The sequence below is a fragment of the Streptomyces sp. NPDC002536 genome, from assembly GCF_053594995.1.
This window is the reverse complement of record NZ_JBSFWU010000023.1, coordinates 1-84,443: the sequence shown is the minus strand read 5'-3', so window position 1 is coordinate 84,443 and position 84,443 is coordinate 1. Positions and strand designations below refer to the sequence as shown.

The 84,443-nt window shown below is 72.0% G+C and carries 73 protein-coding genes and 1 pseudogene; 38 read left to right on the top strand and 36 right to left on the bottom strand.

Annotated elements, in window-relative coordinates:
• The first annotated feature begins 387 nt into the window (after window positions 1–387).
• The 3 genes and pseudogenes from ACWD4B_RS11635 (at window position 388) to ACWD4B_RS11625 (ending at window position 3,045) form a co-directional block, all read left to right on the top strand.
• Entirely contained in the window at window positions 388–1,233 is an 846-nt protein-coding gene (locus ACWD4B_RS11635; RefSeq protein ID WP_390777193.1) for a glycerophosphodiester phosphodiesterase, read from the top strand.
• A 99-nt stretch (window positions 1,234–1,332) separates the two neighbouring features.
• Window positions 1,333–1,941 (top strand): annotated as a pseudogene (locus ACWD4B_RS11630) (ATP-binding protein).
• 132 nt (window positions 1,942–2,073) lie between these two features.
• Window positions 2,074–3,045: a DUF5926 family protein gene (locus ACWD4B_RS11625; protein ID WP_336410381.1), complete on the top strand. Its 972-nt coding sequence runs from the start codon at window positions 2,074–2,076 to the stop codon at window positions 3,043–3,045.
• 417 nt (window positions 3,046–3,462) lie between these two features.
• Here the strand turns inward: ACWD4B_RS11625 and ACWD4B_RS11620 are convergent, their stop codons facing one another.
• Both ACWD4B_RS11620 and ACWD4B_RS11615 read right to left on the bottom strand, forming a co-directional pair.
• The gene (locus ACWD4B_RS11620) at window positions 3,463–4,083 is read right to left on the bottom strand and encodes a hypothetical protein (RefSeq protein WP_451420569.1); all 621 of its coding nucleotides are present in this window, start codon (window positions 4,081–4,083) and stop codon (window positions 3,463–3,465) included.
• A 381-nt stretch (window positions 4,084–4,464) separates the two neighbouring features.
• A complete protein-coding gene (locus ACWD4B_RS11615) occupies window positions 4,465–5,232 on the bottom strand; it encodes a bifunctional DNA primase/polymerase (RefSeq protein WP_451420568.1) in 768 nt (255 codons plus the stop codon).
• 752 nt (window positions 5,233–5,984) lie between these two features.
• On the opposite strand from ACWD4B_RS11615, the gene ACWD4B_RS11610 reads away from it, so the two are divergent.
• The 3 genes from ACWD4B_RS11610 (at window position 5,985) to ACWD4B_RS11600 (ending at window position 10,686) form a co-directional block, all read left to right on the top strand.
• Window positions 5,985–7,445 (top strand): PP2C family protein-serine/threonine phosphatase, encoded by a 1,461-nt coding sequence (locus ACWD4B_RS11610; protein WP_451420567.1) that lies wholly within the window; start codon window positions 5,985–5,987, stop codon window positions 7,443–7,445.
• Between the two features lie 103 nt (window positions 7,446–7,548).
• Complete coding sequence (locus ACWD4B_RS11605; protein ID WP_451420566.1) at window positions 7,549–9,006, top strand: aminopeptidase P family protein; 1,458 nt, start codon at window positions 7,549–7,551, stop codon at window positions 9,004–9,006.
• Between the two features lie 477 nt (window positions 9,007–9,483).
• Window positions 9,484–10,686, top strand: a complete 1,203-nt coding sequence (locus ACWD4B_RS11600; RefSeq protein ID WP_451420565.1) for a Cmx/CmrA family chloramphenicol efflux MFS transporter — start codon at window positions 9,484–9,486, stop codon at window positions 10,684–10,686.
• Between the two features lie 79 nt (window positions 10,687–10,765).
• Here ACWD4B_RS11600 and ACWD4B_RS11595 read toward each other — a convergent pair whose 3' ends face one another.
• Genes ACWD4B_RS11595 through ACWD4B_RS11560 form a run of 8 tightly spaced genes read right to left on the bottom strand, consistent with a single transcriptional unit; the run spans window position 10,766 to window position 21,810 of the window.
• Window positions 10,766–11,926, bottom strand: coding sequence for a 3-deoxy-7-phosphoheptulonate synthase (locus ACWD4B_RS11595; RefSeq protein WP_451420564.1), 1,161 nt, complete (start codon window positions 11,924–11,926; stop codon window positions 10,766–10,768).
• Between the two features lie 10 nt (window positions 11,927–11,936).
• Window positions 11,937–12,242: a chorismate mutase family protein gene (locus ACWD4B_RS11590; protein WP_451420563.1), complete on the bottom strand. Its 306-nt coding sequence runs from the start codon at window positions 12,240–12,242 to the stop codon at window positions 11,937–11,939.
• Window positions 12,217–13,167 (bottom strand): prephenate dehydrogenase dimerization domain-containing protein, encoded by a 951-nt coding sequence (locus ACWD4B_RS11585; protein ID WP_451420562.1) that lies wholly within the window; start codon window positions 13,165–13,167, stop codon window positions 12,217–12,219. The genes ACWD4B_RS11590 and ACWD4B_RS11585 overlap by 26 nt, the downstream gene beginning before the upstream one ends.
• The gene (gene pabB, locus ACWD4B_RS11580) at window positions 13,164–15,194 is read right to left on the bottom strand and encodes an aminodeoxychorismate synthase component I (protein WP_451420561.1); all 2,031 of its coding nucleotides are present in this window, start codon (window positions 15,192–15,194) and stop codon (window positions 13,164–13,166) included. Before pabB ends, ACWD4B_RS11585 begins: the two co-directional genes overlap by 4 nt.
• Window positions 15,195–15,249: 55 nt before the next feature.
• Window positions 15,250–16,830, bottom strand: coding sequence for an MBL fold metallo-hydrolase (locus ACWD4B_RS11575; RefSeq protein WP_451420560.1), 1,581 nt, complete (start codon window positions 16,828–16,830; stop codon window positions 15,250–15,252).
• Window positions 16,831–16,872: 42 nt separating this feature from the next.
• Window positions 16,873–19,629, bottom strand: a complete 2,757-nt coding sequence (locus tag ACWD4B_RS11570; RefSeq protein ID WP_451420559.1) for an AMP-binding protein — start codon at window positions 19,627–19,629, stop codon at window positions 16,873–16,875.
• The gene (locus ACWD4B_RS11565; RefSeq protein ID WP_451420558.1) at window positions 19,608–20,801 is read right to left on the bottom strand and encodes a hypothetical protein; all 1,194 of its coding nucleotides are present in this window, start codon (window positions 20,799–20,801) and stop codon (window positions 19,608–19,610) included. The genes ACWD4B_RS11570 and ACWD4B_RS11565 overlap by 22 nt, the downstream gene beginning before the upstream one ends.
• Window positions 20,794–21,810, bottom strand: a complete 1,017-nt coding sequence (locus ACWD4B_RS11560) for an AurF N-oxygenase family protein (RefSeq protein ID WP_451420557.1) — start codon at window positions 21,808–21,810, stop codon at window positions 20,794–20,796. The genes ACWD4B_RS11565 and ACWD4B_RS11560 overlap by 8 nt, the downstream gene beginning before the upstream one ends.
• Window positions 21,811–22,024: 214 nt before the next feature.
• Here ACWD4B_RS11560 and ACWD4B_RS11555 point away from each other — a divergent pair, with 214 nt between their 5' ends.
• The 3 genes from ACWD4B_RS11555 to ACWD4B_RS11545 all read left to right on the top strand — a co-directional run bounded on the left by ACWD4B_RS11555 (window position 22,025) and on the right by ACWD4B_RS11545 (window position 25,845).
• A complete protein-coding gene (locus ACWD4B_RS11555; protein ID WP_451420556.1) occupies window positions 22,025–23,311 on the top strand; it encodes an MFS transporter in 1,287 nt (428 codons plus the stop codon).
• A 90-nt stretch (window positions 23,312–23,401) separates the two neighbouring features.
• Window positions 23,402–24,682, top strand: a complete 1,281-nt coding sequence (locus ACWD4B_RS11550) for a hypothetical protein (RefSeq protein WP_451420555.1) — start codon at window positions 23,402–23,404, stop codon at window positions 24,680–24,682.
• Window positions 24,683–24,738: 56 nt separating this feature from the next.
• Entirely contained in the window at window positions 24,739–25,845 is a 1,107-nt protein-coding gene (locus ACWD4B_RS11545) for a UDP-N-acetylmuramate dehydrogenase (protein ID WP_451420554.1), read from the top strand.
• Here the strand turns inward: ACWD4B_RS11545 and ACWD4B_RS11540 are convergent.
• Window positions 25,793–26,278 carry an ATP-binding protein gene (locus ACWD4B_RS11540; protein ID WP_336410375.1) on the bottom strand — a complete coding sequence of 162 codons (486 nt, stop codon included), beginning with the start codon at window positions 26,276–26,278 and terminating at the stop codon, window positions 25,793–25,795. The genes ACWD4B_RS11545 and ACWD4B_RS11540 overlap by 53 nt on opposite strands.
• Window positions 26,279–26,492: 214 nt before the next feature.
• Between ACWD4B_RS11540 and ACWD4B_RS11535 the strand changes: the two genes are divergently transcribed.
• The 9 genes from ACWD4B_RS11535 to ACWD4B_RS11495 all read left to right on the top strand — a co-directional run bounded on the left by ACWD4B_RS11535 (window position 26,493) and on the right by ACWD4B_RS11495 (window position 36,330).
• Window positions 26,493–27,311 carry a hypothetical protein gene (locus tag ACWD4B_RS11535; RefSeq protein ID WP_451420553.1) on the top strand — a complete coding sequence of 273 codons (819 nt, stop codon included), beginning with the start codon at window positions 26,493–26,495 and terminating at the stop codon, window positions 27,309–27,311.
• Between the two features lie 102 nt (window positions 27,312–27,413).
• Window positions 27,414–28,148 carry a YcnI family copper-binding membrane protein gene (locus ACWD4B_RS11530; RefSeq protein ID WP_451420552.1) on the top strand — a complete coding sequence of 245 codons (735 nt, stop codon included), beginning with the start codon at window positions 27,414–27,416 and terminating at the stop codon, window positions 28,146–28,148.
• A gap of 71 nt (window positions 28,149–28,219) precedes the next feature.
• Window positions 28,220–28,873: an SCO family protein gene (locus tag ACWD4B_RS11525; protein ID WP_336410372.1), complete on the top strand. Its 654-nt coding sequence runs from the start codon at window positions 28,220–28,222 to the stop codon at window positions 28,871–28,873.
• Entirely contained in the window at window positions 28,873–29,343 is a 471-nt protein-coding gene (locus ACWD4B_RS11520) for a copper chaperone PCu(A)C (protein ID WP_451420551.1), read from the top strand. The genes ACWD4B_RS11525 and ACWD4B_RS11520 overlap by 1 nt, the downstream gene beginning before the upstream one ends.
• 7 nt (window positions 29,344–29,350) lie before the next feature.
• Complete coding sequence (locus ACWD4B_RS11515; protein WP_451420550.1) at window positions 29,351–31,246, top strand: copper resistance CopC/CopD family protein; 1,896 nt, start codon at window positions 29,351–29,353, stop codon at window positions 31,244–31,246.
• Window positions 31,246–32,535: an iron uptake transporter deferrochelatase/peroxidase subunit gene (efeB, locus tag ACWD4B_RS11510; RefSeq protein WP_451420549.1), complete on the top strand. Its 1,290-nt coding sequence runs from the start codon at window positions 31,246–31,248 to the stop codon at window positions 32,533–32,535. The genes ACWD4B_RS11515 and efeB overlap by 1 nt, the downstream gene beginning before the upstream one ends.
• A gap of 72 nt (window positions 32,536–32,607) precedes the next feature.
• Complete coding sequence (gene pheA / locus ACWD4B_RS11505) at window positions 32,608–33,543, top strand: prephenate dehydratase (protein ID WP_451420548.1); 936 nt, start codon at window positions 32,608–32,610, stop codon at window positions 33,541–33,543.
• Window positions 33,544–34,139: 596 nt separating this feature from the next.
• Window positions 34,140–35,417: a serine--tRNA ligase gene (gene serS / locus ACWD4B_RS11500; protein WP_451420547.1), complete on the top strand. Its 1,278-nt coding sequence runs from the start codon at window positions 34,140–34,142 to the stop codon at window positions 35,415–35,417.
• A gap of 88 nt (window positions 35,418–35,505) precedes the next feature.
• Complete coding sequence (locus tag ACWD4B_RS11495; RefSeq protein ID WP_451420546.1) at window positions 35,506–36,330, top strand: HAD family hydrolase; 825 nt, start codon at window positions 35,506–35,508, stop codon at window positions 36,328–36,330.
• Here the strand turns inward: ACWD4B_RS11495 and ACWD4B_RS11490 are convergent.
• Window positions 36,272–37,006, bottom strand: coding sequence for a rhomboid-like protein (locus ACWD4B_RS11490; protein ID WP_451420545.1), 735 nt, complete (start codon window positions 37,004–37,006; stop codon window positions 36,272–36,274). The two genes, ACWD4B_RS11495 and ACWD4B_RS11490, sit on opposite strands and share 59 nt — an antisense overlap.
• 115 nt (window positions 37,007–37,121) lie before the next feature.
• Between ACWD4B_RS11490 and ACWD4B_RS11485 the strand changes: the two genes are divergently transcribed.
• Both ACWD4B_RS11485 and ACWD4B_RS11480 read left to right on the top strand, forming a co-directional pair.
• Window positions 37,122–37,835: a FadR/GntR family transcriptional regulator gene (locus tag ACWD4B_RS11485; RefSeq protein ID WP_451420544.1), complete on the top strand. Its 714-nt coding sequence runs from the start codon at window positions 37,122–37,124 to the stop codon at window positions 37,833–37,835.
• Between the two features lie 63 nt (window positions 37,836–37,898).
• Complete coding sequence (locus tag ACWD4B_RS11480; RefSeq protein ID WP_451420543.1) at window positions 37,899–39,176, top strand: CynX/NimT family MFS transporter; 1,278 nt, start codon at window positions 37,899–37,901, stop codon at window positions 39,174–39,176.
• 55 nt (window positions 39,177–39,231) lie between these two features.
• On the opposite strand, the gene ACWD4B_RS11475 is transcribed toward ACWD4B_RS11480, so the two are convergent.
• The 4 genes from ACWD4B_RS11475 to ACWD4B_RS11460 are packed head-to-tail and all read right to left on the bottom strand — an operon-like array spanning window position 39,232 to window position 42,782.
• Entirely contained in the window at window positions 39,232–39,951 is a 720-nt protein-coding gene (locus tag ACWD4B_RS11475) for an ABC transporter permease subunit (protein ID WP_451420542.1), read from the bottom strand.
• 14 nt (window positions 39,952–39,965) lie between these two features.
• Complete coding sequence (locus tag ACWD4B_RS11470) at window positions 39,966–40,877, bottom strand: ABC transporter ATP-binding protein (RefSeq protein WP_451420541.1); 912 nt, start codon at window positions 40,875–40,877, stop codon at window positions 39,966–39,968.
• Window positions 40,874–41,782 (bottom strand): ABC transporter permease subunit, encoded by a 909-nt coding sequence (locus ACWD4B_RS11465; protein WP_451420540.1) that lies wholly within the window; start codon window positions 41,780–41,782, stop codon window positions 40,874–40,876. Before ACWD4B_RS11465 ends, ACWD4B_RS11470 begins: the two co-directional genes overlap by 4 nt.
• Entirely contained in the window at window positions 41,772–42,782 is a 1,011-nt protein-coding gene (locus ACWD4B_RS11460) for an ABC transporter ATP-binding protein (protein WP_451420573.1), read from the bottom strand. The genes ACWD4B_RS11465 and ACWD4B_RS11460 overlap by 11 nt, the downstream gene beginning before the upstream one ends.
• Before the next feature lie 256 nt (window positions 42,783–43,038).
• Between ACWD4B_RS11460 and ACWD4B_RS11455 the strand changes: the two genes are divergently transcribed.
• The 4 genes from ACWD4B_RS11455 to ACWD4B_RS11440 are packed head-to-tail and all read left to right on the top strand — an operon-like array spanning window position 43,039 to window position 47,689.
• On the top strand, window positions 43,039–43,914 hold the full coding sequence (locus ACWD4B_RS11455; RefSeq protein ID WP_451420539.1) for a M24 family metallopeptidase: 876 nt from the start codon (window positions 43,039–43,041) through the stop codon (window positions 43,912–43,914).
• Entirely contained in the window at window positions 43,911–45,695 is a 1,785-nt protein-coding gene (locus ACWD4B_RS11450) for an SDR family oxidoreductase (RefSeq protein ID WP_451420538.1), read from the top strand. The genes ACWD4B_RS11455 and ACWD4B_RS11450 overlap by 4 nt, the downstream gene beginning before the upstream one ends.
• A 20-nt stretch (window positions 45,696–45,715) precedes the next feature.
• On the top strand, window positions 45,716–46,612 hold the full coding sequence (locus ACWD4B_RS11445) for a metal-dependent hydrolase (protein ID WP_451420537.1): 897 nt from the start codon (window positions 45,716–45,718) through the stop codon (window positions 46,610–46,612).
• 12 nt (window positions 46,613–46,624) lie between these two features.
• Complete coding sequence (locus ACWD4B_RS11440; protein ID WP_451420536.1) at window positions 46,625–47,689, top strand: MerR family transcriptional regulator; 1,065 nt, start codon at window positions 46,625–46,627, stop codon at window positions 47,687–47,689.
• 12 nt (window positions 47,690–47,701) lie between these two features.
• Here ACWD4B_RS11440 and ACWD4B_RS11435 read toward each other — a convergent pair whose 3' ends face one another.
• Together ACWD4B_RS11435 and ACWD4B_RS11430 are read right to left on the bottom strand one after the other, a co-directional pair.
• Complete coding sequence (locus ACWD4B_RS11435; protein ID WP_451420535.1) at window positions 47,702–49,048, bottom strand: carotenoid oxygenase family protein; 1,347 nt, start codon at window positions 49,046–49,048, stop codon at window positions 47,702–47,704.
• A gap of 106 nt (window positions 49,049–49,154) precedes the next feature.
• Complete coding sequence (locus ACWD4B_RS11430; RefSeq protein WP_451420534.1) at window positions 49,155–49,727, bottom strand: hypothetical protein; 573 nt, start codon at window positions 49,725–49,727, stop codon at window positions 49,155–49,157.
• 138 nt (window positions 49,728–49,865) lie between these two features.
• Between ACWD4B_RS11430 and ACWD4B_RS11425 the strand changes: the two genes are divergently transcribed.
• Complete coding sequence (locus tag ACWD4B_RS11425; RefSeq protein ID WP_451420533.1) at window positions 49,866–50,414, top strand: PadR family transcriptional regulator; 549 nt, start codon at window positions 49,866–49,868, stop codon at window positions 50,412–50,414.
• Between the two features lie 44 nt (window positions 50,415–50,458).
• Complete coding sequence (locus ACWD4B_RS11420) at window positions 50,459–50,932, top strand: hypothetical protein (RefSeq protein ID WP_451420532.1); 474 nt, start codon at window positions 50,459–50,461, stop codon at window positions 50,930–50,932.
• Window positions 50,933–50,954: 22 nt separating this feature from the next.
• Here ACWD4B_RS11420 and pspAB read toward each other — a convergent pair whose 3' ends face one another.
• From pspAB to ACWD4B_RS11405, 3 genes are all read right to left on the bottom strand, one after another.
• On the bottom strand, window positions 50,955–51,545 hold the full coding sequence (gene pspAB, locus ACWD4B_RS11415; protein ID WP_451420531.1) for a PspA-associated protein PspAB: 591 nt from the start codon (window positions 51,543–51,545) through the stop codon (window positions 50,955–50,957).
• A gap of 64 nt (window positions 51,546–51,609) precedes the next feature.
• Complete coding sequence (htpX, locus tag ACWD4B_RS11410; RefSeq protein WP_336410351.1) at window positions 51,610–52,512, bottom strand: zinc metalloprotease HtpX; 903 nt, start codon at window positions 52,510–52,512, stop codon at window positions 51,610–51,612.
• A gap of 140 nt (window positions 52,513–52,652) precedes the next feature.
• The gene (locus ACWD4B_RS11405; protein ID WP_451420530.1) at window positions 52,653–53,549 is read right to left on the bottom strand and encodes an LLM class flavin-dependent oxidoreductase; all 897 of its coding nucleotides are present in this window, start codon (window positions 53,547–53,549) and stop codon (window positions 52,653–52,655) included.
• Between the two features lie 199 nt (window positions 53,550–53,748).
• On the opposite strand from ACWD4B_RS11405, the gene ACWD4B_RS11400 reads away from it, so the two are divergent.
• A complete protein-coding gene (locus ACWD4B_RS11400) occupies window positions 53,749–54,633 on the top strand; it encodes an HAD family hydrolase (RefSeq protein ID WP_451420529.1) in 885 nt (294 codons plus the stop codon).
• Between the two features lie 57 nt (window positions 54,634–54,690).
• Here the strand turns inward: ACWD4B_RS11400 and ACWD4B_RS11395 are convergent, their stop codons facing one another.
• The 6 genes from ACWD4B_RS11395 to hisC form a co-directional block, all read right to left on the bottom strand.
• Entirely contained in the window at window positions 54,691–55,764 is a 1,074-nt protein-coding gene (locus ACWD4B_RS11395; protein WP_451420528.1) for a peptidoglycan DD-metalloendopeptidase family protein, read from the bottom strand.
• Window positions 55,765–55,900: 136 nt separating this feature from the next.
• Window positions 55,901–57,634, bottom strand: coding sequence for a sensor histidine kinase (locus ACWD4B_RS11390; protein WP_451420572.1), 1,734 nt, complete (start codon window positions 57,632–57,634; stop codon window positions 55,901–55,903).
• Between the two features lie 21 nt (window positions 57,635–57,655).
• Window positions 57,656–61,210, bottom strand: a complete 3,555-nt coding sequence (gene cydD, locus ACWD4B_RS11385) for a thiol reductant ABC exporter subunit CydD (protein ID WP_451420527.1) — start codon at window positions 61,208–61,210, stop codon at window positions 57,656–57,658.
• Between the two features lie 70 nt (window positions 61,211–61,280).
• Window positions 61,281–62,282, bottom strand: coding sequence for a cytochrome d ubiquinol oxidase subunit II (gene cydB / locus ACWD4B_RS11380; RefSeq protein WP_451420526.1), 1,002 nt, complete (start codon window positions 62,280–62,282; stop codon window positions 61,281–61,283).
• 34 nt (window positions 62,283–62,316) lie between these two features.
• Window positions 62,317–63,903: a cytochrome ubiquinol oxidase subunit I gene (locus tag ACWD4B_RS11375; protein WP_451420525.1), complete on the bottom strand. Its 1,587-nt coding sequence runs from the start codon at window positions 63,901–63,903 to the stop codon at window positions 62,317–62,319.
• Between the two features lie 265 nt (window positions 63,904–64,168).
• Window positions 64,169–65,248 (bottom strand): histidinol-phosphate transaminase, encoded by a 1,080-nt coding sequence (gene hisC, locus ACWD4B_RS11370; RefSeq protein ID WP_451420524.1) that lies wholly within the window; start codon window positions 65,246–65,248, stop codon window positions 64,169–64,171.
• 343 nt (window positions 65,249–65,591) lie between these two features.
• On the opposite strand from hisC, the gene ACWD4B_RS11365 reads away from it, so the two are divergent.
• The 3 genes from ACWD4B_RS11365 (at window position 65,592) to ACWD4B_RS11355 (ending at window position 69,264) form a co-directional block, all read left to right on the top strand.
• A complete protein-coding gene (locus ACWD4B_RS11365; RefSeq protein WP_451420523.1) occupies window positions 65,592–66,704 on the top strand; it encodes a LacI family DNA-binding transcriptional regulator in 1,113 nt (370 codons plus the stop codon).
• 327 nt (window positions 66,705–67,031) lie between these two features.
• Window positions 67,032–68,210 carry a metallophosphoesterase gene (locus ACWD4B_RS11360; RefSeq protein WP_451420571.1) on the top strand — a complete coding sequence of 393 codons (1,179 nt, stop codon included), beginning with the start codon at window positions 67,032–67,034 and terminating at the stop codon, window positions 68,208–68,210.
• Window positions 68,211–68,391: 181 nt separating this feature from the next.
• Window positions 68,392–69,264 (top strand): hypothetical protein, encoded by an 873-nt coding sequence (locus tag ACWD4B_RS11355; RefSeq protein ID WP_451420522.1) that lies wholly within the window; start codon window positions 68,392–68,394, stop codon window positions 69,262–69,264.
• 113 nt (window positions 69,265–69,377) lie between these two features.
• Here the strand turns inward: ACWD4B_RS11355 and thiC are convergent, their stop codons facing one another.
• Window positions 69,378–71,138, bottom strand: a complete 1,761-nt coding sequence (thiC, locus tag ACWD4B_RS11350) for a phosphomethylpyrimidine synthase ThiC (RefSeq protein ID WP_451420521.1) — start codon at window positions 71,136–71,138, stop codon at window positions 69,378–69,380.
• Window positions 71,139–71,329: 191 nt separating this feature from the next.
• Between thiC and ACWD4B_RS11345 the strand changes: the two genes are divergently transcribed.
• The 3 genes from ACWD4B_RS11345 (at window position 71,330) to ACWD4B_RS11335 (ending at window position 74,704) form a co-directional block, all read left to right on the top strand.
• Window positions 71,330–72,679, top strand: coding sequence for a YibE/F family protein (locus ACWD4B_RS11345; RefSeq protein ID WP_451420570.1), 1,350 nt, complete (start codon window positions 71,330–71,332; stop codon window positions 72,677–72,679).
• 38 nt (window positions 72,680–72,717) lie between these two features.
• A complete protein-coding gene (locus tag ACWD4B_RS11340; RefSeq protein ID WP_451420520.1) occupies window positions 72,718–72,918 on the top strand; it encodes a hypothetical protein in 201 nt (66 codons plus the stop codon).
• A gap of 145 nt (window positions 72,919–73,063) precedes the next feature.
• Entirely contained in the window at window positions 73,064–74,704 is a 1,641-nt protein-coding gene (locus ACWD4B_RS11335; protein WP_451420519.1) for a flotillin family protein, read from the top strand.
• Window positions 74,705–74,822: 118 nt separating this feature from the next.
• On the opposite strand, the gene ACWD4B_RS11330 is transcribed toward ACWD4B_RS11335, so the two are convergent.
• The 3 genes from ACWD4B_RS11330 to ACWD4B_RS11320 form a co-directional block, all read right to left on the bottom strand.
• A complete protein-coding gene (locus ACWD4B_RS11330) occupies window positions 74,823–75,269 on the bottom strand; it encodes an SsgA family sporulation/cell division regulator (protein WP_171078536.1) in 447 nt (148 codons plus the stop codon).
• A 451-nt stretch (window positions 75,270–75,720) separates the two neighbouring features.
• Complete coding sequence (locus tag ACWD4B_RS11325) at window positions 75,721–75,939, bottom strand: DUF5326 family protein (RefSeq protein ID WP_390777394.1); 219 nt, start codon at window positions 75,937–75,939, stop codon at window positions 75,721–75,723.
• A gap of 203 nt (window positions 75,940–76,142) precedes the next feature.
• Complete coding sequence (locus ACWD4B_RS11320) at window positions 76,143–76,460, bottom strand: cupin domain-containing protein (protein WP_451420518.1); 318 nt, start codon at window positions 76,458–76,460, stop codon at window positions 76,143–76,145.
• A gap of 68 nt (window positions 76,461–76,528) precedes the next feature.
• On the opposite strand from ACWD4B_RS11320, the gene ACWD4B_RS11315 reads away from it, so the two are divergent.
• The 3 genes from ACWD4B_RS11315 (at window position 76,529) to ACWD4B_RS11305 (ending at window position 78,569) form a co-directional block, all read left to right on the top strand.
• Window positions 76,529–76,909 carry a phage holin family protein gene (locus ACWD4B_RS11315; protein ID WP_451420517.1) on the top strand — a complete coding sequence of 127 codons (381 nt, stop codon included), beginning with the start codon at window positions 76,529–76,531 and terminating at the stop codon, window positions 76,907–76,909.
• Between the two features lie 205 nt (window positions 76,910–77,114).
• On the top strand, window positions 77,115–78,011 hold the full coding sequence (locus ACWD4B_RS11310) for a LysR family transcriptional regulator (RefSeq protein ID WP_451420516.1): 897 nt from the start codon (window positions 77,115–77,117) through the stop codon (window positions 78,009–78,011).
• 60 nt (window positions 78,012–78,071) lie between these two features.
• Window positions 78,072–78,569: an NUDIX hydrolase gene (locus ACWD4B_RS11305; RefSeq protein WP_451420515.1), complete on the top strand. Its 498-nt coding sequence runs from the start codon at window positions 78,072–78,074 to the stop codon at window positions 78,567–78,569.
• Window positions 78,570–78,578: 9 nt separating this feature from the next.
• On the opposite strand, the gene ACWD4B_RS11300 is transcribed toward ACWD4B_RS11305, so the two are convergent.
• The 4 genes from ACWD4B_RS11300 to ACWD4B_RS11285 form a co-directional block, all read right to left on the bottom strand.
• A complete protein-coding gene (locus tag ACWD4B_RS11300) occupies window positions 78,579–79,178 on the bottom strand; it encodes a pyridoxamine 5'-phosphate oxidase family protein (RefSeq protein WP_451420514.1) in 600 nt (199 codons plus the stop codon).
• A 6-nt stretch (window positions 79,179–79,184) separates the two neighbouring features.
• Window positions 79,185–80,612: a globin domain-containing protein gene (locus ACWD4B_RS11295; RefSeq protein WP_451420513.1), complete on the bottom strand. Its 1,428-nt coding sequence runs from the start codon at window positions 80,610–80,612 to the stop codon at window positions 79,185–79,187.
• Window positions 80,613–80,790: 178 nt separating this feature from the next.
• Window positions 80,791–81,423, bottom strand: coding sequence for an HAD family hydrolase (locus tag ACWD4B_RS11290; RefSeq protein ID WP_451420512.1), 633 nt, complete (start codon window positions 81,421–81,423; stop codon window positions 80,791–80,793).
• Window positions 81,420–82,673 (bottom strand): MFS transporter, encoded by a 1,254-nt coding sequence (locus ACWD4B_RS11285; RefSeq protein WP_451420511.1) that lies wholly within the window; start codon window positions 82,671–82,673, stop codon window positions 81,420–81,422. The genes ACWD4B_RS11290 and ACWD4B_RS11285 overlap by 4 nt, the downstream gene beginning before the upstream one ends.
• 211 nt (window positions 82,674–82,884) lie before the next feature.
• Between ACWD4B_RS11285 and ACWD4B_RS11280 the strand changes: the two genes are divergently transcribed.
• Both ACWD4B_RS11280 and ACWD4B_RS11275 read left to right on the top strand, forming a co-directional pair.
• The gene (locus tag ACWD4B_RS11280; protein WP_451420510.1) at window positions 82,885–83,349 is read left to right on the top strand and encodes a MarR family winged helix-turn-helix transcriptional regulator; all 465 of its coding nucleotides are present in this window, start codon (window positions 82,885–82,887) and stop codon (window positions 83,347–83,349) included.
• A 39-nt stretch (window positions 83,350–83,388) separates the two neighbouring features.
• On the top strand, window positions 83,389–83,841 hold the full coding sequence (locus ACWD4B_RS11275; protein WP_451420509.1) for an N-acetyltransferase family protein: 453 nt from the start codon (window positions 83,389–83,391) through the stop codon (window positions 83,839–83,841).
• On the opposite strand, the gene ACWD4B_RS11270 is transcribed toward ACWD4B_RS11275, so the two are convergent.
• The coding region (locus tag ACWD4B_RS11270; protein WP_451420508.1) for a TetR/AcrR family transcriptional regulator at window positions 83,812–84,443 on the bottom strand (632 nt) is incomplete at its 5' end. The two genes, ACWD4B_RS11275 and ACWD4B_RS11270, sit on opposite strands and share 30 nt — an antisense overlap.

Genomic DNA, 84,443 nt, shown 5'->3' with positions numbered 1-84,443 from the left:
CGCCCGTCGGCGCGGCAGCGCCGACGGCGGGCGGCTCCACCGGTGCCGGCGGAACAAGACCCGCACCCGCGTCCGGGGTCGGAGACCCCGCCCCCGGCTCGGCCGCGGACGGAACGGCGGCGCCCTCGTTCTCGGTGCTCACAGTTGTCTCCTCATCAGGTGCATGGTGCAGTCCGATGCATTTCGGTACACATCGGTCTTTTCGCGACCCAGGCCACGCTCGCAACATGTCTGCCGCAAGCTTTTCCCATTGCACGTCAGACCGCCGTAAACGGAGGCTGTGTCCCCACTGGCCTCGCAGCCCCCGCCGGAGCCGCCCGGATCCGGGCGATTACCGAACAAAGGGCCCGCATGCGCGATTGTGCCAGGCGGTGGCACCATAACGCGGTGACCTATGCGCACCCGGCCCGGGACATCCGTCCCGAGCGCCATCCGCTTGCCGTCGTAGCCCACCGGGGAGCCTCCGAGGACGCCCCGGAACACACGCTGGCCGCGTACCGCAAAGCGCTGGAGGACGGCGCCGACGGGCTGGAGTGCGACGTCCGGCTGACCGCCGACGGGCACCTGGTCTGCGTGCACGACCGCCGGGTGAACCGCACGTCCAACGGCCGCGGTGCCGTCTCCGCCCTTGAGCTGGCCGACCTCGCGGCGCTCGACTTCGGCTCGTGGAAGGGCAAGGCCGCCGACGCCGAGGCGCCGGACATCGACCCGGCCGCACCCGATCACGAGCGCACCTCCGTCCTCACCCTGGAGCGCCTCCTCGAACTCGTCGCCGACTCGGGGCGGCGGGTCGAGCTGGCCGTCGAGACCAAGCACCCGACCCGCTGGGCGGGCCAGGTGGAGGAGAAGCTGCTCGGCCTGCTCGACCGCTTCGGCCTGGCCGCACCGCCCGCGGGCGAGGCCTCCCGGGTGCGCGTGATGAGCTTCTCCGCCCGCTCCCTGCAACGGGTGCACGCGGCCGCTCCCGCCATCCCGACCGTCTATCTCATGCAGTTCATCTCCCCGCGCTACCGCGACGGGCGGCTGCCCGCGGGCGTGCACATCGCCGGGCCGAGCATCCGGATCGTCCGCAACCACCCGGAGTTCGTGGCCCGGCTGCAGCGCGCCGGCAACCAGGTGCACGTCTGGACCGTCAACGAGGCGGAAGACGTCGAACTGTGCGCCCGCCTCGGCGTGGACGCGGTCATCACCAACCGGCCCAAGGCAGTGCTTACCCAGCTGGGCCGCCGCTAGACGCGGGGCGCAGCCGGGCGCCGGGGCGCACTCGGACACCACCGTACGGCCATTACAGGGAGTGCACCGGCGCGTTCGCTCCGCAGTCGACCCGCGCGAGTGCCCCTGCCCGTGCGCGATGGCCGGTTTCCGGTACAGGCCATTGGGGCATTCATCCCCTGACGTGGGGCAAAGGAGGTCTCGGGGGTGGCGTTGGTGGTGGCACAGGAGGTGCCCACGTCGTCGATCATGGCCGTACCCCATGGTCCTGCCGGTGTGGGAGAGGCGAGACACCGGATGCGCAAGGATCTGCGCAGCAGCGGGGTACCGGATCCGGTCATCGACGACGCCGTACTGATCCTTTCGGAGCTGCTCAGCAACGCGTACCGGCACGGGCGCCCGCTGCCCCGGGAGAACGGCGCGGCAGGCGGCAGCGGTCCGGAGGGCGGCGGCATCCGCGCCGCCTGGCGGGTGGACGAGCGCGGCAGGCTCACGGTCGAGGTCACCGACGGCGGCGGGCCCACCAGGCCCATTCCGGCCACTCCTTCGGTCACCGCCCGCGGCGGCCGCGGACTGAACATCATCAGTGCCCTCTCCCAGGACTGGGGCGTGCGCGACGCCTCCGGCGAGGTGACGGTCTGGGCCGCGCTCTCCGCGCGCGCCGGTTTCGCTACGCGCGTTGAGCCCGTCCCCGAGCTCGCCTTCCCGGAGCTCGACGGACTGATGTGACGACGCGCGTAGACCGGCACAGCGCATCCCGGAGGCGGTGCGGCGCCGAGCGCTAGGCTCGCGCCCGTCAAGGCAGTCCGCCGCCCGGCCCCGCCGCCGGGCGCACCGCACCGATCGGGAGACCCGCACACCATGGCCAAGAAGCGCCGCCCCCAGACCAAGGCCGCCGCACCCCGGGCGGGCAGCGACGCCCCGATCCCCGTGGTGGGCGCCCGCGAGGCCTGCCCGTGCGGCTCGGGCCGGCGGTACAAGGCCTGCCACGGCCGCGAGGCCGCGCACGCCGTGGCCGAGCTGGTGCAGCGCCCGTTCGAGGGGCTGCCCGGCGAGGCCGACTGGGTCGCCCTGCGCGAGCTGGTCCCCGCCGCCACGGTCGAGCTCACCCTCAAGGACGGCCTGCCCGAGGGCGTGCCCTCGGTGACGCTCGCCACCGTGCTGCCGATGGCCTGGCCCGCGCTGCGCCGCGACAACGGCGCCGTGCTGCTCGGCCTGCAGAACGACACGGCCTCCGGCGACCTCAGCCGCGACCTCGCCGACACCCTGCAGCGCGCCCTGACCGCCGAGCCCGGCACCCCGGTGGCCGCCGGCCGCGGCGCCGCCGACGGGCCGCGGCTGCAGGACCTGCTGGACCCGAAGGGCGCATTCGAGCCGACGGTGCACACGGGCTTCGAGTTCTGGATCGAGAACGCCGAGAACGCCACCGGCGAGGTCGCCGCCTCCCTGGAGCGGGCCAACGCCGCCGCGATCCCCACCGTCCGGCTGTCCGGCCCGGACGCCGCGTACTGGTGCGAGACCCCGGAGAAGAACCACCTGCGCTGGGTGATGACGCACCCGGAGGAGCAGCTCCTGGACGCCCTCGCCCGGCTGCACGCCGCGGGCGCGACCTCGCTCGGCGAGGGCACCCGCCTGGTCGGTTCGTTCCGTGCGCACGGGCTGACCGTGCCGGTGTGGGACCTGCCGAGCGGGATGCGGGCGGAGGACGTGGAGAAGCCGGCCCGGGAGTTCGCGGAGCGGCTCGCCGGTGCGCTGGCGGACACCGCGCCGCTGTCGGCCGAGGAGCGCCGGGCCCGCAGCGGCCTCACCAGCCGTCAGGTCACCCTGAACTGACCCGTGCGGGGGATCGGCCGGCCGCGATCCGGTGACGGCCGGGGCGGGGGCGCGGAAGGCCTCGTTCCGGGGCCTGCCGGGCGTCCGGCGGCGTGACTCCTGTCACAACTCCCGCTGTCGGCCCGGAAATCCGCGTCCGGAAATCCGCGATCGAATTTGCGAACCGCCGATCTCTTGTTACCGTTTGAAGAGCCCGGTCGCTGGTGCATCCCCCGTCGCCAGCGACCGGGCGCTTCCATGTCCGGACGCGTCCGGAGGGCGCGCGGCACTCTCCGCGCCCCCCGCGCTCCCACAGCCGGCCCACAGCGGGCCGCAGCCCTTCCCCCGCAGCTCCCGCAGCACGTCCACCCGGACGTCCGTGCGCCCCTGCCCCGGCCCGGCGCCTCCGCGCCCGGCCCGAGCGCTCTGGCGGACCGGCTACGGGAGGACATCCGGACTGTCGGCCTCCGCCGCAGGGGAGTTGCTCCCGGACCGGAGCAGCAGGTTCCCCTTGGCCGAGGCGATCTCCGCAACCGCTGCATACGAGCCATGTCCGCGCACGGTCGCCTCGTGCGGCGTCTCGCAGGCGCCCGGGTCGTCGGAGGCGGGCATGTCGCACGGCGCCTGGACCGTGCTGCCGTCGGGCGCCATGAGGGTCAGCACGCCCGAGAGCGGGCCGCCCGTGGCGTTCCGGTAGTACGTGCGCCCCCACGTCTCGTGGCTCTGCTCCAGGACGCAGGTCTGGGCCTCCAGGCCTGCGGGGGAGGAGAGTTCGGGCCCGCACTGGGCGATGTTGGCGTCCTGCACGCCCGGCAGCGGGAGGGCCCGGCCGGCGGGCCGGGGGTCGGACGCCGCGGCGGGCGCTCCGCCCGGCGCGTCGCCGAGGACGCCGGGGACGCCGCCCCGGGCCCGGACCGGGCTCTTGCCCGGCCCCGTCCGCTCCCGGCCGGCCGGACCCGCGGGGCCGGCGCTCGCCGCGGCCAGCGGCAGCACGACGACGAGCGCCACCGCACCGGCCAGGGCGAGCATCCGGAGATTCGCCCCACGCGGCCTGGACATTTCGGCCATACCGGCCGCACTGGACGCTCGCTCCATGAGGGATCACCTGCAATTCGCCGCGGAAGCCTGATCGCAGGACGGCTCGGCGGCACGCCCCTGCGGATGAACCGGACCGACGGCGCCTGCTGCGCTGTGCGCGGCACCCGACACAGGCCCGGTCACCCGAACATAGCGGGCGGGAACGGGTCTTGATGCCCCCACACGGCCGTTTCCCGGGACATCTCGGGGTTGGTTACACCCGAACGAGTGAGAGCGCGGGCGTCTCCCGTCCGTACGCGCTCTCACCTGCCCTCGGAATCCCTCGGAACCGGCCGGTCCGGGCCCGGGCCGTGTCAACGCCCTTGCCCCTCCGCACGATCGGCGCGGCGCCCCGGCGACGCCTCAGTGCGTGAGCCGGCTGCCGCCGCCGGACGTCCCGCTGTCGGCGCTCTTCTCCACCAGGACGTCCACGACGGTGGCCACGTCCGGCAGCCAGGGCCGCGCGGAGGAGTCGATCCGGCCGGCCCGCAGCAGCCGCACCGAACCGGCCCCCGGCACACGCCCGTTCCCGGCACCGGACCCCGCCACGCTGCCGCCCGGCCGCGGCACCCGCTCCCAGCGCACCCGGCCGGCCCCCGTGGGGGACGGCGGCAGCACCATGTAGCCGCCCTCGTTGTGGAAGCGCAGCGAGCCGGGCACCCAGTCCTGGCGGTGCAGCAGTTCGCCGAGCACCTCCAGCGAGTACGGGGCCACCAGCAGGGACCAGCGGGTGGGCGTCGCCACCACCGGCCCCACCCGCACACCCGCGCGGTCGAGGGCCGCCAGCGCCCGGGCGCCCGCCACCGCGGGCAGGCTCACCGCGCACGGCGCCCGCCCGCCCGTGGCGAGCACGACGGGGGCCTCGGGCCGGTTGGTCCACCACCAGCGGACCATCCGGGTGTCGGTGGTCGCGGCCAGCAGACCGGGGTCGAAGGGGTGGGCGCCGGGGACCGCGCAGTCGGGGTCCGGGCAGCCGCACTCCCGCACCCGCCCGCCGCCCGGCCGCAGACCCACTCCGGGGAGTACGGGCCACTGCCACTCCGTGGCGTACGTCAGGGCCGCGGTGAGCACCGCGGACCGGCCGGCACGCCGGAGGGAGAGCTTGCGTCGCCTTCCGAGGATCTCGCGCATGAGCGCTCGTTCCTTTCCGTGAACGCCGAAGGACCGGCCCCGCCCGGCGGCGGGAACCGTCTCGCACTACATGGCACTTCCATGGCCGTCGCATGGACTGCACGGGACTGCCTGGAACACATGGCACTACGGGCACTGCATGGCGCGGTACTCAACGCGCCGTGGCCCCTGCGAGGCCGCTCACCACATGGATCAACTGGTCTCTGCGCGTACAACGCAGCGCATCATGCCGCGGGCCGAGCGTGAAACGTGGCGGGGGGTGGCGCGCGTATGGCGCTTCGTGCTGCTCCGGTGCGCCCCTCGCCCGCGGCATGGGTTGCCCCACGCCGCTCGGGGACGGGCGTGGCCGTTGACGGTAGAGACGCTCGGGCCCGCCGCCGGGTTCCGGGGCGGCCCCAACTGCCCCTGCCCTTCTCCGAGTACGTACCCACCAGGGTGGGCGTGACGCGCTGTTCGAGCGACGCCAGTCGATCGCAATTCCAAGGCCACGACAGTATTTTCCGGCCAAACTTCAAAGCGCACGGAACCTCCCAGACACCACCAATCCCACTGGTCCAATGCTGGACATCCCCTTGCCCGGGCGTGTACATGTGGAGCACTGATAGCGCGCAACACGACAGGGGGTTTGCGGTGCTATTCACCAGAACGCGCAGACCAACAGCCTGGTCACAACAGTCCGCCGCAGCACGGCGGACGGCGCGTCCGGCCGGCCGGGAGCGCTCCTCCGCACGGCCCGCCCCGGGCAGCCGGCCATGACCGCGCCCCACCTGCCGAAAGTGGCCGGAATCAATCCACCGGCCCCTGCTTCCCCGCACACTTCCGCCCCCGACGAGCCCTCCGCCCCCGCGTCCCCGGACCGCCCGGAGCCCTCCCCCGCACCCCCCGCGCCGAATGCCGCCGTCCAGGACCGCCTCGCCGGCTGGATCTCCGACCTCACCACGCTCCAGGAACTGATCGAGCGGCTGCTGCGCACCACCACCCTCGACGCCGCCCTGCACGAACTGCTGCGCGCCGGAGCCCTGCTGCTCGGCGCCGGCCGCGGCCTGGTCACCCTGCAGCCGCCCGAGGGCACCGGCCGGCCCGTCACCGTCGGCCTGGGGCTGGGCCGCGCGGACCTCGGGCACATCGAGACCATTCCGCACGACGGCGGGTACGTACGGCTCCTCGGCGACCTGCCGCCCGTGGGGACGGGGAATCGTTCCGGCACGGCCCACCCCGACATCGCCGGCGAGGACGGCCTCGACCCCCGCCACCGCGAGGTCGCGGCCCGTCTGGGCTACGCCGCCAGTTATGCGGTGCCGCTGGAGCCCGCGGCCGGGGGCCGGGCGCCCGGGCCCCGGCTCGGCGCCGCCGTCTGGCTCTACGACGAACCCGCCGAGCCCGCCGAGCGCCGGCGCCACCTGGCCGGCCTCTACTGCGGCTGCGCCGCCGAGCACCTGGCCCGGCTCGTCGAGCTGACCCACGCCCGCGAGACCGTCGCCACCCTGCACGAGGAACTGCTGCCCGGCCGTCTCCCCCGGGTCCCCGGCATCCGCCTCGCCGTCCGCCACCGCACCGGCCCCGGGGGCGGCGGCGACTGGTACGACGCGCTGCCGCTGCCCGAGGGGGCGCTGGGCCTCGCCGTCGGCGGGATCTCCGGCTCCGGGCCGGGCGCCGTCGCCGCGATGGGCCGGCTGCGCGCCTCCCTGCGGGCGTACGCCGTGATGGAGGGCGAGGATCCGGTCGCGGTCCTCTCCGACCTCGAGCTCCTGCTGCGGCTGACCGAGCCCTCCTGGGCCGCCACCGCGCTCTTCGCCTACTGCGAGCCCGCCGCGCGCAAGGTCGTCGTGGCCGGGGCCGGGCACTGCTCGCCGCTGATCATCGGAAACGACCGGGCCGAGTACGTGGAGACCTCGCTCTCGGCACCGCTGGGCATGCTCGCCTGCTGGGAGGCACCCAGCGTGGAAATCGAACCGGCACCCGGAGAAACGCTCCTCTTCTACAGCGACGGCCTGCTGCACCGCACCGGCGACGCCATGGACCGCGCCTTCGCCCGCCTGCAGCGGGCGGCCGCGAGCGTCCCCCGGGCCGCGCGCCACGACCCGGAGGCCATCGCGGACCACGTCCTGCGGACCGTCCTGCCGGAGGGCGGCACGGCAGGTACCGGGGACAAGGACTCCGGGGGCGCCGGGTACGCCGAAGACGTGGTGCTGCTCGTCGCCCACTTCGAGTGATCATCGTCCGGAAATTCGACGTCACCCGATGGAGCACAGCCCTCCTCGTCCGCTTTCCGCCACACATACGATGGAACGCGGCCCCGTTCGAGGAGGAAATGCAGTGACCGAGCAGCCCGCGCCCGAGAACCCCGAAGGTGACGAGCCGATCAAGCAGCGGAAGAACGGCCTCTACCCGGCCGTCTCCGACGAGCTTGCCGCCAACATGAAGTCCGGCTGGGCCGACACCGAACTGCGCGACCTGGAGCCCATAGCCCAGGCTGCGGAGACCGCGAAGCGCCGCGCCGAGCTGTCCGCGCGGTTCCCCGGCGAGCGCCTGGTGATCCCGGCGGGCAACCTGAGGACCCGCTCGAACGACACCGAGTACAGCTTCCGCGCCTCGACCGAGTACGTGTACCTCACCGGCGACCAGACCGAGGACGGCGTCCTGGTCCTGGAGCCGACGGCCGGCGAGGGCCACGAGGCGACGGTCTACCTGCTGCCCCGCTCCGACCGCGAGAACGGCGAGTTCTGGCTGGACGGCCAGGGCGAGCTCTGGGTCGGCCGCCGGCACAGCCTCACCGAGGCCGAGCAGCTGCTCGGCATCCCCGCCCGCGACGTGCGCGAGCTCGCCGACGCGCTGCGCGAGGCCACCGGCCCCGTCCGCGTCGTCCGCGGCCACGACGCCGGCATCGAGGCGGCCCTGACCGACAAGGTCACCGCCGAGCGCGACGAGGCGCTGCGCGTCTTCGTCAGCGAGCAGCGCCTGGTCAAGGACGCCTTCGAGATAGCCGAGCTGCAGAAGGCCGTCGACTCCACGGTGCGCGGCTTCGAGGACGTCGTGAAGGTCCTCGACAAGGCCGAGGCCACCAGCGAGCGGTACATCGAAGGAACGTTCTTCCTGCGTGCCCGCGTCGAGGGCAACGACATAGGCTACGGCTCCATCTGCGCCGCCGGCCCGCACGCCACCACCCTGCACTGGGTGCGCAACGACGGCCCGGTCCGCTCCGGCGACCTGCTGCTCCTGGACGCCGGCGTGGAGACCCGCACCCTCTACACCGCGGACGTCACCCGCACCCTGCCGATCAACGGCACCTACAGCGAGCTGCAGCGCGCGGTCTACGACGCCGTATACGAGGCCCAGGAGGCCGGTATCGCGGCCGTCCGCCCCGGCGCCAAGTACCGCGACTTCCACGACGCCGCCCAGCGCGTCCTCGCCGCGAAGCTCATCGAGTGGGGCCTGTTGGAGGGCCCGGTCGAGCGCGCCCTGGAGCTCGGCCTGCAGCGCCGCTGGACCCTCCACGGCACCGGCCACATGCTCGGCCTGGACGTCCACGACTGCGCGGTCGCCCGCACCGAGACCTACGTCGACGGCGTCCTGGAGCCCGGCATGGTCCTCACCGTCGAGCCCGGCCTGTACTTCCAGGCCGACGACCTGACCGTGCCGGCGGAGTACCGCGGCATCGGCGTCCGCATCGAGGACGACATCCTCGTCACCGAGGACGGCAACCGGAACCTCTCCGCCGCGCTGCCGCGCACCTCCGCGGACGTCGAGGCGTGGATGGCGGGCCTCAAGGGCTGACGCCCTTCCTCACCTCTGCCTCACCTCCCGGGAGCCGCGGTCCGCACGAGCGGGCCGCGGCTCCCGTGCGTCCGGCGCGCGTGACCCGTGAACGGGCCGGTAAACCGGTGGACTTGCCGTGCCCGATGTGTTTACGCTGCACCTATGTCCAGCCCCGAGGCGTCCAGACGCTAGCCACCGGTCGTCCGGTGGCTGTTCGTGCCGTATCGCAGTGAGACTCTGCCGCCCCCGGGGCCGCAGAGGGGCTGCGCTGTCTGCTTACGCCACCGGATCACCGTAGTGCGGGCTGTGTTGAACCCGTTCCGTGCGTCATCGACATGACATCGATGGGCGCAGACGGGTCCTCCCTTTCTTCGTGCGGTACGCCCCTGCGCGCCCGGCCGGACGGTCCTTGTCTCTTCCCGCTCCCGCCCTCCGGGTGCCGCTGCGCCGTGCCGCCGCTCACCTTCCCACCCGTGTTGTGGTTACGGAGCTTTGATGCCACTCGCTGTATACGTGCTCGGACTGGCGGTCTTCGCCCAGGGGATGTCCGAGTTCATGCTGTCCGGTCTCGTGGAGGACATCGCAGAGAACCTGGGTGTCTCCATCGGTACGGCCGGCACACTGACCTCGGCATTCGCCGTGGGAATGATCATCGGTGCCCCGCTGATGGCCATGCTGAGCATGCGCTGGCCGAAGCGCCGCGCCCTGCTGTCCTTCCTGATCGTCTTCCTCGTCGTGCACGTCGCCGGTGCACTGACCACCGACTTCGGGATCCTGCTGGTCACCCGGGTCGTGGGCGCCCTGGCCAACGCCGGCTTCCTGGCCGTCGCCGTGGCGACCGCGGCCGCCATGGCCGGGCCGAACGCCAAGGGCCGGGCCACCTCGACCCTGCTCGGCGGAGTGACCCTCGCCTGCGTCGTGGGCGTTCCGGGCGGCGCCCTGCTCGGCCAGTTCTGGGGGTGGCGCTCGGCGTTCTGGGCCGTGGTCGTCCTGTCGGTGCCGGCCGTCTTCGCCGTGCTGCGCTCGGTGCCGGACGACGCCCCCGACGCCGCGGTTCCCAGCGCGCGCCGGGAGCTGCGGGCGCTGCGCCGCCCGCGGCTGCTGGTGACCCTGCTGCTGGGCGCTCTCGTCAACGGCGCGACGTTCTGCAGCTTCACCTACCTCGCACCGCTGTTCACCAACGTCACCGGTTTCGCGGACACATGGGTGCCGGCCATGCTCGCCCTCTTCGGACTGGGGTCGTTCGCCGGTGTCACCGCCGGCGGCCGGCTGGCCGACACGCGGGCCCGGCAGGTCCTGCTGGCCGGGGGTGCGGCCCTGCTCGTCGGCTGGGTCGTCTTCGCGCTGACGGCCGGAAACCCGGTGGCCGCCTTCGTCCTCGTCTTCGTCCAGGGCACCCTGTCGTTCGGCGTCGGATCCACGCTGATCACCCAGGCGCTCTACGCGGGCAGTGAAGCCCCCACCCTGGCCGGCGGGTTCGCCACGGCCGCCCTCAACGTGGGCGCCGCGGTCGGGCCGTCCATCGGCGCCCTCGCCCTCGACGGCGGCCTCGGCTACCGCTCGCCGCTGTGGGTCAGCGCCGCGCTGGTGGCGCTCGCCGCCGTCGCGGGGGGTGTGGCGCAGGCGGTGCACCGGCTGCGGAAGCAGCCGGACCGGGCCGGCGAACTCCTCGTGACGCAGAGCGCGGACGCCGCGTGACGCACGAACGCCGGGCGGGGCTTGTCGCCCCGCCCGGCGTTCCGCGGTCCTGCTCGCCGACGGTGTCGGAGAGCCGGTGTCAGAGAAGGGCCAGGAACCGCGAGACCACCTCGGCGGACTGCTCGGCGTTCAGCCGCGGGTCGCAGCTGGAACGGTAGTCCGTGAACGGCTCCGGATCCGGCCGCCCGGACACGCACTCGGTCACCGGGTCCGGGGTCAGCTCAAGGTGCAGGCCCGCGGGCCACTGGCCGTGGGCCCGGAGCACCCGCACGAACGAGGTGACCTCCTCCAGGACCGCCGTCACCGACCTCGTCTTGAAGCCGGCGGAGGTGTGGCCGTTGCCGTGCATGGGGTCGCACATCCAGACCACCGGCACGCCCCGCCCGGCCACTTCCGCCACGACGGGCGGCAGCACCCGGTCCGCCTCGCGGGCCCCGGCGCGCACGATGAACGTCAGCCGCCCGGGAATCCGCTCGGGGTTCAGCACCTCGGCCAGGCGGGCGGCCTCTCCGGGGGACACCGAGGGACCGATCTTCACACCGACGGGGTTGTTCACCCCGCGGGCGAAGGCGAGATGGGCCCCGTCGAGGGCGCGGGTGCGCTCGCCGATCCAGCCGAAGTGGGCCGAGCCGGCGTAGCTGCCCCGCACGCCCTCACGCGTCAGCGGGTGTTCGTACGGCATCAGCAGGAGCTCGTGCGAGGCGTAGACGCGCTCCAGCAGTGGCCTGCCCGACCACGAGCGGCGGAGCTCGCCGAGGACGAGGGACGCGCAGTTGTAGGCGGTGATCAGCCGGCGCGGATCGGGCAGCCGGCGCCAGAGGTCGGGGGCCGCGTCGTTCACCGCGTCCCCGCGGTAGCTCGGTACGCGTTCGCCGGTCGCGGTCAGTTCGTAGGGCGAGGACCGCGGTTTGCCGTACTGGCCCGCGAGCCGGCCGATGGTCACGGTCGGCAGCCGGGCGCTGGCCCGCATGATCGCGGCCAGGCCCTGCAGGTGGTCCACCTTCTGGCGGACGAGCTCGGGCACGGCGTCGTCGAACATCTCCGCGCAGTCCCCGCCCTGCAGCACCAGGGCCGCGCCCTCGGCGGCCAGGGCCATGCCGCGGGCCAGGTCGGCGACCTCGTCCTCCGTGGTCAGGGCCGGCAGGTCGGCCAGTTCGCCCTCGACCCGGGCGAGCGTCTCCCGGTCCGGCCAGTCCGGCTGTTGCAGCGCCGTCGGCTGCGTCAGGGTTGTCTCGGTCATCTCTCCCCCGTCACACGTGTTTGGCGTTCTCGATCACGATGTCCTCGACCCTGCACGTCTCGGCGATGATCACGTCGTAGAGCCGGTGCAGGAAGGAGGTGTCGATGCCGTGCGCCTCGCCGTAGCGGGCGGCCCGGTCCTTGACCAGCCCGATCCGGCCCGGCTGCATCATCGGGACGTCGTGCTCGGCCTTGTGCCGTGCGATCCGGACGCAGCACTCGATGCGCTGTCGCAATGCGTCGAGGAACACCGCGTCGATGCCGTCGAGTTCGGCCCGCAGGTCCTGCAGTTCACTCTCCGGTTGACGTTCCGTCATGCCGCTTTGCACCGCTTTCTGTTGTGGTTTTCGTCGCGTGGAGCGCCGTGAAGGCCTGCTCGCAGTACTCCCGGTGGAGCTGCGCCTCCGGGCCCAGGAGGTCCCGGATCCGGCCGAAGGCGGCCGAGAGATCCGCAGGACTCCCGCCGTCCACGAGATCGGCCAGCTGCCGCAGCCCCCGCGCCAGGGCGTCACGGGCCTGTGCGGCATGGGGGTTGGCCCGCTGGATGTCCCAGTAGACCTCCGGGCTGCCGCCGGTCATCCGGGCGAGCAGCGCGAGGAGCAGGGTGTGCGGCGGCGGTGCCGCTGCCGTCAACCGGTCGATGCCGACCGGCAGTTCCGCGAGTGCGAGGCCGAACCCCAGGACCGTCGCGTGCGTCAGGGCCTGCGTCGCGGCCGTGATCCGGTCGTGCTCGTCCGGGGAGAGCCGCAGCGGCCTTCCGCCCCACTCCTCGATCAGCCCCAGGAACGCGGTCACGCCGGGACCGTCCTGCACGGTGACGGCGGCGACCGGCCGCCCGGCCATGCCCAGCGACGGCGCGAACATCGGGTTGATCCCCAGCTTCCCGATCCAGGCCGGACAGCAGGCCAGTTCGGAGAGCATCCGGCTCTTCACCGAGAGTGTGTCCACGAGCACCGCACCGGGGCGCATCAGGGCGGCCAGCGGCCGGGCGGCCGCCAGCGCGACGGGTTCCGGGACCGCCAGCAGCACCAGGTCCGCCGCAGCGACGTGCCCGCGGACCTCGCTCCCCGGCACGGTGATGTCCGCGGTCAGCCAGGACACTCCGCGGGAGCCGGTGCCCGCCGGGGGCGGAGCGGTCTCCACGACGCAGACCTCGGCGCCCGTGGAGCGGAGCAGCTCCGTGAACATCGCCCCGACGGCACCGCCGCCGCCCGCCACGACACAGCGTTGCAGCGTGCTCATGCGAACGCGTCCGCCCCGTCGAGCGCCATCACCAGGGCACGCGCCTTGACCTGGGTCTCCGTGAACTCCTCCGCGGGGTCGGACAGCGCCACGATGGCGCCGCCGACGCCGAATTCGGCCGTGCCCGGCCTCAGCACCAGGGTGCGGATCACGATGTTGAGGTCGGCCGCGCCGCTCAGCGAGAACCAGCCGAGCGCCCCGGAGTACACGCCGCGCGGGCCGTCCTCCAGCCGGTCGATGATCTCCATCGTGCGTTTCTTCGGCGCGCCCGTCATCGAGCCCCCGGGAAATGCGGCACGTACGCAGCCGACCGCCGTCGTCCCCGCGCGCAGCGTCCCGCGGACGGTCGAGACGAGCTGGTGCACGGGGGCGTAGGTCTCGACGTCGAACAGCTTGGGCACGTGGACGGAGCCGACCTCGCAGACCGTGTTGAGGTCGTTGCGCAGCAGGTCCACGATCATCAGGTTCTCGGCGCGGTCCTTCTCCCTGGTGGACAGGTCCTCGCGGAGGGCCGCGTCCTCCTCGGCGGTGCGGCCGCGCGGGCGGGTCCCCTTGATCGGCTTGGACTCCACGCCGCCGTCCGCGCCGACCGTCAGGAAGCGCTCCGGGGAGGCGCTGAGCACGGCCATGCCCGGGAACTCCAGCAGGGCGCCGTAGGGGACGGGGCTGATCCGCCGCAGGCGGGCGTAGGTCGGGAGCGGTGCGGCGTCGGGGGCGGGGAGGGTGACCGTGTTGGTCAGGCATATCTCGTAGGACTCGCCGTTGCGGATCTCCGCGAGGCATTCGTCGATGCGCTTGAGGTAGGCGTCCTTGTCGTGCCGGGCCCGGGCGGAGACGCCGAAGCCGTCGCCCCGGGGGGTGCCCGTGAGCCCGGCGGACGTCCCGGCGGGAGCCGTCCGTTCCGTGAGCCGGACCAGCCGGTCCGCCGTGTGCTCCAGCCAGGCCCGCGGCGCCGCGTCGTCCCCGCGCACGCCGAGCGCGAGCAGGTAGCAGCAGCGTTCCTGGTGGTCCACGGCGACCATGCGGTCGGCGAACAGCAGGGCGGCGTCCGGGGTGTCCGACCGGTAGGCGGCCTCACCGGTCGTCTCGGCCTTGAGCTCGTAGCCGAGGTAGCCCACGTACCCCAGGTTGAACTCGAAGGGCAGTCCCTCCGGCACCGGGATGCGCCGGCTGCGGAGCTGTTCCTCCAGGTAGTCGAAGAACGGCCGGTCGACCGTCTCCGCCGGACCGCCGGCCTTCTCCACCGTCACGGTCCGGTCGGTGACGGAATAGGTCAGGTACTCGGCCAGCGGGCCCATGCCGTCGCCGAGGAAGGAGAACCGCGAGAGCCCGTCCAGGACGGCGCTGCTGTCCAGCCAGAACGCGGTCCGCGAGCCCGCGAAGAGCGTCTCGTACGCCAGCTCGGTGTCCGGCAGCACCTCCACCCGGCGCACGTGGACCTCGTGGGCGGCGGTGGCCGACAGGGCGAGGTCGCGGAAGTTCGCGAGCAGTTCCCTGCCGTACTCGCTGCCGATCGACTCGGGGTGGAACTGCACGCCCCACAAAGGCCTTTCACGGTGCCGGAGCCCCATGACCACGCCGTCGTCGGTCCAGGCGGTCGCCTCCAGCTCGTCGGGGAGCGCGCTGACGGCCAGCGAGTGGTACCGCACGACCGTCAGCGGCGAGGGCAGGCCCCGGAACACGTCGATGCCCGTGTGCCGCACCTCGGAGATCCGGCCGTGCATCGGGCTCGGGGCGTGCTCCACGGTCCCGCCGAACAGCTGGGCCATGCCCTGGTGGCCGAGGCACACGCCGAGCACCGGCAGTCCGCTCTCCAGAATGGCGCGCCGGCTGATGCCGAAGTCCCGTTCGCGGTCCGGGCGTCCGGGTCCCGGGGAGACGATGATCGCGTCGAAGTCCGCGAGGGAGATCTGCGACCAGTCCGCGTCGTGCCGCACGACCACCGGCGGCCGGCCGTAGACCTCCCCGATGTACTGGAACAGGTTGTAGGTGAAGGAGTCGTAGTTGTCGATCAGGAGCGTACGCATGGTGTGAGCACCTCTTCGGGGTGGGAACGGTGTCGGGCCGCAGCACTGGTGGCGCTCACAGGCGCAGCGTCTCCCGGAGATAGAGGCGCTTGGCGGTATGCCCCTTGCTCCGCGCGTACTCGACCAGCCGGTCGCTGTCGACGATCGCGGGGTGGCTCTCGTCGTAGTCGATGGCCATCAGACTGCCCAGCCACGGCTCCAGGCCCATGGCGTAGACGTAGACCTCGCCGGGGTCGAGCGCGTCGACGATCTCCCTGCCCTGCGCGAAGTCGGAGCCGTTCAGCCGCCGGCTCTGGTCGGAGCGGCGGTCCAGGGGAGTGGCGAACAGCGGCCCGTAGATCCAGCTGGCGGCGGCGCCGATGCTCTCCATCCCGATGAAGACCGTGTCGACCCTGCCCGTGTGTTCGGCGACCTTCGCGTACATCGTCGGGGAGATGTTGGTGGAGTCGGCGGCGAACAGCACCGTGCGGCCGCCGAACCGCAGCAGCCAGCCGGCCTTGGTGCGGATGCGCAGGTCGCCGTGCTCGCCGAGGAACGGCAGCGCCGTGACCCCGGCCGGACCGCACTGCAGGGTGTCCATGTCGTCCAGCTCGACGACATCGGCGAAGCCCAGGGTCCTGAGGATCCGGGCGAGGCCGGGATCGACCAGGGAGGCGTTCGACGACTTGGGGACCAGGACCGTGCCCACCCGGTGGCGGATCCGGAGCAGGGTCTCGAACAGCATGTGGTCCTGGTGGTTGTGGGTGATCAGGACGTAGTCGAGCCGCTCGGGAAGGTCGGCGTAGGTGAACCGGCCGGGTGTCGCGCCCTCGTAGCCGGTGTGGCTCAGGACCGGGTCGACGAGGAAGGTGGTCCCCCGGTGACGCGCGAACACCGAGGCGTGGCCGACGTACTCCATCACGTCGCCGTCCGGTGCCGGCGCAGGCTGCGGGGTCGGCTCGAAGTACGAGCGGAACCGCTCGGCCCGCTGCCCCGTCAGCCCCAGATCCGCGGCGATGCCGTCCAGTTCGCCCTCGGTCAGTTCGCCGCGGAACAGGGCGTCGAGGAGGGGCGAGGCGAGGGGGACGTCGACGACCAGCTGGTCCGGCTCGTACTCCAGCACCGGGGTGGTCAGGGCGAACTCGCGGGCGTCCTGGGTGATCCTGCCGAAGCGCACTTGCTGCAGGGAGGTGTCGTAGTAGTGCGACGCGTACATCAGCGGCTCGATGAACCGGTAGTCCGGGGTGCGGTTGTCCCGGCCGTAGAACACCTCCACCCGTCCGGACAGGGCGGCGGGGAGGCGTTCGTACACCGTGTCCAGCGAACCCCCGGTGTACTCGGGCAGGATGACCTCCTCCAGCTGCTCGATCGCGTCGAACAGCTCCAGGAGCGGGCCGTAGCGGCCGCGGGTCTCCTCGAACCAGGCCTTGATCGTGCCGTGGTGCCGGTGGGCGTGCACCCACGGCCCGCCGTGCATCTTCGGCTGCCGGACGGCCGCGGCGTGCACGTCCGGGTCCTCGAGGTAGGACTCGACGATGGGGAGGAAGCGGTTGTGCACGAACCGCGCGAGGGTGTGCGGCGGAAGCAGGTAGGACCAGGCGTACCAGCCGCCGATCGCCGGCTCGACGACGACGTCCTGGCGCAACGAGTACTGCATGGGAGCGGGCTCCGTTCTCTGGCGGATGCCGGTACGGGGCCGTCAGACCCCGGCCGGTGCGGTCTTCGGCAGCAGGCCGACGAGGTCGGCGAGGATGTCGCGCTCCACCTCGTGCGACGGCGTCCGCCAGCCCTGCCCGCCCAGCGCGCCCTGCAGGGCGGCGACCACCCGCGGGTCGGTGTCCGGGCTCGTGCGGACCAGCTCCAGCCAGTCGGCCACCTCCAGCACGTCGGACGTGCCGAGGCCGAGGAGGCCGAGGAGTTCGGGGAGCTCGTAGGTGCGGTGGACGACGACCGTCCGGCCGTGGCCCCCGCCCTCGACGCCGGACAGGACGGTCCGGGCGAGCTCCTGCACGCCGCAGACCGGTATGTACCCGCCGAGTCGCGGCATGGTCCCCAACTTCTGGGAGATCTGGAGCAGTTCGGTGAACCAGTCGTTCGCGAGGAACGCCCGCTCGTTGTCCCGGTGTCCGTAGATGAGACCGATCCGGTAGTGGTCGACCTCGCACCCGAGGTCCCGCAGCGTGTCCACGTACGTCTCGCAGACGAACTTCGACTGCGAGTACGGGTCGGCGATGGCGCTCAGGGCCTCGGCGCCGAACGGCACGAAGGTCTCGCCCGACGAGCCCGCGGACAGGAACGCGAAGGACCGGGCGCCGTATGCCGCCGCCGCGCGCACGAGCAGCACGGTGTTGCGCACGCTGGACGCCATGTGCCGTTCCAGCGGGAGCAGATGGTTGACCTCGTAGCCGCAGTGCACCACCGCGTCGACGACGGGCCCGTCCTGCACCCCGCCCTCGACGGCCTTCTCCAGCTCGGCATAGGTGAGGGTGCGCACCGGGCCGTAGTCCGCGGTGCCGCGGCCGAACCTCGCCCGGTGCGCCTCCAGGACGCGTCCGCCCTCGCCCGTGGTCACCACGAGGACCGGCCGCGGCCCCGCGAGGAGCCGGTCGAGGACGTAACCGCCCACGAATCCCGAGACACCGGTCACCAGCACGGCGCCCTCCTGCGCACCGGGAGTCCGCAAGCGGCCGTGCAGGACGGGGAGTTCGCTCCGCAGCCGGTCCAGCTCCTCGCCGACCCGCTGCGCGACGGACTCGGCCGCCGAAGCGGCCCGCACGGGCTGTTCGCCGCGGAGGTGACGGAGGAATCCTGCGACGGTGAAGTCGTAGTCCATGGCGTCGAAGGCGGCCTCCACCTGCTCCTCCCCGTACAGCTCGGTCAGCCGCACCTGGATGCGCATCATCGCCAGGGAGCTGCCGCCCGCGTCGAAGAGCGAGGCCTCCGGCTCGATCCCGTGGCCCAGGACGGCGGTCACCACGTCCATGACGGCCTGCTGCGCGGCCCGGGCGGCCTCGGCGCCACCGGGCGCCGTGTCCCCGCTCTCCTCCGCCAGCCGGCTCCGCAGGGCGTTCCTGTCCAGCTTTCCGCTGGTGCTCAGGGGGAGGGCGGGGACGCACACGATGCGGTCCGGCACCTCCCAGGCCGGCAGGGTCTCCCGGAGCGCGGACATGAGGGAGCCGGCCGTGCCGTCCCCGGCGGTGTCCGCCAGCACGAGCTCGTCCCCGAGCTGCAGCAGCGCCACGCGGCGGTCGAGCCGCGCGGACAGCCGGGCCTCCAGGTGGGCGAGGTCGATCCGGTGCCCCAGCCGCTTGATCTGCTCGTCGATGCGGCCGAGGTAGGTCAGCTCCCCGTCGGCCAGGGCGACGCGGTCGCCCGTGTGGTAGGCCCGGACTCCCTCCACGGTGCGGAACACCGGCCGGTCGTCCTCGCGGCCGCCTTCGTAGCCGAGCGCGACACCGTCGCCGAGGATCACCAACTCGCCCTCGCCGGAGGCGGGATACGTGTCCGTGCCCGGGTCGTGGATGCGGGCCTCGAATCCGTCGATCGGCCTGCCGATGGTCGTGGAGAAGGACGTCAGCTCGGCGATGGAGAAGCATACGGTGGCCTCGGTCGGGCCGTAGGCGTTGAACACCCGGCTGTGGGCGATCGCCCGGGCGAACTCGACCTCGCTCAGGGCCTCTCCGGAGAACTCGATCTTCCGGATCCGCCGTCGCGCCGCGTCCTCCAGCCGCCCGTAGACCGAGGGGGCCAGCATGATCAGGTCGCAGCCGTGCGCGGCGATGTGATGCGACACCGAGCCGAGCCAGGATCCCTTGGTCCGCACGGGGACGACCAGCGTCGCTCCCGCGTACAGGGCGCCCAGCAGCTCGGATACGGAGGCGTCGAACGAGAGCGACGCGAACTGCACGAGCCGCTCGCCCGGCGCGATGTCGAGCCGTCGCCGGAGCGAGCGGCACAGGTTGAGCAGGCCGGAATGGCCGACGTTGACGAGCTTGGGTGCTCCCGTCGAGCCGGACGTGAAGATCGAGTAGGCCACTGCCGATCCGCGGGGCTCGTGGTCCGGGGCGTCGTCGGGCCGGCCGACGTCCCCCGCGTACACCACGGCGACGCCGGTGCCCTCCAGCTTCACCACGGTCTCGCGGTCGAAGCAGACCACCAGGCCGGGGCGGGCCGCCAGGACGGACTCGGCCATGCGCTCGGCCGGGAGCTCCGGGTTCATGGGGGTGTACAGGGCGCTGCTGCGCATGGCGGCCAGGGCCCAGACCACCGCCTCGGCCGAGTGCTCGCCGACGATCAGCACCCGGCGCCCGGCCGCACAGCGCCGGTCGATGTATGCGGCGACCGACCGGGTCAGCCGGTCGAGTGCCGCGTAGGTCCAGGTGCGGCCGGCCGTCTCCATGGCCGTACGGTCCCGGTGGCGCAGGAAGAGGTCCGTCAGCAGGCTCGAGAGTTCCACTGGGCTCCAATCCGCTGCTCGATGTCGTCGAGCAGGGTCGTCACGGTCTCGGGGGTCAGGAACTTGCGCTTGTACTGCAGCCGCAGCAGCGGCGGGCCGGGCCAGCCGCGGTCGATGAGGAACTTCAGGTCCTCGAACGTCCTGGCACTGTGCACCGGAACCCAGCGCCACTCGGCCGGGTCCGGCCGCATGAACGTGGTGTCGGACACGACGATGCGCGGCATCCGTCCTCTCGCGAACGCCGCGGCGAACGAGGGGAGATCGGACATCGTGAAGCGCCCCAGCGATTCGTGGAAGCGCCTCGTTTCGCGGAAGTACTCGGGTGTGTATGCAGGCGCACCGGGGTCCGTGGAACGGCTCCTGACGACCAGGGGGCGGATTTCTCCGAAGTAACCCGGCTCGCCGTTGAAACTCCGCCGGGAGAAGGGGTATTGCAGCACGAGGTCACCGGACACGTGACGCTGCAGAACAGCGGTGACCTCGCTGAGGAATGCGTTGAAGGTGATGCCCTCGCGCAGCGGCAGCCACCGTCCGGTGGATGCGGAGATCGTCGGAATTCCCTTGCGGTCCGGCACGGGCACCGGCCCGAGCGCCCGTTCCACCTCTTCGACGTCCGCCGCCGGCTCCTCGGCATAGCGGAGGAGCGCTGCGCGGTGTCCGCGGTACCGGCTGCCCGTCCGCTCTCCGTGTTCGGGGCAGCCCTCCTCGCCGCGGGGGCCGAGCAGGTAGCCGCGGAGCTGGCGGAACAGGTGGATGGCGTCGGGAAGGTCGGCGACGAGGTGGTTGATTTTGATGAACACCACGTATGCGCCGGATACATGGGGCCAGCACGCGATGTGCACGGCCTCGTCGAGCCGGAGCGGACGGGCGTTGTGGTAGGCGGAGACCAGTTCCGTCAGCGCACCGGTGTCCCCGCCCACGACGGTGTCGTGGAGCACCAGGCTGCTGAGGGCCTCGTGTTCACCGATGTCCAGGACGTCGGCGAGTGCCGCGCACAGTCCGAGCCGCCGGACGTACGCGTGGAATGCCTCCGGGTCCGAGATCCGGGCCGGATCGGCCGGGCCCGCCGACCCCGTGCACGGATTGACGTCGCAGTCGAGGTCGAGATTCTTGAGAAAGCTGAAGACGTCCCGGGGACCGACGGCCTCGGGGCGCAGTCCGATGTCACGCACGTGCGCCCCTGTCCGCGAACCCCCAGTCGAAGTCGACCTGGTCGAGGGCGTCCATCTCGGACAGCAGCCGGTGCAGACCGGAGTGGTCCTGCACGAGGTGGGTGCCCCCCTGGGCGGCGCGGACGTCCGCGGCGGCCCTCTCCCATCCCTTGACGCCCTCGAACTCCACGATCGCCTCCCAGGTCGCGAAGTCGGGGGCGACGAAGGCCTCCATCCCGGCCACCGTCTTGTCGAGGAAGAACCGGCGCTCTGCGGGCCGCAGCACCTCGTACACCCGCTTGGCCATTTCGGCGGAGATCGACGCGTGGCAGTACTCGTCGCGGTTGTGCAGTTTCACCGTCGTCGAGTTGAGGACCTGGATTTCCGTGTCGTCGGCGAGGAGATCCAGATAGGCGTTGATCGATATCTCGGCGACCGTGGCGAACGCGAGTGTCGTCAGGCTGCGTTGCCATTGCTCGGTGCACAGGGCCCGGTGTTCCGAGTGGATCCTGGTGATGTGCGATTCGGGCAGCACCCGGTCCGAGAAGGCCTGTCCGCGCTTCCGCCTCGTCACCGCACTGCCGTTCATGTGCATCAGCGAGTGGTAGTTCTCGTCGACCATCGCCTGCGCAATGGCCGTCTCCAGGTCCGGTCCGGCGAGGACGGGGAACTCGCCTTCCAGCACCAGCTCGAACGCCGGATTCGCCACGCGCTGCTCGATGAGCACCGTATTGCGGTTGTAGGCGACCCAGCCCCAGCTCAGCAGCCGGGAGCGGGTCTCCTCGGAAAGGGTGTCCCAGATGTCGTGGCCCCGGAAGGGGACCATGTCCTCGCGGAAATCCGGGCGGCCGGGATCGAAGAGGGCGTCCACGTCGGGCTCGTCGCGCTTGACCGCGGCACGGCGGTGCCAATTCCCCGCGAGCCTGCTGATGATGGCGCTCTCCACCTGGTCCGCCGGATCGAATTCCGGAAGACCGGGCAGGTGGGCAAGGGTGTCGTCACTGTGCTTCTCGTCCGCATGAGCAGGCATGACCCGCACCTCTCTCCGTGCGTCAACTGGTGCCCTCCACTCCAGCGCATCGGTGATCATGCATGAAGACACCGCACGGGTCAGCTTGGTCAGTGTGGTCAGCAACCAATGGGCGCGTGATGACCGGAGGGGCGCGCCGGGAAGGACTGGAGAGCGGGAGAAGGTCGCTGTCGCACGGCGGACGACCGTGGTAGGCAAAGGAGACGGGTTCCCTGTGAAACAACATGGCTGGACGCGCTGGGGTATCGGCGGGCTCATCGCCGGCGGCATCTTCGTCAACTTCATGGACAGGACGGCGTTGTCGGTGGCCGGATCCTCGATCGCGCGGGAATTCGACCTCGGCCTCGGTCAACTGGGCGTCGTGCTCGCCGCATTCACGTGGTCGTACTGTCTTGTGCAACTGCCCGCGGGCGCCCTGGTCGACCGTTTCGGCGTTTCGCGCCTCACCCGTATCGCCTCCTTACTGTGGGCCGTCGCCAGTCTGCTGACGGCCATGGCGAGCGGGCTCGGTCTCGTCATCGCCGCCCGGCTGCTGCTCGGGGTGGCCGAGGGGCCGTCGATGGTCGGCGCGGCCAAGGCGACGGCCGCGTGGTTCCCGGTCGGTGAACGCAGCATGGCGACAGCCCTGTTCGACGGGGCCACCAAGGTGGCCAACATGGTGGCCTTCCCGGTCCTGGCGTTCGTGATGAGCACGTGGGGGTGGCGCGCGGGGTTCCTCTTCAGTTCCGTGCTCAGCCTGCTGTTCACCGTGCTGTGGTGGTGGGGCTACCGGGACCCCTCGGAGCACGCCCGGCTGGGCGGGGACGAGCGGGACTTCATCCTCCGGGGCGGGGCACGCGACGGCGAGCCGGGGCGCAGGGAACGGCTCCGGCCCGTGCTGCGCTCCCGCGTGAACTGGACCATGGCCGCCGGGTTCGCCTGTTACGGCTACACCATCAACGTGGTCCTGACCTGGATGCCCGAGTTCCTCCAGCGGGAGTTCGGGCTCCGGCTGCTGCACTCGGGCCTGTACGCGATGGTCCCCTGGGGCGTGGCCACGGCGGCCGAACTGGTCTTCGGCGGCTGGCTGGTGGACCGGCTCGTACGCCGCGGCCGGCAGCCGATGCTGGTCCGCCGGTACGTGCTGACCGCAGGGATGGTGCTCGGTGCCTCGATCGGCGCCGCGGGATCCGCCGCGACGCCGGCCGCCGCGGTCTTCTGGATGTCCGTCTCGCTCGGCGGCCTGGCCGTCGCCGCACCGGTCGCCTGGAGCCTGCCCGGACTCCTCGCACCGGCCGGGTCGGTGGGAACGGTCAGCGGGCTGATGAACTTCGCCAACACGGCGGCCACGGCGTGCGGCGTGCTGTTCACGGGATGGCTCGCCGAGACGACCGGGTCGTTCGACGCGCCGTTCCTCTTCGCCGTCCTCGTACTGGCCGTCGGGACGGTCCTCTACTGGTCGCTGCTGCGCCCGGCCACGTCACCCCAATGTGCACTTGCACAACATGCTCAACACCTGTGACTAGTCTCGTAGATTCGTTCCGTCGGGCACCAGGAATGGCCCGGAAGAACATCGGCATGGCATCGGCATGGCAACGGGAGGTCACCGTCGATGAGCGAGGCGTCGTTCCTGGCCTTCTGCCTGACCAGACTGGCCTGGTCGCCCGAGCGCCTGGCCAGCGAGATCAACCGGAGGTGCGGCTCCGGGACCATCAGCAGCAAGGCCCCCTACAACTGGCTGAAGGGGTCACGGCCGCGCCGCCAACTGCCGCAGGTGGTGGCCAAGATCCTGTCCGACCGTCTCGGCGAACCCGTCACCGTCGAGGCGCTGTGGCCCGATCACCAGGTCTCCCCGGACCCGCTCCGGCGCATCCCCGCCCAACGGACCCCGGATGCCTCGGAGCGGACGTCCCCCGGCAACGGACTCGTCACCGCCGCGGTGGACTGGCTGGTGGCCGACCACGCGGAACCGCCGGTGCGGCCGGCGGGCGAGGAACTCCCCGCCATGGCGGTGGAGGCGCTGACCGACCGGGTCCGGCAACTGCGCCGCCTCGACGACGATGCGTTCACCACCAGGCTGGTGATGGACTGGGCCCTCGAGGACCTGCGCTGGGCACGGACCCTGACCACCGAGTACTCCTACGACGCGGCGACCGGGGCGGAGCTGCACCGCGTCATCGCCGAACTCGGCCAGCTCGCCGGCTGGCTGGCCGCCGACCTGGGGATGACGCAGCAGAGCCACTCCTGCTTCCTCACCGCCCTGACGGCGGCCCGCGTCGCCGGCGACCGCCCCCTGGCCGCCTACGTCATCTCCTGCATGAGCTACCGCGCCGTGTGGGACGGCCGCGGGGAGGAGGCGCTGCGCCTCATCCGCATCGCGCGCAAGGGCGCGGGCAGGGAGGGCACCGGGATCGAACAGGCGCTGCTGGCCACCCGCGAGGCCCGCGCCCACGCCGCCCTCGGTGACGCGGAGGCCTGCCAGAGGGTCCTGGACACGGCGGCCGCCCTCTGCGACGGCGACGGGCCCGGTCCCGCCGCGCCCTGGGCGTACTGGCTGACGCCCGCGGTCATGGTGGCCGACGCCGGACGGGCCTGGCTGGAACTGGGCCGCCCCGACCGCGCGGAGCCCCACCTGGTCCGCGGCATCGGCATGCTCGGCAGCAGCCAGCCGCTCAACCGGCTGCTGCACAGTGCATCGCTGGCCGAGGCCCGGCTGGCACGGAACGAGGTCGACGGTGCGGCCGCGGCCGCCGGGGAAGCGCTGTCACTGGCCGAGAGGATCACGTCGCAGCGCGCCCGGATCCGGCTCGCGTCCCTGCGCCGGAGGTTCACACAGCACGACAGCGTGACGGCCCACGCCATCGTGGAGCGCGCCGACGCGCTCCCGGTGTGAGCCCGGGCGCCCCGCACGACGGGGTACCGGGGAGAGAGCGAGGAGAACCGAGACCCATGCGCGTCACGCACCGGATACCGCTCGCCCCGATGACGACGCTGGGGGTCGGAGGACCGGCCGCGGACTTCGTCGACCTGCAGGACCTCGCGGACTTCCCGGAGTTCGCCGCGTTCGCCGGCCCCGCCGTTGCCGCCAGCGACGGGCCGGTCTGCCTGGGAGCAGGCAGCAACGTCCTGGTCAGCGACGCGGGCTGCGCGACGCCCGTCCTGCGGCTGAACACGCGGGGGCTGCGCCTCACCGGGGAGACGGCCGACGGCCGGGTCCTGGTCGAGGTCCAGGCGGGCCACCCCCTCGCCGGTCTGGTGGACGCCACCGTCGCCGAGGGACTGACCGGCATGGAGATGCTCGCGGGCATCCCCGGCACCACGGGGGCCACCCCGGTCCAGAACGTGGGCGCCTACGGCCAGGAGGTCTCCGACACGCTCGTCCGGGTGACGGCCTGGGACTGGGCGCTGCACCGCAGCGTCACACTGACCGCCGCGCAGTGCGGACTGGGCCATCGCACCAGCGTCTTCAAGGGCTCACGGCGCTGGACCCTGCTGACCCTGGTCCTCGCCCTCCGGCGGTCCGCCCTCGGGCCGCCGGTCGGCTATCCCGCGGTCGCCGAGGAGCTCGGCGTGCCGACGGGCAGCAGGGTTCCGCCGGCCGAGGCGGCCCGGGCGGTCCTGGCCGTCCGCACGCGCAAGGGCATGGTGCTGGAGCGGTGCGAGACCGACCGCCGGTCCGTCGGCAGCGTGTTCTTCAGCCCCGAGGTCACTCCGGCCCAGGCGGCACGCCTGCAGGCACAGGGCGCGCCGGTGAACCGCTTCCCGGACGGTTCGTCCCGGGTCAGTTCGAGCTGGCTGATCCGCCGGGCGGGCTTCGCGCTCAACAGCCCGGTCGTCGACGGAGTGCGCGTCTCCTCGTTGCACTACACGCTGGTGGCCGACGCCGGGGCGAGCGCCGGGGGGTTCGCCGAGGCCATCCGGATCGTCGCCCGGCGCACCCGGCAGCGCACCGGGATCCGGATCGCCCCGGAGATCGACTTCCTCGGGGAGTGGGGCACCCCGGTCAGGAAGCCTGCAACAGCGCGGCCGCCGGCGGGCCGCCGTCTCTCCACTTGAGGATCTTGTCGAAGCTGACCACCGCCCCCTGGCGCCCGGGGCGGTTGCGGACACGGACGTGATCGGTGAGGGAGGCGATCAGGAAGAGACCCCGGCCGTTTTCGTCCTGGACGGAGACCGGGGTCTGCGGGCGGGGGTGACACGCCGGATGGGGGCGGGACTCGGAACGGGGGCCGCCGGCGAAGCCGGGGCCCGAGTCGGTGACCTCGATGCGGCAGGTGTCCCCGTCGATCAGAGCGGTGACGCGGTAGCCGGCGGAGGAGTCACCGCCGTGCTCGACGGCGTTGGCACAGGCCTCGCTCAGCGCTACGGCGAGGTCGTAGGACGTATCGGGATCGACTCCGGCCGTCTCCATGGCACCGATCAGCAGGCGCCTGGCGAGCGGAACGCTCGCAGCCTCGCGCCGCAAGTGGAGTGACCACCAAATGCTCATGCTCAGCCTCCTGGCTGCGGCTCGACATACCGATACGTATAGCCGCGACCGGCCGTCCGTAAGCCTGCCGGGTGTGTGAGTCCGCTCATTCGGCCGATGTGCGGAGGCGGCCCCGCGGTGTATGGCGCCGATGAGGAGGATCCGGACGGCCACGGTGGAAATCCGGACACCCGCCGTGGGCGGGGGGCGGTCGCGGTGGGATGATGTCGCAGCCATGCCTCACCCCGTCGCGCGCGCCGGCGCGGATCTGCGACTGATACGGGCCGCGGTGTTCACCGCGGTCTGTGTTCTGCTGTCCGCGGGCGGGCACGCGCTGGCCTCCTGCGCGAGCGTGCCGCTGTGGACGCTGGGCGCAGGCTTCGCGGCCGTCTTCGCGGTGGCCGTGCCGCTGGCCGGCCGGGAGCGCTCGCTGCCGGGGATAGCGGCCCTGCTGGCCGTGGGCCAGCTCGCGCTGCACGCGCTGTTCGGGCTCGGGCAGCAGGGCGCCGAGGCGGTCCGGCAACAGGCCGGATCCGACGGACGGTTGATCGACTTCGCGGCGCAGCTGGTGTGCAACCAGCCGCACCGGATGACCGCCGCCCAGGCGCGCCAGGTCATCACCGACGCCGGGTTCGACCCCGCGGCCCATGTCCCGGGGGCGGCGCCGATGGACGGGATGTCCATGGGGACCGCGGCCGATGCCGGCCCCTGCGACCTCCTCGCGCACGTCTTCCCCTCCTCCCTCCCGATGCTGCTCGGCCACCTCCTCGCGGCCCTGGCCCTGGGCTGGGTGCTGCGCCGCGGCGAGGCCGCGCTGTGGAAGGCGCTGGAGCTGTCGGCCCAGGGGGCGCAGGGCGTTGCGGAGGCGGCGCTCATACGGTCGCTGCGCGCCGCACTGGTGCTCGTGGCGTCACTGGTGCACCCGGCTGCCGGTGCACAGGAGGTGCCGTCCGTCCGGCACGCACACGGGGACGACGAGCGTCCGGCCCGCGAGCCGGAGCTCCAGCATGTCGTGATCAGGCGGGGACCGCCGCGCTTCGCCCTCGCGGCCTGACGACGCGGCGCACTCCGGCATTACGACGGGAGGGCGTCCGCGCTGCTGCCGCACGCGCGCCGAACGCCTCTCTCGTCCCTCCTGCCTGTGGAGTGTCATCCCATGAACGCAACCTCTGCCGTCTCCCGGCTCCGCCGCCGTCTCCCCCTCGCCGCCGGTGTCGCCGCGGGCAGCGTGCTGCTGCTCGCCGCCCCCGCCTTCGCACACGTGAGCGTGCAGCCGGGCACGGCCGAGAAGGGCGGTTACGGCACCATCGCCCTCAAGGTGCCGAACGAGAAGGACAACGCCTCGACGGTCAAGCTGGAGCTCACGCTCGACCCGCAGCACCCGCTCGCCTCGGTGATGCCGCAGCCCGTGCCGGGCTGGGACATCAAGGTCGAGAAGTCGAAGCTCGACAAGCCGCTGCAGACGGACGACGGGACCGTCAACGAGGCCGTCACCAAGATCACTTGGTCCGGCGGCAAGATCGACCCGGGCCAGTTCCAGCAGTTCCCGCTGTCGGTCGGCCCGCTGCCCAAGGACGCCGACCAGCTGACCTTCAAGGCGCTCCAGACCTACTCCGACGACGACGTGGTGCGCTGGATCGACGCCTCCAAGCCGGGCGGCCAGGAGCCGGAGCACCCGGCCCCGGTGCTCAAGCTCGTCGACAAGGCCGGCGCCGCCGCGGGCTCTGCGGACAAGGGCAAGGACGACCAGGCCGCCGCCACCGAGAAGTCCGGCTCCGGCTCGGACACCACCGCCCGCGCCCTCGGCGCCGCCGGCATAGCCCTCGGCGCCGCCGGTGTCGCCTACGGCGTGTTCGCCGGCCGCCGTCGCCAGTCCGCCGACGCCTCCTGACCCGCACAGTCGTCCGCCCCACGCCGGGCGGGCCCACGATGGGCCCGCCCGGCCGAACCCGGGAAGAACTCATGCGCACCAAGATCCTGGGCGCGGCCCTGGCCATGGCCGCCGCGCTCACCCTGACCGCCTGCGGCGGCTCGTCCGACAAGAGCGACAAGCCCGTCGCCGATGTCTCCGCCGAGCAGACCAAGAAGGCGGCCATCACGCTCGACACCCCGAAGGACAAGCCGGACCTAGTCCTGACGGACACGTCGGACAAGAAGTACGAGCTGCTCAAGGAGACGAAGGGCCGTCCGGTCCTGCTCTACTTCGGCTACACCTACTGCCCCGACGTCTGCTCGACGGTCGTCTCCGACATAGCAGCCGCGACGAAGAAGCTGTCCAAGGAGGACCAGGAGAAGCTCCAGGTCGTCTTCGTCACCACCGACCCCGAGCGCGACACCCCCAAGCGCATGCGCGAGTGGCTCGACGCACAGGGCGGTCAGAACATCGTCGGCCTGACCGGTGACTTCGACACCATCCAGGCCGCCGCCAAGCCGCTCGGCATCCTGGTGGAGAAGCCGAAGAAGGAGAAGGACGGCTCGATCACCGTCAGCCACGGCGCCGAGGTCGTCGGCTTCTCGCCGAAGGACGACGCGGCCCACTGGATCTACACCTCGTCCACCACCTCCGACCAGTACGCCCAGGATCTCCCGAAGATCGTCAAGGGGGAGAACCCGTAATGCGCAGGACCACCGTCGCCACCGCCGTCGCCCTTCCGCTGCTGCTCGCCGGAGGGCTCATCGCGGTCACCGGCTGCGATGCGGAGAAGAAGGCGTCGCAGAAGGCCGAACTGTCCGTGAGCGGCGCCTATATGCCGCAGCCCGCCATGGACGACATGGCGGCCGCGTACTTCACCGTGAAGAACGACGGCGGCAAGGCCGACACGCTCACCAAGGTCACCAGCCCGCTCTCGCAGGACGTCACCCTGCACACCACCGAGGGCTCGCAGATGAAGCACGCCGAGGAGCTGGAGGTGCCCTCGAAGGGCGAGCTCACGCTGTCGCGCGGCGGTACGCACCTGATGCTCGGCAAGCTCGCGCACAAGCCGAAGGAAGGCGAGAAGATCGAATTCACGCTGCACTTCGCCACGTCGGCACCCATCAAGATCCAGGTGCCCGTCGAGTCCGCCAACTATCGCCCCAAGGGCTGACGTTGCGATGACGACTCAGGCCACCACCGCCCGGCGTACCGTGACACTGCTGGGCACCCTGTTCGCCGCACTGCTGTGTGCGCTGAGCCTGGGTGCGGGCACCGCGTCGGCGCACGCCGCGCTCGTCTCCACCGACCCGAAGGACGGGTCGGTGGTGCCCGTCGCACCGCAGCAGATCGGGCTCACCTTCTCCGAAGGCGTGCTGCTGAACGCCGACTCGGTGCGCGTCCTGGACCCCCAGGGCAAGCGCGTCGACGAGGGCAGGCCCGCCCATCTGGACGGCAAGTCCGACACGGCGGTGGTGGCGGTACGGGCCGGGATCGCCAACGGCACGTACACGGTGGCCTGGCAGGCGGTCTCCGCGGACAGCCACCCGGTGGCCGGGGCGTTCACCTTCTCCGTCGGAGCACCGTCGAAGACGACGGTGACCGCCCAGTCCGCGGCCGGTGGCACAGACCCGTTGGTCGGCACGTTCTACGGCATCGGCCGCTACGCGGCGTACGGCGGTTTCGTGCTGCTGGTCGGCGGCTGCGTGTTCGCCGGCGTGTGCCGCTCCTCGCGGCCGGTGCAGCGGGTCGCGGTCGGCGGCTGGATCGCGCTGTTCCTGTCCACCACAGCGCTGTTGCTGCTGCGCGGTGCGTACACGAGCGGCAAGGGAATGGGCTCCGTCCTCGACCTGTCGCTGCTGGGCGACGCCCTGTCCACCAAGCCGGGTGCGGCACTGCTGTCCCGGCTGCTGCTGCTGAGCGCGGCGGCGGTGTTCCTGGCCGTGCTGTTCGGCACGTACGCCGAGAGCGGTGCACGGAACGGCGGTCCGGCGCAGCCGCCCGCCGAGCGGCGCAGTGTGGCCTACGGACTGGCCGTCGGCGGCACACTCGTCGCGGGCGGGCTGGCCGCGACGTGGGCCCTGGCCGAGCACGCGTCGCAGGGGCTTCAGGCGTGGCTGGCCATGCCGGTCGACATCGTGCACCTGCTGGGCGTCGCGGTGTGGCTGGGCGGTCTGAGCGCACTGCTGGCCACTCTGTGGTCCGGCGAGTCCGTGCGGCGTGCAGAAGCACAGCGATTCTCCCGGCTGGCGTTCGCCTCGGTCTGCACGCTGGTGGCCACCGGGCTCTACCAGTCCTGGCGGCAGGTCGGTTCGTGGGACGCGCTGACGGGCACGGAGTACGGGCGCTGGCTGCTGGTCAAGGTCGGCCTGGTGGCCGTCATGGTGGCCGTCGCGTCCGTCTCACGACGGTGGACGGGACGGCTGACGGACGAGCGGCCGGAGCCGAAGAAGGCCGCCGCCAAGGCGAAGGTGCCCACTGCGCAGTCCGCCGCCTCCCCCGAGCGCGCCGCACAGCTCGCGCGGCAGCGGGCCGCACTCGCCAAGACGGCCGGGAAGCGGGAGCGCGACGCGGACACCGTCCGCACCGGGCTGCGGCGCGCCGTCCTCGCCGAGACCGCGGTCGCGGTCGTCCTGCTCGCCGTCACCACCGTGCTGACCGGCACCCAGCCCGGCCGCGCGGAGACCGAGCAGCGGCAGGCGGGGTCCGCCGGGAGCTCCGCACCGGCCCCGGCCGGCCCGGCCGAGGTGACGATCCCCTACGACACGGGCGGCCCGAACGGCCGCGGCACCGTCGTGATCACCGTCGGTCCGGCCCGCGCCGGCGCCAACACCGTCGACGTCAGGCTGACCGACACCTCCGGGCGCCCGGCCGACGTCCCGGAGCTGGACGTCTCGTTCACCGAGAAGGACAAGGCGATCGGCCCGCTGCGCACCGCCCTGCAGCGGCAGTCCGCAGGCCGCTGGCAGGCCACCGGCTTCCAGCTGCCGATGGCCGGTACGTGGCAACTGACCCTGACCGTTCGGACCTCCGACATCGACCAGGTCACCGAGACCGGGAACGTGAAGATCAACTGATGGCAGACACGACAGACAAGGTCGAGCAGAAGAGCAAGACCGGTCAGAAGAACGTTGCACAGCCCGCTCTTTCGCGTCGGCGCCTGCTGGGCACCGCGGGTGCCGTGGGCGCCGCCGGTCTCGTGGTCGGCGGTGCGGGCGGGGCGTTCGGGGCGGAGGCCCTGCGGGACGACGTCGCACCACTGTCCGGGGTCGGCACGGCCACCGTGCCCTTCCACGGCACGCACCAGTCCGGCATCGCCGATCCGGCGCAGGCCCACGGCCATCTGATGGCCTTCGACCTGGCGCCCGGCGCCGACCGCAAGGCCGCGGCCGCGCTGCTGCGCCGCTGGTCGGACACGGCGGCCGAGCTGATGGCGGGCCGGGCGCCCAAGGGCGACGACACGGGCATCGCCCTGGACGCCGGACCGTCGTCCCTGTCGGTCACCTTCGGCTTCGGACGCACCTTCTTCGACCGCACCGGCCTGACCGACAAGCGGCCCGCCGCCCTGGAACCCCTGCCGTCCTTCACGGCCGACGCGCTCGACCCCAAGCGCAGCGACGGCGACCTGTGGGTGCAGATAGGCGCGGACGACGGCCTCGTCGCCTTCCACGCCCTGCGGCTGCTGCAGAAGCAGGCGGCCGGCACCGCACGGCTGCGCTGGCAGATGAACGGCTTCAACCGCACCCCGGGCGCGACCGGCCGGCCGATGACCGCCCGCAACCTGATGGGCCAGGTGGACGGCACCAACAACCCCAAGACGTCGGACACCGACTTCGCGGCCAAGGTGTTCGTCCCGGAGGACGGCAAAGGCGCGGACGCCTGGATGGCGGGCGGCTCGTACGCGGTCGTGCGACGCATCCGGATGCTCCTCGACAGCTGGGAGCAGCTGTCGCTGGACCGCCAGGAGAAGGTGATCGGCCGCCGCAAGTCGGACGGCGCACCGCTGTCCGGCGGCACGGAGACCACCCCGGTGGACCTGGACAAGCTGGGCGCCGACGGCTCGCTGGCCATCGCGGGGGACGCGCACGTCCGGGTCGCCGCACCGGCCTCCAACCGGGGAGCGGCCATGCTGCGCCGCGCCTTCTCGTACCACGACGGCTTCCGCGACGACGGGGCACCGGATGCGGGCCTGCTGTTCGTCGCGTGGCAGGCGGACCCGCTCAAGGGCTTCGTGCCGGTGCAGCGGAAGCTGGACCGCGGCGACGGCCTGTCGCGCTTCCTGCGGCACGAGTCGAGTGCACTGTTCGCGGTGCCGGGCGGCTGTGCGCAGGGCGAGTACGTGGGACAGCGGCTGCTGGAGGGCTGAGGCGCTGCGGGGCGCCGGCCCCCGCTATCGTGGCGGGGCCCACGGTGATCGATACGGAGGAGAGCTCGCGTGATGTCCGCCAGCAGCTACACCTACCTCGGCCCGGAAGGCACCTTTACCGAGGCGGCCCTCCGCACCCTCCCCGAGGCGGCCACCCGTGAGCTGATCCCCATGCTCTCCGTGCCGGCGGCGCTGGACGCCGTCCGCAACGGCGAGGCGGCGGGCGCCCTGGTGCCGATCGAGAACTCCGTCGAGGGCGGCGTCACGGCGACCCTCGACGAACTCGCCACCGGTGCACCGCTGATGATCTACCGGGAGGTGCTCCTCCCGATCGCCTTCGCCCTCCTCGTCCGCCCCGGCACCGCCCTCGGCGACGTCAAGACGGTGACCGGCCACCCGGTCGCCCAGCCCCAGGTGCGCAACTGGCTGGCCGCCCATCTGCCGGACGCCGTGTGGGAGTCGGCCGCGTCCAACGCGGACGGCGCCCGGCTGGTCCGCGAAGGCCGCTACGACGCCGCGTTCGCGGGCGAGTTCGCCGCGGCGACGTACGAACTCGAGCCCCTCGTCACCGACATCCACGACGCGCAGAACGCACAGACCCGGTTCGTCCTGGCGGGCCGCCCGGCGCGTCCGGCGGCGCGTACGGGCTTCGACCGCACGTCCGTCGTCGTCTGGCTGCGGGACGACCACCCGGGTGCGCTGATGGAGCTGCTGCAGGAGTTCGCCGTGCGCGGGGTGAACCTGATGCGCATCGAGTCCCGTCCCACGGGCGAGGGCATGGGCCGCTACTGCTTCTCGGTCGACTGCGAGGGGCACATCAGCGACCGCCGGGTGGGCGAGGCCCTGATGGGGCTGAAGCGGATCTGCCCGAAGGTGCGGTTCCTCGGGTCGTATCCGCGTGCGGGTGCGGCCCCGGGCGACACGCCGGAACCGCGGTACGGGACGTCGGACAGCGACTTCGTGGCGGCGGCGGAGTGGCTGGCACGCTCCCAGGACGGCCGGGCCTGAGCCGGGCGGGAAGAATTTCCCACAGGGTTACCCACAGACTTATCCACAGGCCGTTCTCGACCTGGGGATAAGTCGACAGAGCGGGGCGCACAACGGCTTCACGAAACGGTCAAGGTCGACAAATCTCTCTAGCCATCCACGGACTCGTCCACAGCCGGCCGCCGACCGTCCCCGCGCCACACGTCAGTCGAAAAGCCTCGAACAACCCATTGGGGCAGGTAGATACCACTCGAATGGGTAGCCGGAAGGGGTTTATCCGGGAAATGCTCACTGAAGGGCGGAAGTAGCGGAATCCGAAGTTCCGACATCCACAGATCGAGCGCACAGCCTGTGGACAAAGAACCGGAGAGTGGCGCTCCTGTGGACAACAGAAGTGCTCAACTCCCGCCGCACGCAAGCCCTCTCGGGGTACGGAACCACCACCACCCCCTTTTCCGGTAATTTCCGGCAACTCCCTGCCCGCCGCCCGCAAGAGTGATGCGAGAGCGATTCCCGGCGACGACTCTGCCATTTCCTACCGCGCCAGAATGGTGCAAATCGCCACGAAAGGGAATATCGCGTCGAGGACACGCAGCCCGCAACGGTAGCCTGGAGGGGTGATTGACCTTCGCCTGCTTCGTGAGGACCCCGACCGAGTGCGCGCGTCCCAGCGTGCCCGTGGAGAGGACGTCGGCGTCGTCGACGCACTGCTCTCCGCCGACGAGCGGCGCAGGTCGTCCGGCGTCCGCTTCGACGAACTCCGCTCCGAGCAGAAGTCGCTCGGCAAGCTCATCCCCAAGGCGTCCGGCGACGAGAAGGCCGAGCTGCTGAAGAAGGCCGGCGAGCTGGCCGCCTCCGTCAAGGCTGCCGACGCCGAGCAGGACGAGGCCGCCGCCGAGACGCAGCGCCTGCTGCTGCAGATCGGCAACCTCGTCCACCCGGACGTGCCGCGCGGCGGCGAGGACGACTTCGTCGTCCTGGAGACCGTCGGCGCCCCGCGCGACTTCGCCGCCGAGGGCTTCGAGCCCAGGGACCACCTGGAGCTCGGCCAGATGCTGGGCGCGATCGACGTCGAGCGCGGCGCCAAGGTGTCCGGCTCGCGCTTCTACTACCTGACGGGCGTCGGCGCCCTGCTCGAGCTGGCCCTGGTCAACGCCGCCATCGCGCAGGCCACCGCCGCCGGCTTCACGCCGATGCTCACCCCCGCCCTGGTCAAGCCGCGCGCCATGGAGGGCACCGGCTTCCTCGGCCAGGCCGCGCAGGACGTCTACCACCTGGAGAAGGACGACTTCTACCTGGTCGGCACGTCCGAGGTCCCGCTCGCCGCGTACCACATGGACGAGATCGTCGAGGCGGACAAGCTGCCGCTGCGCTACGCGGGCTTCTCGCCCTGTTTCCGCCGCGAGGCCGGCACGTACGGCAAGGACACCCGGGGCATCTTCCGGGTCCACCAGTTCGACAAGGTCGAGATGTTCTCGTACGTCGCACCGGAGGACGCCGAGGCGGAGCACGCGCGCCTGCTGGAGTGGGAGAAGCAGTGGCTGACCAGCCTCGAACTGCCCTTCCAGGTGATCGACGTGGCCACCGGCGACCTCGGTGCCTCCGCCTCCCGCAAGTTCGACTGCGAGGCGTGGATCCCCACCCAGGGCAAGTACCGCGAGCTGACGTCCACCTCCAACTGCGACGAGTTCCAGGCCCGCCGCCTGTCGGTGCGCATGCGCGACGGCAAGAACGTCAAGCCGCTCGCCACGCTCAACGGCACGCTGTGCGCCATCCCGCGCACGATCGTGGCCCTGCTGGAGAACCACCAGCAGGCCGACGGCTCGGTCCGCGTGCCCGAGGTGCTGCGCCCGTACCTGGGCGGGCGTGAGGTGCTGGAGCCTGTCGCACAGTGAGCGACGCATGCGCGGCCGCCGGGCCGCAGGCGACCACGATGCCCGCACCTCTGCGCCGCGCAGGCGGAGAAGCGAAGAGGACAGCGCTGTGAGTGCGCCTGCACCCGCACCGGGGGCCCCGCCCTTCCGTCTGGTGGCGACCGACCTGGACGGCACGCTGCTGCGCTCCGACGAGACGGTGTCGGAGCGCACCCGTGCCGCCCTCCGGCGGGCCACCGAGGCCGGTGCCGCGCACATCGTGGTCACCGGCCGGCCGGTCGCCTGGACCCGGCACGTCCTCGACGCCCTGGACTACCGGGGGATCGCGGTGTGCGGTCAGGGCGCGCAGGTCTACCACGCCGGTGAGCACCGGCTGCTGACGTCCGTGACGCTGGACCGGCAGCTCGCCGCGATCGCCCTCGCCAAGATCGAGGCGGAGGCGGGTCCGCTGTTCCTCGCCGCCAGCCGTGACGGCCTGGACGGCGACGTGCTGGTCGGCCCCGGCTACAGCCTCCAGGAGGGCCCGGTCGCGGCCGTCCCCATCACCGAGCCGGGCGAGCTGTGGACGGCCCCGCTCAACAAGCTCTACCTCCAGCACCCGGAGCTCGGCGACGACGCCCTGGCGGACGTCGCGCGCCGGGTGGCGGGCGGGCTGGTGGACGTGACGATGGCCGGCGCCGGGATAGTCGAGCTGCTGCCGCTCGGCCTGAGCAAGGCCACGGGCCTCTCGCTGGCCGCGCGCCGGCTGGGCGTGAAGGCCGCCGACACCATCGCCTTCGGCGACATGCCGAACGACGTCCCGATGTTCGGCTGGGCCTCCTACGGCGTCGCCATGGCCAATGCGCACCCCGACCTCAAGGCCGTGGCCGACGAGATCACCGTGTCAAACGACGAGGACGGGATCGCGACCGTCCTGGAGCGTCTTTTCGCCTGACCGCCCTGCCGACTGCAAGGACATCGGTCAACCGGCCGAAGTCCCAGGTCGGACGGTCGCGTGTGAGCGGCCAGCAGGCCAGACCCAGCGCCACGGAGATGGCGTGCCCGATGTCCGTGAACGTACCTCCGGTCACCAGCGGCAGCGCGAAGAAGAGCAGTACCCCGGCGAGGTACGGCCAGCGCCAGGGCCGCGGCACGCGGTAGGCGAGGATGCCCGCGGCGGCGGCGAGCCCGTACGAGACCCCTATGTCGACCACGTGCTTCATCGCGCGCGGGGCGGAGTGGTGCTCGATGGTCAGCAGCAGCACCTCCTGGCTGATGAGGGTGGCCGCCACGTGGGCCACGGCGACCGTGACGAGCCAGCGCAGGGTGCCGATCCAGCGTTCGACGTTGGCGTGGAAGATCTCGAACAGCACGGCGTAGAGCAGGAACGAGGACGGCTGCTCTATCCAGAAGCCGCTGATGAGCAGCGACTGCAGCGGGTGCTTGTTGAGCTCGTGGATGTTGCTGCTGTTGCGGTGCAGGAGGAAGGCCGACAGCCCCTCGCTGGCCGAGGCGATCACCAGGCTGGTGACGCCGATGATCAGCAGCCAGATGTGGGTGCCGGGCGAGGAGCGCACCCAGGCGCCGATCTCCGTCCGGAGCGCCGACCACAGCCTCGCCGCGTCCACCATTCGACGGTAGCCCGGACGGCCCTGCGGCGCCCGGGAAAGAAGTTGTAGGATGACTGGGCAATAGGTTGACCCGGCAGGCCCATGGCGGCCCGCCCGCTACCCGTCCGGAGAACACATGGCCCTGCGAGCCGCGGGACGGCAGTCCCTCGTGGACACCGTCGTGGAACAGCTGCGTGCGCAGGTCGCCGCGGGCGAGTGGAAGGTCGGCGAGCGCATCCCCACCGAGCACGCGCTCGCCGAGCAGCTGCAGGTCGGGCGGAACACCGTCCGCGAGGCCGTGCGCGTCCTCGTGCACGCCGGGATGCTGCGGTCGCGCCAGGGCGAGGGCACCTTCGTCGTCTCCACCGCCGACCCCGCCGAGATCATGCGCGGAGTGCAGCGCGCCGGGGTGCGCGACGTCCTGGAGCTGCGGATCGCCCTGGAGGCCGAGGCGGCCCGGCTGGCGGCCCTCCGGCACGAGCCCGCCGACCTGGAGCGGATGCGGGCCGCGCTGGCCGCGCAGAGCGCCTTCGAGGACCCCGAGGGCCAGCCCGACTCCGGCACCCTCGAGCTGTACGCCGACCACGACGTCGAGTTCCACCGGGCCGTCGTGGAGGCCGCGCACAACTCCGCGCTGACCGCGACCTACGCCTGGTTCAGCAGCTCCGTCCGGGAGGCGCTGGTCACCGCGCTCGGCGACCGGGACATGCCGCGCATCATCCACGGCGACCACCACGCCCTGATGGAGGCCATCGCCTCCGGCGACCCCGAGACGGCCGCCCGGGCCGCCCGCGCCCTCCTCGAACGTCCCAAGCAGGCCGTCGAATCGCTGCTCGACGCCGAGGACTGACCGGCGCGCGCCGGCTCCGCACACACACCCCAGCACCCCAGTACCCCCCACGGAGGCACCCCCATGTCGGAGACGAGGACCGACAGGACCGGCATACCGCTGATCGACGCGGAGGAGGACCTGGCGCCCACTCCCGCGGTCACCGCCGCGCGGCGCAGCCTGCTCGCCCACCCGGCCTTCCTGCTGTTCGCCATCGTCCTCGCTTCGCTCAACATGCGGGCCGCGCTCGCCGGGGTCTCGCCCCTGATGGGCGAGATCAGCGACCACTTCGGCCTGGGTGCCGCCGCGAGCAGCCTGGTCACCACGATCCCGCTGGTCTTCATGGGCCTCGGCTCGATCGTCGCGCCCCGGCTCGCCCGCCGCTGGGGCACGGAGGCCGCGCTGTGCGGCGCGCTCGTCCTGCTGGCCGGGGGCATCCTGCTGCGCGTCGCGCCGCCGGTCGCCGCGCTGTTCGTCGGCTGCGCCCTCGTCGGCACCGCGATCGCCCTGCTCAACGTGCTGATGCCGGGCCTGGTCAAGCGGGACTTCCCGGACCGGGCGGCCGGCATGACCGCGCTCTACTCGACCACGCTGATCCTCGGCGCCACGGGCTCGGCCGCCTCCGCCGTGCCGCTGGAGAACGCCCTCGGCGGCTGGCAGGGCTCCCTCGCCTCCTGGTCCCTGCTCGCCGTGCTCGCGACGGCCGTCTGGATCCCGCAGGCGGTCACGGCCCGCAGGGGCACCCCGCACGGCGCCGCGGCGGCCGTGGCCAAGCACCCTGCGGGCGACGGCCCGAAGCTCTCGCGCTCACCGCTCGCCTGGCAGGTCACCCTGCTGATGGGTACGCAGTCGCTGATCGCGTACGTCTGCATCGCCTGGATGCCGACGGTCTTCACCGACCACGGTATGAGCAAGAGCGAGGCGGGCGTGGTCTACGCCTTCTACACCCTGGTGCAGATGGCCGGTTCGTTCGTGGTGCCGATGCTCGCCGGCCGGTTGCGCGACCAGCGGCTGCTGGCGGTCGTCGTCGTGGCCGTCATGTCGGCCGGTGTGACGGGCCTGTTGGTCGCCCCGGTCGCGGGCGCCTGGGTCTGGGCGACGCTGATGGGTGTCGCACAGGGCGGCATGCTGGGGCTCGCGCTGACACTGATGGTGCTGCGCACCCGTGACGCCCACACGGCGGCCCGGCTGTCCGGCATGGCGCAGACCGGCGGCTATCTGCTCGCCTCCGTCGGCCCGTTCGCCATCGGTGCCGTCCACCAGATGACCGGCGACTGGACGCTGCCGATCGCGCTGCTGCTGGTCGCCTGTGCGGCGCTGGTGTTCCTGGGGCTGGGCGCAGGACGCAACCGGAAGATCTGACACGGCGGATGAACGGAATGAGGGGGGCCTGCTCCGAGCAGGCCCCCCTCATGCGTCACTCCTCCCCGGCGAGGGTGAGCGAGCGCAGCTTGCTCACGGCGAGCCACGTGGCCGCCGCCGTGACTCCGGCGAGCAGCACCAGCGCCATCGGCAGACCCACGTCCGACGTGATGGTGCCCTCCGCGCCGATCTTCTGTGCCAGCGCCAGTGCCCACTGCTGCACGCTCAGCGTGCGCGCACCCGGCACGAGGTTGCCGAAGAGCGACTCCCAGACGAGCGCGTAGACGAGACCTGCGACCACCGCGTGGCGGGTCACCGTGCCCAGGAGCAGGAAGATCGCGCTGTACGCCACGGACGCGACCGCGGCGGCCACCGCGTAGGCGACGGCGATCTGCTGGCTGTTGCCGTTGAGCAGGAAGCCCGCGATCAGCGTGGGGACCGCCGAGAAGGCCACCGTGACCCCGATCGCCACGATCAGCTTGGTGATGGTGATCGTCGACCGCTTCACGGGCTTGGCCAGCAGGTAGACCACCGATCCGTCGTCGATCTCCGGGCCGATCGCGCCCGTACCGGCGATGACGCCGATCAGCGGCACCATGGTGGCGAGCGCGAAGCCGCCCAGGACGCTGACGGCGGTCTGGTCGTCCGCGCCCGTCAGAGCGCGCACGACGGCCGACAGGAGGATCAGCAGCGCGGGCAGCGCGAAGAGGATCAGGGCGCGGCGGCGGCCGAGGAGGGCCCGGTAAGTGAGCCGGGCGACAGTGCTGTTGAACACGGGGGTGGCTCCTTTCAGGCCGCGACGAGGTAGGAGAAGACCGATTCGAGCGACTCGTCGGACGGTGAGACCGTCAGCAGCCGGATGCCGTGCTCGCGGGCGACGCGCGGCAGGAGCTCGGTGAAGCGGCCGAAGTCGACGGCCTGGATGCGCAACGCACCTTCCTTGACGTCCACTTCGATGCCTGCGGTCGACGGGTCGGCGATGAGCGCCGCGGCGAGGGCGCGGTCGTCGCTGGAGCGTACGACGTAGCGGTGCGGGCGGTCGGTCATCAGCCGGCGGATCTTGCGGAAGTCGCCCGACGCGGCGTGCCGGCCGGCGACGACCACCTCGATGTGGGCGGCGAGCTGTTCGACCTCTTCGAGGATGTGGGAGGAGAACAGCACGGTGCGGCCCTCGGCGCCCATCGTGCGCAGCAGGTCCATCAGTTGCATGCGCTGCCGCGGGTCCATCCCGTTGAACGGCTCGTCGAGCAGCAGGACGGCCGGCTGGTGCACGAGCGCGGAGGCCATCTTCACGCGCTGCCGCATGCCCTTGCTGTAGGTGGAGATCTTGCGGTCCTGTGCGTACTCCATCTCGACCGTGGCGAGCGCCCGTTGGGCCTCGGCCGCGCCCAGGCCGTGCAGCTCGGCGTTGGCTTGGACGAACTCCCGGCCGGTCAGGAAGTCGTACATCGCCTCGCGCTCGGGGACGATGCCGATGTGCCGGTAGATCTGCTCGTTCCGCCAGACGGTCTGGCCGTCCAGGGTGACCGTTCCGGTGGAGGGGGCGAGGAAGCCGCCCATCATGTTGATGAGGGTGGACTTTCCGGCACCGTTGGGGCCGAGCAGTCCGGTGACGCCGGGGCCGACCGTCATGGAGACGTCGTTGACGGCGACGACGTTGCCGAACCAGCGCGAGACGTTGTCGATGTGGAGGGTTGTCACAGCCCCGCCTTCCGGTAGCGCGCCATCAGCAGGCCGTACGAGCCGGCGACGGCGCCGAGGAGGACGAGGAGGTAGACCACCCCGGCACCGGTGCCCGGGCCGTGGCCGCCGGGGAAGGCGGTGCCGGCGGAAAGGAACGCCGTCTGCACGCCGTCGATCAGGGTGATCGGCGAGAAGAGGCCGAGCCAGCTGATGATCTGGGTGTTGTCGGTGTTGAGCGCGATGCCCTGGATGGTGCTGACCGCGCCGTAGGAGATGGTCAGCACGGCGATGACGGCGGCGACGCCGAAGCCGCGGCGCGGGGTGAGCGCGGCGACCACCAGGCCGAGGCCGGCGAAGAGGAGGGAGAGCAGTGCCACGGAGACCAGTCCTTGTGCAAAGCCCTTCGTCTGGTCGACGAAGTCGAGTTTGGCGAGCAGGGCGCCCGCGTAGAGGATCACCAGGGGCGCGGCGGTGAGGACGAACAGGGCGGTGGTCATGGCCGCGAACTTGGCCACCACGTAGTCGACGCGCTCGATCGGCCGGGAGAAGTACAGCGGCACGGTCTTGAACCGCAGGTCCCGGGAGACCGACTGCGGTGCCTGGGCGGCGAGGAACAGGCCGATGACCGCCTGGAGGTAGATCGCGTACCGCGTGTACTCCAGGGGCAGGTGGTTCATCTTCGTGAAGACGGCGACGGCCACGACGATCGCGGCGGGCACGCACATCACGGCGAACAGCAGCATCGGCAGGATCTTGGACTTCGCCGAGCGGCCGAGCCCGTAGGCGCCGCGCAGGCTCTGGGAGAAGAGCGAGCGGCGGGCGTAGGAACGGCCGAGACGGGCACCGCCGTAGCTGCGGTAGCCGATGTTGTGGATGACGTCCGGTGCGGGGTGCACGGGTGCGGCTGCGGTCTCAGGCGGCATCGGTGCTGCCCCTCTCCTGCGGGGCGGCGCCCCAAGCGTGCGGCTGCTGCTGTGGCTGCTCGTCGGTCCGGAAGACCTCGGCGATGCGGTGCCGGCGCTGCTCCATGCGGACCAGGCCGAGGCCGAGGCCGGCGACGGCGTCGCGCACGGTGTCGTACGTCTCCTCGCCCGCGACGTCGACGAGCAGGACGTGGCCGGGGCCTGCGGCGGCGTACTCGCCGGTACGGCCGGCCGGCTGCACGGTCAGCCCTGCGGCGGCCAGCGCGGCGGCCAGCGCGCCCGTGCCGTCGGGGACGGCGTCGGAGTCGGTGACCTCGACCGCGAGGGAGCCGGAGTCGCGGGTGAAGTCGCTGGTGGAGGAGGAGCGCAGCAGCGTGCCGCCGTCGATGACGACGACGTGGTCGCAGGTGCGCTCCAGCTCGCCGAGCAGGTGGGAGGTGACCAGCACCGAGATACCGAAGTCGGTGTGGACGCGCCGGATGAGGCCCAGCATGTCGTCCCGGCCGACGGGGTCGAGGCCGTTGGTCGGCTCGTCGAGCAGGACCAGCTTCGGGTCGTGGACGAGCGCCTGGGCCAGTTTGACCCGCTGCTTCATGCCCGTCGAGTAGCCGCCCATGGGGCGGTACCGCTCCTCGTACAGGCCCACGTGGCGCAGGGTGTCGGCCGTGCGCTCGCGGGCCGCGGTGGGCGGCAGGCCGGACATGCGGGCCATGTGGACGACGAACTCGGTGGCCGAGACGTCGGGCGGCAGGCAGTCGTGCTCGGGCATGTAGCCGACCTGCTCGCGGATCTCCGCGCCCCGGGTGGCGACGTCGAGGCCGAGCACCTCGGCGCGGCCCTCGGTGGCCGGGGAGAGGCCCAGCAGAATCTTGATCAGCGTGGACTTGCCGGCTCCGTTCGCCCCCACCAGTCCGGTCACTCCCGGACCGATGTCGACGGAGAGCCGGTCAAGGGCGGTCACCCGGGGGAACCGCTTGCTGAGGCTTTCGGTGGCGATCACAGTCACCCTTCGACGGTAGTGGCGCGGGCCACAGCCGTCGTCAGACCTGATGGTGGGATGCGTGTAGTCCTCGGGTCTGACACGACCCCGGCGACGGGGGCTGAAAGGAGGGCACGGATGTCGCGGGGGTGGTGCGCCGCGGGTTTTCCACAGGGGCGCCCGGGGTCTTGACGCAGCCGCCGGACATTGTCACATTCATCAGTGTCAGCTTGCGGACGTGGCTTCGGGGTTCGCCCGGGAGGACGGAGGGGTGGGCATGACGGCTGTGGTGGGAGCGCCCGGGAGCCCCCGGGCGCGGACCGGGCCGGACGCAGCGGGGCTCGGCGGCTTCCGGGAGGTGCAGCGCCTGGCGTACGCGTGCGCGGAGGAGGTCGCCGCACAGCTCCGGCCGGGCGTGACCGAGCGGGAGGCGGCCCGGATGCAGCGCGAGTGGCTGCGCCGGCACGGCGTGCGGGACTGGTTCCACCTGCCGTTCGCCTGGTTCGGCGACCGCACGGCCTTCGCCGGCTTCCGGGTGCCGCTGCAGTTCTTCCCCACCGGGCGGCGGCTGGAGCCGGGGATGCCGTTCATCCTCGACATGGCGCCGGTCCACCGGGGCTTCACGGCCGACATCGGCTACTCGGGCTGCCTCGGCCCGAACCCCCTGCACGACCGGCTCATGGCCGACCTCGGCGCGCACCGCGAGCTGATCCTGCGCGAGGTGCGCGAGCGCAGGCCGCTGCGCGAGATCTACGCGGACGTGGACCGCCTCATGGTCCGCCAGGGATACGCCAACCGGCACCGCGCCTATCCGTTCGGGGTGATCGCGCACAAGGTGGACCGGGTGCGCGAGCGCCGCTGGTCGCCGCACGTGTTCGGGTTCGGCACGCAGTCGCTCAAGGGCCTGGCCTCCGATGCGCTGCACGGCCACCGCGAGGGCTGGTCGCCGCTGTGGAGCCCGTACCGCTTCTCGGACCATCCGCCGCAGCCGGGCCTGTGGGCGGTGGAGCCCCACCTCGGATTCCGGGGCACGGGCGCGAAGTTCGAGGAGCTCCTGGTGGTCACCGACTCCCGGGATCCGCAGGAGAGCGCGTTCTGGCTGGACGACGACCTGCCGCACGTGCGGCGCGGACAGGAGGGAAGAGCCGCATGAGCAGAGGCCTGGCAGGAGCACGCGAGCGCCGGGTGCGCACGGGCGGGATCGAGCTGTGCGTCGCGGAGCTGGGCGATGCCGCGCAGCCGACCGTGGTGCTGGTGCACGGATATCCGGACAGCAAGGAGGTGTGGGAGAAGGTCGCGCTGCGCCTGCAGGACCGCTTCCACGTGGTGCTCTACGACGTGCGCGGCTGCGGCCGCTCGACGGCGCCGGAACCTCTGCGCGGGGGCTTCACCCTGGAGAAGCTGACGGACGACTTCCTGGCCGTGGCGGACGCGGTGAGCCCGGACGCACCGGTGCACCTGGTCGGGCACGACTGGGGCTCGGTGCAGGGCTGGGAGTTCGCCACCGTCGCCCGCACCGAGGGGCACATCGCCTCCTTCACCTCCGTCTCGGGCCCGTCCCTCGACCACTTCGGGCACTGGATGAACCGGCGCATGGCCCGGCCCACCCCGCGCCGGGCGGTCCAGCTGCTCGGCCAGGGCGCCCGCTCCTGGTACGTCTACGCGCTGCACACCCCCCGGCTGCCGGAGGCGGCCTGGCGCGGACCGCTCGGCGCCCGCTGGCCGCGCATCCTGGAGCGTCTGGAGCGGCTCCCCGCCGACGGCTATCCCACCGGCTCCCTGCCCTCCGACGCCGCGCACGGCGCCTGGCTGTACCGGGACAACGTCCGTTCCAGACTGCGCCGTCCGCGCCCCGACGCCTACGCCCACGTCCCGGTCCAGCTGATCGTCCCGACCGGCGACCGCTACCTCTCGCAGCGGCTCTACGACGACCTGGAGCAGTGGGCCCCACAGCTGGTGCGGCACACCCTGGAGGGGCAGCACTGGGTGCCGCGCACCCGGCCCGATCAACTGGCCGCGTGGATCGCCGAATTCGTCACGGCCCAGGAAGGCCGCAAGGACGGGGGCGGCGCACCGGCGGCGCGCACACCGGTGGCGAAGGGGCCGTACACGGAGCGCTTCGGCGGCCGCCTGGTGCTGGTGACGGGCGCGGCCGGAGGCATCGGGCGGGCCACGGCGTTCGCCTTCGCGGAGGCGGGCGCCCGGGTCGTCGCGGTCGACCGGGACGCCGAAGGAGCCGCCCGCACGGCCGAGTTGGCCCGGCTGGTCGGGGCGCCCGAGGCGTGGGGCGAGTGCGCCGACGTCGCGGACGAGCAGGCGATGGAGGAGCTGGCCGCCAAGGTCGCCGCGGAGTACGGCGTGGTGGACGTGCTCGTCAACAACGCCGGAATAGGGCTCGCCGGGACGTTCATGGACACCTCGGCCGAGGACTGGCGCCGGGTCCTGGACGTCAACCTGTGGGGCGTCATCCACGGCTGCCGGACCTTCGGCCGCCAGATGGCCGAGCGCGGCCAGGGCGGCCACATCGTCAACACCGCCTCCGCCGCGGCCTTCCAGCCGTCCCGGGCACTGGCCGCCTACAGCACCTCCAAGGCGGCGGTGCTGATGCTCAGCGAGTGCCTGCGCGCCGAACTGGCCGGGCAGGGCATCGGGGTCTCCGCGATCTGCCCGGGCATCGTCAACACCGGCATCACCGGCACCGCCCGGTTCACCGGAGTCTCCGAGGACGAGCAGCAGCGCCGCCGCGCCCGCACGGCCAAGCTGTACGGCCTGCGCAACTACCCGCCGGAGAAGGTGGCCGACGCCGTCCTGCAGGCCGTGCTCCACGACCGGGCCGTGGTGCCGGTGACCCCCGAGGCGCACGGGCTGCGCCTCCTGTCCCGCTTCACCCCGCGGGTGCGCCGTGCACTCGCCCGCATCGAGCCGAAGCTGTAGCGGCAGAACGAGGCAGAACCATGAACTACCGCATAGCCCCCAGAAGAGTCTCCTTCGACTGGCAGGAGACGCCTCTGCACTGGATACCGGACGAGCCCACCGCCACCCACGTGATCAACGTGCTGCACCTGCTGCTGCCCGCGGGAGAGCGGTGGTTCGTCAAGGTCTTCAAGGAGGCCCTCCCGCTCGTCCACGACGAGGAACTGCTCAAGGACGTCAAGGGCTTCATGGGCCAGGAGGCCACGCACAGCGTGCAGCACTCCTACGTCCTGACCCACCTGGCCGAACAGGGCCTGGACACCGGCCCGTACACCCGGCACGTCGACTTCTTCTTCGACGTCCTGCTCGGCGAGAAGCCCCCGCCGTGGATGCCGCTCACCGAGCGCGAGTGGCTGCGCTTCCGGCTCTCGCTGATCGCGGCGGTCGAACAGTTCACGGCGGTGCTGGGCGACTGGGTGCTGCGGGCGGAGGAGCTCGACCGGGCCGACCCGGACCCGGTGATGCTCGACCTGCTGCGCTGGCACGGCGCCGAGGAGGTCGAACACCGGTCGGTGGCCTTCGACATGTTCGAGCACTGCGGCGGCGACGGCAACGCCCGCTACGCCCGCAGGCTCCTGGGCATGGCGGCCACCGCCCCCGTGCTCCTGTACCTGTGGGCCTGGGGCACGCGCTACCTCGTCCGGCACGACCCCGTGCTTGCGGGCCGACTGCGCTACTCGCTGCGCGAGCACAACAAGGCCGTGGCCAAGGGCCTTCTGCCGTCCTGGCGCGAGCTGGGCCGGGCCGTGCCCCGCTACTGCCGGCGGTCGTACCATCCCTCGCAGGAGGGGTCGCTGCGCAGGGCCGTCGACTACCTGGCGACCTCCCCCGCGGCCCGGACCGCCGCGGGCGCCCTGGGCCGGGCAGCCCTTTCGTGAGGAGCAACACCCTTGACCGAGCACCCTGACGAGACCGCACGGCACCGGCAGGCCGTGCGGCCCGGACCGGCCGCCACCGAGTACCGGATCGAGGACCTGGCCCACCACAGCGGCGCCACGGTCCGCACGATCCGCGCCTACCAGGACCGCGGACTGCTGCCGAAGCCGGAGCGGCGCGGCCGGGCCAACGTCTACGGCGAAGGCCACCTGAACCGGCTCCGCCAGATCGCCGGTCTCCTGGAGCGCGGCTACACCCTGGCCAGCATCAAGGAGTTGCTGGAGGCCTGGGACGCGGGCCGCGGGCTCGGCGGGATCCTCGGACTCGTGGCGGAGGTCGACGGACCGTGGTCCGACGAGAAGGCCGGCCGGATCACGCGCGCGGAGCTGAACGAGCGGTTCGGCGGGGCGCACGACGACGAGGCAGTGGCCGAAGCGGTGGACCTCGGTGTCCTGGAGCGGCTGCCGGACACCCCGGACGTCTTCCTCGTCCCCAGCCCCCAGGAGCTGGCCGTCGCCGCCGAACTGCATGCGGCGGGGGTGCCGCTGCCCGCCATCTCCGGGCACCTCCGCGAACTGCGCACCCAGGTCGAGCACATCGCCGGCCGCTTCCTCGACTTCACCACCGAGCACGTCTTCGGGCAGTACCTCGGCCACCCGCCCTCCGACGAGGAGGCCGCCGAGGCCGCCACCCTGGTGCGGCGGCTGCGCCCGCTCGCCCAGCAGACCGTCGACGCCGAACTGGCCCGCGCCATGCGGACCCTGGCCACCCAGTACCTCCGCCACCACCTGGACGAGACGGCGACGGATGCGGCGGATGGGATGGATGCGGCGACGGATGCGCCGCCGACAGCCCCGGCCGGGCGCCCCCCTCAGACCGCCCCGGCCGCCCCGGCAGCCGCCCCCTCCCCCTCCGCCCCCGGTCCCGTCGTGGAACCGGTGCGGCTCCCCTGCCGCACTGTCCACGCCGTGCGGGCCCTGGTCGGGCCGGAACCGGAGCGCACCGAGGCGTTCATAGCCGCCGCCGCGGAGCGCGAGGTGCAGGCCCGCACCATGGACGCACTGGCCGACCGCAGTTGAGGCGGTGCCGGGTCAGCAGTCCGGCAGCCAGTTGCCGTGGAAGCCGTGCGGCACGCGCTGCGGCAGGTGCACGGTGGCCACGGGCGGTGCGCCGACGTCGTCGGCGTCGAGTATGACGAGGTCGCTCGTGTCGGTGGCGGCATCGTGCACATACATCAGCAGCCATCCCGGCCCGCCGGGCCGGTCGTCCGCAGGCGCGAACGCCGCCTCGGAGGGCGTGCGGCCGGGACCGAACGCATGCCGCGCAACCGCCCCCGTGAGCAGGTCGTAGCGCAGCAGCTCACTCGGCACGGCCTCGACTTCGGGCACCGCGGCGACGGTGGCATGGCCGTACCGCGCGGCAAGTCCGGCCAGCCGGTCGTCGATGCGGGGGAACTCCACGGGCCGGTCGTCCAGTTGCTCCTCGGTCACCGTGCCGCGGGTCAGGTCGGCCGTCCAGCGCCACAGCGCCGGGGCGGCAGCCCCGAGCCCGGCGGTTCCGAAGTGCGGGTAGCGAACCACGTGGAGCACGATCCGCTCGCCGTCGGCATCGCTCTCGTCATGGGCGTTGAGCGCGTGGAAGACATAGCAGGGATCGATCGGCAGCCAGCGGATCTCCCCGTGCGGATCGTCACGGCGCAGCACGCCCAGCCGCGCCCCGTAGCCGGGATCCCAGACGTAGGGCAGTCCGCTGCCCGCCTTCGAGGCGCGGTCGCGGTCGAGGACGACGGGCAGATCCATGAAGACGACATGGCGGGCGGTGAGATGGAAGTCGTGCATCATCGTGGGCGCGGACACGTCGACGGGCCGACTGACGGTCAACTCGCCTTGGGCATCGGCACGGTGATAGGTCAGGTAGGGCGGCTCAAGCCCGCCGTACCCGAAGAAGTGCAGCTCGCCGGTGTCGGGACAGGTCTTGGGGTGGGCGGTCATCGGGGTGTTCAGCCGCCCGCCGAAATCGTGCGGGCCGACGGTCCCCAGCTCCTGCCCCGGCCTGAAGTCCAGTTCGTAGGGGAAGGACGACTCGACCAGGGCCAGCGTGCGCCCCGCATGCCGCACCACATGGGTGTTGGCGCGCCCTGCCGCGAGATCGCGGCGTCCGTTCTCGTCGCGCATGGGGGCACCGTGGGTGAAGCTCGACGTGCGGACCCAGCGGTTGCGGTAGGAGGTGGCGCGGCCGCCCTCCAGGCGGACCCCGTGGACCATGCCGTCGCCGAAGAACCAGTGGGCGGAGGCCGCCTCGTTCGGATTGGGGCCGTTGCGCACGTACCAGCCGGTGAGCCCGGGCGGGATCGCTCCGGTGACCGGGAGGTCGTGGGCGGTCAGTTCTCTGCTCACCGGGGCGAAGTTCCCGGCAAGGTGTGCGGGTGCGGTCGTCATGGTGCGGACCTCCTGGGAGTTCTGCGGAGTCGCGTGCATGGTCGGCGAGCGGTCATTGCGACGGCGGTCGCGGTGGTCGTGGGGGTCGCGGGGGCGAACTTCCCTGCTACAGCGCCGCCTTGGTGGCCCGGACCCGCGCTCGGACTCGCTCAGGGTATCGAGCGGTGAACAGAGCAGGCAGGACGAAGCCGACGACCTGGACCGGGACGGAGACGACACTGCCGAGCCCTGCGGCGGTGACGGCGGCCATCGCCACGGCCGTCAGCGTGAAGGCGGCGGCCCAGACGGCGGTGATCACCACGTTGATCCGGCGGAACACCGGGTGGTCCCAGATCTCGGGCGGGGTCTGGCGCTTGGCTATGCCGGTGGTGAAGGGCCTGCCGACGGCGAGCGTGGCCCAGGCGGTGAGGGCGAGCCAGCCGAACGACATGGCTCCGCCGTAGTGCCGCAGGCCGCTGTGCGGGAGGGAGAAGGCCAGGGCTGTCAGCGCGACGAAGTACACGATCGTGCTGTGCTCCAGGATCAGCGAGTCCGCCGCTGTCCCCCCGCGGCGTTGCGCGACCAGCAGTGCCGCACCGACGACGAGCGCTGCGGCAGCAGCCCACTGCCAGCCCGCCACGGACACGGCAGCGAACGCGATCCAGGGAATGAAGCCGCGCAGATAGTTCAGGAAATTCACGAGAGGTCCCCCCAGAAGAAAGCCGATGGAACGGCGCCGCGCTCACGCTCGGACCGCACCGTCGACACTCCAACTTCGACATGTCAAAAGTAGAAGGTCCAGCCTTGACGTGTCAAGACTGGAATGTAGGCTGGGGTCATGAGCCTGAGACACGCGATGCTGGGCCTGCTCGCGGAACGCCCCGCCAGCGGATACGACCTGATGAAGCGGTTCGAGACCTCGCTCACCAACGTCTGGCCCGCCACCCAGAGCCAGGTGTACGGCGAGCTGGGCAAGCTCGCGAAGGCCGGGCTGCTGGAGGTCTCGGCGGAGGGCCCCCGCGGCCGCAAGGAGTACGCGATCACCGCGGAGGGCCGCGCCGAGCTGCGCCACTGGCTGGCCGAGACCCGGCCGGAGCGGTCGCACCGCAACGAGGCGCTGCTGCGGGTCTTCTTCCTCGACCTGCTCACGCCGCTGGAGGCCGTCACCTATCTCGCCACCGAGGCCGAGCGCGCCGCCGCGCTGCGCGCCGAGCTCGAGCAGGTGGGGGAGAAGGTCGACTGGGACGACGGCCCGCTGTCCGTCAACGGCCGCCTGGCCCTGGAGTACGGCCTCCGCCTCCGCGCCATGCAGGAGGAGTGGGCCCGGTGGGCGGTCGAGCAGCTCGGCGGGGCGGGAGCGGCCGAGGCCGAGGCCGGAAAAAGCTGAGGTCACTGGCCCTCGACAGGGCTCCTGCGGCAAGATCCACCGACATGGACCACAGCGCCGGCCTGCCGCCGTTCCCCAGCACCGAAGCCGCCGTCACGGCCCTCCGCGAGACCGCGGACCGGTACGGCCGCGAGTTCCTCGTGGAACACGCCGTCGGCGCCGACCAGTCCGCACGCCGCAGCGCAGCGGGCGCGTTCGCGGTCACCGACGAGGACGGCTCGCTGCCGCACGAGGCCCTGATCGAGCTGCCCGGGAGCCCGGAGATCGAGATCCAGGTCTTCTCCGAGGGCGACAGCCACATCACCGTGGAGGGCATCACGTTCCACGACGTCCCCACCGCGCACGCCCCGGCGTTCCTGGACGCCGTCCTGGCGCGCCGCGCCCGGGTGAAGACCACCTGGTATCCGCCCTTCGCCCGGCTCATCGTGTCCCTGCCCGGCGACATCACCTACAAGGAAGTCGTCACCATGGCGCACGGCGGCGGCATGACGCCCTGGCTCAGCGGCATCATCCGCTGAACCGGGCCGGAACCGGCGGGGTTCACAGCCCGGGAGCGCCCCACACCGGGAACCACCGGGCCAGGTCCTGCTCGATGCGGAGGTCGTTCTCCAGCAGTGCCCGCACCTGGAGTTCCAGGGCGTTGTCCCGCTTGTCCCCGCCGCCCGCCGCGGGCGCGAAGGGGTAGAAGGTGCCGCGCTTGTAGAGGTAGACGAGCGCGAGGGACCGCTGTCCGGCGTCCCGGAACCCCATCAGCGAGCAGAGCAGCTGCGGCCCGAACCCGCCTTCCTGCAACAGGGTGTTGACCGCGTGCAGGTCGTTGACCAGCGCCGCGGGATCGTCGACCGGCCGACGCGCGAGCAGCCAGGTGTAGCCGTAGCCGTCCGAGCCGAACTCCACGGGCGCCCCGCCCCGTTCGGCGTCGGCGTCGGCATCCAGCAAGGCCCGTACGTCCTGCTGGAGCCGGGCGAACGCCCCGCCCTCCACACTCGCGAAGCAGACCGAGCCCAGCCCGGTCGGCGTGAAACCGGCGCCCGCCTGGAGGGTGACGGCGGCGGAGGGCAGGCCGAAGAGCTGGTCGAGGTCCGGGCGGACCGGCTTGCTGCGGCCGAGGATGACGTCCAGAAGACCCACGGATCAGAACTCCTTTTCAGCCCGAACCCTTTTCAGCCGGAACCCTTGCCGGCCGGAACGCTTGTCAGCCACGCCCGAGCTCCGCCGAGATCCGGCCGAGCTGCTCCAGCCGCTGTTCCAGCGTCGGGTGGGAGGACAACAGCCTGCCCAGGCTGTCCTTGGAGAATGCGGGCGCGAAGTAGAAGGCGTTGAACGGCTCGGCCTGCCGCAGGTCGCGCGTGGGGATCCGGGCCATCTGCCCGGTGACCTTGGTGAGCGCGGAGGCCAGCGCCGAGGGCCGGCCCGTCAGCAGTGCGGCGGCGCGGTCGGCGGACAGTTCGCGGTAGCGGGAGAGCATCCGGGTGAGCAGAAAACTGATCGCATAGACGACGGCGCTGACGAGCGGGATCAGCACCATGACGATCGCGGTGTTGCTGTCGCGGCCGCCGACCCGGCGGAAGCCGCCCCACAGCCCGATCCGGGTGATGAGCCCGGCCAGCACGCCCAGGAACGAGGCGATGGTCATCACCGCCACGTCGCGGTGGGCCACGTGGGAGAGCTCGTGCGCCAGCACGCCCTCCAGTTCCTCCGGCTCCAGCCTGCGCAGCAGTCCCGTCGTCGCGCACACCACCGAGCTCTTCCGGCTGCGGCCGGTGGCGAAGGCGTTCGGCACGTCGCTGTCGGCGATCGCCACCCGCGGCTTGGGCATGTCCGCGAGCGCGCACAACCGGTCGACGGCGCCGTGCAGTTCGGGCGCCTGCTCCGGGGTGACCTCGCGGGCCCCCATGCCGAAGGCCGCGATGCGGTCGCTGAACCAGAACTGCGCCACGAACAGGCCGCCCGCGAGGATCAGGACCATCGGCCAGGCCCCGCGCAGCAGCACCACCAGCACACCGACGAAGACGACGTAGAGCAGCCCGATGAAGAACATCGTGCTCACCATGCGGGTGGCCAGCCCCCGGTCGGGAGCGAAGCGAGTGCCTTGCATGGGGAACCTCCAAGGCTCTGCGAACCGTGCCCCCAGTAGGTGCCTCTGCCCCGATTCTCCCTCGCGGCGCCTGTTCCCGGCGTAAAGCCGGGGCCAAGTGCTGTGCAGCTCCCCGCGCCCCTTCCGGGGCGCGGGTCCGCTCAGAGTCCTGCGAGGCCCTCCGTCGCGATCTTCTCGAAGACCGCGACGTCGGACTCGAAGATCGAATCGGCGATCGGCCAGTGCAGCACGATCTCGTCGATGCCCAGCTCCGCATAGCGGCCCGCGAAGTCGGTGAACGCGTCGAAGGACTCCAGCGGCCGTTCCGGGGCGAAGCCCGTCAGCAGCACCTTGTGCATGCCGGAGACGTCCCGGCCGGCCCGGTCGCAGGCCTCGCCGAGCCGCTCGATCTGTCCGGCGACCGCGGCCCGGGACTGCTCCGGGGTGCCCGTCTCGGCGATCTTCGGGTCGCCCGTGGTCACCCAGGCCTGCCCGTACCGCGCGGCGAGGCGCATGCCGCGCGGGCCCGTGGCCGCGACGGCGAAGGGGAGCCGGGGGCGCTGCACGCAGCCGGGGATGTTGCGGACCTCGGTCGCGGAGTAGTGCTCGCCCTTGTACGAGACGACGTCCTCGGTGAGCAGGCGGTCCAGCAGCGGGACGAACTCGGCGAAGCGGTCGGCGCGCTCGCGCGGCGTCCACGGCTGCTGCCCCTCCTCGATCAGCGCCGTGGCGTCGAAGCCGGAGCCCCCGGCGCCGATGCCCAGCGTGATCCGGCCTCCGGAGATGTCGTCCAGGGAGATGAGCTCCTTGGCGAGCGTGACCGGGTGACGGAAGTTGGGGGAGGTCACCAGGGTGCCGAGCCGCAGCCGGGAGGTGACGGCCGCCGCGGCCGTCAGCGTCGGTATCGCGCCGAACCACGGGCCGTCCCGGAAGCTGCGCCAGGACAGGTGGTCGTAGGTGTAAGCGGTGTGGAAGCCCAGCTCCTCGGCACGCTGCCAGGAGGCACGGCCGCCCTCGGACCAGCGGCGGTCGGGAAGGATCACGGTGCTCAGTCGCATGACACCGAGCCTAAGGGCAGGGTCCGACACCCGGCCCCCGGAGCGCGGCCGGTGCCAGCCGGATATGACGGGTGCGTATGGCGAGTGCGTGTGGCGGCCGGCTGCCCGGGGAAGGCACCCGGCGCCATCATGTCCGTACCCGTACGCGCCCGACCAACGTCTGTGCGCCCGCGTCCGCCCCGTGACCGAGAATGGGACCGTGACTTCAGCTACCGAGCAGCCCGAGACGCCGGCCGCGCGCCGGAGACCAGCCACCGTCACTCCGAGGCTGATCGCCACCGACCTCGACGGCACGCTGCTGCACGACGACAAGACGGTGTCCGACCGCACCGTCGCGGCCCTGGCCGCCGCCGAGGAGGCGGGCGTCGAGGTCTTCTTCGTCACGGGTCGCCCGGCCCGCTGGATGGATGTGGTCAGCGAGCACGTGCACGGCCACGGCCTGGCGATATGCGCCAACGGGGCCGTGGTCGTCGACCTCCACGACGGCGGCCGTCTCCTGGAGGTCCGCCCGCTGGAGACGACCGCAGCGCTCGCGGTCGTACAGGCCGTGCGGGCCGCGGCCCCCGGTGCCTCGTTCGCCGTCGAGTGCACCACCGGTCTCCACTACGAGCCGCACTACCCGCCGTTCCAGCTCGACTCCGCCAGGGTCGTCCCCTCCGCCGAGGCGCTGCTGACCGGTGGCGACGGCCGGCCGGACCCCATCATCAAGCTGCTCGCCTTCCACCCGGTGCTCACCCCCGACGAGTTCCTCGCCCTGGCCCGCACGGCGGCCGGCGACCACGGCTGCGTCACCCGCTCCAGCCCGACCGCCCTGCTGGAGATCAGTGGTGCGGGTGTGAGCAAGGCCAGCACGCTGGCCCGCTGCTGTGCCGAGCGCGGCATCTCCCCGGAGGAGGTCGTCGCGTTCGGGGATATGCCGAACGACCTGGAGATGCTCACCTGGGCGGGCACGTCCTACGCCATGGCGAACGCGCACCCCGAGGTGCTGGCCGCCTGCACGAACCGCACGGCGGCCAACACCGAGGACGGAGTCGCCCTCGTCATCGAGCAGTTGCTGCACGGTCTGACGGAACACGTGAGCTGACGCAACACGCAAGCCGACGGGACACGCGCGCGTACGCCGCGCATCGCCCGAGCGGCATCACACGTGCACCCCGCGGGAGCGCAGCCACTCCAACGGTTCGACCGCAGAGCCGAATTCGGGTGTCGTGCGGATCTCGAAGTGCAGGTGCGGGCCGGTGGAGTTGCCGGTGGTCCCGGAGAGCCCGATCCACTCGCCCGCGCGCACCCGGTGCCCGGGCGAGACGAACACCGCGGACAGGTGGGCGTACTGGGAGTACCAGCCGTTGTCGTGCCGGACCACCAGGCTCATGCCGAACGCCCCGCCGCACCCGGCCGCCACCACCGTGCCGGCGCCGACCGCACGCACCGGTGTGCCGATGGGGACGGCGAAGTCCTGACCGGTGTGCCCGCCCTGCCAGTTGGCGCCCGTGCCGCCGAACCCGGCCGACAGCTCGTAGGAGACCACCGGTCGCGTCCAGCCGCTCGGCGAGATCTCCGCACCCGGCCGGCCGGCGTCCGGATCCTCCACGCCGCCCTGGACAGAGGAACGGTCCATCGGCACGCAGCTGCCGGTGCGGACGGCGCTCTCCGCCATGCCGTCCAGTTCGCTGCGCGCGTTCGCCAGCCGGTCCTCCGCCGCACGCTTCTCCTCGCCCAGCCGCCCGGCGTCGGCCTCGAGCGCACGCCAGGAGGCGGCGGACGTCTCCTCCTGGGCCGCCAGGGAACGGCTCCGGTCGTCCGCCTCGGTCAGCATCCGCGCCAGCAGAGTGCGCCGGCCGGTCTCGGTCGACTGGACGTCCAGCAGTTCGAAGGGATCCTCGGCCACAGCGGCACCGGCCGGGACGGTGAAGCCTCCGGTGCGGTACTGCGCACGGGCCAGGGCACCGGCGTCGTCGTGCAACGCGCCTGCCACGATCCGTTGTCCACGCAGCAACTGGGCCGCTTTGTCGGCCTGCAGGCGTTGTTCCTGCGCCGCACGCACCCCGCGCTCGTACCGCAGCCGCGCCCGGCCCGCCTCCTGGGTCAGCCGGAACACCTCGGAGCCGAGGTGCGGCACCCGCGCCGCAGCCCCGTGGGCGGCGGACGGCCCCGAGCCGAACAGCGGGGCGGCCACCACGCACAGGGAGCACAGGGCGGCTCCCCCGCGATACACACGATGACGGTGTCGCATGGACGCGATCTTGTCCCGCACCCCGCCCGCGCGCCCCCGCAGAGGACCGTTCGGAGGACAAGCGTGCGGCCGACCGGGGACGCGCCGCGCAAACCCCGGCAGCCGCGCCGCAGCAGCGCTACAGCGGCGCCTCCCACGTCACGCGGGTTCCTCCGCCGTCCTCCCCGATCCCGGGCCCGTACGCGCTGGAGCCGCCCAGCGACTCCGCCCGTTTGGCCAGGTTGCGCAGTCCGCTGCGGCGGCCGCTCTCCGGGATGCCGATCCCGTCGTCGGCCACGGTCAGCCGTACCGCCTCCCGGCCGTCCGGCAGCCTGGCGGTGACGTCGACGACGATGTCGATCCTGGTGGCCTGCGCGTGCCGGAAGGCGTTGGACAGCGCCTCGCGCAGGGCGGCGATGAGGTTCTTGCCGGTGCGCTCGCCGACCTTGGAGTCGACCGGGCCGATGAAGTTCACGGAGGGGTGGAAGCCGAGCGGCACGGCCGCCGTGCCGGTCTCCCGCAACACGCGCGTGCGCAGCCCCGCGGGCGCCTCGGTCGGCCCCTGCTGGAGCGCGAAGATGGCCGTACGGATCTCCTGGATCGTCACGTCCAGCTCGTCCACCGCCTGGCCGACCTTCTCGTGCACGTCCGGCTCGGCCGCCTTGCGCTGCGCGCTCTCCAACAGCAGTCCGGTGGCGAACAGCCGCTGGATGACGAGGTCGTGCAGATCCCGTGCGATGCGGTCGCGGTCCTCGTAGACGGCCAGCCGCTCGCGGTCGCGCTGCGCCTCAGCGAGGACGAGCGCGAGAGCGGCCTGTGCGGCGAACTGGGCGGCCAGTCTGCGCTCGGCAGGGGTGTACTTGCGGGCGCCTCGGCGCCGCGGCGTGGCGAGCGTGCCGAGCACGCGGTCGCCGCTCTTGAGCGGCAGCAGCATGCTCGGGCCGAAGCGCGGTGCGACCGCCGTGATCATGCGCGGGTCGGTGGCGGAGTCGTCGATGAACACGGGCTCCCCGGCGAGCAGTTGCCCCACGACCGGGCTGTGCGGCGGTATCACCGTCCCCAGCAGTCCGGCCGGGTCCTCCGCGGAGACCGCCACCATCTCCAGGCCGCCGTCGTCGTCCGGCAGCAGCACGATGCCCGCATCCGAATCGGCGAGCCTGCGCGCCTGTTCGGCCACGACGGCCAGGGCGTCCTCCGCGTCGCTGCCGGACAGCAGAGCCGTGGTCACTGCAACGGAACCGTCGATCCAGCGCATCCGCTGCCGACTCTCGTCGTGCACGCGCGCGTTGCCGATCGCGATGCCGGCCTCGGTGGCAAGAATCTTCACCATGTTCAGATCGGCGATGCTGAACTCCCCGCCGCTGCGCTTCTCGGTGAGGTACAGGTTGCCGAAGATCTCGCCCTCGACCCGGATCGGTACGCCCAGGAAAGTGCGCATCGGCGGGTGGTGGGGCGGAAAGCCGGCGGACCGCGGGTCGGAGGACAGGTCGGAGAGCATGACCGGGGCGGGCTGGTGGATCAGCGCGCCCAGCAGTCCGCGGTGACCGTCCGGCAGGGCGCCGATGCGCTCGCGCTGTTCCCGGGTGACCCCGTGGGTGATGAAGTCCGCGAGGCCCTCGCCGGTGGAGTCGATGACGCCGATGGCGGCGTAGCGCGCATCGGCCAGTTCGGCTGCCGTCTCGGCGATGCGGTCGAGCGTGCTGTGCAGTTCCAGCCCGGTGCCGACGGACCGCATGGCCTCCAGCAGCTGCGGGACGCGCGCGGTGAGTTCCGTCGACATGCCCTGCAGGCTGCGGGTGGCCTCCGTGGCAATGGCCAGCGGATCCATCACGCCCTGAGGGGCCGAGGAGTCCTGCGGGTCGGAGGAGTGCACCGTGGCTGCCATGCCACGAGACTAATAAGTACCTTTTGCCATGGAAAGCGGCCGATGGGTGGTGTCCGTCGCGTCGGACGCCCCGGATGTCACCGACGCCCCCAGCGCGTCCGCCGCCCGTTCCCGCTCCAGCATCCGGCGGAACGGCCCCTCGGCAGCGGCCAGCTCACCGTACGAGCCCCGCTGCACCGTCCGCCCCTGCTCCAGGACGACGACCTCGTCCACCGCCTCCAGCCCCGCCAGCCGGTGCGTGATCAGGACGGTCGTCCGGCCCTCCGTGGCCGCCAGCAGATCCGCGGTCAGCGCGTCGGCAGTGGCCAGGTCGAGGTGTTCCGCGGGCTCGTCCAGGACCAGGACGGGGAAGTCCGCGAGCAGCGCCCGGGCCAGCGCGAGCCGTTGCCGCTGGCCGCCGGACAGCCGCGCACCCTGTTCGCCGACGAGCGTGTCCAGCCCGCGCGGAAGACCGTCCACCCACTCCAGCAGGCGCGCCGCCCGCAGTGCTGCGCGCAGTTCGCCGTCCTCTGCGTCCCTGCGTGCGAGCCGCAGGTTCTCCCGCAGGGAACTGTCGAAGATGTGGGCGTCCTGCGCGCACAGGCCCACCAGCCGCCGCACCGCGTCGCCGTCCATGCGGGCCGCCTCACGGCCGTCCAGCGTGTACGTACCGGCCTCCGCATCCAGGAAGCGCAACAGCACTTGCGCCAGGGTGGACTTGCCCGCTCCGGACCGGCCCACCACGGCCACCCGGCGGCCGGCCGTCAGCTCCAGCGCGAAGCCGTCGAGCGCAGGAGCGGACTGTCCCTGGTGCCGCACCGTCAGATCCGTCAGCCGCACCGGGAACGGCGACTGCGGCGCCGGCTCCGTGCCGTCCTGCACCGGCTCGGGCGCGTCCAGCACCTCGTGCACCCGCTCCGCGGAGCGCCGCACCCGCTGCCGGTACTGCACCGCGAGCGGCAGCCCCGCCACGGCCTCGAACGCGGCCAGCGGGGTGAGCACCACCACCGCCAGCCACACCCCGCCGAGGCGGCCGTCGTGCACCGCCTGGACACCCGCCCAGGCGGCAGCGGCCACCGTCGCGCCACAGGCCAGCGCCGACAGGCCGGAGCCCAGCGCGGTGGCCGCAGCGGCGCGGCGGGCGATACGGGTGAGCGTGCTGTCGACACGGTCCAGCCGTTCCAGCCGCGCGGGCAGAGCACCCGCAACCGTCAACTCGGCCGTACCGGACAGCACGTCGACCACCTGGGTGGACAACTCACCGCGCGCAGGCGCCAGCTGCCGCTCGGCACGCCGGGCGACCGCACCCGACAGCGCCGGAACGGCGACTCCCGCGACCAGCAGCCCCGCAGCGAGCACCGCACCCGCCTCCGGGAGCAGCCACGCGGTGAAGCCCACCGAGGCCGCCCCGGCGACGACGGCGGAGCCGAGCGGCAGCAGCCAGCGCAGGAAGTAGTCCTGCAGGGCGTCCACATCGGCCACCAGACGGGACAGCAGGTCACCGCGCCGCGTCTCGCGCAGACCCGCGGGGGCCAGACGCTCCAGCCGTGCGTAGACCGCGACGCGCAGGCCCGACAGGATGCGGAGCACCGCGTCGTGCGAGACCAGGCGCTCGGCGTAGCGGAAGACGGAACGGCCGATGCCGAACGTACGGGTCGCGGTGACGGCCACCATCAGGTACAACACCGGGGGCTGCTGGGAGGCCCGGGAGATCAGCCAGCCGCTGACCGCCATCAGGCCGATGGCGCTGCCCAGGGCCAGCGTGCCGAGGAGGAGGGCGAGGGACAGGCGGTTGCGGTACGGCCTGCCCGCGGCCCGGACCCGGGCCAGGGGGTTCGCGCTCCGCCCGGGGTTCCGTGTCTCCGCACGGCCGTCCGCGCGCCCGTCGACGGGACCGGAGGGCTCGGCAGCAGCACGGTGCTCCTCCACACGGGCGGAGGAACGCACGGGCGCGGTCCCCGGCGCGATGCGGATCACCCGGTCCGCCACCGCGAGCAGCGCCGGGCGGTGCACGACCAGGATCACGGTGCGGCCCGCCGCCAGCCGGCGCACCGCGTCCACCACCGCCGCCTCGTGCTCCCCGTCGAGGGCCGCGGTCGGCTCGTCGAGCAGCAGGACCGGCCGGTCGGCCAGGAACGCCCGGGCCAGCGCGATGCGTTGGCGCTGCCCGGCGGAGAGGCCCGCGCCGTCCTCGCCGAGCCGGGTGTCAGTGCCGTCGGGCAGCATGGAGACGAAGTCGAGCGCACCGGCTTCGCGCAGTGCGTGCTGCACCTGCGCGTCCGTGGCGCCGGGCCTGGCCAGCCGTACGTTCTCGGCGACGGTCCCGGCGAAGAGATGCGGCCGTTGCGGGACCCAGGCCACCTGGTTCCGCCAGCTTTCGGGGGAGAGCGATGCCAGATCCGTACCGCCGACGAGGATCCGCCCGCTCGTGGGCCGGGCGAGGCCCAGCAGCACGTTCAGCAGCGTCGACTTGCCGGCGCCGCTCGGCCCGACGAGCGCCACCGTCTCCCCGGGCCGCACCTCGAACGAGGCGCCGTCCAGGGCGGGTTCGGCCCGGCCCGGGTAGCGGACCACGAGCCGCTCCACGGTCAGCGCCGCCGTGCGCGCGTCCGGGGCCGGGAGCGTGCCGGCCGCGGCCGGCTCGGTCTCCAGCACCGCGAAGACCTGGTCGGCGGCCGCCAGGCCCTCGGCGGCCGCGTGGTACTGCGCGCCGACCTGGCGCAGCGGCAGATAGGCCTCGGGCGCCAGCACGAGGACCATCAGGCCGGTGCGGAGGTCGAGTTCGCCGTCGACGAGCCGCATGCCGATCCCGACGGCGACGAGCGCGACCGACAGGGTGGAGAGCAGCTCCAGGGCGAAGGAGGAGAGGAAGGCGATGCGCAGCGTCCGCAGCGTGGCCCGCCGGTAGTCGGCGGTGATCGTCCGGATCGACTCGGCCTGCGCCTTGGCGCGGCCGAAGACCTTGAGCGTCGGCAGCCCGGCGACGACATCGAGGAAGTGCCCGGAGAGCCGGGAGAGCAGGCGCCACTGCCGGTCCATGCGCGACTGGGTGGCCCAGCCGATGAGCGCCATGAAGAGGGGGATGAGCGGCAGCGTGAGGACGATGACGAGCGCCGAGATCCAGTCGGCGGAGACGATACGTGCCAGCACGGCGACCGGCACCACGACCGCGAGCCCCAACTGCGGCAGGTAGCGGGCGAAGTAGGCGTCGAGCGCGTCCACTCCGCGCGTGGCCAGGCTGGTCAGTTCGCCGGTGTCCGGCGCGTCCGGGCCGAGCCGGGTGGCCCGGTCCAGCAGCCGCCTGCGCAGTTCGGACTTCACGGCCGCGCTCGCGCGGTGCGCGGTCAGTTCGGTGAGCCAGGACACCACGGCCCGCCCCGCCCCCGCGGCCGCCAGCAGGCCCAGCGGCACGGCCAGTTGCCCGGCCGTGCGCCCGTGCTGGAACGCCCCGGTCACCACGTCGGCGATGAACATCGCCTGCGCGACGACCAGGCCCGCGCCCGCGAGGCCGAGCAGGACGGAGGCGGCCAGGAAGCCGCGGGTCGCGGTGGCGTACCGCAGCAGCCGGGGGTCGACGGGCTTCATCGTGGCGTCTCCTGGGGTCCTGGCCGGTGCCCGGGCCCGGCGGCCCGGTCCGGCGTACGGGTCCGGTGCCCTAGTGGGCGGCGGGGATGTGCTGGGTGCCGATCCGCTTGCGGAACACCCAGTACGTCCAGGCCTGGTAGGCGAGGATCACGGGGGTCATGAAGCCCGCGACCCACGTCATGATCCGCAGCGTGTACGGGCTGGAGGCGGCGTCGGCGACGGTCAGGCTCCACTCCGGGTTCGTGGAGGAGGGCATGACGTCCGGGAAGAGCGCCAGGAAGACCAGCGCGAAGGCGGCGGCGACGGCCAGCCCGGACAGGGTGAACGCCCAGCCCTCCCGGCCCAGCCGGTTCATCACCAGCGCGCCGGCCAGCCCGGCCACGGCGACGATCAGCGCCACCAGGCTGCGTCCGTTGCCGGAGTCCGCCTGCGTCCAGCCCAGGAAGGCCGCGGCGAGGGCGGCGGCGCCCAGTCCGTACCGGGCGGCGTGGGCCCGGGCGCGGTGGCGGATGTCGCCGGTCGTCTTGAGCGCGGCGAACACCGCGCCGTGGAAGGTGAAGAGCACCAGCGTGAACAGGCCGCCGAGCAGTGCGTAGGGGCTCAGCAGGTCGAGCACGGAGCCGGTGAAGTTCTTGTCCGGCCCGATGGGAACCCCGCGCACGATGTTCGCGAAGGCGGCGCCCCACAGGAAGGCGGGCAGCAACGAGCACCAGAAGATGGCGTGTTCCCAGTTGCGCTGCCAGCGCTCCTCGGGCCGCTTGTGTCGGTACTCGAAGGCCACGCCGCGCACGATCACGCAGACCAGGACCAGCAGGAGGGGCAGGTAGAAGCCGCTGAAGAGGGTCGCGTACCAGTCGGGGAAGGCGGCGAAGGTGGCACCGGCCGCGGTGATCAGCCAGACCTCGTTGCCGTCCCAGACCGGGCCGATCGTGTTGATCAGCACCCGGCGCTCGGTGCGGTCCCGGGCGAGCGTCTTCGTCAGCACACCGATGCCGAAGTCGAAGCCCTCGAGGAAGAAGTAGCCGGTCCACAGGACGGCGATCAGCAGGAACCAGAAGTCGTGGAGGTGCATGGGGTGTCTCCGTTCCGCGGTCCGCGAGCGGCGGTCAGTACGCGAAGGTCATCGGCTTGTCGGCGTCCTCGCGCTCCGTGCCGGAGCCCGTCCCGCCGCCGGAGGGCAGCCGCAGCCGGGGATCCTCGGCCGGCGGCTTCTCGTCGGTGTCCGGCCCGGCCTTGGCGTACTTCACGAGCAGCTTGACCTCGACGACCGCGAGCACGCCGTAGAGCAGGGTGAACACGATGATGGAGGTGAGGACTTCGCCCTGGCTCACCCCGGGGGAGACCGCCTTCGCGGTCTTCATCAGCCCGTAGACGGCCCAGGGCTGGCGGCCCATCTCGGTGAAGATCCAGCCGAAGGAGTTGGCGATCAGCGGGAACCCCATGGTGAGGACGCCGACGCGCCAGGACCACTTGGTCAGGAAGGGGCTCATCTCCCGGGTCCTCGTGAGCATCAGCCGCGGGACCTCGTTCTCGCCGGTGCGGAACTCGGGTGCCAGCCACAGCTTCTTGCGCGTCGTCCACAGTCCGATCAGGCCGGCGACGAAGGACGTCATGCCGAAGCCGATCATCAGGCGGAAGCCCCAGAAGGTCATGAAGATGCTGGGGATGTAGTCGTCCGGCTTGCCGCCGTAGCGTGCGGCCTCCTGCGCGGCGACGTCGTTGATGCCGGGGACGGCCTCGGAGAAGTTGCTGTGGGCGAGGAAGGAGAGTATTCCGGGGATCTCGATCTCGACGCTGTTGTGCCCCTTGGTGACGTCGCCGACCGCGAACACCGAGAAGGGCGCGGGCGCCTGGGTGTCCCACAGGGCCTCGGCGGCGGCCATCTTCATGGGCTGCTGCTCGAACATCACCTTGCCGAGGCTGTCGCCGCTGATGGCCGTGCCGAGGCCGGCGATGACGGCGATCACGAGTCCGACGCGCAGCGAGGCCCGCATCGCACCGATCTGGTGGCGCTGCTTCTCGCCGAGTTCCTCGCCGTTGATCTGCTTGCGCTTGGCCCGCCACAGGTGGAAGGACGCGATGCCGACCACGAAGGCGGCGCCGGTGAGGAAGGCGGCGGTGAGGGTGTGGAAGACGACGACGAGGGTGGTGTTCTGGGTCAGGACGGCCCAGATGTCGGTGAGGTGCGCCCTGCCGGTGTTCTTGTCGATGGAGTAGCCGGTGGGGTGCTGCATCCAGGAGTTGGCGGCCAGGATGAAGTACGAGGAGAGCAGGGTGCCGACGGCGACGATCCAGATGCAGGCGCAGTGGATCTTCTTGGGCAGCTTGTCCCAGCCGAAGATCCACAGACCGATGAAGGTCGACTCGAAGAAGAAGGCCAGCAGCGCCTCCATCGCCAGCGGTGCGCCGAAGACGTCGCCGACGAAGCGCGAGTAGTCGGACCAGTTCATGCCGAACTGGAACTCCTGGACGATGCCGGTGACCACGCCCATGGCGATGTTGATGAGGAAGAGCTTTCCCCAGAACTTCGTGGCGTGGAAGTACTTGTCCTTGCCGGTACGGACCCAGGCGGTCTCCAGACCGGCCGTGATCGCGGCAAGACTGATCGTGAGCGGGACGAAGAGGAAGTGGTAGACGGTGGTGATGCCGAACTGCCAGCGCGCCAGCGTCTCCGGAGCCAAAGCCAGATTCACTCGGTCTCTCCTTGCCTCTTGCTTCACCGGCGGGCCGGGCCGCCGACGGTATGCACCTTTATGCCCCATAAGAAGCGGGACATAAAGGTGTGCTTGTGAACGCGTTCACATTCACAAGCATTATGGCGCACCGAGTTTTCGGCCAAGTCAGGGGGGTACCCCCTCCGGCCCTTGCACGGGGGCGGGCGCGCGGCAGGGCAAAGGCAAGGGCGCCGCACCCCTCCCTCGAAGGGAGGCGCACAGCGCCCGTCGGGCGTCAGCGGCCTCAGAGCTGCTTGCGGAACTCCTCGGCGACCCGCAGGACGATGTCGTTGGCCTCGGTCTCCCCGATCGTCACCCGCACGCCGTCGCCCTGGAACGGCCGCACGGCCACCCCGGCGGCGTCGCACGCGGCGGCGAAGTCGGCCGCCCGGTCCCCCAGCCGCAGCCAGACGAAGTTGGCCTGCGACTCCGGCAGCGTCCAGCCCTGCGCGGCCAGCGCCGCGGCCACCCGCACGCGCTCCTCCACCAGCGCGTCCACCCGCTCCTTCAGCGCCTTCTCGCTGCGCAGCGACGCGATCGCCGCCTCCTGCGCGACCTGGCTCACGCCGAAGGGGACGGCCGTCTTCCGCAGCGCCGCCGCGACCGGCTCGTGGGCGATCGCGAAGCCGACGCGGAGCCCGGCGAGCCCGTACGCCTTGGAGAAGGTGCGCAGCACGCAGACGTTCGGCCGGTCCCGGTAGAGGTCGATGCCGTTGGGGACGTCCTCGTCGCGGATGAACTCGATGTACGCCTCGTCCAGGACCACCAGCACGTCGGCGGGCACCCGGTCCAGGAAGGACTCCAGCTCGGCCCGGTGAACCACCGTGCCTGTGGGGTTATTGGGGTTGCAGACGAAGATCAGCCGGGTCCGGTCGGTGATCGCCGCGAGCATCGCCTCCAGGTCGTGCACATCGCCCTCGGTCAGCGGGACCGGGACCGGAATGGCGCCCGAGACCCGGGTGATGATCGGGTACGCCTCGAACGAGCGCCAGGCGAAGATCACCTCGTCGCCCGGGCCCGCCGTCGCCTGCACCAGCTGCTGGGCGACGCCGACCGAGCCGGTGCCGGTCGCCAGGTGCGACAGCGGCACCTCGAAGCGCTCCGCCAGCTCGGCCATCAGGCCCGTACAGGCCATGTCCGGGTAGCGGTTGAGCAAACCGGCCGCCTCGACCGCGCTCTCCAGCACGCCCGGCAGCGGCGGGTACGGGTTCTCGTTGGAGGACAGCTTGTACCCGGCCGGTCCGCCGCCGGCGGCCGGCTTGCCCGGCTGGTAGGTGGGGACGCCGTCCAGCGCAGCACGCAGCTTCGGGGTCTTCTCGGTCACCACGGTCCTCCCGGGCAAGGGACATGAAGGGACATGAATACTGCACACCTTATGAGGATTGCCCCGGGCGGCGTCCAGAGTTTCCGGCGCGCTCTTCCTGCGGCAGTGCGCCGTGGCGGGCGCCCTGGCGCGCATCCCCCGTGAAGGTGAGTTGAGACCTCTCCGAGACCTGGACCACCCACGAGACCGGGATATGCCAGACGTCGACCGACCCCCGAGGACCCGCTCAACCACCTGCATTTCCATGATCATTGGGCCGTGCAACGACTGCAGAAACGTGCCTGTCAACAGTGAAATGGCGCGCCCTGCCGAAGGACCAGCCGAGCCCTACTATCGGCTCGCCATGACAGCAGCAGGGAAGCACCAGGTGAGCCGGGCGGAAACCTCCCGCAGGGGCAGTCGGCAAGGACGGGCGGGCATCCGCGACGTCGCCGCCGCCGCCGGGGTTTCGATCACGACCGTCTCGGACGCGCTCAACGGCAAGGGCCGGCTACCGGACGCGACCCGCCGCCATGTCCGCGAGGTCGCCGACCGACTGGGCTATCGCCCGTCGGCGGCGGCCCGCACCCTCCGCACGGGCAAGTCGGGCCTCATCGGCCTGACCGTCACCACGTACGGGGATGAACCTTTCACCTTCACCGAGTTCGCCTATTTCGCGGAGATGGCCAGAGCTGCCACCTCGGCCGCCCTGGCCCGCGGCTACGCCCTCGTCATCCTCCCGGCGACCTCCCGGCACGACGTGTGGTCCAACGTGGCCCTCGACGGCACCGTCGTCGTGGACCCCTCCGACCACGACCCCGTCGTCTCCGACCTGGTCCGCCAGGGCATCCCGGTGGTCTCCGACGGCCGGCCCGCCGGCACCCTGCCCGTCACCGCCTGGGTCGACAACGACCACGAGGCCGCGGTCCTGGGCATCCTCGACCACCTCGCCGCCGCCGGAGCGCGCCGGATCGGCCTGCTCACCGGCACCACGACGGACACCTACACCCGGCTGTCCACCACCGCGTACCTGCGCTGGTGCGAACGCATCGGCCAGGACCCGGTCTACGAGGAGTACCCCGCGCACGACCCCTGCGCCGGAGCCGTCGCCGCCGACCGGCTGCTCGCCCGGCCGGACCGGCCCGACGCGGTGTACGGGCTCTTCGACCCCAACGGCACCGACCTGCTGGCCGCCGCCCGCCGCTACGGCCTGCGCGTACCGGACGACCTGCTGCTCGTCTGCTGCAGCGAGTCCACCGTCTACGCCACCACCGAGCCGCCCATCACGACGCTCTCGCTCAAGCCGCGGCGGATCGGTACCGCCGTCGTCCAGCTGCTGATCGACGCCATCGAGGGGCTCGACACGGGACGGCCGGTGGAACAGGTCATACCCACCGAGCTGATCGTGCGTACGTCCTCCGAGCGGCGCCCGCCGCGCACCACCGTCAGCGCCCCGCGCGGCCCGGCCACGACCTGACCGGCCCCGGCACACCGGCCGACACCCCGGCGTCACCCGTGTGACCTGCACCGACCCGCCCGGCCCGCGTCAACCGCGGGCATCCCGCGTCCGGCCCACGGGGCATCCCCCCATCCGGCACGACACAGCCGTCCCCGCCCCCTGCGGACCGGCACGAACGGCTCATTTAACGGAGCATTTGGGGAGAAAATCCCGGCGATCCCGGTGGAGCTCCCCGATTCACAGCCCCTGGTGCGTCACAAGCCGCGACGGTCATTCCTATGATGGGCGCACGACACCACGGACCGCCGTCGACCAGGCAAGGTCCACAAGGTGCACGGCGGCGCGATGGTGGAGGGGTCGATGACTCAGGGGGCCGGTCAGGGACCTGCGGCACGGACCACGGCGGCGATGCCGCCTTTCCCCGGGTACGCCGCTCCCCCGCCCATGCCCGGGTACGACCACGCCGGGGAGCCGGCCGAGGCACCGGTCCACCCGCACTACGCCGCGCACGAGGGCTTCCCCCCGCACGCGGCCGAGTACCCCGACTACCCCGAGGGTTACACCCCGACCGCCCGCGACCTCCCGGTCATCGTCCGCAGCCCGGCCCCCGGCACCGTGCCGCCGCAGGACGTGCCGACCGTCGAGCTGACGCCCCTCACCGCTCCGCAGCAGCTCCCCCAGCAGCCCGTGCCCACCGGCCCGGGCCCGCTGTACGTCGTCGGCGACGTCCACGGCTACCTGGACGAGCTACACGCCGCGTTGCACGCGCAGGGCCTCATCGACGAGCAGGGCCACTGGTCGGCGGGCAACACCCGGCTGTGGTTCCTGGGCGACTTCACCGACCGCGGCCCGGACGGCGTCGGAGTGATCGACCTGGTCATGCGGCTCTCCGCGGAGGCGGCGGCCGCCGGCGGCTACTGCAAGGCCCTCATGGGCAACCACGAGCTGCTGCTCATCGGCGCCAAGCGGTTCGCCGACACGCCCGTCAACTCGGGTGCGGGAACGGCCTCCTTCCAGGCGGCCTGGCTGCTCAACGGCGGCCAGCGCACCGACATGGAGCGCCTGGAGGACCACCACCTGCAGTGGATGGCCCGCCTCGACGCGATCGCCGAGGAGGACGGGCACCTGCTCGTCCACTCCGACACCACCGCGTACCTCGACTTCGGCGACTCGATCGAGGCCGTCAACGACGCCGTCACCGAGGCGCTGCAGCGCAACGACCCGGACGAGTGCTGGGACCTGTTCCGCAAGTTCACCAAGCGGTTCGCCTTCCGCGACGACGAGGCGGGCCCGTCGGCCGTGCGGGAGCTGCTGCAGACCTACGGCGGCCGCCGCATCGTGCACGGGCACAGCCCGATCCCCTATCTGCTGGGCGAGGTCGGCGGGGAGGACCCGGACGAGCAGGACGGCGCGCCGCTCATCGAGGGTCCGCATCTGTACGCGGACGGGCTGGCGCTCGCCATGGACGGCGGGGTCACGATGGCCGGAAAGCTGCTGGTGGTGCAACTTCCGCTGGCCGGCTGAGGGTTCGGCGGCGGTGTCCACGGGCACATGAGGAGTTCCACCGCCGCGGGGTAATTCGGGAAACCCGCTGTCACCCCGTGCCGGTGCGGCTCTACCATCGGCTTATCCGTAGCAGGCTCTCCTCCGTTTCCGCCCACTGCCGGCAACAGGCCGGCTATCAGGCTCTACGGAGCATCGGGGGATGCACATGAACAGCGTTCCGCACCTGCTTGCCGAGGACCGCCCGGAATTCGAGCGGATCCTCGACCAGGCACTGCGTACCGCGGACCATGACCCGGAACTCGACGCCCTGGCCGCCGCGACAGGGCGGCGGCTCACCGCCGAACAGCTGCGCACGATGGCCGTCGGCGCCATGACCGCCATCTCCGCCTGCGCCATGGCGGAATACGAGGACCTCATAGAAGCGCGCCGGGCGCTGCGCGAGTGGGCCCCGTCCGGCAGACCGCAGCCCGTCGCCGCCGGTGCCGCCGCGGGCGGGGATCCGCCGCCCGCCGGGCCTCCCGAGGAGGATCCGGGCGCGGGGGCCATAGCGGTGCTGGCCGTGCTGGCTCCGGTGCTCGCGGGGATCGCCGCGATCCTGTTCCTGGCGATCGGCTACGTGATGCGCACGGTCGGCTCGGACGTCCCGGTCGCGGACTCGATGATCACGATCGGCTGGTGGTTCGGCGGCCTCACCGCCGTCGGCGTGCTCGTCGCGACGGCGGGCATCCTGCTCACGGCCCTGCGCAACGGGGCGCCCCCGGAGGACGACGGCCGCCGGAGCGAGCTGTACGAAGCGGCCGACCGGGCCCGGGAGGCCTGGCGCGAGGCGCTGCTGGAGCGGGGCATCAGGCCGTTCCTGAGAGAGGCCCAGGCCAACGCCCTGGCACCGACGACCCGTTCGCCGTCCGTCCCCCCGGCCCGCAACGGCCACAGCCGGACCCCCCATCTCGGCTACACCCGCCCCGGCTTCACCAGCCCTGACGAGGATCACACCGCCCCCACGCGCCCCCGCTTCACCAGCCCGGATTTCACCAGCCCCGATTTCGGGGGCCCGGACCACCGGTTGGAGTGAGAAGCGGAAGGCTCCGCGAAAAATCGTATCGCCGCGAAGCGACGCGGCACAGGTGTCCCGGAGGAAGGGGTCCGTCAAGACCCCTTCCCCGCACACCCGTTCCGTGGGTGCGCCTATTCCGCGATCGGCAGGTACACCCGGTTGCCGGCTGCCGCGAACTCCCGTGATTTCTCCGCCATTCCGGCCTCGGGGTCGACAGCGAGATCGTCGCCGTGCGCCCGCCGGATGTCCTGCGAAATCTTCATCGAACAGAACTTCGGCCCGCACATCGAGCAGAAGTGCGCCGTCTTGGCGGGCTCCGCCGGCAGCGTCTCATCGTGGAAGGCGCGAGCCGTGTCGGGGTCGAGGGCCAGGTTGAACTGGTCCTCCCAGCGGAACTCGAAGCGCGCGTCCGACAGTGCGTCGTCCCACGCCTGCGCGCCCGGGTGGCCCTTGGCGAGGTCGGCCGCATGGGCGGCGATCTTGTACGTGATGACGCCGGTCTTGACGTCGTCCCGGTCCGGCAGGCCCAGGTGCTCCTTGGGCGTGACGTAGCAGAGCATGGCCGTGCCCCACCAGGCGATCATCGCGGCACCGATGCCCGAGGTGATGTGGTCGTACCCGGGCGCGACGTCGGTCGTCAGGGGGCCGAGCGTGTAGAACGGGGCTTCCTCGCAGATCTCCTGCTGGAGGTCGATGTTCTCCTTGATCTTGTGCATCGGGACGTGGCCCGGGCCCTCGATCATCGTCTGGACGTTGTGCCGCTTGGCGATCGTGTTGAGCTCGCCGAGAGTCCTGAGCTCGGCGAACTGCGCCTCGTCGTTGGCGTCGGCGATCGAACCCGGACGCAGGCCGTCGCCCAGCGAGTAGGTCACGTCGTAGGAGGCGAGGATCTCGCAGAGCTCCTCGAAGTTCTCGTAGAGGAACGACTCCTTGTGGTGCGCGAGGCACCACGCGGCCATGATCGAGCCGCCGCGCGAGACGATGCCGGTCTTGCGGCGGGCGGTCAGCGGGACGTACCGCAGCAGCACGCCGGCATGGACGGTCATGTAGTCGACGCCCTGCTCGGCCTGCTCGATGACGGTGTCCTTGTAGATCTCCCAGGTGAGTTCCTCGGCCTTGCCGTCGACCTTCTCCAGGGCCTGGTACAGCGGCACGGTGCCGATCGGCACGGGGGAGTTGCGCAGCACCCACTCGCGGGTGGTGTGGATGTTGCGGCCGGTGGAGAGGTCCATGACGGTGTCGGCGCCCCAGCGGGTCGCCCAGGTCATCTTCTCCACCTCCTCCTCGATGGAGGAGGTGACGGCCGAGTTGCCGATGTTGGCGTTGACCTTCACCAGGAACTTCTTGCCGATGATCATCGGCTCGATCTCGGGGTGGTTGACGTTCGCCGGGAGGACGGCCCGGCCGGCCGCGATCTCCTCGCGGACGGTCTCCGGGGAGACGCCCTCCCGGAGGGCGACGTACTCCATCTCCTCGGTGATCTCGCCGCGACGGGCGTACGCGAGCTGCGTCACCGCCTGGCCGCCCCGGCCCCGGCGGGGCTGGCGCGGCCGGCCCGGGAAGACCGCGTCGAGGTTGCGCAGGCCGCCGCGGGGCGAGGTGTGCTTGATGCCGTCGTCCTCCGGGCGCACCGGGCGCCCGGCGTACTCCTCGGTGTCGCCGCGGCCGATGATCCAGTTCTCGCGCAGCGGCGCCAGGCCGCGCCGGACGTCCGTCACGACGGCCGGATCGGTGTACGGGCCGGAGGTGTCGTACAGGGTGACGTCCTGCCCGTTGGTGAGATGCACCCGCCGCACCGGGACCCTGAGGTCCGGTCGCGAGCCGGTCACGTGGTCCTTGTGCCAGCCGAGCTCCCGGCCGTTTTCGGACGTGCGTGCATCCTGCGAGGTCATGTGACCAGAACTCCCTACGCCGGCATTACCCGGTAACAGGTTCGGCGGTCGGCGCAGCGGTTTCCGTACGGACATCGGTTCCCGTACGGCGGTCAGCGCCCTCTCAGCCCGGTGCTCCGAGCTCCCGCGATTGCAAAGGTGCCACCACGCTAGCGCCTCCCCCGACCGGAGGGCCAGGGGGGCTTGCCATGATGAGCCGGGTGACCCCCACCGAGCGTACGCACCACCACACCCCCCACGCCCACGGCCATGCGCACAGCCATGCGCACAGCCATGGTCCGGCCAAGCCCGTCTCCGCACACCTGCGCAAGGTGATCGCGGCCGTCCTCGTCCCGTTCGCCGCCGCCGTGGTGGCCGGAATAGTGATCCTCTGGCCGGGCAGCGCGCCACCGCACCAGCACAGCGGGCTGGGACTCGACCAGCAGACCGAGTCGGGACGGGTGGTGAAGATCGAGGAGGTGGACTGCGCCAAGGTCGGCGCGCAGCCGCAGCAGCAACAGCAGTCCCCGCAGGGCGGCGCGCCCGTCACCGGACCGTGCGAACAGGCGACGATCGAGGTCGGCTCGGGTCCCGACAAGGGCGTGACGTTCACCGAGATCGTGCAGCCCAGCGCCTCCCGCCGCTACACGGTCGGCGAGGGCGTGGTGCTGGCCTACGCGCCCAAGGCCCCCGAGAACCTGCGGTATTCGGTGACGGACGTGGACCGCAACGTCCCGATGGCGCTGCTGGCCGCGGTGTTCGCCCTCGCGGTCGTGGCGATCGGCCGGCTGCGCGGCGTCTTCGCCCTGGTGGCGCTGGTGATCAGCTTCGGCGTGCTGACGATGTTCATCCTCCCCGCGATCCTCCAGGGTTCGGATCCGCTGCTGGTCGCGGTGATAGGCGGCAGCGCGATCATGCTGATCGCGCTCTACATGTGCCACGGTCTCAACGCCCGTACGTCCGTGGCCGTTCTGGGCACGCTCACCTCCCTGCTGCTCATCGGTCTGCTGGGCGCCGGCTTCATCGGCTGGGCGCATCTGACGGGCAACACGGACGACACGACGGGCCTGGTGCACGGCCTGTATCCGCACATCGAGATCCAGGGCCTGCTGCTCGCCGGGATCATCATCGGCTCGCTGGGCGTGCTCGACGACGTCACGGTGACCCAGACGTCGGCCGTGTGGGAGCTGAAGGAGGCCGATCCCAAGGCGAATTGGCGGAAGCTGTACGCATCGGCCATGCGCATCGGCCGGGACCACATCGCGTCGGTGGTCAACACACTGGTCATGGCGTACGCGGGGGCGTCGCTGCCGTTGCTGCTGCTGTTCTCGATCGCGGACAGCGGGGTGGGGAGGGTCGCGACGAGCGAGATCGTCGCGGAGGAGATCGTCCGCACGCTCGTGGGCAGCATCGGTCTGGTGGCCTCGGTGCCGGTGACGACCTTCCTGGCCGCGCTCGTTGTCAGTGCCGACCGGCACAATACGAGCAAGGGTTCCAAGAGGGGGTCCAAGGGGGGCTCCAGGACCGCGAAGAGCGGCGGCAGGCGGCGCCGCGCGAAGTGACGGGCCCGCGGGGGCGGGCCGGAAGGCGGGGGGCGTCGGTGGTCGGGGAGTTGGGCAGAGTGACGGGGGCGGTCGGCCCGGGCCTGGTCGGCGAGGTGATGGTGCGGGTGCGGGGCGGTGCCGAGGCCTTCCTGGCGTATCCGGCGGAGCCGGACGAGCGCATCGAGCGGGGGACGGTGGTGCTGATCGTGGAGTACCAGCCGCCGCGCACGGTGTACGTCGCACGGGCGTATTCCTAGGGCCTGTCCGATGGGTCGGTGCCGACGCGCATCTCCCCGGCCGGAACGGATGGTTGAGGTGTCGGCGTCTTCACCAGGGGGCACATCCGGGAGCAGACTGCATGATCACAGGGCCCCGTCGGGGCCGCAAAAGGGGGAATGACGCATGCTCATCGGCGTCGTGGCGGGGGTCGTCCTCGTCGCCATAGCCGTCCTCGTGGGGCTGTTCAAGCTCATGTGGCGCGTTGCCGAGCCCAACGAGGCACTCATCATCTCCGGGTCCAACCACCGCGTGGAGGGCCTGGAGGAAGGCATGGGCTTCCGGATCGTCACCGGGCGGGGGACGCTCGTCCTGCCCGGGGTGCAGGCGGTGCGCAAGCTGTCGCTCGACCTCAACGAGGCCGATCTCCACGTGGATTGCGTGACGCGGCAGGGCATCCCGCTCAAGGTGCACGGCGTGGTGATCTTCAAGGTCGGCGACGACCTCGTGTCCATAGCCAACGCCGCCCGCCGCTTCCTCGACCAGCAGAAGCACATGAGCGAGCGGGTGCACAACGTGTTCGCGGGCCATCTGCGGTCCATCGTCGGCGGGTTGACCGTGGAGGACATGATCCGCGACCGCGAGCGGCTGACGGGCGAGACCCGGGCCGCCTCGGGCACGGAGATGGAGAAGCTGGGTCTGATCATCGACTCCCTGCAGATCCACGAGATCCAGGACCCCACGGGCTACATCCAGAACCTGGCCGCGCCGCACGCGGCCGCCGTCCAGCGCGATGCGCGCATCGCCCAGGCGGAGGCGGACCGGCTGGCCACCGAGGCCGAACAGCAGGCCGCCGCGCGGATGTCGGAGGCCACGCGCGACAGCGAGATCCTGCAGGCGGGGTACCAGGCCGAGCGGGACAGTGCGGCCGCCAAGGCCCGGCAGGCGGGCCCGCTGTCCGAGGCCGCGGCGCGGCAGGAGGTCGTGGTCCAGGAGACCCGGGTCGCGGAGCTCGCGGCCAAGCAGCGCGAGCAGCAGCTCCAGGCGGACGTGCGCAAGCCCGCGGACGCCGCCGCGTACGAGAAGCGGACGCTGGCGGAGGCGGAGCGCGACGCCCGCATCTCCGCCGCGGAGGCCAGGGCCCGGGAGACGGAGCTGGCGGCCGCGGCCGAGGCGACCCGGGTGAAGGCGGCCGCAGCGGCCGAGGCGGAGGCCACCAGGACGCGCGGCGAGGCCGCCGCCGCGGCCACCCGTGCGACGGGTGAGGCCGAGGCCGCCGCGACGCAGGCCAAGGGTCTGGCGACGGCCGAGGCGGCCAAGGCGCACGGCCTGGCCGAGGCCGAGGCGATCAAGGCCCGGGCCGAGGCGCTGGCGCAGAACCAGGAGGCGGTCGTCGCCCAGCAACTGGCCGAGAACTGGCCGGAGATCGTCCAGGCCGGCGCCCAGGCCTTCGGGAACGTGGACCACATGGTCCTGCTCAACGGGGCGGACGGGATGTCCGAGATGTTCGCCAAGGCGCTGACGATGGGCGGTACGGGCCTGGGGCTGGCCCGCCAGCTGCTGGCGTCCGTGGGCAACGGCCCGGGCCGGGAGCCGGGCGCGGACGGCGTGCACGCCCTCGGTGCGGGCGCCGGCGGGGACGGCCGGAGCGCGGGGCCGCGCAGCGAGCCGGTGCCGCTCGACAGGCCTGTGGGGAATGGGCCGGACGCTTCCGGCGCACCGGAAGGGCCCGGCGGCGCCGCCGGATCCGCCGGGGCTGCCGGAGAAGGTGCCGGGGAGGCCTCCGCGGAGACGGCGGAGGGGGCTGTGGCGGGGACGGCCGGATAAGCGGCCGGAGTCGGCCGGGGACGGCCGGGGAGTCCGTCGGGAAGGGGCCGCCACGGCGGCCGGAGGGGCCGTCGCGGGCGCCGGGCACGGCTGCGGTGCGGCGGCGGCCCGGGGGCCGCTAACCGGCGTTCTGCCCTTCCGGGTTGCCGGCGAGGATGCTGTCGAGCGCCGCGGCGAGCTCGTGGTCGAAGTCCGCGACGGAGCGCTCCTCGCCCAGCGGTGCAATGCGGTCGGTGCGGTCGAGGAAGGCCACCAGCGGCGCCGCCCCCGCCCGGAACAGGGCTCCCTCTCCGCCCACTTGCAGCCGGATGAAGACGTCCGACAGGTGCTGGGCGGAGGCGGGGGCGATGTGCACGTCGCCCTCGCCGGAGGGCTGGCTCAGCCCGTCGAGCAGCAACTCCCGGGCGAAGGCCCAGGTCACGGGGGCATCGCCGGGGAGGTGGAAGGTGAACTTCACCGCGTAGGGATCACTGCTGTCGTAGTCCAGCTCCACCGGGATCCGGAAGGACAGCTCCTCGGAGACGAGGAAGGTCATGATCACTTCTGCCTGAACTGTGTCGCGCATCGCCCAATGCCCCGTCTTCGTCGGTTTGGCCGGGATTGGATCCTCATGGCCCTCTAATGACGCCATAGTCTGACAACAACGTCCCGTGGATCACAAGGAGTGATTTTTCAGTTACCGATAGAGACCGAGAGGGAGCTTACGAGCTCTCCGACTCTGGAGCGTAGCGACTCGACTACGGGGCGGAGTCGTTCCGCGGGATTCGGCGGCACGGAACAACCGAGAACCGGCCAAAGTGACCGGCGTTCACAGGGCGGTGAACAGGCCGGTCACGGGGCGGAAGGCGAGAACGTCGGGGCAGGTGGCCGGGGGCCGGGGCAGGGGCGTACTGCTGTCGTCCGCACACGGGTTGGAGCCGTGGAGGCGGTCACAAGGCACCGAACGCTAATCAGAATGGGGTATTTCAGACAGGCCGGTATTCCCGGGCGATGTCCCTCGCCCGGGTTACCGCCCTCTACCAATCGCCCTTGGACGACGAGGACGACGTGAACTTCTTGACGACGAAGATGAGGCCGCCGACGAGGGCGACGAGCAGCAGCGCCTTGAAGAGCAGACTGACGACAAAGCCGAGCACGCTCATGATCAGGCTGCCGAACACCACGAGCACCAGGACCGGCACGGCGACCCACGTCACCCACCAGGGCAGTCCTGCGAATATCCCCTTCTCGGCCATGACGTCCTCTGCTTCCCGCTCCACGCGTCTTCACGCGTCGCTGTCGTGTCACCGGCCGGGAGGACCCGGCCCGCTTCGGTACTTCGATGCTAGGCCGGGCACACGGCCGGGTGGGGGTCCCGCAGCCCTCGTCCGCCCCTGAGCGGCCCCCTACGGGATACCGGGGTTCCGGGGCCGTCCGTCTCAGGGGAACCGGCCCGGGTTCAGCTCTCCGGGGGCGAGAAGACGACCAGTACCCGCAGGTCCTCGCTGATGTGGTGGAACCGGTGCTGCACGCCCGCCGGCACGTACACCACGCTGCCGCGCGCCACCTCGGTCGTCTCCGCACCCACGGTGATCGCGGCCCGGCCGCTCACCACCACGTACACCTCGTCCTCGGTGTGCGGCCCCTGAGGGTCGGCGTCGCCGGCGTTCAGGGCGTACAGCCCGACGGACATGTTCCGCTCGCGCAGGAACTGCAGGTACGCCCCCTGGTTCGCCGCCCGCTCCGCGTCCAGTTCGTCGAGCCGGAACGCCTTCATCCTTGCCACCCCTCGCTGTGCCGGCGCAGGCCTCCGCATCCTGCCCGCCGGTCTGCAACGATCTCACCATGAAGAACTTCGTAGTCAAGACGATCGCCAACGCGGCAGCCCTGGCAGTGGCCATCTGGCTGCTCAAGGGCATCACGCTGTCCGGCGAGAACACCGCCCGCAAGGCGGTCACCCTGATCCTCGTCGCGCTCGTCTTCGGCGTGGTCAACTTCATCGTCAAGCCGGTCGTGAAGCTGCTGTCCTTCCCGCTCTTCATCCTCACCCTGGGCCTCATCACGCTGGTGATCAACGCGTTGATGCTGATGCTGACCTCATGGATGGCGGGAAAGCTGCATCTGGCCTTCCACGTGGACGGTTTCTGGACGGCCCTCGTGGGCGGCGTCATCGTCTCGATCGTGGCGTGGGCGATGCACGTGATCCTGCCCGACGACGAGGACTAGGACACGCCCTTAGCGCCGCCGCGCATGCCGGACGGCGGCTCGAGCCTCCCCCCTCTTGGCTCGAGCCGCCCGGTTCTCGTGCACGAAGAACCGTGCGATCCAGGCTAGTTGACTCTGCGTCAGTGTCCAATCACGCTAGCGACACAGACCTATCGACTTATTTATAGTTCCCCCACGATCAGTAGCGGCGAGCCGGGGAGAACCCATGGATCTGGCCCTTCTCCGCACCTTCGTCACCGTGCACAGGGCCGGCTCGTTCACCCGGGCCGCAGCCCTCCTCGGCCTTTCCCAACCTGCCGTCACCAGCCAGATACGGGCGCTGGAACGGCAGCTCGGCCGCCCCCTCTTTCTCCGGCAGGCCCGCGGGGTCCGGCCCACCACCACCGGCGACGAACTCGCCCACCGCATCGGCCCGCACGTGGACGCGCTGCTGGAGATCACCGAGTCCGGGCCCGACGGCCACTGGACCGGCCGCAGCCTGCACCTGGCCGGTCCCCCCGAGTTCACCGGTCTGCGGGTGCTGCCCGCCCTCGCCCCGCTCGTCGCGCAGGGGCTGACCGTGCGCACGGCGCACGGCACGGCCGAGGAGATCTTCGACGGACTCGCCGCGGGCCACCACGACCTCGCCGTCACCACCACGCGCCCGCGCGGCCGGCTGCTGGCCGCCACCCCGCTGTGCGACGAGGAGCACGTCCTGGTCGCGGCCCCGCGCTGGGCGGCCCGGCTCGGCGGCGCGGCCGTCGTCCGCGACCAGGGCGCCCGCGCCCTGGAGGACCTGCCGGTGGTCGAGGTCCACGAGAGCCTGCCGTTCGTCTCCCGCTACTGGGCCGCGGTCTTCGACGGCAAACCCGCCGCCACCGCCACGGTCGTCGTCCCCGACCTGCGTGCCGTGCTGTCCTGCGTCGTCGCCGGAGCCGGCATCGGGGTGCTGCCCCGCTATCTGTGCGGCGACGCCCTCGACACCGGCGAGATCGTGGCCCTGCTGGACCCGCCGGTGCCTCCGCTGCGCACGTACTTCCTGGTCGTCCGGGCCGGCTCACCGGCACATCCGCACCTGGCGAGGGCGCACGAGTGGTTGTTGCGCGCCGCCGTCTCCTGGTGAGGCTGCCGTTTCCCTGCGGGAAGGGGTTTCACCGGGGGCCCGGCGCGGCAGATGTCCCCTATGACCGAACGGCTCGTGGTCAAACGCACCGCCCGCGCCATCCTGCTCGACGGGGATCCCTTCTCCGGGAGCCTCGACATGCTCCTGATCAAGCGGACGAAGCCCGGCGAGGCTCCGTACTGGATCACCCCCGGCGGCGGGGTGGAGCCCGAGGACGCCACGGTGGTCGCCGCCCTCCACCGCGAGGTGTCCGAGGAGCTCGGCGCCAAGGTCACGGACGTGGTCCCGGCCTTCGTCGACACCGTCTCCCACTCCCTCCACCACGCGGCCCACGGCGTGAAGGTGCAGCACTTCTTCGTCTGCCGGCTGGCCTCGATGGACCTCTCCCTGCGGCACGGCCCGGAGGTGGACGAGCCGGTCGGGACGTACGAGGTGGTGCGCATCCCCTTCACCCGCGCCGGCGTCGCCTCCGTGGACCTGGTGCCGCCCTCGCTGCGTGCCTATCTCGACACGAACATCGAAGGGGTACGGGCCCTGCTCGCGCCCGACCTCGGCTGAGCCCCGCCCCTAGGGCGTGCCTGCCGCGGCGCCGAAGAAGTCGCCGCCCTTGCGCCGCACATCGTCCGTGCCCCAGTCACGGCCGTCCCTGCCGGGGACCCCGGAGGCCTTGTACAGCTGCGGAATGTGCTTGGCGCAGTGGACGTACGCCTCCTCGACCGTGACCTCGACCCACACCACGGGCCTGCGGCCCGGCACGCCGTCGGCGGGCAGCTGCGGGTGGGCGGCGCGCAGGACGGCGTCGTCGACGATCCGGGCCCGGCCGTTGACGTGCAGGCCGATCCGGTCGTGGAAGAAGTCGATCAGCAGGATGCCGACGCGGGGGTTCTCCTCGATGTTGCCCAGGCTCGCGAGGACGCCGTTGCCCCGGTATTCGGGGTAGGCCAGCCTGTGCTCGTCCAGGACGTGCAGAAAGCCGGGCGGGCCGGCGCGGAAGGTGCTGTCGCACGCGCCCCCGGCATCCGCGGTGGCGAGGAAGAACATCTCCTGCCGGGCCACGAACTCCCGCATCCGTGCGTTGAGCCGGTCCAGCATCTGCTCGCCGTGGAAGCGCTCCGCGCGGACCGACGTGCCGAACCGCTGCTGCAACTGCTGTTCACCGTCGCCCACTTCGCCTCACCGTCCGTGGACCGCCGACTCGTCCAGCGTGTCGTGCCGTATGCGGTGGGACGGTATGCCGATGCCCACCAGGGTGTCCACACTGCTGCGAATCATTTCCGGCGGCCCGGACAGATACGCGTCATAGGCGTGCCACGGCCCGTATTTCCTTACGACGGCGGGGAGTTGTCCGCTCAGGCCGCGGGTCGGACCGTCCGAGACCACCGGGCGGACGCAGAGCCAGCGGTGCGCCTTCTGCAGGCGCAGCAGGGTGTCGATGTCGTAGAGGTCGTCGTCGTACCGGGCTCCGTAGAAGACGTCGACCGGGCGGCGGCGGCCGTGCCGGACGACGTCCTCCACCAGGGCCTTGATGGGGGCGATGCCGGTACCGCCGCCGAGGCAGAGCATTCCGTCGTCGGTGCCGTGGTCCACGGTCATGGAACCGGCCGGCGGGCCGAGGCGGACGACGTCGCCGGGACGGGCCCGGTGGACCAGGGCGCCGGACACCCAGCCGGCCGGAACGGCCTTGACGTGGAAGGAGAGCAGGCCGTCCTCGCGGGGCGCCGAGGAGAAGGAGTAGTGCCGCCACACCCGGGGCCACCAGGGCGTCTCCACGCTCGCGTACTGCCCCGCGAGAAAGGGGTAGGGCTGGTCGGGGCGGAGGGTGAGCACGGCGACGCTGCGGGTGCGGCGCTCGTGGGAGACGATCTCGGCCTGCCACCAGGCCGGGGTCCGCTCCGCGTCCTCGGCGGCCGCATCGATCATGATCTGGGAGACCGCCGTGTAGACCCGCACCCATGCGGCCTCGGCGGCCTCGCTCCAGGTGTCGGTCGCATAGCGGGTGAGCGCACCGATCAGGCACTCGCCGACGGCGGGGTAATGGGCGGGCAGCGTCCCGTACTTGCGGTGTCCGCGGCCGAGCCGGGAGAGGTACGCGGTGAGGGTGACGGTGTCGTCGGCATGCTCGGCGGCGGTCAGCAGCGCCTTGAAGAGGCGGTCGCGCTGGACGTCCATCGCCGCCGGGAAGAGATCGCGCAGTGCGGGGTGCCGGACGAAGAGCAGTGCATAGAAATACGACGTGGCCTTGTCGGCCACGGGCTCGATCTCGGCCAGGGTGCGCCGTACGAGGAGGGCGTCCGGGGAGGGGCCTGCGCCCGAGAAGGGGGACGGGACGGGGGCGGCGGCCGGGGCAGCCGCCCCGGGTAACGGCAAGGGCGAGGCCGGTAAGGACTCGGGGCGGGCTGCGTCCGACGGGGCGGGGTCGGCCTCGGCCGGGCGCTCGTGCTCCCGGCCGGCCTCCCGTCCGCCGGGAGGGGCGCCCGGGCCGTCCCCGTCGTCACGCTCTCGGGGGCGGCCTTCCGTGCCGTCCCCCGGCGCGAACCAAGTCCACTCACCCGCTGGGCGTGTGGTGCCGTCGTGGGCCGACGGAGTGGCCGGAGCGTTCATCTATGCCTCGCCTCGAACATCCCTCGGGCGGTACCAGTCCGCGCAGCATGCCACCCCGGGCCCCGGCCGCGGTGAATATGCCGTAACTCCCGGCGCTTGAAGGAACGTTGCGGCTAGGCTGATCGGTCGGGCAGGCCCGTCGACGCCTCCTGCCCGGGCTCCCCCGCTCCGTGCCCGCTCAGCGCGCGGACCCGGTCAGCGCGTAGGCCTCGCGCAGGTCCTTCCCCGTGTACGTGTGCGTCGCGATGTCCCGCACGTGGTGATCCGCGTTGACCGCCACCGACACCGGAACAGCGGCGAACAGGCTCGCGTCCGACATCGAATCCCCGTACGCCACGCAGTCGGCGCGGCCCAGCCCGTACTCCGCACAGAGCTCGTCCGCGATCCTCACCTTCGCGGCGGCGTTGAGGATCCCCGACGGGTCCACGGGCTCCCGGAACGGCACCGCCGGCCAGCGCGACCCGCGGGCCGCGTCCGCGCCCCAGTCCAGGAGCCTCTCCACGAAGAACGACGGCGACAGCGAGATCACCGCGCACCGCTCGCCCCGCTCCCGTATCTCCCCCCACACCTCCTGGATGCCGTCCATCCACGGCGCCGCGTCGAACGCCGCGGCCACCTGCGCCTCGGTGAGCTCCTTCCACAACTCCATGGCCCGTGCGGCGAACTGCGGCGGCGACAGCTCGCCCGCCGCGAACGCCCGCTCCAGTTCGCCGATTCCGGGCTCCACTCCGAGCTGCCGGGAGATCTCGACCGCGGCCGCGGAGCCGTGGATCAGCGTGCCGTCGAGATCGAACAAGTGCAGTCTGCTCATGGTCGTCGAGCGTAGGTGCCGCCGTCGGCCGCGGGAACGGACGCCCCCGTGGCCACCACCCTCGGCCCCGAGGCCTCCGGCACGCCCGGCAGCCCCGCCGCCCGCCCGCCGCGCCGCTCCAGCGCCGCGGACACCAGCGCCAGGACCAGCGCGGCCGCGGCCATCAGCGCACCGACCCCGTTGGGCGCGGTGTAGCCGAACCCGGCGGATATGACCAGGCCGCCGAGCCAGGCCGCCATGGCATTGCCCAGGTTGAAGGCGCCTATGTTGACCGCGGAGGCGAGGGTGGGGGCGTCGGCGGTCTGGTCCAGCACCCGCTTCTGCAGCGGGGGCACGGTCGCGAAGCCGAAGGCCCCGACGAGCGGCACGGCGACCGCCGCCGCGATCTTGTCGTGCGCGGCCAGGGGCAGCAGCGCGAGCGCGATCGCGAGCCCTCCGAGAGCGGTGCAGAGCATGGGCATCAGCGCACGGTCGGCGTACCGGCCGCCGACGAGGTTGCCCGCGACCAGGCCGAGGCCGAAGAGCACGAGCAGCCAGGTGACGGACGCCGGGGCGTAGCCCGTGACCTCGGTCATCATCGGGGTGATGTACGTGCTCATCGTGAAGACGCCGCCGAAGCCGAGCACGGTCATCGCCATGGCGAGCAGGACCTGGGGGTTGCGGAAGGCGGCCAGCTCGCCGCTGATCCTGGTCTGTTCGGGCCGCTCCTGCTCCGGCACGAGGGCCGCTATGCCGAGGACGGCGAGCACGCCGAGCCCGGCGATGGCGAAGAAGGTGACCCGCCAGCCCGCGTTCTGGCCGACCAGCGTGCCCAGCGGCACGCCCACCACGTTGGCGACGGTCAGGCCGGTGAACATCATCGCTATCGCGCCCGCCTTCTTCTGCGGCGGGACGAGCCCGGCGGCGACGATCGCGCCGATGCCGAAGAACGCGCCGTGCGCGAGCGAGGCGACGATACGGCCGGCGAGCATCACCCCGAAGGCCGGCGCGGCGGCGGAGAGCGCGTTGCCCGCGATGAACAGCACCATCAGGGCCATCAGCATCCGCTTGCGCGGCACCCGGCTTCCGACGATGGCGAGGACGGGCGCCCCGACGACCACGCCGAGGGCGTAGCCGGTGGTCAGGAAGCCGGCTGTGGGGATCGAGACGCCGAAGTCCGCCGCGACCTCGGGCAGCAGGCCGGAGGTCACGAACTCGGTCGTGCCGATGCCGAAGGCGCCTATGGCGAGCGCCAGCAGAGCGAGAGGCATGAGAGAGGTCTTTCGGATCAGGCAGGACACAGGACAGCGGAACAGGGGACAGGGCAGGAAAGGCAGGACAACGACATGCTTGCCATCGCCCCTTTCCCGCGTCCACAATAATTGCAGACGCGGGCTATATGCAAGCGCTGGCTATTGCTCGGGAGGGCTACCCTGGTCCCTGACGGGCACGGCACCGCGCGCACGACCGAAGGAGGGCCCCATGTCCCGCACCCCGGACCCCGCTCTGGGCGGCCTGGCACAGGGCTGGTGCGCCCTCTCGGCCCTGCACAGCCGGATCGAGGTGCACATAGAGCGGGCCCTGCAGGCCCATCACGAGCTGAGCGTGCGCGAGTTCTCCGTCCTGGACGTGCTCAGCCGCCAGCACGACGGCGAGGGCGGCCACCTGCGCATGAACGAGGTGGCCGACGCGGTCGTGCTCAGCCAGAGCGCCACGACCCGCCTGGTCAACCGCCTGGAGGACCGCGGCCTGCTGACGCGCTACCTGTGCCTGACCGACCGTCGCGGCATCTACACGGACGTGACGGACTCGGGGCGCGCCCTCCTCTCGGAGGCCCGGCCCACGAACGACACCGCACTGCGCGAGGCGCTCCAGGAGGCCTCCTCGCGTGCGGAGTTGGCACCGCTGGTCGCCGCCGTGGAGTCGCTCGCACCGGCCCGGAAGTGACCATGGTCCAGGCGGCCGCCCGCGCATAGGGTCCGGATCATGAGCGACATCGTGATCCGGCGCGCGACCGCCGACGACATCCCCGCCATCGTGGCCCTCCTCGCCGACGACCCGCTCGGCGCGCAGCGCGAGTCCCCCGGCGACCTGGCCCCCTACCGCACGGCCTTCGAGCGCCTGACCGGCGACCCGAACCAGCACCTGGTCGTCGCCGAGCGCGACGGCCGCACGATCGGCACCCTCCAGCTCACCGTCATACCGGGGCTCTCCCGCCGCGGCGCGACCCGTTCCGTCGTCGAGGCCGTCCGGGTCCACGCGGACGAGCGCGGCAGCGGGCTGGGCACGCGGCTCGTCGAGTGGGCGATCGAGGCGTCCCGCCTGGAGGGGTGCCTGCTGGTGCAGCTGACCTCGGACGCCACCCGCGTCGACGCCCACCGCTTCTACGAGCGCCTGGGCTTCGAGGCCTCACACCTCGGGTTCAAGTACCACCTCTGACGCCGCCTCCGACGCGGCCCGGGCCCGCTCCCGGTGCGCCTTCTGGCGGCAGGCGGCGCCGCAGTACCGGGCGGGCCGGCCCGTACGCGCGGCCGTCACGGGGCCGCCGCACACGGCGCACACTGTTTCGTTACGGCCGACCTCAGGGTTTTTCGGCAGTTTCGTCACACGCCGCCCCGGCCGCAGGCTGTCGCACGCCAGCGCCGTCATCCTGCCCGGCGCCACGCCGGGGCCGCGCCGCTGCTCCATCGACAGACACCCCATGAGCAGGGCCGTCACGTCGTCGATGGTGACGTCCTTCCTTACGGTGTCCGCCTGTTGGGCCCGTTCGAGCAGGACGGACAGGGCGGCGCGGAAGTCCTCCTCGACGCCGGGCGAGGGCTCGAAACTGCCCTCCAGCGCCTCGCACAGCCCCTTGTTGCGCACGGACAGGCGCACCACGGCCGCCAGGTAGCGGAAGAAGACGACTCCGGGGTCATCGGCGGAGGCCAACTCCCTTGCGGTGTCCGTGAAAAGCCGCACCCGGTCCGTCACCGTGGCCCTGAACAGGGCTTCTTTGGACGGGAAATGGCGATACACCGTCCCCGCACCGACCCCGGCCC

Bases quoted from the DNA above. Each gene is read 5' to 3' on its own strand.
- efeB (WP_451420549.1), top strand. From the start codon at position 31,246: ATGGCAGACACGACAGACAAGGTCGAGCAGAAGAGCAAGACCGGTCAG.
- ACWD4B_RS11310 (WP_451420516.1), top strand. From the start codon at position 77,115: ATGGATCTGGCCCTTCTCCGCACCTTCGTCACCGTGCACAGGGCCGGC.
- ACWD4B_RS11285 (WP_451420511.1), bottom strand. From the start codon at position 82,673: ATGCCTCTCGCTCTGCTGGCGCTCGCCATAGGCGCCTTCGGCATCGGC.
- ACWD4B_RS11515 (WP_451420550.1), top strand. From the start codon at position 29,351: ATGACGACTCAGGCCACCACCGCCCGGCGTACCGTGACACTGCTGGGC.
- ACWD4B_RS11520 (WP_451420551.1), top strand. From the start codon at position 28,873: ATGCGCAGGACCACCGTCGCCACCGCCGTCGCCCTTCCGCTGCTGCTC.
- ACWD4B_RS11540 (WP_336410375.1), bottom strand. From the start codon at position 26,278: ATGAGCATTTGGTGGTCACTCCACTTGCGGCGCGAGGCTGCGAGCGTT.
- pheA (WP_451420548.1), top strand. From the start codon at position 32,608: ATGTCCGCCAGCAGCTACACCTACCTCGGCCCGGAAGGCACCTTTACC.
- ACWD4B_RS11625 (WP_336410381.1), top strand. From the start codon at position 2,074: ATGGCCAAGAAGCGCCGCCCCCAGACCAAGGCCGCCGCACCCCGGGCG.
- ACWD4B_RS11485 (WP_451420544.1), top strand. From the start codon at position 37,122: ATGGCCCTGCGAGCCGCGGGACGGCAGTCCCTCGTGGACACCGTCGTG.
- ACWD4B_RS11435 (WP_451420535.1), bottom strand. From the start codon at position 49,048: ATGACGACCGCACCCGCACACCTTGCCGGGAACTTCGCCCCGGTGAGC.
- ACWD4B_RS11610 (WP_451420567.1), top strand. From the start codon at position 5,985: ATGACCGCGCCCCACCTGCCGAAAGTGGCCGGAATCAATCCACCGGCC.
- ACWD4B_RS11365 (WP_451420523.1), top strand. From the start codon at position 65,592: ATGACAGCAGCAGGGAAGCACCAGGTGAGCCGGGCGGAAACCTCCCGC.
- ACWD4B_RS11275 (WP_451420509.1), top strand. From the start codon at position 83,389: ATGAGCGACATCGTGATCCGGCGCGCGACCGCCGACGACATCCCCGCC.
- ACWD4B_RS11305 (WP_451420515.1), top strand. From the start codon at position 78,072: ATGACCGAACGGCTCGTGGTCAAACGCACCGCCCGCGCCATCCTGCTC.
- pabB (WP_451420561.1), bottom strand. From the start codon at position 15,194: ATGCGTACGCTCCTGATCGACAACTACGACTCCTTCACCTACAACCTG.
- ACWD4B_RS11360 (WP_451420571.1), top strand. From the start codon at position 67,032: ATGGTGGAGGGGTCGATGACTCAGGGGGCCGGTCAGGGACCTGCGGCA.
- ACWD4B_RS11295 (WP_451420513.1), bottom strand. From the start codon at position 80,612: ATGAACGCTCCGGCCACTCCGTCGGCCCACGACGGCACCACACGCCCA.
- ACWD4B_RS11320 (WP_451420518.1), bottom strand. From the start codon at position 76,460: ATGAAGGCGTTCCGGCTCGACGAACTGGACGCGGAGCGGGCGGCGAAC.
- cydB (WP_451420526.1), bottom strand. From the start codon at position 62,282: ATGCACCTCCACGACTTCTGGTTCCTGCTGATCGCCGTCCTGTGGACC.
- ACWD4B_RS11615 (WP_451420568.1), bottom strand. From the start codon at position 5,232: ATGCGCGAGATCCTCGGAAGGCGACGCAAGCTCTCCCTCCGGCGTGCC.
- ACWD4B_RS11490 (WP_451420545.1), bottom strand. From the start codon at position 37,006: ATGGTGGACGCGGCGAGGCTGTGGTCGGCGCTCCGGACGGAGATCGGC.
- ACWD4B_RS11455 (WP_451420539.1), top strand. From the start codon at position 43,039: ATGACGGCTGTGGTGGGAGCGCCCGGGAGCCCCCGGGCGCGGACCGGG.
- ACWD4B_RS11535 (WP_451420553.1), top strand. From the start codon at position 26,493: ATGCCTCACCCCGTCGCGCGCGCCGGCGCGGATCTGCGACTGATACGG.
- ACWD4B_RS11590 (WP_451420563.1), bottom strand. From the start codon at position 12,242: ATGACGGAACGTCAACCGGAGAGTGAACTGCAGGACCTGCGGGCCGAA.
- ACWD4B_RS11550 (WP_451420555.1), top strand. From the start codon at position 23,402: ATGAGCGAGGCGTCGTTCCTGGCCTTCTGCCTGACCAGACTGGCCTGG.
- ACWD4B_RS11595 (WP_451420564.1), bottom strand. From the start codon at position 11,926: ATGACCGAGACAACCCTGACGCAGCCGACGGCGCTGCAACAGCCGGAC.
- ACWD4B_RS11465 (WP_451420540.1), bottom strand. From the start codon at position 41,782: ATGCCGCCTGAGACCGCAGCCGCACCCGTGCACCCCGCACCGGACGTC.
- ACWD4B_RS11405 (WP_451420530.1), bottom strand. From the start codon at position 53,549: ATGCGACTGAGCACCGTGATCCTTCCCGACCGCCGCTGGTCCGAGGGC.
- ACWD4B_RS11445 (WP_451420537.1), top strand. From the start codon at position 45,716: ATGAACTACCGCATAGCCCCCAGAAGAGTCTCCTTCGACTGGCAGGAG.
- ACWD4B_RS11480 (WP_451420543.1), top strand. From the start codon at position 37,899: ATGTCGGAGACGAGGACCGACAGGACCGGCATACCGCTGATCGACGCG.
- htpX (WP_336410351.1), bottom strand. From the start codon at position 52,512: ATGCAAGGCACTCGCTTCGCTCCCGACCGGGGGCTGGCCACCCGCATG.
- ACWD4B_RS11450 (WP_451420538.1), top strand. From the start codon at position 43,911: ATGAGCAGAGGCCTGGCAGGAGCACGCGAGCGCCGGGTGCGCACGGGC.
- ACWD4B_RS11600 (WP_451420565.1), top strand. From the start codon at position 9,484: ATGCCACTCGCTGTATACGTGCTCGGACTGGCGGTCTTCGCCCAGGGG.
- ACWD4B_RS11425 (WP_451420533.1), top strand. From the start codon at position 49,866: ATGAGCCTGAGACACGCGATGCTGGGCCTGCTCGCGGAACGCCCCGCC.
- ACWD4B_RS11280 (WP_451420510.1), top strand. From the start codon at position 82,885: ATGTCCCGCACCCCGGACCCCGCTCTGGGCGGCCTGGCACAGGGCTGG.
- cydD (WP_451420527.1), bottom strand. From the start codon at position 61,210: ATGAAGCCCGTCGACCCCCGGCTGCTGCGGTACGCCACCGCGACCCGC.
- ACWD4B_RS11420 (WP_451420532.1), top strand. From the start codon at position 50,459: ATGGACCACAGCGCCGGCCTGCCGCCGTTCCCCAGCACCGAAGCCGCC.
- ACWD4B_RS11545 (WP_451420554.1), top strand. From the start codon at position 24,739: ATGCGCGTCACGCACCGGATACCGCTCGCCCCGATGACGACGCTGGGG.
- ACWD4B_RS11315 (WP_451420517.1), top strand. From the start codon at position 76,529: ATGAAGAACTTCGTAGTCAAGACGATCGCCAACGCGGCAGCCCTGGCA.
- ACWD4B_RS11355 (WP_451420522.1), top strand. From the start codon at position 68,392: ATGCACATGAACAGCGTTCCGCACCTGCTTGCCGAGGACCGCCCGGAA.
- ACWD4B_RS11325 (WP_390777394.1), bottom strand. From the start codon at position 75,939: ATGGCCGAGAAGGGGATATTCGCAGGACTGCCCTGGTGGGTGACGTGG.
- ACWD4B_RS11585 (WP_451420562.1), bottom strand. From the start codon at position 13,167: ATGAGCACGCTGCAACGCTGTGTCGTGGCGGGCGGCGGCGGTGCCGTC.
- thiC (WP_451420521.1), bottom strand. From the start codon at position 71,138: ATGACCTCGCAGGATGCACGCACGTCCGAAAACGGCCGGGAGCTCGGC.
- ACWD4B_RS11530 (WP_451420552.1), top strand. From the start codon at position 27,414: ATGAACGCAACCTCTGCCGTCTCCCGGCTCCGCCGCCGTCTCCCCCTC.
- ACWD4B_RS11620 (WP_451420569.1), bottom strand. From the start codon at position 4,083: ATGTCCAGGCCGCGTGGGGCGAATCTCCGGATGCTCGCCCTGGCCGGT.
- ACWD4B_RS11560 (WP_451420557.1), bottom strand. From the start codon at position 21,810: ATGCCTGCTCATGCGGACGAGAAGCACAGTGACGACACCCTTGCCCAC.
- ACWD4B_RS11345 (WP_451420570.1), top strand. From the start codon at position 71,330: ATGAGCCGGGTGACCCCCACCGAGCGTACGCACCACCACACCCCCCAC.
- ACWD4B_RS11575 (WP_451420560.1), bottom strand. From the start codon at position 16,830: ATGCAGTACTCGTTGCGCCAGGACGTCGTCGTCGAGCCGGCGATCGGC.
- ACWD4B_RS11335 (WP_451420519.1), top strand. From the start codon at position 73,064: ATGCTCATCGGCGTCGTGGCGGGGGTCGTCCTCGTCGCCATAGCCGTC.
- ACWD4B_RS11290 (WP_451420512.1), bottom strand. From the start codon at position 81,423: ATGAGCAGACTGCACTTGTTCGATCTCGACGGCACGCTGATCCACGGC.
- ACWD4B_RS11525 (WP_336410372.1), top strand. From the start codon at position 28,220: ATGCGCACCAAGATCCTGGGCGCGGCCCTGGCCATGGCCGCCGCGCTC.
- ACWD4B_RS11330 (WP_171078536.1), bottom strand. From the start codon at position 75,269: ATGCGCGACACAGTTCAGGCAGAAGTGATCATGACCTTCCTCGTCTCC.